Consider the following 115343-nt stretch of genomic DNA (forward strand, 5'->3'; position numbering starts at 1 on the left):
CGAGCTCATGATTGGTAGGCTGGTGAATCTTATGTATACGCGCTCCGACACAGCGCTGTAGGTCTTGCGTAATTGCATGGGTGACGATGCCGTCTAATGCCATGATGTTGTTCCTCGCTTCCTTTGTAAGTCTTTCTCTATCATGCCATAGTTGAGCCAAAAACTTAAGTCTTTTATGGGATATTTTAAGGGCTGTCCGAATACATTTACCCTATAAAGGCTGTCCGAAGGGCCGACAACTTAGCTGCTTGGCTCGGCATATTACAGGAGGGAGTTAAACCATGGAACAAATGAAATGGCATCAAATGGGGACAATTGAGCTGATTGACGCATTAGTCAGCTCCCCAGATCAAGGACTGACTACGTCGGCAGCGGCGCAACGTCTAGAAGAAAATGGAAAAAACGAATTGTCTGAGGGCAAGCGTGTCTCGCCGATTTTGTTGTTCCTTAATCAATTTAAGGATTTTATGGTACTCGTTTTAATGGGTGCAACGTTGATTTCTGGCTTGCTGGGCGAATATTTAGATGCAATTACGATTGTTGCGATCATTGCTCTCAACGCCGTACTTGGATTCGTGCAGGAATTTCGAGCGGAGCGCTCATTGCGGGCGCTTAAGGAATTATCCGCTCCGACAGCCAAGGTTATTCGCGGAGGCGAACTACTGACCGTTCCAGCGAAGGAGCTTGTGGCAGGCGATCTTATTTATTTGGAAAGCGGAGACCGCATTCCGGCTGATGTGCGGCTGCTTGAAGCCAATAGCTGCTATGTGGAAGAGTCCGCTTTGACAGGGGAGTCTGTCCCTGTTGGTAAGCACGCTGCAGCGATTGCAGAGGAAGACTTGCCTTTGGGTGATCAGCGCAATATGGGCTTCATGGGAACGATGCTCACAAGGGGAACTGCTCGCGCAGTCGTCATTCGTACAGGCATGGATACGGAAATGGGTAAAATAGCAGGTTTGATCCAACAGACTGAATCGATGGAAACGCCGCTGCAGCATCGTTTAGAGCAGTTAGGCAAAATATTAATCGTTGTGGCGATCGGCTTGACGATTATGGTAGTCATTGCAGGTATTTTGCACGGCCAGCCAGCGTACGGCATGTTCCTTGCAGGTGTTAGCTTGGCGGTAGCAGCTATTCCTGAGGGGCTGCCAGCAATTGTGACCATCGCTTTAGCTCTTGGCGTACAGCGGATGATTAAACGGAAGGCAATCGTTCGCAAGCTGCCTTCGGTTGAAACATTAGGCTGCGCATCTGTTATATGCTCGGACAAAACAGGGACGCTGACACAAAACAAAATGACGGTTACCCATGTCTGGATTGGCGGCAGACAGCTTGAAGTGAGCGGAGAGGGCTACGTTCCAAATGGCGCAATTTATGAAGCTGGCAATGCGCTTGACATTAAGCATGATTTATCAATTAAACGTCTCCTTCAAGTCAGCGCCTTGTGCAATAACGCACAGCTGTCGAAGGTAGAAGCTGTAGATACGGGCAAGCGCAGAAACAAGGAGCAGCATGAAGAGTGGATACTTAAGGGAGATCCAACTGAAGGAGCGCTTGCTGTACTTTCAGCTAAGCTGGGCTCCTCTGCCAAATCATTGGAGCCGCTATATAAACGGGAGAAGGAATTTCCATTTGACTCGGAGCGGAAACGGATGTCAGTTGTAGTATCGCACCAAGGCGGGCGGCTAATTTGCACCAAGGGTGCGCCTGATTTACTGATGGATCATTGCTCTTATGTTCTTTGGGAAGGGAAGGTCGTTCCGTTTACGGCAACGCTGAAGCGCAAATGCGCTGAAGCAGGCGAAGTTATGGCGCAGTCAGCGCTTCGTGTATTGGGACTTGCTTACCGGGATTTGCGCGCATCCGACGCTTGCGAGACCGAAGAGGACGTAGAGAGTCAGCTTGTATTCGTAGGCTTGACTGGGATGATCGATCCGCCTCGCCGCGAGGTGAAAGAAGCGATTACGAACTGCAGGCGTGCGGGAATAAAAACCGTTATGATTACCGGAGATCATCAGCTGACAGCAGAAGCAATTGCAGGACAATTAGGCATTATGCCGCGCGGAGGCATCGCAATGAGCGGCAAGCAGCTGGAGGCGATGTCCGATGAACAGCTCGACCGGCTCGTAGACAATATTTATGTATACGCGCGTGTGTCGCCAGAGCATAAATTGCGTATCGTCAAAGCGCTGCAGCGCCAAGGACATGTTGTTGCGATGACAGGCGACGGCGTAAATGATGCTCCAGCGATCAAAGCAGCGGATATCGGAATTTCGATGGGCATTACAGGAACGGATGTATCGAAGGAAGCGTCTGCGCTCGTTCTGAGCGATGACAACTTCTCGACAATTGTAGCTGCTATTGAAGAAGGAAGAGGCATTTATGAAAATATTCGAAAATTTATCCGTTATTTATTAGCTTCAAACGTTGGCGAGATACTTGTCATGTTTCTTGCGATGATGGCAGGATTGCCGCTTCCGCTCGTTCCAATTCAAATTTTGTGGGTCAATCTGGTCACGGACGGACTGCCGGCAATGGCACTTGGCGTAGATCAGGCAGAAAAGGATTTAATGCAGCAAAAGCCTCGTTCGGCAAAGGAGAGCATCTTCTCCCGCAGGCTGGGCTGGAAAATTATAAGCCGAGGCATTCTGATAGGTGTATGTACGCTTGGCGCTTTCTGGATTACGCTTCAAGACGGGCCAAACAATGCTGCGCACCTAATGAAGGCGCAAACGGTAGCTTTCGCTACTCTCGTTATGGCACAGCTCATCCATGTATTTGACTGCCGAAGCTCGCGTTCCATTTTTCACCGTAATCCGTTCCAAAATAAATACTTGGTGCTTGCCGTATTGTCTTCGCTAGTGTTGATGATCGGAGTGCTTTATATCGATGCATTGCAGCCTATCTTCAAAACCGTTCCACTTAACTTCCGTGAATGGTGTCTCGTCTTTGTAGCTGCGGGAATTCCTACTTTCTTAATGGGAATTGGTAGTGTATTCGGCACCTCCAAGAAAAATAAAGGTAAAACGAAATGGCCGTTAGGCCCTCAAACCGCGGCAAGATAACGAAAAAATACAAATCTTGATACAAATTATGAATAGCCTTTCTCCTTGCTTTGCGGTATGCTATTAGCAATTAATCATAGTTTTATCATACCTAGAGATGTAGCAAGGAGAGGGCATTCAGATGAATTTTACAAAAATGAACGGTTTGGGAAATGACTTTGTGGTGATTGCAGGCGAGCAGCAGCTTCCAGAAAATGTTGCGGAATTAGCTATACAGCTTTGCAACCGGTTTTTTGGAATCGGGGCAGATGGTCTCGTTTATATTTTGCCTTCAGAAATCGCGGATTTCCGTATGCGCATTATTAATTCTGATGGCTCAGAAGCTGAGCAATGCGGCAACGCCATTCGCTGCGTCGCTAAATATGTGTATGATAATGGCTTAACCGATAAAGAAGAGATTACAATCGAAACACTTGGCGCAGGCGCTCAAAAAGTGCAGCTCACCGTTCAAGATGGCAAAGTGTCATCTGTTCGTGTAGATATGGGAGAGCCGATTCTAAATGGCCACCGCGTACCAACAACGATCGATGCGGAGCAAGTCGTTGAACATCCGATAGAGGTGGACGGTCGTGAATTCCGTTTTACCGCTGTATCGATGGGCAACCCTCACTGTGTCATCTATGTTGATGATGCTGTGAATTTTGATCTAGGCACTTGGGGTCCCAAACTTGAGACACATCCGTTATTTCCACGTAAAATAAATGTTGAGTTCGTTACGGTGAACTCCCGTACGCATACCGATATGCGCGTCTGGGAGCGCGGTGCAGGACCAACGCTAGCTTGCGGTACAGGCGCTTGCGCAACTGTAGTTGCTTCTGTACTCACTGGCGCAACAGATCGGACAGCAACGGTTTCACTTAAAGGCGGAGACCTATTGATTGAGTGGAATGAATCCGATAATCATGTATATATGTCTGGACCAGCTGCAGTATCATTCTGCGGCGAGTTTTAAGAGCAAAGTAAGATGGGTGGTATGAATATAATGAAACCGGATTTGAGGGAAGCGCTCCAGCAGCGTATCTTGACCGGGGACGGCGCGATGGGAACCTATCTATATCAGATGGGGTTCCCTGTCGGCGTTTCTTATGAGGAAATCAATACGAACCGTCCCGATGTAATCGAAAATATTCACCGTCGCTACTATGAAGCTGGCGCACGCGTAATTGAGACAAACACATTCTCAGCCAATCTTGAGAAGCTCTCGAAATATGGCTTAGAAGACGAAATGGATGCAATTAACCGTGCTGGTGTACGCGCAGCTCGTGCAGCGATCGGCAATGATGCTTATGTTGTAGGCGCTGTTGGCTCCATTCGAGACGGCAAGCTGAAAAATTTACGAACAGCTAAAGTAATTGAAGCCTATCAGCGGCAAATGCATGCGCTGCTTGATGAGGGCGTGGATGGTCTTTTGCTGGAAACCTTCTATGATCTTGATGAAATGCTGCTTGCCCTTAAGATTGCTAGAGCAGCGTCGAATGTTCCTGTTATTTGCCAGTTTGCAGTCGAGGATGTTGGCCGCACGCAGGACGGGAATGGCATGAAGGGAGCCTTCGATTTACTGCAAGAAGAGGGCGCTGATATGGTTGGATTTAATTGCCGCAGCGGCCCGAATGGGATTATGAGAGCGATCGACTCGATAACGGGGCCAGTTGGCTTACCATTATCGGTATATCCGAACGCAGGTATACCCGACTATATTGATGGCAAATATACGTATCCCGCAGGACCTGAATATTTTGCAGAGACAGCCTTGCGCTTTGCAGATCGCGGCGCTCGCTTGATTGGCGGCTGCTGCGGTACGACTCCTGAGCACATTAAGGCAATTGCCGAGGCGCTAGATGGTTATATTCCGCAGCTCGGACAAGCAGCTGTTCATTCGGCTGCAGCAGAGAGAATTGTTGTAAAGCCAGTTGAGAAATCAGCTGATACAGCAGAAGCTGCGCCACTGAAACAAACGGTGCAGGAGCCTAACATTGTAGATTTGGTTCAGAAGCGCCACACCGTTATTGTTGAGCTTGACCCGCCGCGTGATTTGGATATTCGCAAATTTATGGCTGGTGCTGCTGCTTTGAAGGAAGCAAAGGCGGATGCGGTTACGATGGCTGACAACTCTCTAGCTGTTACGCGAATGAGCAACATTGCACTCGCAGCGCTTGTCCAGGAGAAAGTAGGCATTCGTCCACTCGTGCATATCGCATGCCGAGATCGCAACTTGATTGGTACGCAGTCACATATGATGGGTCTTGATGCACTCGATATCGATCATGTGCTCGCTGTAACTGGAGATCCTGCCCGATTTGGCGACTTGCCGGATTCGAGCTCCGTATATGACCTTACTTCCTTCGAGATGATTCGTATGATTAAGCAGTTGAATGATGGAACAGCCTTCTCAGGCAAGCCGCTTAAGCAAAAAGCGAAGTTTGTTGTAGGCGCCGCATTTAATCCTAATGTGAAGCATTTAGACAAAGCGGTCCAACGGCTTGAACGTAAAATTACTTCGGGTGCAGATTACATTATGACGCAGCCTGTCTATGACCCAAGCTTAATTGAGCGAATCGCAGAATCAACGAAGCATTTGTCAGTACCTGTATTTATCGGAATTATGCCGCTTGCCAGCGGACGGAATGCCGAATATTTGCATAACGAGGTGCCTGGTATCCAGCTATCTGATGAGGTTCGCCAGCGCATGGCGGGTCTTGAAGGGGAAGCGGGCCGAGCGGAAGGCGTGCAAATTGCAAAGGAGCTGCTCGACGTTGCTTTGCCGCATTTTAATGGCATATATTTAATCACACCGTTTATGTTCTATGATATGGGTGTTCAGCTTACCAAATACGTTTGGGAGAAGACTGAGCGTACACAACTAAATAGATAAATAGATGCGAAAACAGCCTTTTTTTGCTTGTTTTCGCATTTTCGCTTGTTCGTTCGTGAAAAATCAATTAAAATGAATCATGGATACAGATGCCGCACATATTCAGCGTGGTAAGGACAGGCTGCCTAAAATCGTTTATAATGGCTTCTAAAGCCTGTAACGGAAGTATGTCCGACACTTTTTTCGTCAACAATAGTGCAGTAGTTCTGTCGGTATTTGGCAAGAACGCGAACTTGTCGTATTCACATTTATAAAATATAAAAGGTATTTGAACATTTGTAGACAGATGCACAAGGGAAGACCGTAGGCGGAGGAGGAACGAGGCTTGGCTATTAAACTTATTAATATCGGATTTGGTAATATTGTATCTGCAAATCGCATTATATCAATCGTAAGCCCTGAATCGGCTCCGATTAAAAGGATCATTCAAGAAGCGCGTGACCGACATATGCTGATCGATGCTACATATGGTCGTCGCACACGGGCTGTTATTATTACGGATAGTGATCATGTGATTTTATCGGCGGTTCAGCCAGAAACAGTTGCGCACCGATTATCCACTAAGGACGACGATAACGACGAATAGTACGGGGAGTAATATGGATAAGGGATTGTTAATTGTATTGTCCGGCCCTTCAGGGGTTGGCAAAGGAACGGTTTGTTCGGTTCTTCGCAACAAGGTTCCTGAGCTGGTTTATTCTGTGTCGGCGACGACCAGGCTACCGCGTCAGGGTGAAGTAGATGGCGTGAATTATTTTTTCAAAAGCAGAGAGCAGTTCCAAGATATGATTGCGCGTGACGCACTTTTGGAGCATGCTGAATATGTTGGTAATTACTACGGTACACCGCGTGATTTCGTTGAACGCACTTTAGAAAGCGGCAAGGATGTTATTTTGGAGATCGAGGTACAGGGAGCGCTTAAGGTGAAACAAAAGTTTCCTGATGGTATTTTCGTATTTCTATTGCCACCATCTTTGGATGAGCTGAAGCAGCGAATTACCGGACGTGGTACTGAATCTTTGGATACGATCAATAATCGCATGTCTGTGGCCGTTGAAGAAATGAATTTGCTCGGTCACTACGACTATGCGGTATTGAATGATGAGATAGATGCTGCATGCGATCGTATTCGCAGCATCATGATTGCAGAGCATTGCCGCAGAGAAAGATATTTACCTTACGTTTCGGGAATGGTTGCCGCAATTGAGAAAGCATGAGTGAGGAGAATGAACGATGTTATATCCGTCCATTGATGAAATGGTGAAAAAAGTTGACAGTAAATACACGCTTGTCGTAGCAGCTTCAAGACGCGCACGCATGCTTCGCAACGGAGACAAGTCGGAGCTTAAAAACCCGCGCTCCCGCAAGTATGTTGGTGTGGCACTAGAAGAAATTTACGGTGACATTCTCCAAGTGGAAAACCTAGCAACAAAAGAGGATTAAGATCTGTTTTATTATAGTAAACAGAACAGCGGAGTGTATACTGGAGACAGTATTACACTCCTTTTTCTTTTTTAATGCGCACAATTTTTGAAAGGAGCAAGCCTGTGGATCCCATCTTTTTTGCGATTATAATTATGGTTGTTTTCTTGTTTCTATTGTCATTTATTATCCGAGATTCGATAAACTCGTCTAAATTGACAAAGCAAGTGGAAATGCTTAATACAGAGATTCAAATGCTCAGGAAAGAAATCAAAGAGAACAAACATATTGTTGATAAGCGAGTTTGAGCAGGTCATAACGTTTCAAAGAGAGGCTGTGAGTGCGAGAATGATGGCAGATGAACAGGAGCTCCGCGAAATAAAAGAGTCATTAGACAAGCTGGATCAACAGGTCAAACGGCTCGTTGCTAAGCCTAGACGCAAACGCTCAGGATGGATGAACTTTGTTATTGGCTTTCTTATTGTGCTTGTAGGGATTGGCATGTCAGTTGGAATCTTTGAATTTCTGAAAATGATGAATAACCAATAATAGTTGATAAGGACGTACATCAAAATGAACATAAGCCTACAATCTTTTCCAACATTATCTAAAGGTATAGTATGGGGTTTGGTTGAAAATTGTTTCTCTCTTGATTACGAAGTGGCGGAAGAATCTGTTAGCAATATTAGCATCATACCTACGGTTGGCGATCAATATGTAGTCATGAAACTTGATGACGGAAGATGGGAACTTGCCGGAGGCACTCTAGAGCCGGACGAGCACCATATGGACGCCCTTGTTCGTGAAGTGAAAGAAGAACTTGGTGCAGAATTGGTTTCTTATACGTTGTTTGGCTGCTTTCAATGCCGCTCGTTTGCTGCTGAGCCATATAGGCCGCATATTCCGCATCCGCATTTTGTGCGGCTAGTCGGTTATGGCGAGGTTAATCTCGTGGAGGCACCGCTTAATCCGCCAGACGGCGAGCAAGTCATTGCCGTTGATGTCGTGGATATTGACGAGGCAGTAGGCAGGTTCGAGCAAATAGGCAGATATGATATTGCCGAGCTGTACAAGCTTGCTCATCAGTTAAGAAAAGCAGCGCTTAATCAAGCGGAATAAAACATAAATTACAGCTTGAAATGTGAATGGATTACTTAGAATTTTCTGCTGCATATGATATGATAGAAGCAGTGTTTGCAGGTGCAGGGACGAATGAACAGGAGGGAACGGAATGGACAAATTACGTTATCCAATTGGCAGGTACTCGTTCGAGGGAATGACGGTTAAGCAGCGTGAACAATGGATTGTGGAGATTGAGAAGCTCCCGGGACAGCTACGAGCAGCTTTGGCAGATTTAGATGAAGACATGTTGAATACGTCTTATCGAAGCGGCGGATGGAGCTTGCGCCAGGTAGTTCATCATTTGGCAGATGCATCGATGAATAGTTTCACACGATTCAAGCTTGCCCTGACGGAGTCCAATCCGACGATTAAGCCTTTTAACGGGGAACGCTGGGCAGAAACCGCTGACAGCCTGCAAGCATCGACAGATATCAGCTTAGCGATTGTAGAAGGTATTTATGCACGCTGGGTATTGCTGCTTCGTTCAATGAATGCTTCAGATTTCGAAAAAATGTTCTATCATCCAGAGAAGGGCAGTCAAATTGGATTAGCTTATTTTCTTGGATTTGTAGCTTGGCACGGCAAACATCATGTTGCCCAAATTACAAGCTTAAGGGAACGCAAGGATTGGTAGCACAATTCGTAATTATCAATGACAAATAAAGTTACACATTTCAAATAATATAACATGATAAGCTAGATACTTATTATGCGGCTTATCATTTTATCGCGTAACGAGCATATCTGCCATTGGGCGGCTTCTGCCGTTTGCATTTGAAATATAAAATTCGATGTTAACATATTGTGAAAGCAGTTTATATTTCATCATGAAACGGACTATTGCCGCCAAAGGATGGGTTTTGCTGTTTACGCTTGACGGGAGATACACCATGCTAAAAGGAAAAACAATTATACTCGGCATCACAGGCGGAATTGCAGCCTATAAAGGCGCAGCGCTTTGCAGCAAGCTGGTGCAGGCGGGCGTTAATGTGAACGTCATCATGACTGAATCGGCAACAAAATTTATAACGCCGCTTACGTTGCAAACGTTATCTCGCAATCCCGTATATATCGATACGTTTGATGAGAGAGATCCTGCGGTCGTTTCTCATATTCATTTGGCAGATCATGCGGATTTAATCGTCATTGCTCCGGCTACTGCTAATGCAATAGCAAAGCTAGCCGGAGGTCACGCTGATGATATGCTTAGCACAACGCTGCTTGCTGCTACTTGTCCGGTGCTAATAGCGCCAGCGATGAATGTACATATGTATGAGCATCCAGCCGTTGTCCATAATTTGGAGCTGCTGGCGTCGCGCGGCGTGATGTTTGTTGAGCCTGGCACCGGGCAGCTCGCATGCGGCTATGTTGCCAAGGGACGCCTTGCCGAACCGGAAGATATCGTAGCTGCAATCGACTCGTGGTTTAGCAAAAACGGAAAGCTAAAAGGGAAAAAATTGCTTGTTACCGCTGGTGGAACGATTGAGCGGCTGGACCCGGTAAGATATTTGACCAATGACTCGTCAGGCAAGATGGGCTTTGCAATTGCTGAGGCGGGGCTGATGATGGGCGCTGATGTAACTTTAGTTGCAGGCCGTACATCGGCAGAGCCTCCTGCAGGTGTTAAGGTCATTCGTGTGGAGTCCGCGCAGCAAATGCTTGAAGCTGTAACGAGCATCTATGACGACATGGATATTGTCGTGAAATCGGCAGCGGTAGCCGATTATCGAGCGGTGCATGTGAGCGATCAGAAGATGAAGAAAAAAGGCGAGAAGCTCGTACTTGAGCTAGAGCGTACAACGGATATTTTGGAGACATTGGGACAGCACAAGCAGAAGCAGTTTCTTGTTGGTTTTGCGGCAGAAACGGAGCAGATCGAGCATTATGCGATGGACAAGCTGCGCCGCAAGCATTGCGACCTCATCGTTGCTAATGATGTAAGCAAGGACGGAGCAGGCTTTAACGGTGATACCAATATTGTGCAAGTATATGGCGCAGAAGGACTTGTGGAGAAGATGCCGCTATTGTCTAAGCGCGAGGTTGCGAATCGCTTGCTGGAGTTGATTGCAGGGCGGCTAGTGTCTCCTGGAGGGAACGGCTAATGATTGCTAAAGTAATTGTTGACGTGCCGAGCCGCCAGACGGATCGGCCGTTTGACTATGAAGTGCCTGCAGCCTTTGAAGATTGGATTGAAGTCGGCAGCCGCGTTGGCGTTCCTTTTGGCGGCCGCGTCTTGCAAGGATTTGTCACGGAATTGTCGGAGACGACAGATGTTGCTATCAATCGATTAAAATCGATTTCAGAGCTGCTCGATCATGTTCCGCCTTTATTGCCGGATCTTATTGAACTTGCGAAATGGATGAGCGATAAATATTGCTGCTCATGGACGACGGCGCTTCAGGCTATGATTCCCGCAGCCTTGAAGGGAAAGGCAGAACGGCTGGTTGGCATTCAAGACGAAGAAGCAGCAATGGTGGATCTACCTTCAGCTATGCTGGAGTGGCTAGGCAGCAGCGGACAGCTTGTTAAACTTGAAGTGCTGCTGGAGCGTTTTCCTGAGCATGCAAAGGCCGTCAAGGCTGCTCTTCGCGAAGGTGTGCTGGTCGAACAAACCTCAATTCGCGATCGACTTGCTGTACGCAAAGTGCTGACCGTATATGTACCAGATGACGTGGAGGCTGTACGCGTACAGATGGAAGCCTTGCCTTCTCGTGCGGCTAAGCAGCGTGAAGTTCTTGCCTTTATGCTGGAGCATGGCGGACCACTGGCGCTGCAGCAGCTGCTCACTTTGGCAGGTGGCTCTGCGGCTAGTGTTCGTTCACTCGCAGAGAAAGGACTGCTTGAGCTTAGAGAGGTAGAGCAGCAGCGCGATCCTTATGCGGGTAGAGAATTTGAACGAACGACGCCACTAGAGCTGACAGAAGGCCAAGAAGATGTTTATAACCGTATCGTTAGAGCTGTTGATGCGGGCGAGCCTCAGACGATGCTGCTGCATGGCGTAACGGGAAGCGGGAAAACGGAAGTATATTTGCAGTCGATTCAATTTTGTTTGGAGCAGGAGAAGCAGGCTATTGTGCTCGTTCCTGAGATTTCGCTGACTCCCCAAATGGTTGAGCGTTTCAAAGGACGGTTTGGCGACGCAGTTGCTGTGCTTCATAGCCGGCTTTCGAATGGCGAGCGATACGATGAGTGGCGAAAAATTCGCAGCCGCCAAGTTCAGGTAGCCATTGGCGCACGTTCCGCTATTTTTGCACCTTTTGAACGAATTGGGCTTATTATAATTGATGAAGAACATGAATCCTCCTATAAACAGGAAGAAAGTCCGAAGTATCATGCACGCGATGTGGCGGTCAGAAGAGCGAAGCAGCATGGAGCGGCAGTCGTTCTCGGTTCGGCAACGCCATCGCTGGAATCCTTTGCAGCGGCAAGCCGGCCGCTATCTGGCCGTGACGAAGGCCGTGAGCCGGCATTGCTGCCAATGCCTAGCCGTGTAGGCGATAGACCGCTTCCGCCGGTTGCCGTTATCGACATGCGCGAGGAGCTGAAGGAAGGCAACCGCTCGATGTTCAGCCGATTGCTGCACAGCTCGCTTGCTGAACGGCTCGAGCGCGGAGAGCAATCGGTGCTGCTTCTAAATAGACGCGGTTACTCAACATTTGTGATGTGTAGGTCTTGCGGCTATACTGCAGCTTGTCCCCACTGCGATATTTCATTGACCTATCATCAGAAATCACGGGCGCTGCGCTGCCACTATTGCGGGCATGCCGAGCAGGCCCCAACCACATGTCCTTCTTGTCAAAGCGAGCATATTCGTTATTTTGGAACTGGGACCCAGCGGGTTGAGGAAGAGCTCTCGAAGCTGTTCCCGGGCATTCGTGTTATTCGCATGGATGTGGATACAACTACAGAAAAGAACTCGCACGAAAAGCTTCTGAAGCAGTTTGGCGAGCGTAAAGCGGATGTACTGCTCGGTACGCAAATGGTAGCGAAAGGTCTTGATTTTCCTTTTGTTACTCTAGTTGGTGTAATTGCTGCCGATACATCGCTTAATTTGCCTGATTTTCGCGCAGCAGAACGAACGTTTCAATTGCTTACACAGGTTGCGGGACGTGCAGGCAGGCATCATTTGCCAGGCGAGGTCGTCATTCAAACCTATGCTCCCGAGCATTATGCGGTAGTGACCGCTCAGCAGCATGATTACACTGCTTTTGTAAGTGAAGAGCTGCGTCATCGCAGTGCAATGGGCTACCCGCCTTATTGCAGATTGATTCTCGTTACGATGTCTCATGAGCAGCTGCCGCTGCTTTCCTCCATTAGCGAGCGGTTTGCTTCTGATTTGCGAGAATTAGCGGAAAATGAAGGCGTCCTTATATCTCTAAGCAGTGGTTTTGGTAGAGCGCTCGAGGTGCTTGGACCAGTAGCTTCGCCGATTTCTAGAATGAAAGATCGCTACCGTTTTCAATGTGTGATAAAATATCGTGGGAGTATCGATGCATCGGCCCTTGTTCGCAAGGCACTCGTCCCGTTTACGGATGGACCGCCGCAGCGCCAGGTGCAATTCAGTATTGACGTAGATCCACAAGTTATATTATAAATAGCTATTACTATTTTAATGAACGTAAAGGAAGGGAATACTATGAGTATCCGTATAATTGTAAAAGAGCCAGATCCGGTATTGCGGGAAGTGGCGAAGGAAGTAACGAAATTTAATGCAAACTTGCAAAAGCTGTTAAAAGATATGGCTGAAACGATGTACGATGCTGAGGGAGTAGGACTTGCTGCGCCTCAAATCGGCATTTCGAAGCGCGTTATTGTAGTAGATGTGGGCGATGAGAATGGTTTGGTCGAGATGGTTAATCCTGTCATCGTAGAGCAAGAAGGAGAGCAGCTTGGTCCTGAGGGCTGCCTTAGCATTCCGAATCTTAATGGCGACGTGCTTCGTGCTGATCGCATTGTGGTAACCGGACAAGATAGCAGCGGACAGACGTTTACCGTTCAAGCATCTGGTTACTTCGCTCGCGCGTTCCAGCATGAAGTTGATCATTTGAACGGCATTTTGTTTACCGATTTGGCGGAGAGCATCTACGACATTTCGGAAAGAGCTAGAAAAGGCGGCGAATAGCTTCATGCGTATCGTATTTATGGGAACGCCAGAATTTGCCGTTCCCTCTTTGAAGCTGCTCCTTGAGCAGCAATATAATGTTGTCGCTGTTGTAACACAGCCTGATCGGCCGAAGGGCCGCAAAAAAACGCTGACGCCGCCGCCTGTAAAGGAAGCGGCGTTGTCGCTTGGGCTGCCAGTGCTCCAGCCTGAGCGCATGCGCAGTGCAGAGGCGGTTGCATTGGTTGCTGAGATGCAGCCGGATCTGATTGTAACAGCAGCCTACGGCCAAATATTGCCGAAGGCGCTGCTGGAAATTCCTCGACTTGGATGCATCAATGTGCATGGCTCGCTGTTGCCGAAATATCGCGGCGGCGCGCCTATACAGCGTTCGATCATTAATGGCGAGAGTTCAACCGGCGTAACGATTATGTATATGGCAGAAGGACTGGACACGGGCGATATGATTAGCGTCGTGGAGCTTCCAATTACCGATGAGGATACATCGGGCACGATGTTTGAGAAGCTGAGCATCGCAGGTGCTGAGCTGCTCGGCAAGACGCTTCCTGCTATCGTTGCGGGAGAAGTGAAAGCCGAGCCGCAGCAGCATGAGCAAGCAACCTATGCACCGAATTTGACCCGCGATGATGAACGAATTGATTGGACAAGACCTGCGCGTGCCATCTTTAATCAGGTGCGAGGTTTGTCGCCAATGGCTGGCGCCTTTACGTACTTAAACGGAGAAGTATTCAAAGTGTGGAATTGCGGAGTTCCTTCGGCAGCTACAGCGGCTAATGCTGCTGCTGAGCCAGGGACCGTAGTTGCAGCAGACAGCAGCGGCATTCACGTTCAAACGGGTGAAGGCGTACTAGTGCTGAAAGAAATTCAGCCCGCTGGAAAAAGAACGATGACCGCAGCAGATTGGCTTAAGGGTGCACGATTAGAAGCGGGCACACGATTAGGAGATGGTGGAGCAGCATGACGGAAAGTACACAAAAACCAAGTCCAAATCGCAATAGCAGCAACCGGGCAAAAGGAAAATCCGGAGCGAAAGCAGGTCATAAACGACCTGCTGCCGGCGGACAGACTGCTCAAAATAACCAGCAGCCGGGACCGCGCAAGGTGAAATCTCCGCGTGAGCTGGCAATGGACACATTAGTAAAGGTCGCACAAACCGGTGCATACAGCAATTTGCAGCTTAATCGCACATTGCAGGATGCTGGTTTGCAGAGAGCGGACGCTGGGCTTGTTACCGAGCTTGTTTACGGCACGATTCAGCGACAAGTGACGCTTGATTACTGGCTTAGCCGCTTTGTATCCAAAGGGCTGAATAAGCTTGAGCCTTGGGTACATCAGCTGCTTCGAATGAGTGCTTATCAGCTTTTGTACTTAGACCGCATTCCGGCACATGCTGCTGTGAATGAAGCGGTTACGATTGCAAAGAAACGCGGACATTCCGGTATTTCAGGTATGGTTAACGGCGTGCTCCGCAGTATCGATCGCGGACGAGCTGAGCTGCAGCCAGCTGAAATTAAACATAAAGATCCAATTATGCAAATTGCGCTGCGGCATTCCTATCCAGAATGGCTCGTAAGCCGCTGGGCTGCGGCATACGGTTATGAGCAGGCAGAAGCTATCTGCGCTGCGGGCAATGAGCATCCGCATACAAGCGTTCGCGCTAATACACTAAGGGGCAATCGTGAAGAGGCGATCGAGCTTCTAAAAGCAGCTGGATATGACGCTGAGCCTTCTGTCATTGCTCCTGCAGGAATTACGATTAATCGCGGAGGCAATCTGGCAGATACGGACGGATTCCGGGAGGGTGTTTGGTCGGTACAGGATGAAAGCTCCATGCTGGTAGCTGAAGTTGTAGCGCCAAAAGCCGGCATGCAAGTGCTGGATTGCTGCGCGGCACCAGGTGGAAAGAGCGCGCATTTGGCAGAACTGATGGGCGGCAAAGGCAAGGTGTGGGCGAATGATTTGCATGCGCATAAACGTGATTTAATTGTGACGCAAACCGAGCGCTTGAAGCTGCGCAATGTTGAAGCGATTACCGAAGATGCTCTCAGATTAGGCGAGCGCTTCAAGCCGCAATCGATGGATGCCGTGCTGCTTGACGCACCATGCTCTGGATTCGGCGTTATTAGACGCAAGCCGGAAATCAAATGGACCAAAACCGCAGGTGATGTATCGGATATCGCTGCCATTCAACAGCGTTTATTGCATTCATTATGTGATTTAGTGCGCCCTGGCGGTGTGCTTGTTTATAGCACATGTACGATAGAGAAGGAAGAAAATGAGCAGCAAGTAGCTCGGTTTCTGCAGGAGCATCCTGAATTTGAATTGGATCGCAATTGGCCAGAGGCTATCGTTGATCAGTTGATGAAAGCTGGAGCCATCGATGAGCATTTTAACGGTCAAGCTCAGCTGCTTCCACAGCATTTTGACAGTGACGGATTTTTCATAGCAAGGATGGTAAAGCGTCCATAATCGCTGCTTATGGCTGAACATGGGCGTTTGTGGTAAAATAAATCGATGGCGGTGTTCAGCTTCTATGAGCCGTCCTACTATAAAGGTACAGGTGTGATGAAATGAAACCATGCATATATGACTACACGCTCGAACAGCTTCAACAATGGATGACAGATAATGGTGAGCCGGCATTTCGCGGCGGACAGCTGTTTGATTGGTTATATGTGAAGCGGGTAAAGAGCTTTGAAGATATGTCCAACCTATCGAAAGCCCTTCGCGATAAGCTGGAGGAGAACTTCCAAATTATTACGCTTAATGAGATTACAAAGTTTGAATCGAAGGACGGAACCGTGAAGTTTCTATTCGGACTTCATGATGCCCACGCGATTGAGACTGTTATTATGCGCCATAACTACGGCAACAGTATTTGTGTAACGACGCAGGTCGGCTGCCGAATCGGCTGTACGTTTTGTGCTTCGACGCTTGGCGGCTTGAAACGCAACTTGACTGCGGGCGAGATCGTAGCGCAGGTTGTTACAGCGCAGATGATGCTTGATGCTACCGGAGAACGTGTATCCAGCATCGTTATTATGGGTTCTGGGGAGCCGTTCGAGAACTATGATGCAACGATGGCTTTCTTGCGTATTATGATCCACGAGAAAGGCCTTAACATCGGTCAGCGTCACATTACGGTTTCGACTAGCGGCATCGTGCCGAGCATGTACAAGTTTGCCGAGGAAAATACACAAATCAACTTGGCACTATCGATCCATGCGCCAAATGATGCGCTTCGCTCAAAGCTAATGCCGGTTAACCGTCGTTTTCCTTTTGCTGATGTAATGGCAGCTTGCCATAACTATATTGCGAAGACTGGCCGGAGAATAACATTTGAATACGCCTTGATCGGCGGTGTTAATGATCAAGCTGAGCATGCGCAGGAACTGGCAGACGTGCTGCAAGGAATGTTGTGCCATGTTAACTTGATTCCTGTAAACCATGTCCCTGAACGCAATTATGTTCGGACTCCGCGCGAGGACATCTTTGAATTCCAGCGTGTACTTGAGAAAAATAAAGTGAGTGTAACGATCCGCAGGGAACAAGGGCATGACATTGCAGCTGCATGCGGCCAATTAAGAGCAAAACATATGGAGTCTCAGGCGAGGTGATGATTGATTGTTAACGGCAAACCGCAGTGATATTGGACGGGTTCGTCATGTCAATGAAGACCAATCATGGGTAAGTCAACTGAATAATGGAGTAACGCTTGCCATCGTAGCTGATGGCATGGGCGGCCATCAGGCTGGAGACGTTGCAAGCCAGAGGGCAGTTGACGCTTTCCGAAGCATGCTGGAGAAAAGCGCCGCTAAAGAGGACTTGTCTCTGCAAGAAGGAAAAATGCTCATAAGGCAAGCGATTTCGCAGGCGAATGACGCTGTCTTTGAGCTTGCTTCCCAGAACGAGCAGTATCGGAATATGGGTACTACGATTGTGGCCGCTTTAGTGAAACAGGACAACGCTATTATTGGCCATGTGGGAGACAGTCGCGCTTACAAGATTACCGAGGGCGTCATTACACAATTAACGAATGATCATACACTTGTGAATGAATTGGTCAAGTCTGGCCAGCTTAGCGCAGAGGAGGCTGCTCACCACCCAAGGCGCAACGTACTGACTCGTGCAGTTGGTACGGATTCTCAAGTTGAAATCGATGTTCAAGCGGTAGAGTGGTCCGCACAGGACGTGCTGCTGCTGTGCAGCGATGGATTATCAAATATGGTGAGCGATCAGGAAATGCTGCAAACGGTCACGACGGATCAACTTGAGCTGGATGCAAAAGCTGATCATCTCATTTCGCTTGCGCTGCAAGCAGGCGGGGACGACAATATAACTGTCGTACTTCTCCAAGAAGCAGCTGGCACGAATCGAGAGGGGTGACAAGGATGATTGGACAGGATTTAGGCGGACGTTATGAAATATTGACTCGCATAGGCGGCGGCGGGATGGCGCTTGTGTATAAAGCGCATGATGTGCTGCTAAATAGAAAAGTCGCAGTGAAGGTGCTGCGGCAGCAATTTGTGCATGATGAAGAATTTATTCGCCGATTCCGTCGTGAAGCACAGTCAGCAGCTGCGCTATCTCATCCGAATGTCGTCAGCATTTATGATGTAGGACAAGAAGAAGATACGCATTATATCGTTATGGAATATATTGAAGGCCATAATTTGAATGAAATTATACAAGAGCGAGCGCCGTTGCAGCCAGATGAAGCGGTGCGCATTGCTATGCAAATTGCAGATGCGCTTGATCACGCGCATCAAAATCACATTATTCATCGTGATATTAAGCCGCATAATATATTAATTGGCAAAAATGGACGTGTAAAGGTTACGGATTTTGGTATCGCAAGGGCGGTTACTTCATCCACGATTACACAGACAGGCTCAGTTATCGGATCGGTTCACTATTTTTCCCCTGAGCATGCCAAAGGAATCAATACCGGAGAAAAGTCTGACTTATATTCGCTTGGCATCGTGCTCTATCAAATGCTGACAGCTAAGCTGCCGTTTCTTGGCGAGAGCCCAATCAGCGTAGCTTTGAAGCATTTGCAAGAAAATTTCGAGGAGCCGCGAATCGTTAATCCGCATATTCCGCAAAGCGTTGAGAATGTTATTCTCAAAGCGATGCGTAAAAATCCAAGTGAACGTTATAATTCAGCACATGAAATGCTGCTAGATTTGGATACCTGCCTTCGTCCCGACCGGTTGAAGGAACCCAAAATCACATTCGCACATGTTAATGATTTGGAAGAGACGCGAGTGATGCCTGCTATTCGCGGCGATATTCGGCCAACTGAAACAACACAAGAGATTGCGCGGCCTGTCAGTTCGGTCAATGATGAGCAGCAAAAAGAAGTTGAATTGCAGCCAAAGCCCAAGAGCTGGAAAAAACCGCTTACTGTCGTAGGTGTTACACTGCTCATACTGGCGATTATTATATTTGGCTTCATCAAACTTCTTGGGGTGCTTGATGTTGCAGAAGTAGACGTGCCTACTGTCGTAGGCAAAACCGAAATTGAAGCGCGTCAATTGATTGAGGCCGCGGGGCTTAAGATAGAAGATCCAACCATTCGCGAGCATAACAAGGAAATTCCGAAGGATCAGGTGATAAGTCAGTCAAAGATGAATATGCGAGTGAAGGAAGGCTCTCTTATTCAATTAACGGTTAGTGACGGACCTGAGCTAGAAGAAATTGACAATTATGTTGGGAAAGCGCTGCAGACCGCTATTGATGAGCTTATTGCACTTGGGATAACAGAGGATCAAATCGTAATTGAAGATCCTGTTTTCAGTGAGGAAGCTCCAGATACGATCATTCAACAGTCGCCAAAACCGGGTGAATCCTACAATCCTGAATCGGTTGAATTTAAATTCGTAGTCAGCAAAGGCCGCGAGACCGTTGAGATGCCTAACTTAATTAACAAGCCGCTTGATGTAGCCAAAGATTTGATCAAAGCATACGAGCTTACACTAAATAAAGCTGATATTTTGTATGCTCCGAGTTATTTGCATGAGAAGGATCATGTCATTAGCCAAGATCCATTTCAACCTAATGAGAAAGTAACCAAAGGGGAAAAAATTACAATCACTGTCAGCTCAGGGCCGCCAGCCGATGCGAAAGAGCATAAGTTTAATATTATGATTTCACCGGCGGAAGCAGGCAAAGCAAGTGAAGTTCGAATTGAATACTCCGATGCACGCGGTGAAAATATTGTAGCAGAGAAACGTAAAATTACAGGTATGGAAACCTTCGTAGTTACCGTTCTTGTCTCACCGGATACGGAAGCCAGAGTAACGGTATTCCGAGACAATCAGTTTATTGATATCAAAACAATTACGTACAAAGAAATAGTCAATGGCACGAATTCATCCAATTTGACTATTCCGGGTAATGAAGTGAAGGAAACAGAAGCGCCGACACAAACGGAGGTTACCCAAAACAATGATGAGCCAATTGAAGAAGAGCAGCAGCAAGAGCAGCAACAGCCATAATAGCAAAGAGGGTCATCTCAAAGGCACGATAGTAAAAGCGCTTAGTGGTTATTACTACGTAAGAGCGGAGAATGCGGCGTCGGACTCGGCAACAGTCCAATGCCGCGCTAGAGGCGTCTTTAAGAATAAGGGCTTAACGCCGCTTGTAGGCGATGCAGTGATGTATAGCTTGACGGAGAACGGTGAAGGAACCGTCGAGGAGCTGCTGCCTCGTACATCAGAGCTTATTAGACCGCCAGTTGCGAATATCGATCTTGCGATTCTTGTGTTTTCGGTTACAGAGCCTGCTCTCAATTTGCAATTGCTGGATAAGTTCCTTGTGCATATCGAGCATGCAGGCATACCAGCCGTATTATGCTTAAGCAAGCAGGACTTAGAGAAAGACGGTTTGGAAACGGAGGAGGCGCAAGCTGCGGCTGCCTCCGTTAATCGTATATACAGAGCACTTGGATATGAAGTGTTCGGGACAAGCTCTCGTTTGGGAGAAGGCATTGCTCCATTTCAAGAAAAGCTGAAAGGCCATATGGCTGTATTTGCCGGACAATCAGGCGTAGGCAAGTCATCACTGCTTAATGCGATCGTTCCTGGTCTTAAGCTGGAGACCAATGAAATCAGCAACCGTCTTGGACGAGGCAAGCATACAACGAGGCATGTGGAGCTTATTGAAATTGGAGGCGGCTTAGTCGCTGATACACCAGGATTCAGCCAGCTGGACTTTCAGGAGCTGGGTATCGAAGATTTAGGTTATTGTTTTGTAGAAATGCGCGAGCTGTCTCCCGATTGTAAATTCCGTGGGTGCACGCATGTAAGTGAACCAGGCTGCGCCGTGCTTGCTGCGGTTGAGAGCGGGAAAATAGAAAAAAGCAGGCATGACCACTACTTGCTGTTTTTGACGGAGATGAGAGAGAAAAAACGGAGGTACTAACAACTATGACGATTATTGCCCCTTCCATATTATCGGCCAACTTTGCAAGGCTAGGAGAGGAAGTTCAAGCTGTCGAAGCGGCTGGAGCAGATTGGATTCACATCGACGTGATGGACGGACATTTTGTCCCCAATCTAACTTTTGGACCGCCGGTTATTTCAGCTATTAGGCCTGTGACGAAGCTTCCTTTTGATGTGCATTTGATGATTGAACGTCCGGAACTTTCAATTGAGGACTATATTGCAGCAGGCGCGGACCGCATTACTATTCATGCTGAAGCTTGTATGCATTTGCATAGAACCGTTCATTACATAAGAGAAAAAGGGCTTCCTGTGGGCGTAGCGATTAATCCGGCAACACCTGTTTCTGTGCTGGAGCCTATTTTGCATGATCTTGATCTCGTGCTTATTATGACGGTTAACCCTGGATTCGGGGGTCAGAAGTTCATTCCTTATTCGCTAGTGAAGCTGCGCCAGCTTCGTGCGATGCTGGAGGAGCAGGGACTAGATGATGTTCATGTACAGGTTGACGGTGGTGTTAATCAAACAACGGCAGCAGTCATTCGTGAAGCTGGCGCTAATGTGCTTGTGGCAGGAAGCGCCGTCTTCTCAGAGGTAGACCGAGCCGCGGCAATCGCGGTATTGCGCTAGGAGGTACTGCGATGAATGAACGGTTGAAAACAACTCTCTGGCTGTTGATGTATACATTTCTTGCCGGACTGCTGCTAGCGCTATTCTCGATGATATCGGATTTTTATCGGTATCTCTTCTCGCTGCTCGCATTGTACGTGGGCATTCGGTTTTTCCGGAGATTTGAAAAGCTAGGCATGCGAATCGCTTTTTTCGCGCTATCGATCGTATTTTATTTACTAATTGCTGTCGTTGGAGCGGCTATTATATATATAAGAGATAATCCAATGCCAATAACGGGCGCATAATAGGCTTTCCCCTCAGATGCACTATGGAATAGGACAAACTGACGACGCATAGGATGTTTACATGAGCGTAGTAATGTTGTCACGGATAAATTCGATGAGCGTGTCTGAGGAGGGATGAGGCATGAAATTTTATACAATCAAACTGCCTAAATTTTTGGGCGGGTTCGTAAAGGCGATTTTGAATACCTTCCAAAAAAATTAGGTCTAGATGCTGCAGGACACCCTTCGGCCGTGATCGTAGAAAAGCAAAAAAAAAAGCACCTGAGCGCTCAGGTGCTTTTGTCTATGGCCATTGCCATCATTATACGCGTGTAACTTTACCAGCTTTAAGTGCGCGTGTGCTAACATAAACACGTTTCGGTTTACCATCAACCAAAATGCGAACCTTTTGCACGTTTACGCCCCAAGAACGACGAGTTTTGTTGTTTGCGTGGGAAACGTTGTTACCTTTACCAGGTGCTTTACCTGTAAGAAAACATTTGCGGGACATGACTACACCTCCTTTAAATCTTGCTTGAACAAAACGGATTCCATTAATATGGCTTCGTTATGCGTGAGGAAAATTTCATTCGTAAGCGAAATAACATTTAAACACACTTGAATATCGTATCACAAACATTGGTTCTGTTCAACCTAAATATAAGGACAAGGATGTTCTTTATTGCTTTTAAAGCGAGCAACCATGCAGAATAACTGGATTTATTGAACAGACTTCTATAAAGGAGCCGTTTATAGTACAATAATACTTAGTCCATAATACATACAGTAAGGGAGTGTATTTCCATGCCAATGCAGCTAAGCACAGAATTAGGTTCCATACATGTCTCAGACCATTGCATAGCCATTATTGCGGGCTCTGCGGCCATGGATTGTTATGGACTTGTCGGGATGGCTTCACGCAAACAGCTAAAGGACGGAATTGCCGAGTTGCTCGGACGAGACAATTTGACTCGCGGCGTTGAAGTTAGACGAGTAAATGAAGAATTGCATATTGATCTCTACATCATCGTAAGCTATGGAACAAAAATTTCCGAGGTAGCGCATAACATTCAATCCAAGGTAAAATATGTGCTGAACGACGTAATCGGTCTACAAGTGGAAGAAGTCCATATAATTGTGCAGGATGTCAGGGTACTTAAGTAACAGGGAGGGAAATTTCGTTGAGTAAGCGCTTTATAAACGGATCTGATTTTACCGCAATGGCACTGCTCGGCGCGGATTATTTACAGCGAAACGCAGAGCACGTTAATGCATTAAATGTATTCCCAGTGCCGGATGGCGACACGGGAACAAACATGAACTTAACGATGTCCTCAGGCGTTCGCGAGCTGCGCAGCAAGCCGTCAAGCAGCATTGGAAAAACGACAGAAGCCTTATCTAAGGGGCTGCTGATGGGGGCTCGGGGCAATTCCGGCGTTATCTTGTCACAGCTGTTCAGAGGTTTCTCCAGGTCGCTTGCCGGTCTTGAAGAAGCGGGAACGGTGCAAATAGCCGCTGCTTTGCAATACGGTGTTGACCTCGCTTATAAAGCTGTCGTAAAGCCTGTAGAAGGAACGATTCTTACCGTTGCCAAGGAAGCTGCGAAGCATGCCGTTCAGTACGCCCGTAGAACGAGTGACGTGGCTGAGTTGATGCACGAGGTGCATCAGAAGGCATATGAAGCTTTGCAGCGTACGCCTGATTTATTGCCTGTACTAAAGCAGGTTGGCGTAGTCGATTCTGGCGGACAAGGTCTCGTGTTTATTTATGAGGGATTCGTACGCAGCCTAGCAGAAATCGATGGCCAGCTTGATACTTATTCGATGCCGTCAGAAGCAGCTCCACCTGAAGAAGTGGCTGTTCCTATTATCGTGCCACCAATTCGCAAGCAAGAGCCGATCTCGGCACAAGCACGCTTAGCGACGGAAGCAATTGAATTTTTATACGATATGGAATTTTTTATCAATCGCAAGCTAAGCGGACAAGCGGGAGCGTTTTTTGATGAATCCGCTTACAAGCGTGCTCTTGGGAAAGATGGAGACTCTATATTGGTCATAACAGAAGACGATATTATTAAAGTTCATGTACACTCTCGCAAACCGGGAGACGTACTGAACCTATCGCTTCCTTACGGAGAATTAACCGATATTCATATTCTTAATATGCGCGAGCAGCATCGTGATTTGCTTGAGCATGAGGAAGAGGATTCAGCCATTGTTGACTATTCTGCAGCAGAACTGCTTGCAGGGCAGGCCGTACAGGGAGTCCCGCCTGGTCAAGTATTTGAATGGGCGCCGTTTGGAATTATTGCTGTTGCTCTAGGCGAGGGGATTACGAACATTTTCCTCGAAAATGAAGTGGATACGGTATTGTCTGGCGGTCAGACGATGAATCCGAGCACAGAAGATTTTGTGAAGGCGATCGAGGCTCTGTCAGCAGAGCATATCTATATATTACCGAATAACGGAAATATTATTTTGGCAGCTGAACAAGCTGCTGAGCTTAGCGAGCGGAATGTGACGATTATCCCAACTCGCACGATACCTCAAGGTTTAGCCGCTGTACTTGCTTTCAAGGAAGACGAGACGGCTGAACGCAATAGCGCATGGATGAAAAACGCTGCTGAGCAGGTTATGTCGGGACAAGTAACAAAGGCTGTGCGAGATACGACCATTGAAGGTGTGGATATTCGCGAGGGCGATTACATCGGCATTAAAGAAAAAACGATAGTTGTATCCAAAGCAAGCTTGCTCGAAGCCTGCCAATCGCTCATTGCCAACATGCTCGATGCAGGCGGAGATTTGCTGACGATTTTGTCAGGTGAGGATGCGGAAGCGACAGAAACGGCGTCGTTATGCGAATGGATCGGGGAGCAGTATCCTGATCTGGAGCTTGAATTGCAAAAAGGCGGACAACCGCTGTATCCGTATGTTTTTGCTTTGGAGTAAATGTAATCGTTCTAACAATGGGAGGAAATGGCCATGGGAAAGGTCCGAATAGTAACGGATAGCACATCTGATATTCCGGAAGAGGTCAAGAAGCGCTTGGGGATATCAGTAGTTCCCCTTAAGGTGCTGTTTGGCGAGGAGACGTTTCTAGATGCCGTGACGATTACGTCCGAACAATTCTATGAGAAGCTTGCGCAGTCATCTGTTCTTCCTACAACATCTCAGCCATCACCAAACGAGTTCTCAGAAGTATATGAGGGCTTGATTGCGGAGGACGCTGATTCACCTATTATTTCTATTCATTTGTCAGCCGCGCTCAGCGGTACGTATCAATCGGCTGTCATTGCTCATTCCATGCTCGAGCAAGAAGCGGATATTACGATAATCGATTCTAAATCTGCTTCATACGGGTTCGGACTGCGTGTTGTGAGAGCTGCCGAAATGGCACAAGCAGGCGAATCGAAAGAACGGATTATCGAAGAGATTGAGCGGCTTGAGCGCAGTACTAATTTATACTTTCTAGTCGACACGTTGGAATATTTGCAAAAGGGCGGACGAATTGGCAAAGCATCCGCGCTGATCGGTTCAATACTCAACATAAAGCCTATCTTATCTTTGGACAAAGATGGGGTTGTGCTAGCTGTAGATAAAGTGCGCGGCTCTAAGAAGGCGATGGCTCGTATCATTGAATTATTGAAACAAACGTATGGCGATGAGCCGGTCGGTATGACAATGGCTTACTCTTTCAGTAAAGACACAGCTGAGGATTTGTGTGAGCTATTGAAAGCCCAGTTCAATGTACAAGAAATGAACTGGACGACGGTAGGTGCTGTTATCGGCACGCATACGGGACCTGGCACATCGGCCGTGTTTATGTACAGGATGTGATCGTAAAATGACACTTGATCAAATTTCTGTTCGGCAAATCAAAGGCGTGAGTGCTCCCAAGGAATTGGAGCTTCACGCCTTTGGCGTGAGAACAGTGGCGGATATACTTGATTATTTTCCATTTCGCTATGAGGATTATCGCATTCGTGAGCTGACCGATGTAAAGGAAGGCGAGAAAGTAACGGTTCTAGGACATGTCCGAGGCATTCCTATGCTGCAGCGATATGGAAAAAGCAAATCAAGATTAACATGCAAGGTTGAGGTTGGGCAGTGGCTCGTGACGGCAGTCTGGTTTAATCGGCATTTTCTGCAGGACCAGCTTGTCATTGGCCGTGAGATTATGCTTACGGGCAAGTGGGAACAGCAGCGCCTGCAAATGACGATATCGGACTCGGAGTTTCCTGGCAGCGGCGGACCGGCTAAATCGGGAACGCTGCAGCCGGTTTATTCGGTAGGCGGAAGCATCACACAGCCTTGGATGCGGAAGACCGTGCGTCAAGCGTTGACGCAATATGGGTCGATGATTGAAGAAATTTTGCCGTTTGAGCTTGTGGAGCAGCATCATTTGATGCCCAGACGCGATGCGGTACATCGCATTCATTTGCCGGATGATACGAAGGAAGGACTGCAGGCGCGCAAACGATTGGTATACGAGGAGCTGTTTCTGTTTCAGTTGAAGCTCCAAGCGTATCGGGCTCTTAATCGCAAGCGGAATGATGGCATAGCACATCGAATTGAGAGTGAGACGATTCGTCAATTTGCTGCAACCCTTCCGTTTGAGCTGACAGATGCTCAGAAGAAGGTCGTTAATGAGATTTGTGTCGATATGAGAAGGCCGTCCTGTATGAATCGGCTGCTTCAAGGCGACGTTGGCTCCGGCAAAACGGTTGTGGCAGCTATTGCACTGTATGTTGCTGTGAAATCAGGTCATCAAGGGGCTTTGATGGTGCCAACAGAAATACTGGCTGATCAGCACATGCGCTCGCTTACAAAAATGTTCGCAGAGCTCGGGATTGAGGTTGCTCTTCTAACAGGAAGCGTGACGGAACGCAAACGCAGGGATGTGCTTGCGGGGCTTCAAATGGGCATGATTGATATCGTCGTTGGAACGCATGCTCTAATTCAGGACGATGTTTTTTTTCGGAGCCTTGGGCTCGTCGTTGTGGATGAACAGCATCGTTTCGGTGTTAATCAGCGGAGCGTGCTGCGGCGCAAAGGGATGAACCCCGATGTGCTTACGATGACAGCAACGCCGATTCCGAGAACGATGGCGATTACCGCATTCGGCGATATGGACGTATCGACGATTCGCGAGCGGCCGCATGGGCGCAAACCGATTAAGACGTATTGGGTTAAGCACAGCATGATGGAGCGTGTGCTCGCTTTTATAAGGAAAGAAGTAAACAAGGGGCGTCAAGCTTACATCATCTGCCCGCTGATCGAGGAGTCGGAGAAGCTCGATGTGCAAAATGCGATTGATTTGTATGTGCAAACGCAGCAGTCGTTTCCTGATTTGCGGGTAGGCCTGCTGCATGGACGCCTTTCAGCTGCGGAGAAAGAAAGCGTGATGGGTGCTTTTGGCGCAAATGAAACGCATGTGCTTGTGGCGACGACGGTCGTTGAGGTAGGTGTCGACGTTCCTAATGCGACACTTATGATCATTATGGATTCGGAGCGATTCGGATTATCTCAGCTGCATCAGCTGCGAGGACGTGTAGGGCGGGGAGAGCATCAATCACATTGTATATTAGTAGCCGATCCGAAATCAGAAACGGGACGCGAGCGAATGAAGGTCATGACGGACACGGATGACGGATTTGAAGTGTCTAAGCGGGATCTTGAGATTCGTGGTCCGGGCGATTTTTTTGGCACGAAGCAAAGCGGCTTGCCAGAGTTTCGTTTGGCTGACATGGTCGCTGACTATGAGCTGCTGGAGCTTGCTCGGGACGATGCTGCTGAATTAACAGGACGAGATGATTTTTGGACGAATGAGTCGTTCGTTAGATTGCGCAGCTTGCTGGAGCAGGATCAATTTTTTCAAGGGGAACAGCTGGACTAGGCAATATTCACCTCCTTTCGGCATATAGTTTAACGATGTGACTGGATTGCCTGATGGAGGTGTCAACGAAGTGAGTTACCAAAACTATGGGATTAAGCCTCAGCTGGTCGAGCGTGTTAAATACAAAATGAAAAACCCTGCTGTGAAGGAACGGATTAGGGACCTGCTAGGAAATGTGACCAAATACGATTTGCAAGATCGGCCAAAGGTTAGACGGCTTGTGAAAGCGGCGTCCGTTATTTTGCAGGAGCAGCTTACGGATACACAGGAAGACCAGATTGTTGCTTTCATTATGGCGCAAAAGATTGACCCGAACAACACGTTTCATTTGCTGAAACTGTGGGGGATGTTTCGCTGACCGCTTTGGTCAGCGATTTTTTTTTATTTGGCAATGGGAACATCGTTCCGCTTGGTTTGCTGCTACCATAGCTCGAGCTGCTCGTCCACTTCAATGCGCTCGATTAAAGAAGAGTCGTCGTTTCGGACGCTTCCGACTGCAAGGGAGACAGGGTAAGCTTCAAGCTCATGCGATGAGTACGGCTTAAGGAGTGGAGTGATCATCTTAACGTCCGTTACCGCGCGGTTCAGCCACAGCTGCTCTGCCTCGGGCCGCAAAATGACCGGCATGCGATCATGAACCTCGGAAACGAGCTCGTTTGGCGTAGTTGTTAGAATCGTACAGCTATTTATTTTGGTCCCTTCAGGAGATATCCAGGTCTCGTACAGACCGGCCATGCTGAATAAGGAGCGGTTTTTAAGCACGAAGCGCATCGGCTGCTTGCCTTGTGCTGTCGTTTTCCATTCATAGAAACCATCGGCAGGGATGAGGCAGCGCTTGCGCTGCAGCGGGGCCTGAAAGGCTGGTTTGCTCGCTGCTGTCTCTGATCGAGCATTCAGCATCTGGAAACCAATTTTTGGATCATCCGCCCATGGCGGCACAAGTCCCCACTTCAGCTCGCCTAGCCGATTATTTTGGCCATCATTTATAATGGTCAGCACCTGCTGGCTCGGAGCTATATTATATTTCGGACGGTGAAAAGGTACCATCGTTTCTTCGATCATATATCTAACCATCAGCTCTTCCAACGTAACCGTGAGTGTATACCTTCCGCACATGGCTGTCATCTCCTTTCTAATGCTTTTATTATACATCGTGAGCGCTCGAATCGCATATGTTGCATACACGGTATGACGAACTGCTCCGTGGCTGATACTGGATACTATAGGGTTTAAACTAGGCAGCAAGCTTGTATAGTCAACGACGCGATAGGAGGAGCACTGACAATGGACAAAAAGCATGAGGGACGGTCTTATCGCCGGACATTCGGTTACTGGCTAGGGCAGCTGCTCGCGCTCCCCAGCGCTGCGTTTGACTATGCAGTAGGCAAGTGGGGGGCAATGAGCGCATCGGATGCGATGATTGCGGAAGCAACACCGCTGCAGCTTTCAGCTTCTTCCGTTGCAAAATTGAAGTATGCATGGTCGAAGCATTTTGAATCTACTGATGCTTCAGCAGTGACAAGCTGGAATGAAGAGGAGCTTGCGCTAATCGAACGAATTCGCGCTGAGACTGCTGCTGCCAATCGGAATAACGTGACGAGAACGGAAGCTTATCGTATTTTGTATTTCCGCACTCCGGAGCTGCACTGGGCGCTGCTTGCGCATATGGTGTCCCGGAATGGCGGTTGGAATATGACTGACTTGCAAGGCGAGTGGCTTCCATGGCTGCTGAACTCGGAACAGCGGTTAGCTGTGTTTCGTTTTTTGGAGCAGGCGAATGCATTGATATTTCAAGATGCTTATCCACAGCTGCTCTTGTATGAACGGAGCAGGCGCGAAGGGAGGAGCTTGTTCCATCTGCTGCCTGCTTTTGGCGTATCCTCGTTTATGGCGCCGGTCTGGAAGCAGTACTGGCGAGATCGCGACGCGGTGCCGCTGACGATCGCATTAATCGTTAATGAGCAGCATTATATCGAGCAGCGTGTTGTACAGCATCCCTTTTTTCGAGAGAAGGTGCTGCATACGTTATTTTTTGGTCTGCAATCGCTGCTTCAGCTGAACGGGGTTATTTTCCCTTATGGCAATGGCCCGGGAAAAGGGGAAGGAGCATTTGCGCTGCGGCTCTCTGGTCTTATTTTGGAGCGGTTTGAAAATATAGAAGAGAGAATTGAATTCGGCAAGCGTCTTTATGCGATGTTATTCGGTGTACCGCGCGTCTATGAAGGAGCTAGATCCTTCGCTGCTGCGGTTAAGCATACAGGCTCGCGTGCCGACTACGCGCCGCATATGTTTACGCGTGTACGTCAGCAGCCTCCACAGCCAATTTATAAGGAGCGTCTGCTGGGTGCACGGTTAAAGCCTGGTGCTGAGCCGCTTTACAGCCCAGAGCTTAGTGCAGCGTGGAACGATCAACCCCTTGAAATGCCGGAGCCTGGGGATTGGTTTACGTCCGTTGCCGATATTTCACCTTATTTTCAAAAGCTGCCAATGCCGCATTCTTTTGAAATTACGAATGAATATGGGCTCATGCTTAACAAGATTGAACTGGCTGTTCTTGCGGTGCAGCGTGGCAATAAGTGAAGTCCTGGACTTCGACACTTGTTGGCGGAGCTGGACGAGATCGAGGGAAAAAGCCAGAAGCGATACAAAATAATATCAAAAGAAAACAGGAACTGCTTCGTTGGCCATTCTGCCAGTTGAGCAGTTCCTGTTCAAGGATAAGTTCTACTTTGGGCTGCTTTGAGCGAAGCTAATGGAACAGAGCACTCCTTATTCCCAGGCAGCAGCGCCTTCAACATCGTGGATAGAGAACCACTCGCCATCGACCATGAAGCGGCCTTTCAGCTGATCTACGCGGTCGACGATTCCGCTGACGGTCAGTTCCTCATGCGGATGAAACAAACGGAGCGTGATGGGCTGCCGCTGCTGCAGCGATTCTGTCACGGAGCGGGCTACATGTTCCCATTCCTGTTCATCCAGCTCCACCCGTTCACGCAGCCGCAATGCCTTCTCCTGCTCATTGATTGCGACTTTGTGCTCGGGCAGCATCATGCGGCTTGACTCCCAAAGTCCGTTGCCTTCAAGTTTTTTTCTCATTTGTAATGTCCTCCGATCTTCTCAGAGCGGTGCTGCGCTTGTCCCGCGTCCGTAATGGACACCGCTCTCAAAATAGTGGCATCCCCATATTTCCTCTTCAAGGCGTCCGTCGCCCGCTCAAGCGCCATCGTCTTCTCGCGGTTCGGATCAAACAGAGAAAGCTGGTATTCGTCATCCTGCGAAAATTGCGATAGGCTGACGCCAACCTTCCTTACGGGATAACCGTCCCAATGCCGCATCATCAGCTCTACCGCGGCCCGATAAACCTGATTCGTGACGTTTGTCGGATCGTCCATCTTCATCTGACGGCTAAAGCCCGTAGGCCGATCATAATCGGCACCCATTAATCCGACGGAAACGACATGCCCCATATATCCTTTGCCTCGGCAGCGCTGGCAAACGAGCTCGGTCAGCTCAAGCAATACAACTTTGATCTCCTCCAGCTTCCCATAGTCACGCGGGAGCGTCATCATATGCCCGATGGCCTTGGGCGCAACCTGATGTGTGCCCGGCGTAACGGGACTTTTGTCGATTCCGTTTGCGATGTTCCAATACAGCTCCGCGTTGATATCGGAGTTTTTGCCGAATTTACGGCGCATCATCAGCTTCAGCTTCTCAAGCGGCGTTGCCGCTAATTGGCCGATCGTCTCCAGTCCCATCGATTGGAAGTGCCTCGTCATCCGGCTGCCGACCATGAACATCTTGGAGACGGGCAAGGTCCAGAGCGTATCCTCAAGATTGTCTCTGGAGAGGGTGTAAATGCCTGCATCGTTTTTTTTCGCATAGTTGTCACAGGCCGTCTTAGCCAAAATTTTATTCTCCGCAATACCGAAGCGGGTGTACACTCCAAGCTCTTCTTGGATGCGGGTTTGGATATGATGAGCCAGCTCATCCGGTGAGCCGTACAAATGCAGCGAGCCCGTTACATCGAGAAATTGCTCATCAATTGAGTAGGGCTCAACGAGGTCTGTGTAGGATTGATAAATGCTCGTAATCATCATAGAAACATCGATATACAGCTGCATGCGCGGTTTGATGATAATTAAATCCGGGCATTTCGCCAGCGAGTCGCCCAGCCGCTCAGCAGTCGTTACTCCAAATGACTTGGCGATCGGGCAAGCGGCGAGAATGATGCCGGAGCGGCGTTATCAAGACTAAATTATAAGAAATGTTGAAATTTGTTGGGTTGTATCAATGTTGATATGTTTATGTTGATACTTTTCTGGGGTTTACTTATGAGTATGGTGTCATTATTCTGGACTGTACTGTCTGTTCTATTGAATTTTAAATTTTAGTCCATCGTATGAATACCCTTACCTAAACTAATGTTTATCAACCTTTACAAGCTTTATAATCTTTAATCATTTTATAAAGCGATTACGTTTGCTTTTCACTTGATCCTATCGGACGCTTTTGTTAAGAAGAAAACACTATATTTTGTCGAATAATGTCTTATTATAGGTTTTAATAGCTAGTAAATTCCTTAACAAAGTATAGTATAATAATTCTACAATTAAGACAATATACCTAGAATCGAGGGAAAGTGTGTGGAAATTAAGAACATAGTCATGATTCCGGGAATAATGGGGACGAGACTCCGTAAAGACAAACGTACAGTTTGGCCTCTAGCTTCAATTCACAATGCACACAGAGAATTAATTTATGAGAGCAATCTTGATTTGGATCCGTACGAATGTCTTAGGCTCTATTATAAAAGAATGGAAAAATATTTGTCTGAAAAAAATTTTAATGTTTATGTTTTTCCTTATGATTGGAGAAAAAATAATCTCGATCAACTTGAACTACTAAAAGCAAAAGTTAATACTTTTGATGGAGATTTTGCTATTGTTGCGCATAGCATGGGCGGGATAATTGCAAAGTTGTTTGTTAATTACTTTGAAGATGAGCCAGACTTAGTCAGCCGCATAAAAAAGGTAATTACACTTGGAACTCCTTGGAACGGTGCACCTTACGCATATAAAGCGATAAAATATGGGGTGAATATACCAGAATGGTTCCCTATGATTATGACGGCCTTAACCTCAAAAAAAATTGCTCCTGGGTTTGCAAGTTTATATCAATTGCTACCTCGGGAAAAATATACTCAGTTAGCACAAAAATATGGTAAAATGCACTTTTTAGAGTTCGAGGGCACCCCAATCGAGTCCTGGGATCAAATACAGGATGAATATTACGTACCTTTGATAAAGAGAAACTTTTCCGATACAGCGTATTCAAAAATAATTCTAGAATTTGAAGAATTACTGCTAAAGGAGTTTACAATCGATCATCACGAAGTAATTGGGTATGGAAAAAAAACTATCTATACCGTAAAAGAAAACTCTTATAACGAGCCAGAGAACCATTTCGATAACGGTGACGGCACAGTACCGATTATTAGTGCTATGTCGGACAATTCAATAAAGTACTTTATTTGTGAAAACCATAATGGACTAGCAAAAAATTGGAACGTATTAGATCTTGTTGAAAATATTTTAAATACAGTATCTGATCCAATAAGCGATAGTTCGGTAATTAAATCTGATTACGAAGAAGTCAAAGATGCTTCTTTTTCCGGAAATGTTATCAAAGTTGCTTGTCCAGTGACAGTTTCTCTATCGGACGAAAACGGAAATATCATTTACGGAAGCATTGAGATCTTAGATGATGAAGATATCGAGGAATTATTCTCTGAGAAATATGAAGTATCAACTATTGAAAATACAACTTATATTTTTGTAAATGAAGAAATACTCACATCTAATAATCCTAATCGAAAAGTAATAATTGAGGCTTACGACAGTGGCCCAACTTCAGTTTCAATTGAGAAATACGAAAATGGCAATGTAAAGAAAATTACTACATTTGATACTTTTAATATCAACCCTAATATTAATGCAGAATTGAAAATCGTAAATGATTTTATTGACAGTCAAATAATTCTTAGTGAGACAGGGAAAGACGATGTACTATTGGTACCGAATATCATTGATCTTGAAGAAAAAGATGAAATAATTTTACCTAAGACTGTGTTTAATATCACAGCTGATGATGTAATTGTCCCGGAAAAATATCCAAATAGTATAGTTGTTTCTGAAAATGTAGTATTAACATCGGAAGGTGTTGAAAAAGGGTCATATTCAATAAATGGTACCTTTTATTCAATCAATGGAAACAGTTTCAAGCTAATTTCTCCTGGAGAAAGTATTCCCTTAAAATTGCTAACTGGAATAAATGAAATGGTTTTATTCTCAAAAGATAGTCTTGGTAATGTTGAAGAAAAAAAGATCATAAATATTTATAAAGTAACGGATAGAGATCCAATAATTAGTTTTGAGTTTTACCCACATATGTATAAGTTACTAATTTCCGATAACAATGATTTAGTATATGAAAATTTAGGGATTCCAAGAGCAGTATCAGAAGTGAAGTTTGATAATAATGATAAAGTTTTTGGTGAAGACATTCTCTACATTGATAAGCAAAGAGTCATTAGTATTAATATTACAAATATTTTTGGAAGAGCAACACCATTTGAACTGACAGTAGATGAGAATGCAATAAAAACAATTTTCGAAGGTGAAGGAGATCATAATAATCTTAAGGAGTTTTTAGAACTTCTTAAAATAACACAGCCTTATGATCAAATTATGATGCATAAACATGCAGGCAGAGGAGGAGGCGTACTTAGAAAACTAACTAAAGCAAATATACAAAATGCAAAGCATATTTTTGTTCGAAAGAATAATCTTAAGGTTGATGTCTATAAAGGGATAGAATTTTTTATCTCATTTCAAAATTTCACACAAGACATTATAATTAAGGAAGAGGAAAATTATCCATTTGAATTTATCGTTATCGATCTTGAGTCAAAGAATGAAATTAGATCTAAAGAGTTCTCTGCTTTTGTAAAAGCAGAGTTTCATGAAGAGTTCATTTCAGAGGAAATTAATATTGTATTTGATGATGATTCCAAATCTTACAAAGGAAATTTTATTGTCTCTGAATTAAAAGACTTCTTAAAAGATTATTGGAAGCCTGATAGCTTAGAGGACATTGAGCTAGTAATTCAAGAACGAGGTACGGTTATTCAGGAAGTAACGACAGAGAAAATTATCATAAGATAAGAAAGGAGGGGCCTAGTTTGCTAATTTATTTTACGTTAATATTTATGTTTATTTCGATTTCCATGATTGGATATATTATAATTCAAAAAAAAATGAAGGATTATGATTTTTCTGAATTTCTTTTTTTTGGTTATAGGATTGCTGGTGCCCCTCTTTTTCTTACAATTACTAATTATTATTTAATTTTAGAATTTAATTTAAGTGTATATTTCAATTTTATGGCAATCGTTTTCTTTTCACCTGCTATCTTTTTGACCATTATTCAGAAGTTCGAGGAGATTAAAACAGATCAGTTAGTCAAAGAAATTGAAAAGAAGTTTTTACCTCTAATAAACAATTTTCTAACAAGAGAAGGGTTATTAGAAGAGAGAATTTCCTTCAGAATAAATCAAGGTAAAGCACAATCACCTGTACAAATAATCGTGACGATGCCTGAGAAAAAGCCATATTTTGAAGATGAACGTTTAGAACTTCAGCAGATTATACAAGCGGAATATACTTCAATAAGTATTCAATTAATTTTTGATTATAAATTTTCCCCCAAAAAAAAAAGTGAATTACTATACTCCTTATAGTTATAAAAACAATTGATTAATAAACTATAAAAGTGCAAAAAAAGAAACATAAAATCAGTTATAACATAAGTGATTTGCTTGCATTATGCCATGTGCGTTTATGTAGAAGATTATAAGGGAGGGATACTGATACATGCGGTGCCTATTAAAGTTAGCCCTTTAATTGAATCAACAAAAGAGAGCAACAAGCGTGCCTCGCCATGTTACACCGATGATTCCAGAAATTATATATTATGATTCTCATTACATCAAGTATTTTAAAAAACCTCTGTGTCCGTTATTAAAAACTATTCCCCACCTACAAAAAAATGATGCACATCAACACGGTGCACAACTCCAATTACATTTAATTCTTCTAACTAGTGGTTAAATCTAAGTACTATTTACGCTATCCCGATATTTTGAATAATGAAGCAATGTTCTGTTCATGAGCTCTATCTTATACTCATCGAGATAATGTCTTTCTAGTCTGCTTAGATTAGATAGCTGTTTGTTAATGGCAGCCATATGTTCCGATAGCATCATTCGACTCGATTCCCAAAGACCCTTTCGTCTAAATTTTTCATTTAAAGTGTCCTCCTATTCTAATTGACCCGTTGGTTGACCAGCATCAGTCTTGGATACATCTCTGATAATGTCAGAATTCCTGTGGCGGAGTTTGATTACGTCCGTTTCCAGTTCTAAGACCGTATGATTTTCACGATCTTGGTCGAATAATGCTATCAGATATTCATCTGCAGATGAATTGTTGGACAAGCGGATGTTAACTCTACGGACGGAGGAGTGGTCCAATGCTTGCTAAATAGCTGAAGAACCCCGGTATACACCTGATTTGTGACATTCGTTATAGCAGACATTTTGACCGCTAGTAAAACTCGGCGTTAAAGCCCGAGTCTTTTTCGCACTTCCGGCGCATCTTCGGTATGAATTGTTGAGTGGCTTCACGGATAATTTCTTAATAGTGTCTAAGCCAATGGCCTGAAAATGCATAGTCATACGAGATCGAACCATAAACATTGACTAAAGATAAATAATTATTTGTAATTTTTTTACTTTATCGTTGTTTATGTACACTCGTAGATATTCTTTTTTTTGTCAATGTTTAAATCTATTTTTGCATTGAATCAGATGGAGCAACTGGTTTAAAAGAAGTTTAGCATTATCTGATGGTTTAAGTAGAATCTATATAGTCTGGTATCAATGCTACTTGTTGTTCGATAGTTTCCAATGGAAATCTTTAAGAAATTAACATCAAACTTCAAATTGATACCATTTTATCGAAATAAGTGGTATCATTAAATTGAGGGGAGGTGAAACGATGCATAAAGACAGGCGATTAACTGTCGAATCGTTTTTAAGGCGAATGAAAATACTGGTTAGTACTGGCCATAAACGTTTAGTTTATCGGAAGGATATAAATGTAAAGAAAGGTTTGCTTGTACTCGGCTTTATTAACTCAAATGAAATTTGGACATCTGTGTTGGAATTGAAGACGAGCGATTCTATTAAGGATCCGGAGTTTGATCGAGATGGGTCAGGAGAACTTGTATACTTTTTTAAAAGAAAAATGCCTAATGCTTCTGTAGCCTACATTAAGTTGAAGATAAAGGCTACACATCAAGGTGAAATGTGTGTATGTCTGTCATTTCATCCAGATACATAAGTGCGAATTTGATTATTGAGTACATAGGAGGAGTCGACGACGTATTGACTCCTCTCATGCACTATACATAACTTACATAAAAATTTTAATTGAAGGAGTGAATTTAATGCGGTATTGCGATGAATGTGCTTGCGATCAGAAAAGTATCCTTAAAACCACAAAAGAGCTGTTTATATTACACGGTCATTCTTTTGAAGTTGAAATAGTCAAGGCCACTTGTGGGGAGTGTGGTTTTGAAGTATACGATGAAGAGTTACTTAATAATGCAATGCAAAATATTCATTCGACTTATAAAGAACTTTTTGGTGGTTTAACTGTTAGTGAGATCCGCGGTATACGAGGACAATATCCTGGATTAGGGAAAAGACCTTTTGCTAAAATACTAGGTATTGGATCAGCCAGTGTGGGACGTTATGAGTCTGAATCTGGAGCGTCAATGAACCCAAGCATATTGAACATTTATCGTGAGTTACTTGGGAATCCGGCCAAGATAGTTGATTATTATAATTTAAATCACACCTCTTTATCAAAAAGGGAATTAATCAAAGTAAAACATATTTTAAATCCATGGTTTAATGGAAATCAATTTGATGAAAGATCAAGTAAAGAATTAATAATTTTAGATGAAGAGATTATTGAGAATCTATATAAAGCTTATGCCCACACCTCATTGTCTGGGTATATAGAATTCGATTTTGATAAATTGGTGAATATGATTTTGTACTTCGCTAGAAATGGCGTGGATAGATCGAAGTTGATGAAGTTACTTTGGTTTTCTGATTTTTATCACTTTAGAAATCAAACGGTTTCGATTAGTGGCATTGTGTATCATAGATTGAAATATGGACCGGCGCCAAAAGATCATGACATTCTTTTAGCTCATCTTCAACATATGGACATTATAAAAGTAGAAGAGTATGAAAAAGATGAGGGTTGGGTGCATATAGAGATAAGATCAATTCAAGAATTTGATTCAACTGTTTTGGATGATACAGAAATCACTACATTAGAAAAAATTAAACAAATGTTTGGGGCGCTTGAATCATGGAGATTAAGCGAATGCTCACGCGATGAACGAGCATGGATTGAGACTGAGAACGAGATGCCAATAGATTATAAATACGCAATGGGATTAAAAGAAATTTGAGACGAGAAAGGACCCATCAATATATGGTCAAACCCCCATTTAGCGGACAATGAAATAAAACCTTATCTTGTGAGCTGGCTTCGGTACATTACCGGGGTCAGCTTTTTTAGTTTTCTCTGTAGTCGACAATGGTTGTAAAAGTGGATGTAATCCTCAATTCTGCTTTGTGCTTCCTCGATCGATCGGATATCAGAAGGTTAGAGTGCTTCCGTCTTTAGATGGAAGAAGAAGCTCTCCATTAAGGCATTCGGTTCTAGTGTCTGTAAGCCGAAGTCGCCTATCTGATTGTAACGCCGCATCCATACCTTCAACCGTCTCACATCAGCAATCTCCAGAATTTCTACTACTTTCTTCTTTGTTTCGATGCTATACGTGACCAACTTCTGCCCCTTCTTTGTCATAACGAAAAGCACCCCCTATAGATTTCATCGGCTAAACACTAAGGTGTTTTTCCAATGTCCACTATAAGGGGTGCACATCAGATCACCCATGCGTCCTACTTATTTTGCTCTAAGAGTATATCAATTTAGTATAAATATAGTATAGAGGCGAAGTAAGGCGCGACGTCACTCAATACGAGGAGAGATTTATGATGTGTAAGTCTCTTTTTATGCATGTTTTTCGAATTCGATTAGCCTTTTACTAATAGCTTATCCACCAATGGTTTGATAAGATATTTAAGTTGGAGGCCGAACGGAAGATTCATAAGAAGGGGAGATATCGTGTTCACAAGAAGAACAATTATAGGATCCATTGACTTATTAAAATTTGGTACGCATAAGGAATTGGAGCGATTTGCACTACAGTACCAAGTCGACGACCATATAGAAGGTACATCGCTTCAGATACGTATAAACTCCTTATTGAAATATCTTTTAGAACCGTACACCAATGACTCTATTATAGAGGAGATAGTGACAGCATCTATTAATTTGGAATTGAAAATACTTAAGCAAGCAGAAAATTTTTTTGGGGCCCTGGATGAGCAACCCACTTTCGAAAGTAAACACCCTGAGCTAACCCAATATTTAGAGAACGATGGTTACTCGATAGTTAATTATCAGCTACAAAGAACAAATGTAATGGAATTGAATCGTTATAACAAAAACGAAAAAATGAAGCTTGTCTATAAAGGCGGGGGTTCATACGCAGACGTTCATTACTATGAAGATCCTTTTTATAATCAGACTATTGCGCTAAAACGTGCCAAAAAGGATGAAATGTCAGAGAAAGAACTAATCCGTTTCAAGTATGAGTTCATCGAACTTCAAAAATTAGATTCCCCCTACATTGTAAAAGTTTATAGCTACAATGAAGAAAAGGTAGAGTATACAATGGAGTATGTGGAGTCAACGCTACACAAATATATAGTGAAAAATAACACGAAGATATCAATATCTACTCGTATTTCAATCATTAACCAACTTTTTAAAGCATTTATTTACATACATTCTAAAGGGCTATTACATCGAGATATCAGTACAGCGAATGTATTAATAAAAAATCATGATGATGGAACAACTATCGCGAAAGTTTCCGATTTTGGATTAGTGAAGAGACTAGATAGTACATTGACCGATCCAGACAGTAGTATCAAAGGTTCACTAAACGATCCCAACTTGATAAAAGTTGGTTTTGATAAATACGAAGTGCGACATGAGGTTTATGCATTAACGCAGGTTATTAATTATGTGCTAACCGGCAATACAAAAGGCGGACTATATAATCGTAATCAGAAGATTCAAGAATATTTAGAAATAGGAATGGATCCGGTTATTAATCTGCGTTTTTCCAGCATTAATGAAATGTCGGAAGAATTTGCGAGATTGAAACATTTGATTAAATAATTTTGTTATATAGAGTACCAGTTGAAAAAAGAGGAGCTGTAGCGAAGCTCCTCTTTATCAAAGGTTATAAACGAACTATTTATTAAATTCAAAGCACGACTCATTTTTTAAAAAGGTGGTTTTGTTGTGAACAATTTAATACCTTTCGACGAGTTTTCTGATTTGTGGGACGAAGTACCAGTAGTTATTCCAGATACAAATGCTATTTTAGATCTTTATAGAAATTCATCCCTTACAACTGAGCATGTACTTGAGATTTTCGGTTTAATATCAAATCAAATTTGGATTCCACATCAAGTTGCAGAGGAATACCAAAATAATTATCGTGGTGTTATTTCAGGTGCGAAGAAAAAATATGATGATGTAACGGAAAAGGTTCAAACTACCGTACAAAAGGCAAAAAATGATGTAAACAAGCAGTTTCTCCGCTACAAAGGATTCAAGTTTCCAAAAATCAACGAATTGGGCGATTATATAAATACAAAAATATCTGAAATCGAGGCTGAAGCAGCTAGATTCGGAGATGATATTATAGATGAAATTTCTAGGAACAAACGTATGTTAGAAGACGATTATGTAAAAACGTTTATGGATCAACTCGAAGCAGATGGTAAAGTCGGTTCCCCTTTTACATATTCTGAAAAGATTGTCCTAATTACGGAAGGGGACTCTCGGTATTCTCGTAAGATACCACCCGGCTATGAGGATGAGAAGGAAAAAGATAAGAAAGACCCAATAAAGAAGACTCAGAAATTTGGGGATTTATTTGTATGGAAGCAACTACTGTTACATGCAGAAGAGAACGGACGTCCTATCATCTTCATTACCAACGATAATAAAGAAGACTGGTGGGTGTTGGATAAGGATGGGAATATCGTTTCTCCAAGAAAAGAACTACTTGATGAATTCAGTGATTATAGCGATCAAAATTTCACCATGATGGGTTTGCCTGAGTTTGTAGGCCATGTTGCCAAGATTATAAATAAGGAAAACACGCTATCTTTTCTTGAATTAAATGCAACCAGCGTTCTTGACGATATAGTTGAATATAAAGGGTGGGAGGAAGTATTGGACGGGAATCTGCAATTAACAAGCTATCTCATTCACAATGGGGATCTGCAGGATTATGTTTCCAACCCACTTACTGATGTTGAAATTTTTAATTTTAATGCTTCCAAACTAGAAATAGATAACGTTGAACTGGACGGTACTTTTGTCTCCATGGAAGGCACTTTTACCATCGTTGTTGAAGCGACTATAAGTCAATATGGCGATCGCGATGAGCAAGTGATGATAACCATTAATGGCTATATAAACGCTCAATTTGAAATTGATTTGGAGAAGAAAGAAGACAATATAAAGAAGAATACGGTTAAACTTACTTTAGGTGGATTCGATATTAAAAATGTAGTTTATTATGACCAAACCGGCGATCTAGATGAATCAGATATGGACTACCAAGGAGAAGAGCTTGAGTTATGCTCAGGTTGTGGTGAGTACAAAGGCCGCGGTGAATTTAGAGGATCATTATGTAATGCTTGTGAAGATTAGTTTAATTGCATTGAGGTAATTCTTCAAGATGCCCGTAACCCTTGATGAAATGTTGACGGAATCACGGGTTTCATTCTTTGTCCTAAAGGACATCAGAAGTTGGCGGTCCAATTACTACGGTTTTAGTTATCGTAAGTTGTTTGGAATATTTCTATAGAAGTCAACCTTTTCAAATTTCTCCATTTCGAGAAAAATGACATTCTTCAGCAATCCTTTAGTCGTATCGGTATGTATAAGCTGGCGATCTATCGTAAATGTGACCTGCAAGAAGCACAGCAGAGAGCGAGCTAATCAATCATTTCGAATCCTCAAACTACCACTCGAGCCAGCTCAAGCAGCTGGTTTTTTAATTGCCTTATGATTCCCCAGCTCGTTCAGTCGGGAAGCCCAAGCGACTTAACGGCTCTAATTCGCTTCGCTCCTAAGAGCCGATAGATTCCATTGGGTTTCATTTCCTCCTTTGCGTTCCGAAGGAAACCACACCGAAGAAGCCCGCCGCGATATGCCGGCGGCCTCATTCCTGTTCCGGCAGCAAACAGAATTACGAAGCAGCGTGGGAAACGGGAGGAGCTATCAATAATAACTTAGACCTGTAAATGCCCCATCACTGTATCCACAATGTCATCATAGGTAAGAATTGATAAGGATGGGTGCTCGGCTTCAATAGCTCGCCATACTTCTGAAGAGAACATGTGCCGTCGACCTATTACTAAGTGCCTTTTTGGATAATACACATTAATTCCGAATTTCCCCTCGACATTACGACGATTCCGCGGATCCTCAAAATATTCTCTATAAGTTCTTGTTTGAGAAATATAAGAGTTAATTTCAGCGGAAAAAGTTTCACGATTTTCACGTCCCACAGTTGCTTCTTCTGTTTTTAGCTTAGGAAGTTTAAATTCAACAATATCTGAAAAACCATTTGCTTGAGTTACAAAAAAATCTGGTCGAATTGCTGCTCTATCTGCATCGGCCCATTCGCATTCCTTTTCATCAAAGACGCCAACACCAAAGAATGCCATCTTTAAGATAAAATGATGTTCAGGTTCAGCTAAAAACTGAGTGATCTGTACCTCTGAGACTTCATTGGAGTTATAGAGCTCGATGAAACGGTTCATTATTGATAACTTGTTATGTTGAAAGCTAAGTCGCTCAGGGATAACATAATGTGCGTCCTGAATAGCAGTAGATATTGGATCATTAAATAAGGCAACTTCAATTTTTTCGTTCTCTTCATCAATATCTATTCGGTTCAAAGAGAATATCTCCATCCATTTGATATTACGTACCTTCAATTGATCATTAACAACTGAGTAAAAATAACAGTTTCTAAGACGAGAATGTTGGCTTGTAGGTTCCAATTTTGGACTATTTAGCATGAAGATCATGTCTTGGGCAGTAAAATTCCAGTTATTTTTAGCCAAAATTTCAGTAGCATTGGGGGATGCGAAATACGTGTTGTCATTAACTGGATGCAAAGGGAGTGAAAAGGTATTTCTTCCAGTGGGGAAACCAACAACACCTTCTAGGAAGTCGTCCTCATCAGATAAATCAGTGTACCTTATTCGAGTTTCCCATGGATTAATTATTGGACGATTGTATGGCCCAACATATTCAAGGGCTATATGTTCCTTTCCCAAATAGAAATGAACCTCATCGGGATTCAAGAGAAACGCTGGAAGGTTACGTAATTTTATTTCATCTAGCAAACTGAATAACATTTCTCCGTAATCTTTGTTCAATTCTGATAAGATTGATTTTGCTAACTCAATACTCATTTGAATCCCCCTCTATTAAACTAAAACTTGGATATTATTATACGAGTTCTACGATGCAGAAACAATTTTTTATCCATTAATGAGTCTTGATTACATTTCTCTCAAAAATTATCAAACTCCTGGCGATCTCACTTGAGCGCAAGCTATCCATACTACTCAAAAAAGACCACCGTCCTCATTTTCTTTTGGAACTATGAATTATCGTCATCTTGTTGAAGACCAAGTTTACCAGTTTACGAATTCGGAGGGTGAGGTTTTTATATACCTGTGAGGGTGATGGTCTTGATCATTGTCCTTTATGTACTTCAACATTGGTGAGTTCTATACCAACTATTGATCTGATAGATTCCTCCTTAGATGTTATTATTATGTTTCTTATGATAATATTTATTTGTATTATAATTTTGCTGAAGGTCATTTGCTTACCTTGAATGGTCATCTTATCGTCTTACACGTAAATGAAACTGATGCTGCCTCAGATGAAAATCATAAATAGTCCCTGTAATAACGAAGAATATGCTTTCGTTAAATTCAAATCCAATAACTGTTGGTGATAGTATGTTTATATCTGTAGGTAAAGCAGGAGAAAGATATTGTTCATTTGAAGATGAAGAAAAATTTTTGCGGGAGCTATCTACCTCGAAAGATATGTTTTGTCCCGACTGTAATGAACTTGTTAGATTTCGTGCGGGAACGAGAGCGCCACATTTCTATCATGATAGAAAATGTACCAATCCAAATCCGTATACAGAACCTGAATCTGAAACTCACAGAAACGGTAAACTAGCTATTTACTCTTGGTTAAAATCGCTTTACCGTGAAAGCGAAGTAGCGTTAGAGTATTATATTCCTGAAACAAAACAACGTTCGGATGTAATGCTAATCCATCCTGACGGAGAAAAGTGGGCTTTTGAATTCCAGTGTTCTAAAATAGCCGGCGTAGTTTGGAATGAACGCCACGAGCTGTATGAGCAAGCTGGTGTGAAGGATTTTTGGATACTTAATAGCGAGTTAATTCAAAATATATCCGAAAAAGACTTTAAAGTTATAGGACTAGAATCAGCGGTTTACCGAGATGGCCAGAGATTGATCTACTTAGATGTGAATGAACAAATAGTTCATTTTCATATCGATGGTGACCTCTGGGGCGGTACTCTTAGTAATCCAAAAGTAATTAAAGATGCTTTAGCAAATTTCGAGATACGAAAGAAACAATTATGGCTGTCTGCTTATGATACTTACTTAAAGGAACTAGAAGAGGAACGTGAAGCTAGCAGGCAAGAACAGCTAAGATATGATCGTGAGAAGGAGGAAAGAGAAAAATCCGAATATCTTAGGAAACAAATTGAGAATGAAAAAAAAACAAGAAATATACGGGATTACTATAAGCGAATAATCGAAGAACGTCATAAGTTAACCGCGGATATGACTTATAAAGAAAAGGAGCTATTCTTGCGACTGACGAAGAAATATGATCTAACGCCTGATAACTTCCCAGCAGTGTTCATGTTAGAGGTTGGGTACTCGGATTTACTTTTAACTCCTAAGCAGCTATGGCAACTGTGGATATATGATTATGTGGTATCCAAGTGGGATGGGTTTATTAAAAAAGGTAAAGAGTCGAATATATGGTTTGATTACATGAAAGAAAAATTTAAAGAACAGAAAGATATAGGAGTCTTTCGTACTGTTTATAATAGAAAAGAAGAAGCTAACTATATGTTTACGGTATATAACTATCTAGCTCGTTTAAATCAAGTTGGAGTACTTCAAAAATTAGGTTCAATGACCACTAAGTATCAACGATTACTTGTAAATAGAATTCCAATTCTCGAAACACACAATGAGAATGCATTACTTAAGTTGTTTTTTGAAGGATATTTTCACGAAACAACGGATGAGGTTGGGATAAAGTATACTAATAAAGTGAAAGAAATACAGTGGGAATGCCATCAAGCTAAACGCTAAACACCTGCAATAGCCACGAAGGGATGAATATATTTCAGAGTGGTTCGCGTATTTTGTAAATGAGGGGGAAAATATGTTTAACTGTACACATTTAATTTTAGATACCTGTGTTTGGATAGATATAGCGAATCATAAAAAAGAGTTGTTTTCCAAATTTCTAGATAATTTAGAGGAACTAATTGAATCTGGAGATATCAAACTTGTAATTCCTGATCAAGTTCATGTTGAGTGGAACAGGAATAAGGAAGAAAAAATTTTAAAAGAGAAGCAAAATATGCTCTCAAATGCTTTAAAGACAATTTCAGAACTAAAAATGTTGATTCAAGGTGACAACATAAGTAATATCATTGAAATATTAGAGAATTTACAAACAGTTCTGAATAGTAATAAAGAAATTATCATACATAAATTTTCTACTAATATTGAGAGAATTGACGCTCTAATTAATAACACAAAAGCTATTAAGCTAATTCATTCAGACAATGTAAGAAATCAGTCTATTGAATTGGCATTAGCAAAAAAAGCACCATTCGTTGGAAAGAAAAAAAACAATATGGCTGATGCATTAATTGTTTTAAGTTCAATCGAATATACAGAAAAATATAATGAATCTGTTTTTTTTGTTTCACATAATCATACTGAATTCGGCGGCAACACTTCTAAGGAACTCCATAATGATTTATCAGAAATAGTTGGAGATTTACCTTTTCAGTATTTTAATACCATTACTGATGCGATGAGTGAAGTAGAGGGAATAAGATCCGATCTTATTGAGATGTTAGAGCAACATCATGAAGAAATAATACGAGAAACACGAGAATACGAATTTAATAATTTGCCACGATCAATAGGGTTCTGTGATAAATGCAATAAGACGGAACGAAAGACGGTTCCAGTGTACGATAATTGGGGCGTAGATATTCTAAGTTTATGCGAGAAATGTTATTTTGGGGATAAAATTAATTAATACGAGGAACGTTATTTCAATAAAATACTGACTCAGATGAAAACTATAAGTAAAATCCCTGGCCTACTGGCTAGGGATTCAACGTAAGTGTCCAATAGCCCCCGCCTGGCCTGACCGATATGAAGGATTAGAGAAGGAGCAGGTAAGTTTCATCCTCAGCTACTCCAAATCCAAAGAATTCTCCCGTACCGTTTGTACCGCAGTGAATTAAGCTCGGGACACGTTAGTTCAATAAAGCATATTCCATCCTCGCCCCGCTGACTCTTAGTTCGGGCCCGAATGGCTTTTTTTTGAATCTCTAACTGTGGGAGGAATCTTCAGTTGATGGATCTCTCTGAATGAACTTTAAGCTAAGATTTTCATTTGATTTACAATTTTTTGTAATCCAGCTAAGTTACCTTTGTCTAAGGTAGAATAGTAGTCTATGTGCCTTTGTGTAGCCTGCAGCGCTTTATGGAAAATTACGTCACCAAAATCATTCTTGATGCTTTCTAGCAGAAACTTGTTTGTAGGATTGTTGAAGGCTCTTTTATATACTTCTCCGCGCATCATGGCAAGAAAAATTGTAATAAAGGCTTGCGCAGATCCTGGTACCATCCCAGTAGTTTCGAAAATTTTTATTTGACCTTCTGTCCTCGATAGTTGCTTCAGGTAAACTTGCTTTGCAATTGGATAAGCTCCGATACTCATTTCCATCGTAATCTTCGGCACGTGTATTTAGACCCCTATTCGTCCTATTCGTTATTTCTTCTAATTATACCATTTCAAATATAACTCTAGATGATAGAATATTGTCTAATCATTACAAGTTTTATCTGATTGTTTTTTTCAATGACAAGCCCAGTAATTCAATACATTAATAACCTGACATAGCTTTTTCGATAAATATTCTATCTACGTCTTCAATACTAATGGAAAAATAATCAGCAGCTTTCTGTAAGACAATAGGATCATGAATTTCGGGTACATAATCCTCCCCTTGGTTGGTCACTTTATCAAACTGTTCCATTATGTAACTATAGATTGCATCTTCATTTTTTGCTAGTAAAGAATCATTTTTATCATTTGTATTTTTATCAAATGTATTATTAATAAGTTCATGTTGAAGATAGGTTTTACCATCTGTCCGTAACGAACCACCAATGTCATACACGGTTCTTTTTCCATTTGGACTATTAACTACTACAGTAGGAGCTGCATATCGCTCAGACACATCAATATCATATTCATAAGCTTTATCAAAATAATAATCCGCATAGGTTTCGAGGATTGGGTTCAGTAGCTCTTTCTTTTCATAAGGGGACAATTTATCAAACGTGGAGTCTGTAGTATATAGAGTAATTGATTGATTCGAAGAACCTTCAAGTTCAAACCGATCCAGGCTAAGAGTAGATGAAGATACTTTCTCATTCGCAAACACCTGAAGTACCTCCATGAATTCATTCTTTTGCTGCGCAGCTTTCACCATTAAAATTGCTGCAATCAAAATAACAACGCATAAACAGGAAAATCCAATAAGAGCTATCTTTTTCTTTGTCATAAATACTCCCCTTTTAAAATCATGTGATTCCAGATTGTGTAAATATAACCTATAGTCTATATTCACAGATCACTAGATGCAATAGAAATACAAGTCTTGGAGCATAAAAAAATAATTTATATCGAGTAAGACCAAGTGGAATTCATTTATCGTTAGCGTGCCATGTAATGGTATAATATTTGGATGTATTGGTTTATGTAAACGGAGGACTATCATGCGTTATTCGAAGTCAAAACGAAAGTTTTATGATTCTTTACAAAGGGAAATTGAAAGCCATAAAGATGGATTCAGAGATTCAGGTGTGATCTGTCGAGATTGCGGTAAGGCCGTTCCTTTTAAATACCGTGGCGAAGAAGCAAATCCCGAATCCTTTCACCTAGGCGGCTGCGACGACTGCTTTGTACAGGTAGCTGAAGGGTACACGATAAAATACCACTACAACTCAGCAATTGAAAACGCGTCGATGGCCGGCATTAACTTGTTCTGGATCTTCCTCATTGCAAAGTTCATATGGGACATTCCCTGGGTAATTGCGGGTGCGTTGTTTGCTACCGCACTTGTACCTGGAACCGCGATCATCAACCGAACCTCCCGCAGGGAAACCACGCCGCAACAACAGGCTGAGGATTACCTTAAGGGAATTGACTCAGAAGACGAGAAGATCAGGAAGTGGATTATGTATGATCGAGCCGAAAAGGCTGCGCTCGAGCGTATACGGCTAAAAAAAGCGAGCGGTATCGAAGAAATTGATGTTATGAACGGACTTCGGTTCGAGGAGCTGCTTCAATCGCTGTTTGTTAAATTGGGATACCTGGTCCAGCGTACTCCGGCTTCCGGTGACCAAGGGTTAGATCTCATACTGAAACGGGACGGCATAAAGATCGGCGTGCAGGCCAAAAGGTATCAACCAGATCAAAACGTTGGCAATAGCGCCGTACAAGAAGTAATTTCAGGCAGACTCTATTATGATTGCGACGAAGGATGGGTTGTAACGAACTGTATGTTCACCGATCCTGCCAAAGCGCTCGCCAAAAAGGCCGACATAAAATTGATCGATCGGACTCAATTGATCAAGTTATTAGCAAAAGATGATATCAGCTGAAGACTACATAAGAAAGACCGTCATAATGACGGTCAGGTTGTCGAGAAAGTCTCGACAGCCTTCTTTATGTGTTTAAGTTTAGATCCACTCCTTGTTCCTTGGATCGGTAAGATAAACGATAGAAGTATACATGGGAATAGTTATCTTACTGTCTTAGCTATAGTGACCAGTAGCTTATTATTCTTGTTTCCGTTGAGGATGAATGTTGTCATTCGGCTAGGCATGACAATCCTGTTGCTTCTTTTATCTACAGTACTTATGACTATAAACGATGCTAAAATCTTTCAACAATCTACGGCTCAAAATCGTCATAAAGTGATTTCTGGATATTCAATGGCAAGTGATTTAGGAGCTGCAGCAGGTGCATTATTTGGTTTTTTGCTCATCTCATTAATAGGAGATATAGCAACAGCATGGGTGGCATCTTTACTTCTTATTACTTGTGTTCTGAGTAAAATCATAATGAATACGTTGATTGGCCGCAGAATTAAGAAAACCGTTGATACGACTTTGTAAATAAAGAGCATGCTCCATGATTCAATCATGAAGTATGCTCTTTATTATGGAATTAATTTTCTCCATTAGTGTCACATACCACCAATGCATACAATGCCCGATTTCATTGAAAGCAAAAGTTATTAATCCTGCTAACAAATTATACTGAGGCGCTTTTTAAAAACGCAAATTTAGTCTAACATCAAAGTTTAATTTAACATTTGATCCACTAATTCTGATGCAAGCGATCTCGACCCACTCAACCCCTTTACATACTTTAGCGGCCCTTCGCTAGACCAGTCAATTCCATTTAGTTTCTTAACATGTCGAGAAACAGCGACCATGTCGACTTGTTTTCTATTTTCGTGTATACAGTTAGCAAGAACTTGTGAGCCGGATATAGATAATGCATCAAGACAAACAATATGCGTTAATCGTTGCCCTTTGTAGTCCATCCACTCCGAAGGGAATAGCTCCTTTATTTTTGAAAAATAACTCACGGCAAGGGACAGTTTTTCCTCTTTTGTGATAACACTTAGTTTTCGATTTTTAAACAATAAGCTTAATGTTCTATACAAATTCTGGAGGGTAATATGCCTGCCTTTGTTGCGCTTGCCTATGATACTACCGTTATTATGAAAAGGACTGTCGTTCTGTATCAATAGCTTCGTAGCAACCCAACTTAACTCATCAGAATCCCTACGTAGATATTTACTTAATGATGAACCTATTCCTTTGGCTTTTGTGTTAATGGTATCAAAAAGCTTAATTTCCTCATCCTCATCAAGGTAATGAAAGGAAAGGAATGGAACGTTTATTTCAGAATTTGTTTCTTGAATGTAACGTTGTATTCCTCCCAGACGGTGTTGACCATCCATTAGAGAAGCTTTCCCTTTGCAAATTAGGCGCCCATATGCAGGGCGTTCACGATCGTAAGAAACAAACTCCCAGTTAGATGCTGCATTTAGCAAAATAGGTGTGAACAGTGCGTCTTCGCCTTTTGAAAGATAAATTGCAAACTCGTGACTTCTTTTTTGATCAACTGGTCGTTGATAACCTTTACCAGATGGATCATCATATGGCTTTACGTAGTATAGTCCCATAATTGTGGATGCTGATATATTACCTTGGTATGCAATTTTGCCTCTTATTTTACTCACAAGGACATTTTCAATAACTATTTGTTTTTGAAGTATTGGGTTCATAAAGTATTCTCCTGTGACTGTAGTTGCTTAGTAAGAACAATAATAGATCTTATAAGATCTAAAATCAAATGGTTTTATATGTTATGAGTATATTTAATTGCCTGCTTAACTTACCTACTCTTGAAGAGAGGTGGTTTTGTGGCGGAATTAATTAGTCAAATCGGAAAACAGATACGTATCCTTCGGAAAAATAGAGGTCTTACTCAAGAACAATTAGGCGAGAGAGTGCAATTACCTCAGTCATATATTGGTGGCGTGGAACGTGGAGAAAAGAATATTTCTATTGAAACACTCGAAAGGCTGATTCATGCTCTAAGGGTTAGTCCTGCTGAGTTATTTGGAACAGAATTGCCGACCGAGAAAGAAAAGCTTTTGGATTCTTTAAAAGTGTTGCTACAACACCGCAACTCACAGGAAATAGAAATTATCTATAAGCTCTCTAAGGATGTATTGACTGTTTTTGATTCAAGGAATCGTTAACTTATGATGCGTTTTAAGTCATGACAGACGTGATTGAAGGTGTCAATGAAATAAAATGTATGACGACTGTGAAAATTTTCAGGCCGAATACGGCAAGCGTTATGAGATCAAAGCTGTTTGAATGAACCTAACAATAGAAACAGCGGCAGCCTTGGACGAGAAAATAAGTCCTGGGCTGTCGCTGTTTTATTGAACTCACGTTCTTCTTCAGCTTAACGAACTTATAGAAGAATGAAACCCTTTAACCGTGGTAGTGTAAAAGTGAGTTGTGTAAATGTAATTTTTTCCATTCGATGTTTTGTATAGATCACCTCTTGCGCGGGAACGATTGTTCGTATTAATATAAAATAAGAACAAATGTTCGTGAGGGGCGAGAGAAATGCCAACAGATAAGTGGATTGGTCGAAAAGTCATGATCATTTATATGGATCAGCAGCAACATGTCAGTCAACGCGTAATCCGTATCCAGAAATTTAAGAATGGCATCTTATATGCGCACAACGAATCCAAAAGCATGACGCACACCTTCCGAGAAAAGTATATGCTTACCATGGAACAAGTGAAACACCATGTCACGTGAACGTTCTATTCTTTTGGTCGATGGGCAATCCTTTTATGCGTCGGTTGAAAAAGCGGCTCATCCAGAATTAAAGGATATGCCAGTAGCTGTAGCCGATCCAGATCGTCGTGGTGGTATTATTTTGGCGGCATGCCCCATAGCTAAAGCGTACGGCGTGACAACGGCCAGTCGTGTGTTTGAAGCATTGGCCGCATGTAAGGAACTTGTCATCATTAGGCCTCGGATGCAGCGCTATATCACTGTGTCACTTTTAATTACTGAGATTTTTGAATCCATTACTCCTCTTGTAGAGCCTTACAGTATTGATGAACAATTCTTGGACGTAACGGGAAGCGAAGGTGTTTTCGGCTCTGCTGAGGAGGTAGCGCGTCAAATTCAGCATCGAGTATTACTGTCAACAGGAGTTTGGAGTAGAGTTGGGATAGGCCCCACAAAAATATTGGCCAAAACCGCAACAGATAATTTCGCTAAACGTCGTACAGACGGAATTTATAGACTCGATAAAAGTAACATCGAGAAAGATCTTTGGCCACTACCCATCCAACAAATGTTTATGGTGGCCTCAAAGATGACGAAGCGTTTTACAATGTCGGGTATTCATACAATTGGAGATATTGCTCGTATAGAGTTACCTGATTTCAAACGATTAATGCGTCGGATGATGGGCAAACAATCAGACATACAGGCTGAATATTATTGGCAGACCGCCCGTGGTATCGATCCTAGTCCTGTTATGCCTTCAATAAGGGGGGCTCTAAAATCAGTAAGCCACGGGAAGACGCTTCGCGCATCGCTCTACACGAAAAAAGTTGATATTGAGGTTGTAATTCTAGAATTGTGCGCGGAAGTGTGCCGCCGAGCTCGTAAGATCGGGATACAGGGGAGGGTTGTCGCACTTGGTTTAGGGGAAACAGACGGTCTGTATGCCCATTCTTTCGGTCGACAAATGACATTGCCTTATCCAACAAATTTGACTCACGAGCTACGAGCAGCCATTCTACGCCTTTTTAACGAGCATTGGAAGGGTATGCCGGTCAGCTATATTACAATTGTACTTACACAGCTGGCCAAGGATGATATTCAATATCTTGATTTGTTTACGGATCGTGCAAAAACATATGACCTTGAACGTGCGATGGATCAGATAAAAGATCGTTTTGGTGATTCTGCGATACTACGAGCATCTTCACTACTGGAATCTGGAATTGCTCGTGAGCGATCTGGGCAGATCGGGGGTCATTATAAATGAGCAAGTTGGACGGCAATAACCGGTGGGGAGGGAAGATGTTAATGACCGAGCATCAACAACAGTATGATAATCGGAATCAAACCAAGCTAACAGGACGGCCGACTAAAGAAGAGCTGGGGATGATCCGCGATTTCATTACCTATCCGCATATCATCAGTATGATTCAGAAGAGCCAGGAGGACGTAAGATTGGCCCATATTACCTTGAAAGGTGTAATAATAAGATCTCTCGAGTATCTGATGCATAAAGCATCCAACGATTTTTATTCCCTAAAACGAGAGCTCAAGTCTAGAAATATCAGAGTGATTGAAGAAGAAACGAATGATGACATTTTGTACTATCGTTACTTTTGCAGAGGTTATGACGATAAATTTGGAATAGTTAAGGAAACGCTTCGCACAGAGATTATTCAACAAATGACCCGTTATACAAAAGAAATCGGGCAACAGTTAAGCTGAAAAATTTAGGATTATAAACTGAAACGGGCACCTTTCTATTTAGGAAAGGTGCCTTTATGTTCGAAGGATGAATTTTTACAATTCTATTTTTTAGAGTACCAGGAACAACAGTCGTAGGTTCGACAGCTACCTGCACCACTATCACAGCGGTGGGTATCCAACGGGTATGATGTAGCTGCTATAGCGCACTTCTATTCTTGCAAGGACAAAACCTGAGAAGTAATGGTGAAATAAAGGAAGACTGTCGGTTAACACGCTTATTATCAAGCTACTATTGGGGGATTTGAAAATGAGTAAAGCTCAGTTGTTTGTTCGTAATATGTATACGGGCATCGGAGGAGGCGCCTATACAGGCATAGGCGGCGGTATGTATACAGGCATCGGAGGAGGTGCCTATACAGGCATAGGCGGCGGTATGTATAGGGGCATCGGAGGAGGCGCCTATACAGGCATCGGAGGAGGGCTGTATACGGGTATCGGAGGAGGTGCCTATACAGGCATAGGCGGAGGGCTATATACGGGTATTGGAGGTGGGCTGTATACTGGCCTTGGGGGTGGGCTGTATAATGGCCCCGGTGGAGGAATGTATACTGGTCCTGATTCAAATCCATATATGGCGATTCACCCACCTTGGCCTTTGTTTGTTATTGAACTTCGAAAAATGGGTAAGTTAGAAGAAGCCGAAGTAATTGCAAGTGCTTTGAGAAATATTGGTAGGAATAACTAATAGCTCATACACATGGAAATGAAAAAAACGTAAGTTCAACCAATTGTGGTCATACCCCCGTCAAGTAGACAAATGAAAAAAGCTATGCAGCCAGCGCGCATCGATATTCAATCGGTGCGCGCTAATTTTGCTTGAAAGTACACCACAATTAATTTTCTTTGGACAGCTGGTTATTAACCAAGAATTACAAAAAACATTAAATTTTTTTATATAGATCCCCAAACTGTATCTTTAATTGCTTCTTCAGTTCGGAGTTCTCTTTTTCAAGCTTTTGAACCCTTTGTTTTAGTGAAGCTATAATGACATCTTTAGAATTGTCACTCATATTTCGTTTTACTTGTTTAGCAGATGGAAGGCCATCTTGTTGTTTTCTTAGCATCTCAATCCGCTTGCGTAAATCGGGATTTTTATATAAAAAACCTTTTGAAACGCCTGAAAATTCCGAAACCGAGTTGAAATTAATATACATTTGTCTTCTGATCATATTTTTTAGAGCTTCGTCTACTTTGCCAATAGCAGACTTTGTTTTTTCTTTGGAATACTTATTTATTCCAGTGATGTTAGGGTTGTGATTCGCCATCTCTAGGCCTCATTTCTCTTTCAGTTCCCGTGTATTCACGTGTAGATTTCACTAGACCGTAGATACCAGTATTTTTAAGTAATCCATCTAGGATCCCATTGTATCTTTCAAGTTTAATTTGAGTGAACTCAATTGATCTAGTCCGGTTCGTCTTTTTATAAATCTCGATGTCGTGTTCCATTTTGTTGATTTGTTCTTCATAATAGGCAGCAAATGTTTGGTCTACATGAAAACTCTTGCAGTTGTTTTTAATACAAGGCGGTTCTATCATCTGCTTTAAAAAATCACAAGGCGCTTTTGGACTTTTAATACAGAATCCGTGGTCTAAGCGAATAGAATCAAAGTTATGCCGAATCCACTCTAATTCTATACCATTCTCAATAGCTTGCTCATCAAGATCTGCTTGAACGGCAACCCCTTCTTGAGAAAGTCTTATTGATGGAAAAGCACCTTTTCTCCTTGCTTTCTCCCATTCTCTACGCTTTGTCTCGCTTAATAGCTTTGCATAAACAGCCGTCATTTCCGGGCTGGTATGTGCCATTAGTTGCTGTACAATTGTGATATCCATACCATTGTTGATTAGTGTCACGCCATAACGATGTCTAAATGCATGATTTTTAAACCAGTAGAGTTCACCATTGGCATTCAAGATTTCACATTTTCGAGCTAGAATATTTAAATTTTCTGAAATTCTCTTTTTAGACACAGGAAGGCCTTTTCGCGGGCCTTTAAATACTGGAAATAGTAGGGAGTGAACGTTTTCTTTTTTTGTCAGGGTCTCCTCTACTAACTTTTTATGTGCCGTAATTATATGAGCTATTTCTTCCGAAATTGGGACCTTGTGATCCTTGTATTTAACTTTTTGTTGGTCACCAACTAACCACCAGCCATTGTCAGTTTCCGATAAACAATCTAGCTTTAGCGATATTACATCGCAAGATCTGAATCCGGAAGCTTCCATGACGAGAATAATTGGTATAAACTGTTTTGGATATTGATCGATATTACGGATAACCTGCTCCCATATATGATCAGGAATATGATCGATATCATCTTTTACTTTATGGCTTACTTTGGGTGTATCTTCCAGAAGAATTAGCTTGCGGGCAGAGAGAATGGGCGATTCTGTCCAATCATATTTCTGAATTGTCTCGATAAAAGTCTTTAATGTGTTTATACACTTAGCTATATGACGTTTAGAAGAAGGACCTTTGAAATTATGGTTCTTTACTGTTCCGCCCATTTGTTTCTCGTGTAAATATTGAAGATATTGTTCAATATCTTTACGAGAGAGTTCTCGTAGATCTCTCCATTCTGGGTGAGAAATGTTAATGAACTCCAGGAATATAACCATCAACATTAGGTGAATGAGTGTAGTGCTATATGAATTTGATTGTTGATTCAAACGCAGTTTTACATACTCCTTCATTAAATCTTTGAACTGAAAGGGTACTTTAGCGAAATTCATTTTATCCTGAGGCTTTACTGAATTGAAAAGGATTCCTAACTTCTTGGGATCCCAAATATCTTTTTCAAACTCATCTCTCTCGTCGTAAAAATTTAAAATGAAATCATAGAACTTACTTATGAATGACATAATTCCGGTAGGTTGAGTATAATAAGTATCTCGATTCTCATTATTCTTTATTCTTTTCCAGCTCTTTTTTTTGTACGAGGTCTTTATATCTAGGCTTTGAAGATAATTTCTCCACATCGTTTCCAAATCTGGTTTCGGAATCTCTATTATTGATTTTATATGAAGAAGATGATTATTAATAAATTCTGCAAAACGATGAATACTTCTCCCGTTATTTTGAAACACTGAGTATAAAGACAGTTGCCCTAACATTAAAGTTTGTGCTGTATAAAATTTCATCTCCGTTTTAATAAACTCGTTCTGGTACTTATCCCAATGTAAATTCTTAGCGTTTTGTTTCCATTCATTAAGAAGGAGTGGACATTCCTTCACGTACCATTGATTCCTTGCCCAATATCCAGTTAGAGTCTTTTCCATCTCCCTAAGATGTTGCTCTTGAAGAGTAGGTACATAGATAAGTGTCAAGTAGAAATTCAGTCCTTTCACTATTAGACATTCTTTTTTTCTGTGAATGATCAAAAGAGAACCAAGGGCAGAGCCAAGGTGCTCTGCCGAAGGTCCGGTAGGGTAAAGAGATAAGGCAGCGGATATGTAAGGAGGGAAAGCTTTCTCTCAACAGATAGATGTAGCTATTTTCAAGGGATAGATTTAGCCATCTTCGTTCCGAGTTTCTCGTTCGATTCCCATGAATTCACGTCTGGATTTCTCTAGACCGAAGATACCGGGATTATTGTGTAACCCATGTAGGATACCCATGTATCGATGTAATTTAGCTTGAGTTAGCTCAATGGATCGAATCCGATTCGTTTTTTTGTAGCTCTCGATGTCATTTTCCATTTTATTGATTTGATCTTCATAGTAGGAAATAAATGTTTGATCCACATGGAAACTCTTGCAGCTGTTCTTAATACAAGGCGGATCTAGTGTCTGTTTTAAAAACTCACACGGCATCTTGGGGCTTTTAATACAAATACCGTGATCCAATCGAATGGAATCAAAATTATGTCGAATCCATTCCAACTCTATACCATTCTCAATCGCTTGCTCATCAAGATTTGCATGAACGATTCTACCATCTTGAGAAAGCCTTATTGATGGAAAAGCACCGTTTGCTCTTGCTTTCTCCCACTCTTTACGTTTTGTTTCTCTCAGTATTTTCGCGTAAACAGCAGTCATTTCGGGGCTGGAATGCGCCATTAATTGCTGCACAATAGTGATATCCATACCGTTATTTATCAATGTTACGCCATAGCGATGTCTAAATGCATGGTTATTAAACCAATATAGATTGCCGTTGGGATCCAAAATATTGCATTTTTGAACAAGTACATTTAAATTTTGCGAAATTGTCCGAGCGGTCACTGGTGAGCCTTTTCGTGGCCCTTTACATACGGGAAAGAGCAAAGAAAGAGGATTTTCATTTTTTGTTAATTGTTCCTCTACTAGCTTTTTTTGTGCCAAGATGGCATGAGCGATTTCTACTGAAATCGGGACTTTATGATCCTTGTACATAACCTTTTTTTGATCACCAACTAACCACCAACCATTGTCCGTTTCCAATAAGCAATCTAGATTTAACGACAACACATCACAAGTACGGAATCCTGAGGCCTCCATAACAAGAATAATCGGCACATACTGTTTTGGAAATTGATCGATGTGAAGAATAACTTCATTCCAAATATTATCAGGAATATGACCAATTTCATCTTTAATTGTGTAATTCCGAGTGGGCTTGTCTTCAGAAAAAATTAGCCTGTTAACGAGAATAGTTGGTGCTTCTATCCAATCAACTCGCTGAATTATTTCAATGAAAGAGTTTAAAGTGTTCATACATTTTTGTATGTGATGGTTTGATGAAGGAGCCTGATGAATATTATTCCTAGTTGTTCCACCCATAGGAGTCTCCCGTAGATATTGAAGATATTTTTCAATATCTTTACGGGAGAGATCTCGTAGATCCCGCCATTCAGGGTAAGAACTGTTAATGAACTCCAGGAATCTAACAATGTTACTTAGGTTGTTCGTAACAGTGTTGAATTTGATTGATTGTTGACTAAACAAACGTAGCTTTACATACCTTTTCAATAAATCTCTGAACTGAAATGGGACTCTGGTGAAATTAATTTTCACCTCATACTTCGATGAGTTGAAAGGGATATTCAACTTTCTGACATCCCATATATCTTTTTCAAATTCATCTCTTTCGTCATAAAAATCTAGGTAGAAATCATAGAACTTGCTTATGAAAGTCATAGTTCCACTACGACTGGTATACTCTGCATCACGATTCTCATTTTGTTTTACTCTAACCCAAGCCTTAAGTGTTCGCAAAGTCTGTACATTCTGGCTTTGAAGATAAGTTCTCCAATTCATTTCTAATTTGTACTTTGGAATATCTATAATCGTTTTTAGATGAGGGAAATAGTTATTGATAAAGTCTCCAAACTTGTGAATAACATAGCCATTAAGTTCATACACAGTAGATAGAGTCAATTGCCCAAGTAATAATTTTTGAGCTAAATAATACTTCATTTCTGTTTTAATGAATTCGTTTTGAAAGCTCTCCCAATATAAAGTTCTTCCAGTACGCTTCCATTCATCAGTAAGAAGTGGACATTCCTTCACATTCCAGAGAGGCTTTGCCCAATATCCAGTCAGAGTCTTTTCCATCTCCAAAAAATGATGTTCTTTGGGTCCGATAAAAATTCGATTACTCCGTGTCAAATAATTCCGTCCTCTCTTTTTTCTTAATTGCTTTTTCATACTCAGATCTAATATCCTCATCTGAAGGGTGAAGGTATAAATTCATGGTTGTTTGAACATTACGATGACCTAACAATTCTTGAATTGTTTTAATACTGGCACCGTTTCTTTGAAGTTCAGTTGCATAACTATGACGAAACAGGTGAGGAGTAAAATTTATCCCCGTTTTTTTCTTCATGCGTTTTACCCAAGAACTCGTTGATGGATAATCCAATGGTTGTCCTTTGTTATCACCACGAAGTTTAAAGAAAACATAGTTTGTATCAATATCATCAGCGTGGTACTCAATAAGGAAATCTTGAAATAAGTTTATGGTGTTTTCGGTAACATACACTTTCCGCCCTTCACCAGCAGGAGTCTTTGATTTCCTAACAATAATAGAGTTTGTACCGATATCAAAATCTTCTATCCACAGCGATAGGGCTTCTGAAATGCGTAAACCACCTTCATATAAAACCAAGAGAAGTAAACGGTCTCTTTCGTTAGAACATGCTTGTTTTATAAAATCAATTTGAGTGTTTGTTAGAGTTTTAACCCTTCTTCGAGGGACTTTTATTTTTAATATATTGATATCTAAAGGTTTGCTTTTGTTGACGTGATGCAAGAAGGATTTGAAGGATCGGCGAGATCCAGACACTTTTCGAGTAACCTTCTCAACAATTTCATTTGAGAAGAGATCGGATCGCATTAGATAGTCATAGAAGGAGATTACGCATGTAATTATTACATTGATGGTTCTTTCTGTACGTTTAGCTGGTATTTGTTGCAAAGGGAATACATTAAGCGATTCATATGGAGTTCTTAACCATTGGATAAAGTCACTCAATAAATCCAAACTAACATCTTGATAAGTTTTATCCCTTAGCATTAAAAACTCAAAGTAAAGTTTGAGATGATAACAATAAGATTTAATGGTATTGGTTGACTTCTCGCAGTTATCCAAATATTTTAGATATTTGATTACAGGGATAACAGGGGATCCTACGGAGTCCAACAACATGTACCGGGTCTTCATTTCTTCATTTTTAGTGGATACGATTACTTCTTGCACCTTCAACATACTTATTAAACCAACCTCCCGCGGCTTTGCTAGGGATACGCCCTCCACTGGAATATCCCTATCATTAAATACTATAGAATCATAAATTAATTAATCTAAATAATAAATTAACAGCGAAAGAAAAAAGAAGCAATTATTATCGTTGTGAACGGTAATAACTACTTCATATTATAGTCCATATAAGCGGCGTTCGGGGTCGCCCGCAACAGCAACCGGCAGATGGCGATACTCGGGATGCTCCGCCTTCTCCACCGATGCATAAAACGATTGGCAATCCGCAAGCATAATGACTTTGTTAAGAGACATTTCGGCTCACCAGCTCTGCTGCTAATACATTTGCCGCAAGAAAGACGCGCTGTGCGCCGGAGTCTATACAAAAGGCTCTGACATAACCGTCTCTCACAGATAGGACACGAATCCTTCGTTTCGTAAACTTGCCTTTTTTGCTCATATAAATCACATCTACGACACAACCGACTAGGCTGAACCATTTTTCCATTGTCATGATGCATCTCCTCCATAACAAGAACGTTTGTTCTTATTATATACAGAACGCACGTTCTTATACTAGAGGTTATTTGTGGTTATTATTGACAAGGTTTGGTTGGGAACAGCTTCGCAGTCCGATTAGGCGTTCGAATAGCTATACGCGGAGCAGCACGAAAACCAATCTCAAATAGGACAGTACATATTTACATCCATAATGCGCCAAAATAGAAGCAACATGGAAACGAAGGGTGCCGTTATGAACAAACAAAACACAGGTAGGCTAACGCCGTTTAGTCCGTCGCTGCATGCGAATGTCAAAACCATTCGCGATTGCTTCGGCAACAGCACGGATATCGTAATCCGAATGTTTCGCAGCGATGCGGCTCCAGAACGTGAGATTGCCATTATTTATGTGGATGGAATCGTGAACTCGCAAATCATTAATGAGAGTGTCATGGAACCGTTAATGTCAATGAGGCTGCCGCAGCATGCTCATGTGAAGGGAAGCAAGCTGCTGGAAGCGCTTCGCAGCTGCGTCGTTTCAATCGGCTCGGTGCAGAGTGTGAACACACTAGAGTATGCACTCCAATATATGACGGACGGATTATGTGTCATTATGGCGGATGGCAGCGCGGAAGCGCTGACGGCGGATGTGAACGGCGGCGAACAGCGCAGTGTTACGATTCCTCAGACTCAGACCGTGATTCGGGGTCCGCAGCATGCCTTTGTAGAAAACATTCAAACGAACATCAGCTTGGTCAGGCGCATAATACGTTCCTCTGACCTTCATGTGCAAGTGCACAAGATCGGTCAGCAAACGCATACGAATGTAGCCGTTATGTATTTGCACGGTATAGCAGACGAAGGGATCGTGAAGGAGGTTTACCGCAGGCTGGCGGCCATTGACATTGACGGTGTGCTGGAGAGCGGATACGTGGAAGAGTTTATTCAAGATGATACGTTCACGCTGTTTCCAACGCTTTCAAATACAGAGAGGCCGGACTCAGTGGCAGCAGCGCTGCTGGAGGGAAGAGTAGCGGTAATGATAGACGGCTCGCCTATGGTCTTAATGGCCCCGACTACATTTTTTTCGTTTTTTCAATCGCCAGAGGATTATTATCAACGATATGATATTGCATCCTTCGTTCGTCTCATCCGTTACGGTTCATATATTGTGTCCATTCTGCTGCCTGCCTTGTATATCGCAGTTACAACCTTTCATCAGGAGATGCTTCCGACAACGCTGCTCATTAGTCTAGCGGCGCAGCGAGAGGGGATTCCGTTCCCTGGACTGGTTGAGGCGCTGTTGATGGAGGTCACTTTCGAGGTGCTGCGAGAAGCAGGATTACGAATGCCGCGGGCGATTGGGCCCGCCATATCTATCGTGGGCGCTCTCGTACTCGGCCAGTCGGCTGTTCAGGCGGGCATCGTGTCAGCGGGTATGGTGATCATCGTATCCTTTACGGCGATTTCCAATTTTGTAATGCCGGAATTCAACATGGCGGCCACATCTCGCATTATTCGTTTTATCTTTATGATTATGGCCGGTATTTTTGGGTTTTTCGGCATTTTCATTTCTGTATTGTTTATGCTGATCCATTTGGTATCGCTGCGCTCGTTCGGAGTGCCATATATGTCTCCGCTGGCACCAGGACCTACAAAGCAAGGACCATGGCGAGACGTGTTCGTCAGGCTGCCATGGTGGGCGGTCGTGCTTCGACCTCTAGATTTGAATCTGCGCAATCCAAGGCGGCGGCCGAACGGAAAAAAACCGCCGGCACAGCGTCATTCCGATAAGGCGTAATGAAAGGGGGAACCTGCCATGAAAAAATGGAGGCTGCTGCTGCCGATGCTCATTTGTTTGCTGGCAACGGGCTGCTGGAATCGCATAGAGCTGAATGATATTGCGATTGTTTCTGCTACCGGCGTTGACTGGAAGGATGGGAAATGGGTGTTGTCGTATCAAGTGGTCATACCGGAAGCCATTTCTAGTCAAAGCGCGAGCAACAGCACAGCGGCAGTCCATGTTTTTTCCACGCAAGGGGAAAGCTTCAGAAGCGCGGTCAGCAAAGCAAGCCAGGAGACGTCGCGGCGCCTCTATTTCGCACATAATCAAATTGTCATTATCGGTCAGGCTGCAGCGCGCAAAGGACTGGGACCACTCCTAGACACGTATTTGCGCAATCATGACTCCCGCGAGACGGTGAGCGTTTTCTTGTCGAAGGGCAGCGCGCGCCGGATGCTCGAGCAATTGATTCCACTTGAGAAAATTCCAGGCGCAGCCATTCAGCGCATGATCAATAATGAAGAGATGAACAGCTCTGCCTTCCGTCAAATGACCATTCATAAAGTACTGCTGGATTTGCTGGGAACGACAAAGGCCACTGGCATACCCGGTTTAATTGTGTCCGGTACGAAAGAAAGTGTGGACAATGCAGGGCAGCTTGCGTACACCAGTACACCTTCAAAGGTCAGATTGTTTGAACTGGGCCTTATTGAAGGGGACAAGCTGGTAGGCTGGATCAACAATGAAGAAAGCCAAGGCGTGATGTGGCTCGCAAATCAAGTGAAAAAAACGACGGTTTCATTCGCATGCTCAGCGGACAAGAACGAGCCCAAAAACTCAACTATTCGCATTACGCATTCGGATACAACGCAGACTCCTAAATCTTCAAAAGGCAATTGGCTGATGGATTTGAGCGTAAAGGCGACTGGAACGCTGATGGAGTACAATTGCGAGGGTGATCTCATGAATCCGAAAGAAATAGAGAAAATACAAAAACGGATTGAGGGCGAGATTGCCGCTATTATGCAAAAAGGCTGGAACGCTGTCAGCAAGCATAAAGCCGATGTAATCGGCTTCGGAACGATCATTCACAATAAATATCCAAAGCAATGGTTAAAAACGTCGGGCAGCTGGTCGGAGCAGTTTTCGAACATCGAAGTAAAGATGAAAGTTAAGGTGAATTTGAATTCAACTGGCCTTAGCGGAAGTGGATTTAAGAAGGCGCAGGAAAAGGACCATCAATAACATAAGCAGAAAGGAGACCCTATGCAGCAGATTGGCAAAAACCAGCTTTCGATTTTGATCATCGTTTTTTTGATAGGCAGCACCCCTTTGTTCGAGCTCGGCATACAGGCGAAGCAGGATGCTTGGCTGGCGATGACGCTTGCTGCGATTGCTGGTCTGCTGCTTATCGTTATGTACGTTCAGGTGCAGAAGCGCTCCCCAAATTCGGAGCTTGCTGAGCTATATGTTATACACTTCGGAAAATGGATCGGCGGCTTTGTAGGCATACTTCACGCGTTATGGTTTGCTTATGAATCGATGCGCAACGTACGGGACGTCGGAGAGCTTACGATGACGGCGCTGCTCACCTTTACGCCGAAATGGATTGTTATGCTGCTGATTATCAGCGCTGCAGCGTATACCGTCAGCAAGGGAGTGGAAGTATTTGTCCGTGTCGTGCAGCTTCTATTTCCGATTGCAGCGCTCAGCTATGCTTTTATTATTTTACTCCTGTTTGTTGCCAGGTTGCCCAAAATAGCACATTTGCTTCCCGTTTTTGAACACGGGATTGGGCCTGTCGTGAAGGCGGCCTTTCCAGATTTATTATCTTTTCCATTTGGACAAATGGTTATTTTTTTCGTTTTTTGGAAGCACGTGAGCGAGAAGAAAGGGATTGGGCCAGTCACTTACAAGGCTTATATTGGCGTGTCCTTATTTCTAATCCTAATGAATATCGTTACGCTATGCGTATTAGGGCCAGAGCTGTCCTCGCTTACAGCACTGCCGCTGCTTGAGGTTGTACAGTTAATTAGGCTTGCTAATATATTGGAGAGGCTTGATGTGCTTGTAACCTTGCTTCTGTTCATCGGTCTATATGTCAAAATGACTGCGCTATACATGGCATCGGTATTCATGTTCAATATGATCACTGGTATTGCCTACCGATATTGTGTGCTGCCTATTGGTCTCATTATTTATGGGGCATCGTTTATTGAAGCCAATAATACTTCCCATATTTGGATTGGACTCGATGTTACGCTGAAGATTGCGCCGTTGTTCCAAATTGTGCTGCCGCTGCTTATGCTAGCCGTTGGAATACGCAAGAAATACAAAAAGGCTGCATGATTGAAAGTTGTGCGCAGTGCTCACCCAAGCGGATAGGCTGACATATTTTATGGGTAAGTGAGCCGTTTATGCTTGCTTGAGGAGGATACGCGTGAGCGATGCCAATAGCTGCATGACAAGCATTATTCTCGTTACCTACAATAAGCTTGAATACACGAAACAATGTGTGGAAAGTATTCGGAGACATACGCAGAGAGGCAGCTATGAGCTGATTATTGTAGATAATGGTTCGACGGATGATACGGTAAAATGGGCTAAAACCGAGAGCGATATCATCGTAATCGACAATGGCTGCAATGCTGGTTTTCCTAAGGGCTGCAACCAAGGATTGGCCGCGGCCTCGGGCGATCTTCTGCTGCTGCTAAATAACGATACAATCGTAACGCCAAGCTGGCTTGACGGTCTCAAGCGCTGCTTATTTAGTGATGAACGAATCGGGGCAGTAAGCCCCGTTACGAATTCGGCTTCCTACTGGACGACGATCCCGGTCGCTTATAAGACGATAGATGAAATGGAGCTATTTGCTTCTGCACTGCATGCCAACCCTGACAGAACAAAATGGGAGGAGCGCGTGAAGCTGGTCGGCTACTGCCTTCTGCTGCGGAGAGAGGCATGGGAGAAAACGGGATCGCTCGACGAGATTTTCGGAATCGGCAACTTTGAAGATGATGATTATAGCCTGCGGCTCCGGCTGGCGGGATATAAGCTGATGCTGTGCGGCGATACGTTTATTCATCATTACGGCAGCATCTCCTTTAGCTCCGAGCCAGAACAATATGTACAAAACTTCAGAAAAAATGCTATTGTTTTTATGTCCAAATGGGGCTTTGACCCTGGTGATGCAACGTATATACGAATGGATTTCAGCACCGTAATTGAGCGGGAATCGCATGAGTACAGGCGCGAGAATTGCTCGATTATGGAAATAGGCTGCGGGTGCGGAGCTACGATTTTGCATATGAAAAAGCAATTCCCATCCGCAATATGGTACGGAGTTGAGCGTAACGAGCTGGCTGCTAGAGTAGCAGAAGCTTCGGGAATTACCGTATTCCGCTCGAATGATCCGAAGGATTGGAGGCTGCCTGCTGAAGGCCTTGACGGCATCGTAATCGGAGATGCTCATGCTTACGGGACACCGCAAGCCATGAAAAGTCTAGTTCGTCTTCTAAAGCCTGGGGGCTGGCTAGTCGGGTGCTTTGCTAATCGCTATTATTTCGACAATATTCGGCAATATTTAAATCCAGCTAATGCACAAGCACAGCATCAAGCGGCATCACAGTACTCCGCAGAACAAGTTAGCCAGCTTTATCTGCAGGCCGGTTTTATCTATGTGAAGATTACACGTGCGGATAATAAACCGCAGGAGCAGCTTGAATACATCCATCTGCTAGAGCAGCTAACGTCTGAAGAGATGTCAAAAGAGCTGACAGCCGCTTATTTGCTCGTATATGGACGCCTTGCTCCTGCAGCAGAGACCAAAGAAAAGGCAGACTTTGAAAGTTCGCAGGCTGCTGAAGAAGCAAAGGTTGAATGGCGGGATGAGCATGTGGATCTAGGACAATAACAGATGGTGCAGGAGCTGCATGTTCTGGCTGCCGTATGTAGTAAGAGGATTAGTATCGTGGCTTGATGATAATCATTTTCAAAAAAAACTAGCATTAAATGCGGGTTTTGCTATACAATGAATGGTATTGACGAAACCGAATATGTTCCGGGGAGCTGGTTAGGCCGGCTGAGAGGGGATTTTCTATACAATTCCGACCCGTTAAACCTGATCTGGATAATGCCAGCGTAGGGACAGAAGCTCTGTTTAGCAAGCAGGCGAGATCAAATTGATCAAGCATTTGCTGTATAAACAGCTGCACAGCCAATGATATGGCGTCCTCCGGATTAGGGGGACGCTTTTTTTTGTTGCGATTAGAATGATGCAGCCATGGAACCGGATACTACGAGGAGTCGTCACCTATTAGAATCGAAGCATGGAGAGGGGAACAACATCATGAATCAGAAAAAAACAGGGCATTTGTCGTGGAAAATCTTGGCTGCGATGCTAGTGTTCGTATTAGCGCTGGCAGGCTGCGGGGGTGGCGCTGGGAACAAGGGCGAACAGCCGAAAGAGCAAGAGGGAACAGCGGACAAGCCGCTAGAGAAGGTGCAGGTTGTACTCGACTGGACACCAAATACGAATCATACCGGACTTTATGTAGCTAGAGATAAAGGTTTTTTTAAGGAGCAAGGCCTGGATGTTGAAATTATTCAGCCAGGACAAAGCGGTGCCGATCAAATGGTCGCTTCGGGCAATGTGCAGTTTGGCGTAAGCTATCAGGAGTCAGTCACGATGGCGAGAATTGCCGGCGTGCCGCTCGTATCGATCGCCGCTGTCATTCAGCACAACACCTCAGGTTTTGCTTCTCCTCTTGCAAAGGGAATCGATTCACCTGAGAAATTTGAAGGAAAAACGTATGGCGGCTGGGGGGCTCCTGTTGAAGAGGCGGTCATTCAATCGCTTATGCAGGAGAAGGGCGCAGATGTGAGCAAAGTAAATATGATAAGCATCGGCGACGGCGACTTCTTTACGGCAGTGAAACGGGATATTGATTTTGCATGGATTTACTACGCATGGACTGGCGTGGAAGCAGAGCTGCGCGGCGAGAAGATCAATATGGTTTATTTAACAGACTACAGCGACAAACTGGATTATTATACGCCGGTAATCGTGACGAACGAAGATTTGATTAAGAATAAGCCGGAAACCGTCAAAGCGTTTACTGCTGCCGTATCCAAAGGCTATCAATACGCGATCAGCAATGCGGAGGATGCAGCAGAAATTTTAATAAAAGCTGAGCCGGATTTGAACGCAGAGCTTGTGCGCGCCAGCCAAAAATGGTTAAGCTCCAAATATCAAGATGACGCGCCGCGCTGGGGCGAACAGAAGCTGAGCGTATGGGAAAACTATGCGGCATGGATGTTTGAGCACAAGCTGCTGGAGAAGGAGCTTGAAGCGGAGAAGGCATTTACGAACGAATTTTTACCACAATAAGCAATTCGAACATACGGAGGGCGGGAAAGCCCGCTCTCACATACAACAAAGAGAGAAGGAAATCCGATGGCTAATGCATTAGTAAGCATTCAAATTTTACCAACAACGCCGGGCGGCGAGAGCGTTATTCCCTACGTAGATCGTGCCATTGATATTATTAAAGCGGCAGGTGTTCCTTACCGAGTAGCACCGCTTGAAACGACGATGGAGGGTGAGCTGAGCCATCTGCTCAGCGTCGTGCAGTCGATGAGCGAGGCGATGGCGGAGATGGGCTGCCCGTCCGTTATTTCACAAATTAAAATTTACTATAATCCGGCAAACGGCGCTTCCATGGGCAGGCTGCTGGAGAAATATCCAGATGGGCAATAAGAAATCGATTTGGTCGAAAATTTGGAAACCGGCAGCGCTGCTGATCGTGCTGATTGCCTGTTGGCAGGCGGCTGCATCGCTTGGATTATTTCAACAATGGCTCATTCCTTCTCCGATATCAATCGTGAAGGGAGCTATCGCTATTTGGCCGAGGTTGATGATGCATACGGGAGCAACAGTGCAGCTGACACTTATCGGCTTTTTAGGAGGATCGGCGGTGGGCTTATTGCTCGCCGCTTTGCTGCATTTAATTCCCGGCGTTCGATCGGCGGTATATCCACTGCTCGTGCTATCGCAAAACGTACCCATCATAGCGATTGCTCCAATTTTGACGATGCTGCTAGGCTATGGCATGCTGCCAAAGGCGCTGCTGGTCATCATGGTATGTTTTTTCCCCATCACAGTTGCCATGCTGAGCGGGCTTATGAATACCGATGCACAGCTTCGCAACTATTTGCAAATGATCGGTATTCGTAAATGGCAGCTGTTTTGGAAACTAGAGCTTCCTCATGCGATTGTTCATTTATTTTCCGGCTTGAAGATTGCGGCTTCATATAGTGTGTTAAGTGCGGTTGTTGCCGAATGGCTTGGTACAAACAAGGGTCTTGGCTCATTTATGCTTATTTCGTCCAAAGGTTTTATGCCAGATCGTGTATTTGCGGCAGTTGCCATCATCGTTGCGCTGAGCTTGACTTTATTTGGTTTAGTAACGTTAGCGGAGCGTCTTGTCATACGTTGGCGCCCTGAGAAAGAGGTGAGCTGACAGTGGTCAAACGTGATGAGCATCAATCAGTGACGCTTCAAACGCAAAATATTCGAATGAAGTATGGCAAAGGACAGATGAGCAAAGAAGTGCTTGGCGGATTATCCATCTCAATAGCAGATGGGGAGTTCGTATCGATTGTAGGGCCGTCCGGCAGTGGTAAAACAACCTTGTTTCAAATTATCGGCGGTTTGGAACGTCCTACGGAAGGCGAGATTTGGATCGATGGCAAGCAAACGACGGGCGAACGCGGACATATTTCCTATATGCCGCAGCAATCGTCGCTGCTTCCATGGCAAACCGTTGCAGGCAATATAGAGTTGTCGCTTACGATCTCTGGCATTGATAAAAAACTCGCGAAGGCAAGGACAAAGGAATGGCTCGAGCGAATCGGGCTGCAGGAATATGCGGATTCTTATCCGCATGTGCTCTCTGGAGGGATGCAGCAGCGGGTTTCTTTTCTCCGGGCACTGCTTGCTCCGCAGCGTCTGATGCTACTGGATGAACCGTTTGGCGCATTGGACGCTTTGACGCGGCAGCAAATGCAGCAGTGGCTTATGTCGATCTGGGAGCTGAACCGAAGATCGGTGCTGCTCGTTACTCATAGTATTGAAGAGGCTTTGTTTCTATCGGATCGGATTATTGTGCTGTCTCCATCGCCGGCAGTGGTGCTGGAGGAATTTCAAGTGCCATTCGAGCGTCCGCGTCATGAGTCATTATGGACAGACCCACGGTTTTATGCGATGAAGCAGCGCATTTATGATCTGCTTAAGACGGGTGCGAAGGAAGGAAACGTATAGATGGCGATACAAACAAGCAATGATCCGCGCAAAGGGCAATTGTACTCGGAATCTTCTCAGCAGGAAGGCACATGCATAGACGCACATATTCATATTGATTTGTATGAAGCAGAGCAGCGTGATGAGCTTCTAGAGCGTGCGTTCGCAGAAGGTGTAGCAGCTGTGATTGCCGTATCTATGCATTTGGAATCGTCTATTGTGAACCGTGACATTGCCCTGCGTTACGCAGGACGTGTGCACCCTGCTTATGGTTTCCACCCAGAGCAGCCCATACCTGCCGATAAGGAGCTTGATGAGCTGTTCGATTGGATTCGTTTGCGTCATGAAGCAGGGGAACGGTTTGCAATTGGCGAAGTAGGGCTGCCGTATTATACGCGAACAGAAGCGCAGCAAGCTGGGGGAAATATCGTTTTTGATGAGAATCCATACCTGCAGCTGCTGGATCGTTTTGCTGCGCTGGCCGCCGAACTGGATCGTCCAATTGTACTGCACGCAGTATATGAGGATGCCGGTAAAGCTTGCGACATATTGGAGCGGCATGGCGTTCGCAGAGCGCATTTTCATTGGTTCAAGGGCGATGCTGAGGTTATCCGCCGCATGGCGGCAAGCGGCTACATGGTGTCAATAACGCCAGACGTCGCTTACGAGGCAGAAATACAGCAGCTTGTAAGGGAGTATCCCATTGAGCTGCTGATGGTAGAGACGGATGGGCCATGGCCGTTTGAGGAAATCTATGCGGGTCAGCAGACGCGGCCTGCAATGGCTGCAGATGCTGCAAAGCATATTGCGAAAATAAAGCAGCTGCCAGCTGTGCAGGTTGCGGAAATAATGCTAGCCAATACGTGCCGCTTTTATGGACTCCTATAGTATTCCATTCATATAGAAAAGGCCGCTCCATCAGAATGAATAATCTGAGGATGCGGCCCTTTTATATTTAAAATACAAAAAAACATATAGGTAGAGACAGCCTTTCATACCACTTTGTCCATTGCCACTTGCGCTTTTACAGCATACAAAGATAAGGACAGGGTAATAGATGGCAAGCCAAAGTGGACAGCAGAAAGGAGACAGACGATGGCACAGCTGACGAAACAACAATTTATTGAACAATTAGCTCCGACGGTTATAAGAATAAGGCGAGAAGGATCAACGATGTTTCCTTCCGTACGTTTAGCGCAAAATGTACTCGAAACCGGCGGTGTTATTCACCCGTGGTACAACTTAGGCGGTATCAAGGTGGGCAGTGGACAGACGAATGCATATTGGCACGGAGAAGCAGTCGTAAAAGGAACATGGGAGGTCGTCGATGGCCGAAGCGAGAGTACGCGCGCTGCCTTCCGAGCCTATGAGAGCGTCTATCATTTTTATAAGGATCTAGATTTACTGCTGGCTACTTCGCGTTATGAGCGAGTTCGCAAGGCAGTGACGCCAGAACAGCAAGCTGACATGCTGTACGCATGCGGCTATGCGACAGATCCGGCTTATCCAGCCAAATTAAAAGCCATTATTACGCAGTATGGTTTGAAAAAATATGATGTTTTAGGAAGCACGCCGCTGCCTAAGCCAGAGAAGCTGAAGGATGCAGAGCTTGTTGTTGTATTGTACAAGGGAGAAGTTATTTCAGACGGCTACTTGCTCAAGGGTACAACTTGGGTACCGGCAAGGCTGCTTGGTGAAGCGCTTGGAGCGAAGATTGATTGGACGGGGAAAAAGGTTACCGTAAACGGCAAAGAGCTCGACTCGATTTTGTCCGAAGCAACAGGTTATGTACAAATACAGGATCTGTCCGCAGAGCTTGGGTTAACTGCTAGTTGGGAGCCGGCTGCGCGAGTCATCTTACTGTCGCAGGTGAAAGCAGGCAGTTAGTTAAGCGATTTAAGCTTCTGCCATCCTCTATAAAATAAGCAAGAAGCCAGCGGATCATCCGTTGGCTTCTCTTTTTGTGGTGCAGTTTAGAAATCATGCTATGGAATGAGCAGTTTATTTGCCTTTCTTGGATGCAGCCCAAAAAGCGAGTACGACAAGGGGGATAAAAATGTACCACGGAATGGTAATTGTACCGCCAACAATAACAGCGAGCACCATCACGATCAAGACACCGAGAATAATGTAAAGACAGCCTCTGCCGAACGTTTCCATCATTAATCGCCTCCTAAAGCTTAGGTTTTGCCGGGGCAAAACCTCCTTCGCAAGCAGTCACTTCTTGAGAGTATATTCGGTAATAACGTTTTTATGGGTGATATGGTTCCAAAAATTGAAGGGACAAAGAGGCTGCTGTATGAAACCAAACGGCCCAAAACAAACAAAAAAATGACCCGCATCGCTGCGGGCCGGTGTCCTAGATCTATATATCAACAGTGGGGTTGATGTCTCTAAGTATAAAAAACGAACCTTAACGCAGCATTAAAAATGTTTGTCGGTTTGTTTACAATAGCGCTCATTACGAATGGCTGGAATCGTCCAATAGGTTGCGATTCTCCAGATCCATTCCATCGGTCCCATTTTGAAAAAGGAGAGCCAGATCATACTGAATAACATTTGGATAATATAAATGCCGATGCAAAGCAGAGTCGTTTGAATAGGGCTAAGCATGCCTTTTAAATTAAAAAATGCTGCTGCCAAAAGCACGATAATCGTTTGCCCTAAATAGTTGGTTAAAGCCATTTGGCCATAGGCGCTTAAAGGTTTGAGCAGCGTACGAATAAATGGATGCTGAACAGCCCGTACAAGAGTAGTGACATAAAATAAAGCGACAAGAAGACCTATAAATGCAGCTGCTCCTTGGTAAATTTGCATCAATATCATATCAGATGAAGAACTGCCTTCTTCAATCACCATAACATTTTGCTCGGGAAGTATACGGCACTGGATAAAGACACCAATAGCGGCCATTGCAAAAGAGATCCAATGCAGCTTGCGGATTGCAGATTTTGACTCTGCAAGACGTTGAAATACCTTATACTGTCCAGCGGCAAGCCCAAGCAGAAACAAGGGTAGAATAAGCAATAGTTTGCCTCCTAGAAAGGAGGCAGGAAGTATAAGCGCTAAAGCGATAATCAAATTGATTTTTGGTTTAAGCTTGTAGAAAGGAAGAAGGATAAAGCCGGCAATTGCGTAAAGAAACAAGGCCTCTCCAGGATGGAATTTCTGATGAACAAATCCTAAGGCTAGCAAAAAAATAAGCCGGCGAATAAATAAAAGGTAACCGTTATTGCCTTTCTCGATCGCTCTAGATAGAAATAAATAAAAGCCTACGCCGAATAAAAAGGTGAATATGACATAGAAACGCGATTCTACCGTTAAATCGAGGATACGAGACATATACCAATTAGCAGTCCCCGCTTCAGCTGGCGCTACGTTAAGAAGGGGCAAAATATTGACAAGCAGAATGCCAATTAAAGCAAAACCTCGCAAAAAATCAAGCGTTTCAATTCGTTTGTTTCCAGAAATGGGGTTCAAGCAGCATACACTCCTAATCTTTACTTTGAATATAAAATAGTTTGGATTTTATTTTAAAAGGAATCTTTCCCTGTGAAAATTACAACAATAATTACAGCAGCGACAGTTCTTATCGTTTTTAACCATTGATTCATAAGTTGTTGCCTCCTCTGATGTTCAATAATCTATTTCCTATCATAAATAAAAAAACGATAGGCAGCCATCGATTAGAGTGACATTAAAGGTGACAAGATTGTAAGATGCACTGTAGGTAGAAACAGAAATAGGACGGAGCAGATTAAGCAGCTGCTCCGTCCTATTTTCAAGTAAACTGACTAATGTATCTGGTTATTGTCTGGAACAAAACGTCCATGCTCCGGAACTGCAATTTCTTTAAATTTTTTCGTTAGGAGCTTGAGATTATCAGACAAGGTTGCGCCAAACATCGGTTCCCCATGACCGGTAATCGCCAAATTCGGATTCAGATCTTTGAGAGTTCTAACGGATTGCTCGGCGGCTTTCCAATTAGTCGTAAAGTATTTAGGGGGACCGCTGATTTCCTGCTCCTGTGTGATGACCTTATATAGCGATTCCTGCTTAACTGTTGCAAATGCATCACCAGCAATCAAAGTGCCATCCTCAGGACGGAAAAATGAAGTATGTCCTGGTGTATGCCCCGGCGTATGAATATACTTCCAGCCTGGCATCCCCGGCACGCTGCCGTCTGTTGGAAAGGGATGTACTTTGTCGTCGAGGTGAATTCCTTTATGGGGGAAGAAGGTAGAAAGCTCAGATAAGAGACCGCCATGTACAGAGGAGTCCGCGGGCGGATAATCGGATTCTCCGGTCAAATAGGGCAGCTCCAGCTTGTGCGCGTACACGGGCACATTCCAGTGTTCGATCAATTCAATAATGGCACCAACATGATCGAAATGGCCATGAGTAAGCAGAATCGCTTGAGGAGCAGAATCAAAGCGTTCCTCTGCTTCTTTAATAATTTTATGGGCGGATCCTGGCATGCCTGCATCAATAAGAGCCCATCCAGCTTCTGGTTTCTTCGGATCGCCAACAAAACAAATATTGACGAATTGGATTGAGTAACAATAAACATCAGGCCGATAAGCAAGTCCATTTCCACTAGCGGAAGTCGTTATCGGCACAAAAGAATGCTCGAATGAGCTCTCCAACGTAAGACGCCTCCTTTTTCATCATTCTCTTGTATAAACTGTCCAATTGACTATTGGTTATGCTTTTGGCTTGAACAGATCTTTATTTTTAGAATGAAATAATAGCGATTGGTACAAATTAAGGTGCATTATTTCTAGGAGGTGATGGTCATGGAGAAAACGTATGATTTACCCAAATTTCCGGAGTCTTATTGGTCAGAAACGTCGAGTCGGCAATCTTCATACGCCATACTTGAAGAAAATATAGAGGTCGATATTGCCGTCGTTGGAGGCGGGATCTCGGGTGTAACAGCTGCTTATTTATTAGCTCAGGAAGGGTTTAAAGTTGCCCTCATAGAAGCGGGTCAGCTTCTTAATGGAACAACGGCGCATACAACTGCAAAGATAACAGCGCAGCATGATCTTATATATGATGAACTTATGCAGAAAGCTGGAGCGGAAAAGGCAGCATTATATTACAAAGCGAACAATGAAGCCCTTCAATTCATTAAGGAAACGATCAAGCTGCATAAAATGGAATGCGGGTATTCCGTACAGGACGCGTATGTTTATACCGATTCAGAGGCATACATAACTAAGCTTGAGAACGAGATGTCTGCTTATTCGTCGCTCGGCATTCCTGGCTCTTTCACCGATCAAATCCCTTTGCAGATCCCAGTCAAAGCGGCTGTCATCATGCAGGATCAAGCGCAGTTTCATCCATTGCAATATTTGTATGAGCTTGTGCGGAAGTTCGTGGAAGCAGGTGGATTTATTTATGAGAAAACGACAGCTATTGATGTAGAAACAGGCCCATTGCCGGAAGTGATTACAAGCAAAGGACACCGAATCAAATGTAAGCATGTCGTATCTTGTACTCATTTTCCATTCTTTGATGGGCATGGATTTTATTTCTCAAGAATGCATGCAGATCGTTCCTATGTACTCGGCATTCATGTTGAGGATGACATTAAAGACGGCATGTACATAAGCGCTGAGGACCCGAAGCGCTCCATTCGCTATGTAGAAACGTCGAAAAACACAAGGCTGCTCCTTATTGGTGGTCAAAGCCATAAAACAGGCCAAGGGATTTGTACAATTAATTATTATGAGGAGCTGAAAAGATACGCAGAGCAGCATTTTCGGATAAAGGAAATTGCGTATCGTTGGTCGGCCCAGGATCTTGTTACTGGTGATAAAATTCCGTATATTGGCCGAATAACGGAATCTTCCACTAATGTTTTTGTTGCGACAGGCTATCGTAAATGGGGCATGACGAATGGTACAGCCGCCGCTTTACTTATTAGAGATTTAATTATGAAGAAGAATAATGCATATGAGGAGCTTTATGCGCCTTCACGCTCGATGTCGCTCGGAACGATTGCGAATCTTATTGTAGATAACGCCGATGTGGCGAAGCATCTTATCGCGGGCAAACTCGAAATGGCTCATAAGCGTCCAGAGGATTTGGCACTGGATGAAGGCAGTGTCGTGCTTTTGCATGGAAAAAGAGCAGGAGCTTACAAATCAGAAGATGGAAAATTATTTCTCGTAGACACAACCTGCACACATATGGGCTGTGAAGTGGAATGGAATAATGGGGATCGCACATGGGATTGTCCTTGTCATGGCTCAAGATTTGCGATTAATGGCGATGTGATGGAGGGGCCAGCAGAAGAGCCTTTAAAAACCTTGCATCTTCGGCATTGAAAATGAACCCAGATACGTCAAACCATTCCAAATAAGAAAGGAGTACATCTGTGAAAAAAAAGTGGGACTTAGCAGCTTTAGCATCCATTCCATTAATTATGACGCTCGCTAACTCAATGTTGATTCCCGTATTGCCCTTAATGAAGAAAAAACTGAATATCTCTTCTGTGCAGTCGAGCTTAATCATAACGGTTTATGCTGCAGTCTCGATTATTTGTATTCCAATTGCTGGATATCTGTCAGATCGTTACGGACGGAAAATAGTCATTATTATAGGCTTGTCCATAGCAGCGATCGGAGGACTAATATCAGGCTTAGCAGCATGGTTGATGCATTCCCACGTTTATGCGGTCATTTTGGCAGGTCGATTTATACAAGGGATTGGGGCTGCAGGTGCTTTTCCAATTGTCCTTCCGTTAGTAGGCGACATGTTCGAGAGCGAGGAGGAAGTAAGCAGCGGACTCGGGATGATTGAAACCTCCAATACATTTGGAAAAGTGCTCAGTCCGGTATTAGGTTCGGCGCTTGCCCTTGTTATATGGTATTTGCCGCTCGCTGTTATTCCGTTCATATCTTTAATTTCAATCATTGGGGTTATTTTCCTTGTAAAGGAGCCTAAATCAAAGCAAAAGAAAAAAGAAGAGAGCAGTTTAAAGAAGTTTTTTCAATCCATTAAATCGATACTCGCTGAGAAGGGCCACTGGCTTTATGCAACCTTTGCCATCGGTGGTCTTGCAATGTTCATTATGTTCGGATTTCTATATTACTTGTCATCAGTCTTAGAGGACCATTACAAAATCGAAGGCATTTGGAAAGGATTGCTGCTAGCTATTCCTTTAAGCGCAATATGCCTTGCTTCGTTTATCACTGGAAAAATTGTAGGTGAAAACAAAGCGAAAATGAAGTGGTTTATTGTCATTGGCACTGCTGTACTTGCGGGGATGATGCTGGTTTGTGGAATCATCAATACAAAAGGGATATTTTTTCTAATTACCTTTATGTTTATAAGCGGAGCAGGTATTGGATTAGCCTTGCCGAGCTTGGACGCTTTAATAACGGAAGGGATAGAGAAAAAACAGCGAGGCACCATTACCTCGCTGTATAGCAGCACGCGTTTTATAGGCGTAGCCGTAGGTCCATTGATTGCATCAGTATTACTCAAAAACGAAGCATTGTTATTTTATTTGTTTGCGGGATTTGCATTGCTTTGCTCCATACTAGCCTTGCTGACGATAAAGCCAAGCAAGCAAAAATCGGCTTCGTGAGAAGGATTATCTATGATCAGCTGCACGAAGCATTTCGAGGATGGGTTAGCTGCATGCTATCCCATCTTTATCACGATCCAATTTCAGGGAGTATCCGGGGTCTCCTTTATGTAAAGGCGCGGCCCCAGCTGCTTTAGCCGCTGCACAATTGGCATAATAAACGGTTTCTTCTGTTGGCTTCGGCTGCTCCATCGCTTCATCAACAACGAATAATACACGCGTTCCGTCCTCTAAATCAGTCAAAAGATTTCCAATCCACGAACCAGCGCCGCGATTATCCTTAGGTGAAACATAAGCGATATCCGCACCAGCACCGCCTTCTTTGCACATGGCCATCGGCCATTCATCTCGATCATAGCCCTTTTTGGTTGGAATACCCCGTAACGAGGCTTCACGATTAGCGTTAGCGCCATCTCGATCGATCGTACAAACCGCAGAAGCACCTGCATGAATGGCTGCTGCAATATGCGCCATCGTCTCTGGATAACGATCAGTAGGCAAATGAATCGTCATCCCATACTCTGAAGCAGTGGGAGCCGGGTTTGAATCAGAGCTGATAATGAACTGTCCGCATCCTGAGAGGATAAGCGTGAGGGTGAGTAATGCGGCTAACAATGATCTCATGATGTGTCTCCATTTCTAGTCATTTGAAACCATCATACAATACAGCATGCAATTGCGGATAGGATGAGGTTTACAATACTGTGCAAAAACGGATAATTTCGAATATAAAATGAATATAACGGAGAAAAAAAGAAGACCTATCGAGTAGGCCTTCGGAGGAAGTGTATGAGGATAATATAGCAGCTTAGTGTTTAGAGGGTTATCTGCCGTAACCGCCGAATGCACCACAAGTGCAAGCGATAATAACCAACAAGATGAAAAGGACCAGAATCGTACCAGTGTTAGTGAAAGCACCGCCAACGTGACCGGACATTTTTCATAGCACCTCCTTTGAATTAAAGATTCTATAGGTTATGCTCCACTTTTTCTTTTTGATTGGGTGTTTGTCATAGAGACATTTTATATATGTCACTAGCCTATAAGAGCCTTTTGTGATGGAGAATTTGAAGAATTATTAGGAATTCAGCATATGGGATACGCTTTATTTTAAAACGTGTGCAGAAGGATTAGAGATATCTTTATTTTCAATAAGCTGCAATAAAAGGTCAAAAAATTGTTGACGCTGCTCAGTGGAGAAGTTGCTTAATAATTGCTCTGCAATTTCGGCTTGAAATGCTAGAACTTGACTTATATTCGCTTGCGCGAGTTCTGTGAGCTCCAACAGCGTAGCTCGACGATCTGTCGGATCGGGGATTCGGATAAGAAGTTTATCCCGTTCCAGAGCATCAACAAAATCGGTAACGGTACGCGCTTTAATGCCTAGTTCAGATGCTAGTTCATTCATGCGAATTTTCCCGGCTTTAAAGACGACAGATAGAAGGCGCAGCCTTGGGCCGGTAATTTGATAAGGCATGTTAAGCGCGGATAATTGTGTTTCAAATTCTCTTTGGATATAGTGTGTTGCCCTCATTAATACATGAATGATGTCTATGGGTAACGGATTGTCCGAGTGTGTAAACATAATTGCCTCCTTGTTCGACGTATAATCGGTATCGCCGAGCTGTTTATTTTCTATTTTAGCTGATAGTTTTCAAGTTGCAAAACTTCGCATACGTTATTAGCTAATAACAACTATCTCATTATTTCATATCTTGACACCTCTCATATTAGTGTGTATCCTCAGTAATATAATATAGTGAGGATACTCACTAAAATGAAAGACGATTTTTATAGGCTCAAAATGATAATTATTGGAGGGAATAGCATGGTTGGTTCGGAATTTAAAAATGGGGACAAGCTGCTGCGAGTACTCGTTGTTACTTTAATATTTTCAGTCATGAATGGCACGATGTTTAATGTGGCTCTTCCGGCAATCGGAGAGGAGTTTAATCTGATTCCTTCACAAGTGAGCTGGATTATGACGTCGTATATGGTGTTATATGCGATTGGATCAATCGTGTTTGGGAAACTAGCGGACAAATATCGTTTAAAGGATTTGTTGACTTATGGACTCATCGTCTTTGCTCTCGGCTCGCTCATCGGATTGCTTGCTACCGAGTATTGGATGATTATTGCCGGTCGCATTCTGCAAGCGGCTGGCGCTTCGGTGCTTCCAGCTACAGCTATGATTATACCCATTCGATATTTCTCGCCTGAAAAGAGGGGGAGGGCACTAGGGACTTCAGCCATTGGGCTTGCATTAGGAAGTGCGATGGGGCCAGTAGTAGCAGGATTAATTACAAGTATAGGAAACTGGAGGCTTTTGTTTGTTATATCGCTGCTTCCGTTACTCACACTTCCTTTCTTTCGTAAATACTTGGATCATTCGAAAGGCACTGCGGGAAAAATAGATTTTATTGGCGGTGGCTTGCTTGCTGCGGCGGTTGCGTTCTTCTTGCTTGCGATTACGCAGAGCAGCGGCTTACTCTTCGCAGCAGGGATTGTGCTGCTCGTTTTATTTATTATCCGGATTAGGACTACGGACAATCCCTTTATTCAGCCAAGACTATTTCGTAACAAAAATTACTCTATTGGGTTGTTTATAGCTTTCATAACGACAGCGATGAGCTTCAGTTTAACGTTTATGTCACCGCAATTTTTAACAGCATTAAATCATTTATCGCCTAGCAGCATTGGTTTTGTCCTGTTTCCAGCAGCGATTGCTTCCGCGATCATGGGACGCAGGGGTGGCAAATTGGCTGACGAACGCGGCAACTTTACACTCGTTTCTATTGCAGCTTTGTTAATTTTCTCATGCTTCGTGCTTTTATCTACATTTATTGGAGTGTCTCCGTACGTGATAGCGCTCATACTCATAGCGGGCAATGTTGGACAAACCTTCATGCAAATTGCGATGTCGAATACGATATCTCGGACGTTACCGAAAGAAGAGACGGGTGTAGGCATGGGATTGTTATCGATGATCAACTTTATCTCTGGTGCCATTGCGATGAGCCTAATTGGCAAATTGCTTGATAAAGGATCATCATCCTTTCACTTAAATCCGATTGTGACGAATTCAACAGCGTATGTGTACAGTAATATTTTTGTTGTACTAAGTATTGTAATAGTTGTTGCAATCGTTATATATCGTCTGCAGTTTGGAACAGCTAAAGCTGTTGCACGAGCAAATCAATAATTTTTACTAGCGTAGTATCAAACAACGAAATAAATAAATGAAGCAAAGCCTTCCATGGATTGAATTCACTGGAGAATCTAAAAAAATAAAGTAACAGCATTCATAAGAAATAGGGGTGCTCGCCAAGTAGGTTTTCCTACTAGGGGAGCACCCCTTTGTTCGATTTATAATGGCATTGTCCATACAATTTCAGCGATTCGGACGCAAGCCTGACGGCTGTGTAATTGCAGGAGCACATGGTCTGGTTTTACGTCAATGATAGATCCTTCGATTGCTCCCCTCGTTGTCTCGAGTAATACGCAGCGACCAGTTAAGCGCATGAGGGCTTCTACTACATAAGGATCAATGGCCGATACGGTTTGTATTTGAACAGGATTACTCTGAACTGGACTGATGTTGCTTGGTTGATACAAATTATCCACTCCTTAAATATAGGTTCTAACCCATCATATGCAATTGCCTAGTGCGTGGAGTGGGCTAAAACCCTGTATCATTATTCGGTTCGGTTGACATGCACAAAAGTAATAAATTAGGTATAACATACTATTTTTAAAAAACCGATAATACTAAAATATGAGAACAATAGTAGATGCAGGGGGAAGAAGATTGAGAATTACAAAGGAATCACTTGCTGAAAGAATTAATTTAATTTCGGAGAGAGCAAAAGAATACGATAATATTGGCGTCTTGATTATAAGTAAATGCCAATCGCTGTACGAGGAGTTAGATAAAATTAAAGAAACGGATTCTGCTAAGCTAGAACGAAAACTAACATTGTTTAAATTCAATCTTGATAAAATGGACATTATTTTAGCAGATCACAAAAGCGGGAAAAACCTAGCATACGGCAGCTTATCTACACGTTTAAACTTAAATGTAACCTACATATTATTAGTTTTCTGTATATTAATATACTCCGGTCTTTTTGTATTTATCGATTCCTATAACAGTGCTGATCCTATGCAAAATATAAATGTTTATGTAACAAATTATTTAAAATATTTTCTCGTTAGCGTTATGGGGGCGCTTTTATACTTCATAACGGATTCCATGGTCGTTTACAGTAAAAGCATGACTAGAATACTCGTAGCGATGTTTATACCCGTGCTGTTTTTAGGAGTACTATTTACGCCAGGCGAAACTCAAAACTTGGATTTGAGCAGTACAAACGTCATGTTATTTTTATTTGGTTATTCCTCCAATTTAATTTCTATTTTGCTGAATAAAGCGATTAAAAAAGTTGAACAGTTGTTTAATGTTCAACAATAAATGAAAAGAGGACGTACTATAAGTAGTTATGTTCGCTGGAGCAGCTGCTCGATTTGAACAAAAAAGCTGAATAACATTAAAAAATAGCGGTGCTGGGGGTTATGCCTGCATCGCTGGTTATTCTTTATCCAAACCTGACGGCAATCACGTTCGGATTCATTTCACTCATTCGTCTCACTGATTTCACCGAAATCGCATAACATCCTAAGCTCACATCTATCTCTAACGAACTGTATCCTGCTTATTAAGCATAAAACTGTCTTTCTGAAGTTTTAACGAACCGTATAGACGTTATAGATTGCTAAAGAGGGTGTTATGCGTTACTTTTCTCGAAATAAGGATTCTGGAGTTCGTTAAAATTTTAATCCCTTATAAATGGGTTAAATAAGATCTGCTGGGTTCGTTAGCTATATTTCTAGTAGGAGAAAGCATTGTTGGAAGCAGTGAAATCAAAGAAAAGCCTTATCAACCAACAAAGTAGAGGCTGTTCCAAACATAGATAGATCTAATTTTGAGCGAGCACCTCTTTATTTTGGTTGAGTAACGAAGATTTTTTGCTAACGGTTACTAATTTATCGGGGATTGAAGAACTAACTTTGCACATTTTTATCTTAATCATCACCATGATCATCAGCGACTTCTTTTTCTTGCTTTTCTTCAAGAAACTCCATTAACGCAGAATATGATCAAGAGACCTGAGTCCCTGAGTGATCAGATCCTTAGATTAATTTTATAAATCGATGTACTGGTCCTTATTAAAGACAGGTAATACCTAAAGCGAAATCATTTTCAGCATAAAAAATGTAAATATGAGCACTATAATTATTGGGCAATAAAGCACTATAACAATAATTATTGGAGGTTCATTCAATGAGCGTTAAAAAGGAAGCTGCTGATCTTCTAGAAAATCAACAATTGCAGCAAGCACAGCAAGAGGTTCAAGTGGCGCATCAATTGATGCAAGTAGAGAGTCAACAATTACTAGAAGCGGAGCAGCTCCTGCAAACGGAGATTCAACATGTTTTACAGGCTCAACAACAAGTGAAACAAGAACAACAAGATATTCAAGCAGCACAACAATTACTACAACAAGCACAAGCTGCTGCTATCGCTTCTCAAAACAATCCACTTCAAGACTCCTAAGAGCTAAAGTATTGAAACGTAATAGCAATGGCAATGAAATAAGTGAAGATGAAAGGCCTTCGGATAAATCTGTGGGCTCTTTCGTGTGTTCGTGATCAAGATTCGTGTGATTCGTGTGGTAGGGGACTTATGTAGGATTATTTAACTATGAAGCTGGTTCATATTGAAAATCAAGATTCTGAGTCGTCTTGTTTTGCTATTTTAATAAAATTCAAAACGATAACTATTAACTGTAATGTTAATAGAAAAAAATCGATTATATAATTTCTACTTCTACTTCTATTTCTATTTCTACTCATCGCAATGCCTTCTCTCGACAAATTCTTTGATAATTCCACTAAATTTTAACATACAAAACAAAGTAAGAATACACAATTTGAGCAAAAAATAGGCTGATAATATTGGACTGATGTAGAATCAGAAATTGAGACTTCATCTAAAGTGTTACATCGTTAGAACCGGAACGAGAAGAAACTAAAAAAAAGGGCCCCGATGAAGAGCCAATTCATAAATCAAATCATAAATAAAAATTATGCTATCCGCGTTGTAACAGTAAATAGCCGGATACAGCTGTTGTTCTCTTACTAACTACTACAATAAAGCCGTTCTTTTTCAAGCATTTTATTGCAGGGATAAGGAGCGAGCCTGAAGTTAGTTTGCTTTCACAAGGTTTAGCACTGCCGATGACACGGGAAGCAGTAATCCTGCGAGCAGAACCGGGAATAAGCGGGTTTCTTGTCCAGGATACTAATACTAAATCAGGTTCTAAAGGAATACCTACAGAAGACATATCTATCACCTCGCTTTCACTAGACTCTATATCAAATGCTGGAGGATGATAGATTGTGACTTAAATGATGCCTTTTTTTGAGATGCATTGAAATGATAGGTTGATAAGTAATATAAAATTAAAAGTAAATCAGAAAGAAGAGCCATCAGGATGTTTCCTAGCAAATTTGCACATCAGTCACTGTAATCAGATATTAAAAACGTCAGATTCCTAAATAAATTCAATTTAGCTGGTTATCGTAAACTGTTAAAACGATCACATAATAATATTTCGTTCAAGGGAAATAGTACTATATCATTAATTTAATATTGCCTTTATTTGTTCGACTTAGCAAAACGTAAAATCTAAAATTTGTATGGAGTACCTCGTTTGTTAATTTCATTATATAGGTGAAAGAAAGGTGCAAAGAGTGTAGAATATGCTCAATAGATTTCCTCTTTTAAGTGAGGTGAGGAATTACGATGTTAACGATTGAACGTTATTTGACGCTGTACGGGCGGTTTGCGAGTGAGCTTGGAGCTGGGGCAGCGGCGGAGGCATCACTGGAGAAAATAGCTGAAGCGCTGTATTGTACGGAACGAAATGCCAAGCTTGTACTCCGCAAACTGTCAGAGGAAGGCTTCATCGAGTGGAAGGCAGGAAGAGGCAGGGGTAACCGATCACAGATTACCTTCCGGAAAGACCGGGAGATACTGCTTTTGGATCTGTCACGACAATATGCCGAAGAAGGTGATTATAATAAGGCTTTTCATCTTCTCCAGAACTTTGGGGAAGGAACGGCGGCCAATGAGAAATTTATGGAGTGGATGAGAGGCAGCTTTGGTTTCCACAAGCAGCAGGGGAAACTGGCCGATGTGCTGCGCCTTCCTATTACAAGAACGATCATGACTCTGGATCCGGCAGAATGTATCTTTTCGTTTGATGCGCATATCATTCAGCAGATTTGTGACAGACTTGTCGTACTGGAGGAGAATACGGGCCGGATATTGCCCGGTATCGCCCATGAGTGGGAATGCAATGAGGATGCTACAGCATGGACTTTTCATCTGAGGAAAAGCGTATTATTCCATGACGGAACTGAACTTACTGCAGCTGATGTTGTTTTTACGATAGAACGTCTGAGAAGCGGAAAACTGAATAGCTGGATTATGAGGTCGCTGGACAGCGTCGAAGCCATATCAGAACGGATTGTACGGATTCAATTGCATAAACCCAACTGGTTATTTCTCAAATATGCCTGCTCCGTTGTAATGTCAATATTGCCTTCAGGGCTGCTCGGGCAAAGCGAAGAGATGTTCTGGAAGCGTCCGATTGGAACAGGCCCATTCCAGATTGAAGAGTGGAACAGTGGAAGGCTGCTGCTTGACGCAAATGTACAATATTTTCAATCACGTCCTCATTTAGACCAGGTCGAAATCGTACATGTACCGCAGCATGAAGCTCTTAAGGCCAATGTGGCAAGTTGGAAGCAGCTTATCTGTGATCCGAAGCAGCAGGCTGTGATGGAAGAGAACAGCTGGATCAAGCTTGAATCCAAAAACGTCTGTACGAGTATGCTGAGCTTTAACATGCAGAGAGCAGGACTTCAGCAGTCGGAGATGTTCCGCACGATTTTAGATCAGCTGCTTGACCGGAATCGAATGATTCGCGAACTTGGAGGCTACCGGTATATGCCGGCCAATGGTTTTTTCCCTAAATCAGAACCTTCTGAAGAAATAAGGGAAGCAGGCTGCGATGAGGAGCTACGCAAGCAGATTATCCGATACGGATTCGATCAATCGCCGATTACGTTATGTTCGCATACGAGTAATGAGGCCGATGCTCGATGGATTCAGAAGCAGTGTACCGATTTTGGCATTAAGATGCAGGTCCGTGTTGAGTCACCGGAGAATGTGCTGGACGAGGTTGATGTGACGCTGTATTCGCTCGTATTTCCTGAAGATGAGGTTAGTTTGATCGAGAGCTGTGAACAGGAAGACAGCTACTTGAAGAGACTGATGACGCCGGAGCTGTCGGTTTGGACACTTGATCGATTTGATGAGGCACTTGCTTGCAGGAATTCGCCAGACCGAATGGCTATTTACACAGAAATTGAAGAGAGAATTCGGGAGGAGTACCAGATCTTATTCTTGCTTCATAGTAAATTTTATACCGACTACCATCCTTCTTTAAAAGGAGTCCGGATCAATTCGCTCGGCTGGATTGATTTCAAGCACATTTGGCGTGCCTAACAACTGGTTCCTCTTGTTACATCTTTAAAATAATGAATGAGATTTAGAAAATCCTCCTCGAAAGCCATTCAGAGGAGGTTTTTTTCATTGCTTGCATCTAATTAACTAAAAGACTCAGGTACCTTTATAAAAGTTTCTTGCTTATATTCTACTGATTTTTCTTGAATACTTTTAATGAAATTATGAAATGTTAAAGCTTCATTGAACAATACGAGTACTGCTTAAGGGGAATCGCGCGAATTATTCGCCGACCGATTATGGTGAACCATACCCTAAATAAGAAAAAAATTAAAAATCCTTGTATCTTATTTAAAATTGGATTGTCTTATATTGAGAGGCGTATTGATATGACAGGGGGGGGGATGGAGCTGAAGGATCTGCAGATTGTGTAACAAAACGGAATTAATAATACACGGTTGGTCGAGACACTAATTTGTAGTCAATGAAAAGATCTAAGCTGTGAGCTAAATCTGACAGGATTTCGATAACTGGTTGCGATTCTTGTCTCACAAACAGGGAGAAGTCTCCGTAATAATAGGGAGGCTTTTTTCCTGTTTTTGCATGTGCTTTGGATTTTCGATATCGTTATAAATGATGGCGTTTATTACAGTTGTGCAAAATCTTCTGGCTGCATAGCATCCCATTCATCGCTTCGATAAGCTTTACCATTATATCTTACATAATAAAGCATATTCAGGTTTTTAATTTCTTGTTTTAATACTTTCTTATCAAATGGGCCGTTTCCGAAAATTTCATTTAAATCTTCATTCAATAAATTCAAAATTTCATCCGGCATCATGGCGTTGCTGTTATCGATAAGTTCTACCCCTGAGTACTCCAAGTTCATTTTAATTTTAAATCCCGAACTGACAATCCCTTTTATTAATAATGTGGAGTTACTTTTTGGTTTTTGTTTAATTTCATCAAAAAACACGGAACAATTAATACCCTCTGGAATCAATGGAACACCTCATATCTAATTTTACTCCTTAACAGGAGTCTATTAGTATTGTACACCTAATTTATTTATTTCTCTCTCTTATTTAAGATTCTTCCTTATTATTTTAAAATCAAAGCATTGCTAGGTATGGTTTTATCATTAATGTTGCCTAAAACCGCTAAACCAGAAGAGAAGAGATTGGCAAAAGAATCACAATGGCAAACAAGAGATGGGTTAAAAATGAAAGCGGCTAGTTGAAGCTCATCAGGATGAGTTAGAACTGATATTAACTGTTTGGAATTGGGACGATGGGGCTTTATTCAAAAAATCGCGCGCCCTTTTTATGGGAGAGGAGATCTTCCCCTTTCGGTTAGATAGCAAGTTGCCTATATAGAATATAAAATAAGATTAGTCAGACCTTTCACATGTCCGAAATGGTACGAAATAAGGCAAGGTTTTTCTCATATGTTCTATTTATTCGTAACGCCATGGTAGTATAAATAATTTTCTTAATTTCAAAGCGGAAGGCTGGAGCAAGCTGGCCGTAGCGCTAATGCCCAGCACTGTTTTTTATTTGTGGTATGGTTAGCGTAATATAAATATGGGCTAGCTCAAGGTTAATTTTAGACCATCCTAAGCCAGCTATCTCACCTCGGCGCATGCCATAGGTGGGTGGCACAATAATGATCTGTTTTAAACCAAAAATAAGGAGAGCGTATTTAAATGACAATGAATCTTAATAAAAAGGTGAATAACGTTTTAATGTAGATGATAGAGGTAGGCTATGTATATGAAGTGGTTAAAAGGCGAGGGTCATGAGGAGGTATTGCATGGATCAGCATACATATATTACGATTTGGGATACCGTTTTAATGAGTAGGTGATGATTTGGTTTGTGCGGCTTATGGATCGGAGTAGAATCCCATCATGATTAAAGATGACGAGGAAGATATTAATAATCTAGAATGAACATTGAAAACCATTAGAATAACAAATTATAAACAATGTAACATCCGAAGGCAGCAAGTCCTAAAGCGATTAATTTAAATGCTGGCTGTAATTTGTAAAATAACATGGCGGTATCCCTTCATTTAATAGATTATATTACATTTAGTTTAACACGGATTTTAATTTGGTTTCAATTAACCGTTTGAATATCGAGGATCATGAGGAGGTTTCATCTAAAAACTTTTAAGGTGCAAATGAAACGTTGCGAATGATATACCATAATCCAAATAAGTATGCGTAAAAAAGAACGATAAATGCTCCTAATATGATTAATATTACTTTCATTATTTTCTGCATCATGGATCACTCCTTTTCATCCCATGATACAGAAATTTTTTGTAAGGAGTGAGTACCAACTTTAAATAGTACTGCATGAAAACAGAATAACTTGTAGAGGTATACGGGTTAATTAATTACGTTAAGAATGCCACCTACGAGAAATATAACTCCCATAATCAAAATTACTAAACCGCGGTCTCGGTTAAAAGTCTGTTGGCTGTCACTCGTTTCAGAATCGTCACCAATCCGCCTAAATAACCAAGAATTAGGTTTTTTTATCGAATATATCCCGAGTGTTAAAATAGCAATACCAAGAATTAATATGAACATTATACCAACTCCCTTAATGACAAATACGAAATGATTTATTATTAGTTCCGATTTGAATATTGAAAATCATGAGAGGTGAACAAAGATGAACGACTTGGGTAAACCATTAACAACATTATACTTCTTTCTGGTAAGGTTGAGTGCGTAGATGTGTTAGAAGCTGCTACAGATCAACTTTCTGGAGTTGAAACTGTGGCTACTGCAAATGTATGTAAATACTTATTACGTTGGAAGCAGAAAAACGGATTAGAAGAGTTCAAAATTTTACATTGAAAGTCCTATTTTCGTGATATATTGCAAGAAATTTGAAGCAACATAATGCAGGTACAGTCATTAGGCAGTTAATTATATAGAAGAAGCCGAAAGCCCTTTTAAATAATAAGGGCTTTTTCTTATCTTTATGTACATAAAACAAGGGTGAAAAAAGTGTGAAAAATAATTAGTATTAATCGTATTCCTGCGATCTGCAAAACAAAAGAAAACCCGCTAAACCCTTGATAATCAAGGGTTTAGCGGGTTTATGCAAATCATTAAAATGATCTAAGTAGTTCTTAATGGCGCCCCGGAAGAGATTCGAAAACGTATAGTAAGTAAGGTTATAAAAAATAGAGTATTCCAGACTGAAAGCGACTTATTTTGTTAGATAGTAGTGAAGTGTATCTCAACAATAATTTTGGTGGACAATTGGTGGACAGGAATATAAATTGCATTCAATTTAACTCAAATAAACCTTGATATAACAAGGATTTAAACAAAAAAATCGGGCGCTCCTTTCGGAGCGCCCTTTTCATGGGAGAGGAGAAACCGGACGAAGAGCTTATGGGGAAACGTAAGTCTTCTCCGCGGTTGTCTACGACATCTTGCGACGCCGATAAATTTATTTTGTCCTTATTACTGGTAAATATACTTGTTCAAAATGAAAAAAATATCGTCGTACAGATATGGGCAAGCGGCGTCCACAATTTTCGAGTTGCAACTGCTTTATTATGAACGGGATTCTATGGTACGATAGGCGGGAATGAGATAGAAGGGGGCAATTGCAAGTGAGAGTCATTGCGGGCGAGGCCAAGGGCCGCACGCTTAAGGCTGTGCCTGGTATGAATACGAGACCGACAACGGATAAGGTTAAAGAAGCTATTTTTAGCATGATCGGACCTTACTTTGACGGAGGAATAGCACTGGATCTGTTCGCAGGTACAGGTGGATTAGGTATCGAGGCTTGGAGCAGAGGCATAGAACGTACTGTTTTTGTTGATCGGGAAAGAATAAGCATTGATACGATTCGTCAAAATGTTGAAACGGCGAAGATGGGAAGCGCTGCTGAAATTTATAAAAATGATGCGGAGCGCGCATTGAAAGCGCTAGCGAAGCGGGAGCAAAAGTTCCGGCTTGTTTTTCTTGACCCGCCATACAAAATGATTACGATGGATAGTCTTATGATGCAGCTTGCCCAAAATCAGATGCTTGAGTCGGATGCGATTATCGTAGTCGAGCACGATGCAGCTCACCGTTACCCGGAGAAGCTGGAATATTTTGACCAACTGAAGCATGCGAAATACGGGGATATTGCCGTTTCTATATATCAATATTACAGCGATGACAGTCATCAAGACGGGAGTGAATCCGATGTTAACGAATAAACAAGAGCGCGTTGCTGTATATCCTGGCACGTTTGACCCTGTAACTTATGGCCATTTGGATATTATTCGAAGGTCTGCCAAACAATTTGATCGGCTAATCGTTGCCGTATTGAACAATTCGAGTAAAAATCCTTTGTTCAGCGTGGAGGAGCGCAAAGCGCTGCTTACCGAAGTGACGCGCGATATTCCAAATGTGGAAATTGACAGCTTCCGGGATTTGCTCGTTCGATTTATGAAAACACGGCAAGCTAATGTCATTATTAGAGGCATTCGTTCAGTAACTGATTTTGAATACGAGCTGCAGCTCGCTTCAACTAATCATTTGCTTGATGATGAAATAGATACGATGTTCATGATGACGAATCCGAAGTATTCCTACTTAAGCTCGAGCATCGTCAAAGAGATCGCACAATTTCACGGCGCAGTGCATGAGCTGGTACCGCCAATTGTGGAGAAGCAGCTAAGAGAGAAATATAACTCGAAAATTTAAATAAATGTTTGAAAAAGCCATTGTTTATCTTATTTTGGATTATATCGATTTACCTGTTCTCCGGTATGGCAGAAGTATGAGGGATACAAGCAGTCCCAAAAGAGTAAGTAGGATGCAGGCTGATATGGAGAACTGCCATAAAAATGGTAAATCATTTGCATTTATGATAGCAGCGACAGTGTGTTGCATAGAGTAAGGATCAGATGGCGCCAACGTTGGCGTTGCTCCAGGCGCGAGTATCGGACGAAGCATTGAAGTGAGCGGCTTCCACAGAATGATCATAAATACACAGGCATGGAGAGCATGAACGATTCTCCATAATGCGAATGGGAGCAGCTTAAGATCCGTCCCCGTAATGGAGTATCCAGCTTGTAAAATGCCACTTAGTCCGCTCCATGCAAGCACAGTTGCGATAGCAGCAGCATTCCAGAGCATGCCGGCTCCGGGAGCATCCCAGATCGCAGCCGCATAAGCACCCATATGACCTTCAAAAAAAGCCTGGCTAATAAAGTTTAGCCCAGCCTTATCTAGCCATGGCGATAGCAGCGGCTCTGATAATTTTGCAAGCACAGCTGCAAAAATCATAAATCCGCCAATCATCATAAGTTTCTGAACGCTTGCTGCAACAGAGTCGCCAAGCGCTTTGCCGAAGCTGCGGCCATCCTGCTCTCTTCCGAGGCGAAATGCCTCAGCTGCACGATGAAGGATGGTGCTGCGATACTCCACGTCATTGGCTGTAACTGGTTGTTTTTGACCTAGTTGATGACCAGGTTGGACCTGATCTGACCGCTCTTGTCCTGACTGCTCTTTACGGCTGAACAGTGTCATTATAAACATGACCCATAGCGCGGATATCCATACGGCTGCAGCAATAATGGCACCTACAATGGGCTTGTGCAGAAAGCCTGCGCCGATAACGACAAGCATAAATAATGGGTTTGGCATATGAGCGAGGGCTAGCAGCCGCTGGCCCTGTTGTTTTGTAACGACGTTTCTTTTGCGTAAGGAAGCTGTCGCTTCTGCTCCCGCGGGATAACCTCCCATCCAACCAAGAATTATCGCAAGCGCGGCTTCACCTGGCAGTTTAAACAATCGGCTCATCAGCGGCTGGAGCAGAGAGCCTAGTGCATGCGTGAGCCCAAAGGCTGCAATAAGCTCAAACAATACGAGAAACGGCAATAAACCGGGGAATACAATATTCCACCAGACGGTGAGTCCTTGAAGCGAGGCTTGAAACGCAGCATCTGGCTGAATGATGATGGCAACAACGAGCAATATGGACAGGAACGCTAACATAACTGTTTTAGCCAATGCTACTCCACTCCTTTAATCTGCTGCAAAAATAGAAATGATGCGACTCGCCGAAAGGCAGGGCTAGGGCATCATGAGATGGACAATCTTATACGTTAAATAGTACGCGTATAAAGTCATGGATAGAACATTTGGAGCAGCTTGTCTGCCTCAGAATAGTTAATGCTATATTTGACTGGCAAATTGGAAGTTTGAACGGGGTGTGCGATTGCAAAAACAACGATCAGATTTTCGCAGAATAGCAACGATCGCTGTATCGACAGCGGCTTTGATGTGGGTATTGTTATATGCTCCAACGCCCTATGTTGTTTATGAGCCGGGGATTGCTGTACCTGTTAAACCGATGGTAACGATTGAAAAGGGAGATGCTTTAGGAAAAGGCGACTTTTTGCTGACAGCAGTGAAAATGACGGAGCCTAATTTCTTGCGGACTATTCAATCGATGTGGAATTCGAATATGGATGTGCATCTCAAACGAGATGTGCTGCAAGGATACACAAAAGAAGAGTATGCACAAAGGCTAAGCATCATCATGCAGGGCTCGCAAAACAATGCGATTGAAGCTGCTTATCATTACGCAGGTTTACCCTATGCAAGTAAGCTGAACAGTGTTGTTATAACGGAAGTAAATCCTATCGATCACCCTTTGAAAAGTTCATTCAAAGCTGGAGATAAGCTTTTAGGCATTCATGGCGAAAAACCGCCGAACAACTTGGCAGTTTTGTTTGAGACGCTGAGAGGGTATGATAAGCAGCAAAATGTTTTATTTGATGTGGAGCGCAAAGGGCAGCAACTACAGATCTCTTACTCATCGGATACATTAAAATCTGTCTCGACTAACGAGCAGCTCTTGAGTGTTCTGGGCATCGTAAACTTGACGGAACAACGCGGCTTGGAACCATCGGATCACAATAACCGCATTAGTATAAAAGTAGGCGATATTGGGGGGCCATCGGCCGGTCTTGTTTTTGCTTTGCAATCGCTGGATCTGCTAACGAACGGTGATTTGTCGGGAGGTCATCGCATTGCGGCGACAGGCACGATTACTCCACTCGGAGAGGTCGGAGCTATCGGCGGAATAAAGCAAAAAGTTGTCATTGCAAGCGAGGAAGGCGCGGAGTTGTTTCTTGTTCCTTCTGATAACTATAAGGATGCCGAGGCGAAAGCAAAAGCGCTTAACGCCTCGATGAAGGTGGTCAGCGTAAGTACGCTGAAGGAAGCTGTGGAGCAAGTAAAAGATTATCTCGCTGGGAACGAAAGGTAACTTTCATTTATTTATTTCGATTAGGAATCGATGGTTACGGGTCTTTCCGTAAAATCACGGAATAACGATTGAGGGGCATGAATGCCCGGTACGCCTAGTGAATAGACACTGCTCGCTTGTGTATCAAGCTCCAAATAACGGAAGGGCTTTGGTGCTCTAGCTGCACTCAGCAGCACAGGCAATTTGGCACAATTTCGCATGCGTCGCAATAAAAGCTTGCCTTTTTCCGTAAAACCAAGCACTCTTATATATTCAACACCCGAAGCAAGCTTATCCGGTGTGAAATCAGATTTCTGATGTCCAAGCAGAATAGCAAGAAGTGAACGCTGCAGCTTCGTTCTCGTATAGCGCTTCGTTTTTAAAGCTTCTAGCAGGTCATCGAACTGGCGCGAGGGCAGCTTGGGAAGGGCATTCAAAATGCGATGCTCCAATCCTTCTGTCATCTCATGCAGGTTCGAAAGTTCATATGACGAGCGAGTCACAATCGCGTGAAGCAGCGCATTCGTAAAAGGCTCCCAGCTGATCGGGCAACGTCCGCTAGCCCATTCCTGCTGTAAGATTCGCGTTGTGGATTCTGGTACATAAGCGCGCGCTTCCTCAAGAGATCGTTTCTCGAGCAGCAGCTTGCGGATTGCGGTCGCGCTTGCGATTTGGCTGTCGGTTGCGGTTTCTTGATTGTACTGCGCTTTCTCACGAGTGATAGTGTGCGGCTCCATTTTGCCGCCTAGCCGTTTCAGCGCAAGCAAATAATGGAGCGCTAATGTATGATTAGGAAGCGCGAATGGAAAATTAGCGGCAGAGGAATAGCCATGATCCGATAAGTAGGTGGTAATGGCGCTGCTATACGCGTTCGGATAACTGATTCCCGTTTGAAGCAGCTGCTTCAATAAAGCTTTAAAGGCTGGCGGCTCGTTTGTAATGAGCTCTGCTGCCTGTAGCAGCGGCTCAAGCTCACCGTTTTCCGTTCCGAAGCAGAAGCTGTCAACGACGCCTGTCGCCTCTAATAAGGACACAGCGCCATAGGCGAACCACTCTGCGGCCTGTGTTGCGTAAGCAACCGGCAATTCAATGACAAGATCACAGCCGCCTTCAAGCGCCATACGTGTTCTAGCCCATTTATCCAGCAGGGCGGGCTCGCCGCGTTGCAGGAAATGGCCGCTCATAACGGCAACGACGGCGTCAGATTGCGTTATTTTGCGCGATTGTTGCAAATGATACAAATGTCCGTTGTGAAATGGATTATACTCGACAATGAGCCCGACGGTGCGCATTCGCTTGATCCTCTCTCTGTTAAATGTTGGTTGTTTCACTATAGCATAGAGAGGGAGCACAATCACGGTCTGCATCAAGTGTTATTGAAAAACCGTGTGAAAATGTTGACAAAACAGTAGTCTGATAGATATAATAATCTTTGTTTGTTTGGGGTGATCTGATGCAGTTTCATATTCAAGAAACAATGTCCAAAGGGTTGAAAACTACAATCGACGAACAGCTCGATGTTAGTGACCTTTTTAAAGGACGCCAAGATGTTTATCGTACGGGACCTCTCCATGTATCGCTTCAGGTAACTGGGCACGAAGAGTTTATCGAAGTGGATGGCAAGCTTGCCATCGATCTCGAGCTTGCCTGCTCGCGCTGCCTTGAACCGGTAAAGGATCATACGGTTATTCGATTCTCTGAAGTATTTAAGCGGGCTACGTCTGACGAAGACCGTGATGAGGATATGGAAGAGGAAGAGAGTGATTTCATTGAAGTAAATGCGGACAGACTGGACTTGAAGCCTTATGTGGAAGAAGCACTTCAACTGTTCATGCCTTTTGCACCGCTTTGCAGCAATGATTGTAAAGGTCTCTGTCAGACTTGCGGACAGAACTTAAATGAGCACAAATGCAGCTGCTCCACGGAGAAGGTTGATATCCGTTTTGCAGCGCTAAAGGATCTATTTAAGGAATAAGAGTAGTGCTGATTGAATTTTTGAAGGAGGTGTTAAATATGGCAGTACCTCAGCGTAGAACATCCAAGACTCGCCGTGATAAACGTCGTACGCATTTCAAACTTGCAGTACCGGGCATGGTGAAGTGTGAGCAATGCGGCGAGCTGAAATTGGCTCACCACGTATGCAAAGTTTGTGGATATTACAAAACAAAAGAGATCATTTCCCAATAAGAAATGATGTCTGGGATAGCACTTCATCCATGCGATGAAGTGCTATTTTTTTGCTCATATCGATTCGTATGACGATAGGGAATGGATGAAAAAGCGGTTATATTTTTATGCAACATTGCGCTCGAGCGTATTTTTTTATATACTTAATTAGTACCAGGTGATAATATCAAGCAACATACATATACTAATCGTACTGATGCCTCACAAGGCCGCGGAACGGATATAAGATTGTCTATCATTCACTATTTGGTAAAAGGTGGTGCCGAACATCGAACGAATGCCCAAACGGCAGCGGCATCAGCAGCTTGCCCGACACATTGATGAAAATCCTTTTATAACGGATCGGGAACTGACTAGGTTGCTCAAAGTAAGCATCCAGACGATACGCCTTGACCGGATGGAGCTTGGTATACCAGAACTTAGAGAACGTCTGAAGCTGATGGCAGAACGTTCATACGACTCCGTTCGATCGCTCGCATTGCATGAGGTGATTGGTGATATTGTCGATTTGGAATTGGACAAGAGCGGCATCTCAGTATTCGAGATTCGTGAAGAACATGTATTCTCCAGAACGGGCATTGCACGCGGTCATCACGTATTTGCACAAGCAAATTCACTTGCCGTTGCTATTATAGATGATGAAATTGCACTTACCGTAACAGCGGATATTAGATTCATTCGACCTGTTAAGCTTGGGGAGAAATGTATTGCCAAGGCTTATGTTCGTTCCATTTCGGGCGAGCGAAGCAAGGCGAAGGTAGAGCTGTTCACATATGTCGGAGACGAAATGGTGTTCCAGGGTAACTTTGTTATTTATCGGTCCGCGGGAGACACAGATGCTGAAGGAGGAGACGTACGTGCGGATCGCTATTGATGCTATGGGGGGAGACAATGCCCCTGGCTTAATTGTGCAAGGAGCGCTTGACGCGGCGGCGCAGTGGCCCGATACAGAGCTGCTGCTCGTTGGTGAAACGTCTGTTATTGAACCGCTCATGAAAGGGCAAAAGCCCGCTAATATAACCATTTGCCACGCTGATGAGGTCATTGGTCCAGATGATGAGCCTGTTAAAGCGGTACGCCGCAAAAAAGGAGCATCCATGGTCGTTGCTGGACAGCTCGTTCGTGAGAAGCAGGCAGATGCTATGCTGTCAGCAGGCAATACTGGCGCTTTGATGGCGACTGGACTTCTTGTCGTCGGTCGAATGGATGGAATCGAACGGCCCGCGCTCGCTCCTATGATGCCTACGATGGATGATGTCGGCATTCTTACGCTTGATTTGGGAGCGAATATGGATGCAAAGCCGGAGCATCTGCTGCAATATGCAATTATGGGCAGCGTTTATCGTGCCAAGGTACACGGACTGGAGAAGCCGAGAGTTGGGCTTCTGAACGTGGGAACTGAAGCGATGAAGGGGAATGAGATGGCTAAGGCGGCTTACGCTTTGCTTGAGCAAGCTCCCGTAAATTTTATCGGCAACGTTGAAGCAAGGGATGTATTAAATCGAAATTGCGATGTCCTTGTTTGCGACGGTTTTGCCGGCAATATTATGCTCAAAGCCATGGAAGGCGCCGCGGGTACGATTTTTGATTCGCTTAAGGACGCTTTCGGTCAAACGCTGTTAACCAAGCTTGCTGCGGCTATCATGCTTCCTAAGCTGCGTATGCTTAAGAAGAGAATGGACTATAAGGAGCATGGCGGTGCACCTTTGCTTGGACTGAATGGCCTTGTAGTAAAATGCCACGGCTCCTCGGATGCCCTCGCTGTGAAAAATGCCGTAAGACAGGCTCGCAGCGCCATTCAAGGACAATTGATTGAAACAATCGCATCAGAAATCAACGGGAAGTGAGTGTGCGAAATGGGTTTACATCCTGTCGGAATAATTGGTACTGGTAAATACGTGCCAGAACGTATTTTATCGAACAAAGAACTAGAAGCAATGGTTGAAACAAATGATGAATGGATTGTTACTCGCACAGGCATTAAAGAACGCCGCCTAGCATCAGCAGAAGAAGCAACATCCGATCTTGCCCTGCATGCATCGCGTGAAGCGATTGCCGCGGCTGGACTTACGGCAGAAGATATCGATCTCATTATAGTTGCTACAATTACGCCTGATATGTTTTTCCCTTCGACTGCCTGCTTGCTTCAAGATAAGCTGGGAGCAAAGCAAGCGGCTGCGTTCGACTTGTCGGCTGCTTGCTCCGGATTTATATATGGACTAGCGACAGGAACGAGTATGATCGCCAGCGGCATGTACAAGCATGTGCTTGTTGTAGGCGCTGAGACGCTATCGCGAATTACTGATTACACGGATCGCAACACATGTATTTTGTTCGGTGACGGTGCAGGTGCTGTTGTACTTGGACCGGTTGAAGAAGGCCGCGGCTTCCAATCGTTTGTGCTTGGCGCAGACGGAAGCGGTGGAGACCTGCTGAAGGTTCATGGAGGCGGATCACGCGTTCCAGCATCGGAAGAAAGCATCCAGTCGAAGCAGCATTTCATTCATATGGCTGGCAATGATGTATTCAAGTTTGCGGTTAGAATTATGGGCAGCGTGGCTGAAGAGGCTTTGCAGAAAGCTGGCCTAAACAAAGAAGATATTGATCTTCTTATTCCTCATCAAGCGAATATACGGATTATCCAGTCCGCTTTAAACAGACTAAGCTTGTCGGAAGATAAAGCGATGGTCAATTTGGACAAATACGGTAATATGTCATCGGCATCCATTCCAGTTGCACTGGCTGAAGCCGTTGAACAGGGTCGTGTGAGTGAAGGAGACCGCCTTGTACTTGTAGGTTTCGGCGGCGGCTTGACATGGGGAGCTTCCGTTCTGGTATGGTAGTATGAGCGTTGCAGCTTTTTGAAAAAATAAGACGTTATAAGTTTTCCTCTTATGACGAGCTTACATATCACCGCGAAACGAGCCATACTGTCTGATGCAGTTCGAGCCGTATACGTGTGTAAGGGGGAAACGTTATGAGTAAAATAGCATTTGTTTTTCCGGGGCAAGGCGCACAAGCTGTCGGAATGGGCAAGGACGCCTATGATGCGTTTGATCGTTCCCGTGCGATTTTTGAACAAGCGGATGAGGCACTGGGCTTCTCATTAAGCCAGATTATTTTTGAGGGACCAGAAGATATACTTAAACAAACAGCGAATACACAACCTGCACTGCTTACCGTTAGCGTTGCGCTATTGGAAGCGTTGGAAGGCCGGGGGCTGAAGCCGGATTATGTTGCTGGGCACAGCCTTGGGGAGTATAGCGCGCTTGTCGCAGCTGGAGTCCTATCCTTTGAAGATGCTGTTCGTACTGTCCGTGCTCGCGGCCAATTTATGGAGCAAGCTGTTCCTAGCGGCCAAGGCGCAATGGCAGCAGTGCTCGGCGCTGAACGCGATACGCTCGCAGCGCTTTGTGCGGCAATTACAGCTGAAGGCTCGGCTGTTGAACTTGCAAATGTGAATTGTCCAGGTCAAATTGTGGTGTCAGGTACTGCAGCAGGTGTTGATGCTGTTGTCCAGCGCGGCAAAGAAGAGGCTGGAGCTAAGCGGGTTATTCCTCTTGAAGTAAGCGGTCCATTCCATTCATCCCTAATGAAGCCTGCAGCTGTAAATCTTCAAGCGACATTAGCTGATATAGCGATGAAGGATGCTAATGTTCCTGTTGTGGCGAATGTCACTGCCAACGCGGTAACATCGGCGGATGAGATACGTGGTCTGCTCGTAGAGCAGGTGTATTCACCTGTCCTTTGGGAAGATAGCGTACGTTATTTAGTCGAGCAAGGCGTTGATACATTTGTGGAAATCGGGTCGGGAACGGTGCTTGCCGGCCTGATCAAAAAAGTCGACAAAAATCTACGCGTCATCTCGATTAACAGCATCAGTGCGCTTGAAGCGCTGCAGGTGAATGAACAATAGGATGGAGGGGATTCGATGTTTGCTAGCTTGGAAGGAAAAAAAGCACTCGTAACAGGCGCATCGCGGGGCATTGGCAGATCGATTGCTATTGCCCTCGCCGAGGCAGGCGCGGATGTTGCCATTAACTACTCAGGCAGCGAAGCGGCAGCAGCTGAAACGGCGCAAGCTGTAGAAGCACTCGGTAGACGCGCTATTGTAATAAAAGCTAATGTTGGCAAAGTAGATGAATTTGAAGCGATGGTCAAGGAAGTCATCGAGCAATTCGGAGCGGTTGACATATTAGTGAATAATGCGGGCATTACAAGAGATAATTTAATCATGCGTATGAAGGAAGACGAGTTTGACCAAGTCATAGAAACCAACTTAAAAGGGGTTTTCAACGGCATTAAAGCGGTCACTCGCTCTATGATGAAACAACGCTCCGGCCGAATCATCAACATTTCTTCTGTTGTTGGTGTGCTCGGAAACCCTGGGCAGGCTAACTATGTTGCAGCCAAAGCTGGTGTCATTGGTCTTACTAAGGCTAGTGCCCGCGAGCTTGCGTCACGCGGCATTACAGTTAACTGTGTAGCCCCAGGATTTATTCAAACCGAAATGACGGACAAGCTGCCGGAAGAAATGCGCCAATCTTTATCTGGCCAAATTCCGCTTGCCCGTCTCGGTGATCCGAGCGACATCGCAAACGCAGTCCGTTTTCTTGCTTCGGATGCTTCAGCCTATATGACTGGACAGACGATTCATGTGGACGGCGGCATGTATATGTAACACAAGATAATTCAGCAATAATGAATTAAAACGGTTACGTATGGCATTTTATCTTTAATTCTCGTATAATACCATGGAGGAGGTGAACCGGATGTCCGAAGTAGTAGATCGCGTAAAACGTATCGTCATCGACCGACTAGGCGTAGACGAAGCGGAAGTTACACTTGAAGCTTCATTTAAAGATGACCTCGGCGCTGACTCTCTTGATGTCGTTGAATTGGTCATGGAGCTAGAAGACGAGTTTGATATGGAAATTTCTGATGAAGATGCTGAGACAATCACCACTGTGGGAGAAGTAGTTAAATACATACAATCTCATACGTAAGAAGGACAAGTCCCGTTTTTAATAAACGGGACTTCTCTCCATCTAGGCAGTTTTCTGAATTACACTTAAGCAAGCAAGGCAGCTTTTATATAAACAAGCGTGAATGGCTTTATGTGCATCTCATTTATACCTCCTTATATTTCAAGCGTAAAGGTTTCGCCGTTTGGTACGGCTAGGCTTGTATTTACGGAGAAATATAAGCAGGGTATACGCAATATAGCAACATTGACCGATTAACAAAGGTGACGCAGCTTGCGCACCAAATTTGCTGGACATAGAGGTGAATCGAATGAAACAAAGAGTTGTTGTTACGGGTATGGGGGTTATTACCTCACTCGGTTCCGATTTGGAAGAGTTCTGGGGTAACTTGCTGGACGGAAAATCAGGTGTATCGGTTGTTGAAGCTTTCGATTTCTCTGAGTATCCTACGCGCATTGCCGCAGAAGTTAAAAATTTCAATCCCGAAGATTACGGTTTAGATAAAAAAGAAGCACGCAGAATGGATCGTTTCGTACAATTCGCTGCTGTAGCTAGTCAATTGGCAGTTAAAGATGCTGATTTGCAAATTGGTACAAATGCTGACCCTGAGCGTGTTGGCGTTATGGTCGGTTCCGGTATCGGCGGACTTGGCACTTGGGAAGACCAGCACAATATTTTGCTGGAGAAAGGTCCTAAGCGTGTCAGCCCTTTCTTTATTCCGATGATGATCGCGAACATGGCTTCTGGACAAGTATCCATGCTTACTGGTGCGAAAGGTCCAAATAGCACTGCGGTAACCGCTTGTGCTACGGGCACTCATTCCATCGGCGATTCTTTCAAATTGATTCAACGCGGCGACGCTGACGTGATGATTGCTGGCGGAGCAGAAGCGACGATCAGACCGACTGGCATGGCAGGCTTCTGCTCAATGCGTGCGATGTCCGTTCGCAATGAAGAGCCTGAAAAAGCAAGTCGTCCGTTCGACGTTGACCGTGATGGTTTCGTAATGGGCGAAGGCGCTGGTGTACTCGTACTTGAATCACTTGAGCATGCGCAGGCACGCGGTGCAAAAATTTATGCTGAAGTTATTGGTTATGGTATGAGCGGTGACGCTCATCACATGACTGAGCCAGATCCAGATGGTGCAGCTCGCTGCATGGTGAAAGCATTCAAGGATGCTGGAATTGATCCTTCTGAGATCGACTACATCAATGCGCACGGCACTTCGACACCTGTCGGTGATCGCTCAGAGACAAAAGCGATCAAAAAAGCGCTCGGCGACCATGCTTATAAAGTAGCGGTCAGTTCAACGAAATCGATGACAGGTCATTTGCTAGGTGCTGCTGGCGGCGTAGAAGCCGTAATTCTCGGCTTGACTATCAAAAGCGGAATCATCGCTCCGACTATTAATTTAGACAATCAAGATCCGGAGTGCGATCTTGATTATGTACCTAATAAACCGCGTGAAGCGAATGTAAGGATAGCATTGTCCAACTCATTCGGATTCGGCGGTCACAATGCATCGATCGTGATGAAAGTTTATGAAGCGTGATTCCTTCTATGAGCTGCAGCAGCGGCTGCAGCTCAGTTTTAAGCGGACAAAGCTGCTGAGGCAAGCTTTCACTCATACTTCTTATGTAAATGAACACAAGCGCGGGTCAGCTCAAGATAATGAGCGTTTGGAATTTTTGGGAGATGCGGTGCTTCAATTACTCGTTTCGGAGTACTTGTTCGCAACGTATCCGCAGCGGCCTGAGGGCGAGCTCACGAGAATGCGTGCATCAATCGTCTGCGAGCCATCTTTAGCCCAATTTGCTGAACGCTTGGAGCTCGGTTCGCATGTGCTTCTCGGACGCGGTGAAGAGCAGCTAGGCGGTCGGCAAAGGCAAGCATTGCTAGCTGATTTGTTCGAGTCGTTTGTCGGTGCCATTTTCCTTGACGCAGGAATTGAGGAAACGAGAGCTTTTCTTAATGAGCATATGTTTCCTTTTGTTGAGTCAAACGACTATGGTCTTCTTGTTAAAGACTCCAAGTCGAAGCTGCAGGAACGATCGCAGCATCATGGGCTTGGTGCGGTGGAATACCGAATCATTGAAGAACGTGGACCTGCGCATGACCGTGAATTTGTCGTTGAAGTATATCTCGGTGAAGAGCGTTTTGGCGTCGGCAGCGGGAGGACGAAGAAGGAAGCGGAGCAGCGTGCTGCAGCTGAAGCATGGCGCACGCTATCGCAGGAACAAGGCTAATCAGCATAGAGAGTTTCCGGAAGGTCTTCTGACCTGCCGGGCGCTCTCTTTTTTTATGAACGTTTATTATGTGGCCCTGATAAAAAGGAAGAGCGGATTAACTAGCTGAAATAAGGTGATAAACGCAGCATTTGGTTGCTTTTAGTAGCTTAAATGGTTATCAAGGCCCATAAGATGTGGTACAATGAGGGGTGAGGTGAAAACCAAGACATGTTTCTGAAACGGATTGAATTATCAGGCTTTAAGTCTTTCGCTGATCGGACCGAAATGGAGTTTGTAACCGGTATTACTGCGGTTGTAGGGCCGAACGGCAGCGGAAAAAGCAACATCTCGGACGGCATACGCTGGGTGCTCGGCGAGCAAAGCGCAAAGAGCCTCCGCGGCGGCAAGATGGAAGATATTATTTTTGCCGGAAGCGATGCTAGGAAAGCTGTCAATTACAGCGAAGTATCCCTTACTCTTGACAACTCGGATGGGGCATTGCCGCTCGAGTATAACGAGGTAACAGTGACACGGCGTGTACATCGCAGCGGAGATAGCGAATATTTAATAAACAAGCAGCCGTGCAGGCTAAAAGATATTACCGAGCTATTCATGGATACCGGTATCGGTAAAGAAGCTTATTCCATCATTGGACAAGGCCGAATTGAAGAAATTTTGAGCACGCGCTCGGAGGATCGTCGCGGAATATTTGAAGAAGCCTCCGGCATCGTCAAATACAAGTCGCGTAAGCGCGAAGCGCAGAGGAAGCTTGATGAAACCGAGCAGAATCTGCTTCGCATTCATGATCTGGTGACAGAGCTTGAAGATCAGGTGGGCCCGCTTCGCAAGCAATCGGAGAAAGCCATTCACTTCAAAGCGCTCAAGGAACAGCTGAAAACGAAGGAAATCTCTATGTACGTACATAACATCGAACAGATTCATGGTTCATGGACGGAGGCAAACGGCAAGCTTGAGCGTTTGCAGCAGGAGCAGCTTCAGCTATCTACGGTTGTCAGCAAACATGATGCACATTTGGAGAAGGATCGTCAGCAGCTGCGGGAGCTTGAGCTCGAGCTTGATCAGCTTCATGAAGCGATGCTGCAAATTAGTGAGGATTTCGAGAAATGTGAAGGATACGGCGAGGTACTGAAGGAACGCAAGCGCAACTTGGAGCAAAATAAACGTCAGCTTGAAGAATCAATCGCTGCACAGGACGCTCGCATTGTCACCATGACGCAGGAAGAAGCGGAATTTCGCAGCCGTGCAGCTGCGTTGCAGCTGCAGCTAGCAGATCTGCGATCGAAAATAGCCGATGAAGAAGCGCGTCTCGTAGGCGTTGCAGGCGGAGCAGTCGTTGATGCGGAAGAAACACTCAAAAGCGAGCTATTGGAAGTGCTAAGCTCGATGGCGCAGCACCGCAACGAAATTCGTTATGCTTCGCAGCAGCAAGAAGCATTGCAGCGGCGGATGGAGCGAATTAGCGAGGATGAGACCAAATGGCTGGAGCAGCAGGAAAAATTGGACGAGAGACGCTCTGCACTTGCGGCTTCGCTTGAATCTACGCTGGCGCGACTAGAGCAGGCAAGAAACAAAACACTTTCGGAATCTGAACAAACGAGAAAAATTTCTCAAAGTTTGGAAGAGGTCACTTTAGCCATGCGAAAGTGGGAGCAGAAGCTAGACAGCCATGTTTCTAGGCGCGATACCATGAAAGAAATGCAGGATGCGCTGGATGGCTTTATGCAGGGCGTAAAGGAAGTTCTCAAAGCTTCCAGACGCGGTAATAGCGGAATCAGCGGTGTTCATGGCGCGGTTGCAGAGCTTGTTCGTGTTCCTGAACGCATTGAGACTGCCGTTGAGACTGCACTGGGCGGGGCCTTGCAGCATGTGGTCATGGAAGATGAGAAAACGGCTCGCGCAGCTATCGCATTCTTGAAGCAGCGTCAGCTAGGACGAGCTACCTTCCTGCCGCTCGATGTCATACGTGGCAGACAAGTTCCTGAGCATGACAAGCGTATCGCCGAATCCATTGAGGGCTTCGTAGGCGTTGCTGCTGATTTGGTAAGCTCGGATGACCGCTATTCAGCGATTGTGAACAGTTTGCTTGGTAATGTATTGCTAGCTGAAACGCTGGAGCAAGCCAACCGGATTGCATCGAAATGTCAATATCGATACCGCGTCGTCACGCTTGAAGGTGATATAGTCAATGCTGGCGGTTCAATGACGGGGGGCAGCTTGCAGAAGAAAGGCGCTAGCCTGCTTGGTCGTCAACGTCAAATCGACGCGCTTGATCAAGAGATTGCAGATGCTCGCAAGATGGTAGAGCAGCTTCGTAATAAGCTAAGCGATTTGCGCAAAGAACATTCTATTCGCACCCACAATATTGAGGAGCTGCGTGCAGAAGGCGAGAAAAGCCGTATTGAAGAGCAGCAAATTAGAGCTGAGCTTCAGCAGCTTCACAATGAGGCGAAACATCTCGACGAGCAGCGGCAGCTGTATTCAGCGGATCGTAACACTCATTTGTCCGAGCAGAAAGATGTTCAGGCAGCAGCCAAAGCTGCGGAGCTCCGGTTAGAGCAGCTGGTTGTAGATGAAGCGCGGCTGCAGGAAGCGATTCGTATGGCAGAAGAGCGGCGTAAAGCAAGCGAATATGCGAAGGAAGAGCTGCAAGGCCAGCTTACCGATATTAAGATCGCTGCAGCGAAAACTGATCAAGAGAAATTATCGTTTGAAGATCAATCAGCGAGAGTGCGTGCGGAAATTGGTCGAGCGAAGCAAGAGCTTGGAAGCTTGCGTTCCTTGTCCGTTCAGCAAGAGGAAGAAATCGCAAGGCATGCCGATGAAACGGTACAGCAGATTGAACAGCTCAATCACCTGCGTTTGAAGAAGCAGGAATGTGCAGAGCAAACGGATTTCAAACGTTCAGCACGCGCTAAGCGTATTGCCGAGCTCGATTTGGGCGAAAGTGAAACGAAGGAGCAGCGCGGACAGCTTCGGACGGTTGAAGAGCAGATGAGGCAGACCGAAATTGCGGCTAACCGTCTAGACGTGGAGCTGGATAATTTGCTTCGGAAGCTCAGTGAGGAATATGAGCTTAGCTATGAGCTCGCTAAGGAGCAGTACCCTATACCTGAGGATGTTCTCGGTACTCAAAATGAGGTTAGAGACGTTAAACGTCAGATAACCGCTCTTGGCGAAGTGAACTTAGGTGCAATCGAGGAGTATGAGCGAGTCAGCGAACGTTTTGAGTTTTTGTCAGAGCAGAAGGATGATTTGATCGACGCAAAAACGACGTTGTACCAGGTCATTCGCGAGATGGACGATGAGATGTCCAAACGGTTCAAAGCGACGTTTGAAGCGATTCGCAGTCATTTTGTTATCGTATTCGCGAAGCTGTTCGGTGGTGGCCGGGCAGATCTTGTGCTTGTTGAGCCAGATCGTGTTCTTGATACAGGAATCGACATCGTCGCTCAGCCGCCAGGCAAAAAACTGCAAAATCTACAGCTGCTCTCTGGTGGAGAAAGAGCTTTGACCGCAATCGCTTTGTTATTTGCGATTTTACAGGTGAAACCCGTTCCGTTCTGCGTGCTTGATGAGGTTGAAGCTGCGCTTGATGAGGCAAACGTATCACGCTTTGCTCAATATTTGCGTGAGTTTTCAGAGCTTACGCAGTTTATCGTCGTTACTCATCGTAAAGGCACGATGGAGGAAGCGGATGTGCTATATGGTGTTACGATGGAGGAAGGCGGCGTATCGAAGCTCGTTTCTGTGCGCTTAGAGGATGAAGAGCCGGTATCCGCATAACTTATAGAAAAAACGGCAACGTGAGGATGGGGAGTTGGAACGATGAGTTTTTTTAAGAAGCTGAAGGAAAGCATCGCTACAAAGACAGAAGCGGTGACAAATATTTTCAAAGAAGGCTTATCGAAGACGCGTACAGCTTTTGTGGAAAAGGTAGAAGAGCTAATCACACGCCGCAAAAAAATCGATGAGCAGTTTTATGAAGAACTAGAGGAAATATTAATTGGCGCCGACGTTGGTGTGAATACCGTTATGCAGCTTATTGACGATCTGCGGGCCGAAGTGAAAAAACGGAAGATCGAGGATGCTTCGGATTTGCAGCCGATCCTATCTGAGAAGCTGATTCAGCTCATGAAGGGTGACGATCATTCCGGCTTGCGGATGGCTCCAAGCGGAATCACTGTTATTTTGTTCGTTGGCGTAAATGGCGTCGGCAAGACGACGACGATTGGCAAGCTTGCTCATAAATTTAAGAGCGAAGGCAAGAGTGTGCTTATGGCAGCCGGCGATACGTTCCGCGCAGGAGCTATTGAGCAGCTGGAAGTATGGGGACAGCGTGTTGGTGTCGATGTGATTAAGCAGCAATCAGGAGCTGACCCTGCAGCAGTGATGTTCGATGCGGTGCAAGCTGCAAAGCAGCGCGGCGTAGACGTTCTGTTATGCGATACGGCTGGCAGGCTGCAAAACAAAACCAATCTGATGGAAGAGCTGAACAAGATTTTCCGCGTGATTCAGCGCGAGCTTCCTGACGCTCCTCATGAGGTTCTTCTTGTGCTTGATGCAACGACTGGCCAAAACGCACTTAGCCAAGCAAAATTGTTTGGCGAGAAAAGCGGCGTAACTGGTCTCGTGCTGACAAAGCTTGATGGCACAGCTAAGGGCGGAATCGTAATTGCTATTCGTAATGAGCTAAGCCTCCCGGTTAAGCTTGTAGGTCTTGGAGAAAAAATGGGTGATTTGCAGCAATTCGATTCAGAGCAATTTATTCATGCTTTGTTTGCTGGATTAATCCAGCGTGAAGATGAGTCTGAAGCTGGAAAAACGGCGGAGTAAGCGGCGATTAACGATGGTTTGGAGCAGTTAAAACAGCTCGTAAAGGTGACAAGGGAAAATACTTGACAGCAGCCTATAGTGTCATGTATTATAAAAGACGTTGCTGGTGTAAAGGTATTTACCTTGTCGGCAGAACAAGCAAATAACAGGAGGGGCTGAGGGGATGAAAGCAAATGAACCAGATGCCTTGTCCAAGACAACCCGAATAAACTTGTTGTTCGACTTTTACGAGCCGCTCTTGACAGAGAAGCAGCGGACGTTTCTCAAATATTATTTTCACGACGACTTCACGCTTGGGGAAATTGCTGGCGAGTTTGGAATTAGCAGACAAGCAGTATATGAGCACATCAAACGTGCAGAACAAGTGCTAGAAAGTTATGAAGGCAAGCTAGGCTTGCTTGTAAGGCATGAATCCTTTCAACAATTAACTGTGCAGCTTGTAAACAGCGTTAACGAGCTTTCCATTGCAGAGCAGGATAAGCAGGCGCTTATGAGTGTCATTGCACAATTTAAATTAGCCGAATAAAACATGAAGAATGGAGGTGACGGTACATGGCAGCATTTGAGAGCTTATCGAGTCGGCTTCAAAATGTGTTCAGCAAGCTGAGGGGCAAGGGCAAGGTTTCCGAGGATGATGTTAGCGAAGCAATGCGTGAAGTACGTTTGGCGCTTCTAGAGGCAGACGTTAACTTTAAAGTCGTGAAGGACTTTATTGCGAAGGTGAAGGAACGGGCTATTGGCCTTGATGTATCCAAGAGCTTCACGCCCGGCATGGTCGTCATCGATATCGTAAATAAAGAGCTGACCGAGCTGATGGGCGGCACGCAGAGCAAGCTGGTAAAGGCTAATAAGCCTCCGACAGTCATTATGATGGCGGGTTTGCAAGGTGCGGGTAAGACAACAACCTCAGGCAAGCTGGCAAAATTGCTTCAGAAGAGCAACAATAAGCCGCTTCTTATCGCTTGTGATATTTATCGTCCTGCTGCCATTAAGCAGCTTCAAGTGCTTGGTGAACAAATCAATGCGCCGGTCTTCTCCTTGGGTGATCAGACATCACCTGTAGAGATTGCGCGCGCTGGACTACAGCATGCCAAAGAGAACGGCAATGATTATGTCATCATTGATACCGCCGGTCGTTTACATATCGACGAAGAGCTGATGGAAGAGCTTAAGCAAATTCATCAGGTTACAAAGCCGGATGAGGTTCTCCTCGTTGTTGATGCAATGACAGGACAAGATGCTGTAAACGTTGCACAGAGCTTTCATGAACAGCTCGCTTTAACAGGCGTTGTACTAACGAAGCTCGATGGCGATACTCGCGGTGGCGCGGCGCTGTCGGTAAAAGCAGTTACAGGCTGTCCGATTAAATTCGCAGCAATGGGTGAGAAGATCGACTCCTTGGAGCCGTTCCATCCAGAGCGTATGGCTTCACGTATTCTCGGCATGGGCGATATGCTATCGCTTATTGAGAAGGCGCAGTCGAATATTGATGCAGATAAAGCGAAGGAAATGGAACGTAAAATGCGTACAGCAGAGTTTACGTTTGACGATTTCCTTGAGCAGATGGAGCAGGTTCGCAATTTGGGGCCGCTTGATCAAATTATGGATATGCTGCCCGGCATGAACAAGATGAAGGGCATGAAGGATATGAAGGTCGATGAGAAACAAATCGGCCGCGTCGAGGCTATTGTCCGCTCCATGACGAAAGAGGAGAAGCAAAAGCCAGAGCTGCTTAATCACAGTCGCCGCAAGCGTGTTGCTGCAGGCAGCGGAACAACGATCGTTGAGGTTAACCGCCTCATTAAGCAGTTTGACGATATGAAAAAAATGATGAAGCAATTCTCATCGATGATGGGACCGAAAGGACCTAAGGGCGGCAAGAAGGGCCTAAAAGGTATGCTCGGCAAAAATATGAAGTTCCCGTTTTAATGGTTGTTTACTCTTTGAAGGAGGTGAATTTTTAATGGCAGTACGTATTCGTTTGAAAAGAATTGGTGCTCACAAAGCTCCTTTCTACCGCGTAGTAGTTTCGGATTCCCGTTCGCCGCGTGATGGTCGTTTTATCGAAGAAATCGGTACTTATAACCCGGTTGCACAACCGGCTCAAGTTAAGATTGATGAAGAGAAAGCGCTAAAATGGTTGCAAACTGGAGCGCAAGCTTCTGATACCGTTCGTGACTTGCTTTCCAAAGCTGGTGTTCTTAAAAAGTTCCATGAGCTTAAGCAACAGAAATAACTGTTGAATAGCGGAGGGCCTTGAGATGAAAGAATTGATTCTTGTCATAGCGAAGGCATTGGTTGATCATCCTGAACAGGTGCAAATCAATGTGAAGGATGATGACCGTGGCACGATATACGAGCTTTCGGTTCACCCCGAGGATATCGGTAAAATCATCGGTAAACAGGGACGCATAGCGAAAGCGATTCGCACGGTTGTGACTTCTGCTTCCGTGAAATCGCAAAAGCGTGTCATCGTCGACATTATGTCATGATGTACGTATGAAGAGAAGGTTGGGATGAATGTCCTAACCTTCTTTTCAATATGTACACTTGTCCATGGATGTCGCTAATCATTACGGCTTCGTTCTTCAACATGGAACGAAGCCGTTTTTGCATGTATAATAAGGCTATACACATATGAAGGGCTGGTTCTAATGAACGAAAAATGGTTTACAGTCGGGAAAGTCGTTAATACGCACGGTATCCGCGGAGAGCTGAAAATTCTTTCGCAAACGGATTTTGCAGAGGATAGATTTGCTTCTGGAAACAAGCTGCTTATGGTGAACGAGGAAAGCGGAGCTTCGCTGGAAGTTAAAGTAATCAGCTCACGCGCGAACAAAAACGTATACATATTGAAGCTGGAAGGCTTCACTGATATTAATGCGGTTGAGAAATATAAAGGCTGGGTATTGAAAATTTCAGCCGACCAGCAGCTTGAGCTTGAAGAAGGAGAATATTATTATCACGAAATTATAGGCTGCCGCGTCGTTACTGAGGAAGGCGAGGAGCTGGGCACGATTTCGGAAATTTTAAGCCCAGGCGCAAATGATGTGTGGGTAGTGGATCGTCCGAAGGGCTCGGGGAAGCAATTGCTTTTGCCTGTTATCGATGATGTCTTAGTCAATGTCGACACAAAAGAGAAAATCGTAACGGTCCATTTGATGGAAGGATTGATTTAACCGATGAAAATAGATGTGCTGACGCTGTTTCCCGAAATGTTCGACGGCGTGTTCAATTCGAGCATTTTAGGAAAAGCGAAAGAAAAGGGGATCGTATCCCCTCAAGCAATCAACTTCCGTGCTTATTCAGGCAATAAGCATAACACGGTTGATGATTATCCATACGGCGGCGGTGGCGGCATGGTCTTGAAGCCAGATCCGGTCTTTGCTGCGGTAGAGGATCTAAAGCTGGATGACAATATAAAGCCGCGTGTTATTCTTCTATGCCCGCAAGGAGCACAGTTTACGCAGAAGAAGGCTGAAGAGCTTGCAAAGGAACAGCATTTGGTTCTTATTTGCGGTCACTATGAAGGTTATGATGAGCGTATACGCGACCATCTTGTAACAGACGAGCTGTCGATTGGTGATTACGTGCTTACGGGTGGAGAAATACCTGCGATGGTGCTCATCGATAGCGTTGTTAGATTACTACCAGGAGTGCTTGGCAATGAAACTTCTGCCGTTACAGATTCATATAGCACAGGTTTGCTTGAGCATCCCCATTATACTCGGCCTGCGTCGTTCCGCGGCTGGGATGTCCCGGATGTACTGATATCTGGTCATCATGCGAATATTGAGGTGTGGCGTCGTGAGCAGTCGCTGCTGCGGACGCTGCAGCGCCGTCCTGACCTTCTAAAGAGCGCCCCGCTTACGGACAAGGAACGCAAATGGGTGGCTTCACAGTTAAAGCAGGAGCCTAATAAGACAGGCAAATAGTACGACCCTAGCTAGTAAACAAAGCCGCAACGAATTTCGTTGCGGCTTTGTTTAATTAGAAGTATTCGATGATTATGGCGTGTAAAAATTTTGGGTATAGTAGACGTTATAGGTTCCGCCTAATGCAACACCTGTACCTAGTCGCTCAAGCTTGCTATTTAATAGTGCTTCACGATGGCCTTCTGTAGAATTGACCCAGCCATAGTGAGCAAAAATGCTATTTTTGTATCCGGCAGCTATGTTTTCAGCAGCTGAGTGATACTTAACGCCATTTGCTTTCATTCGGTCAAAGGGAGACGAGCCGTCTGGATTCGTATGGTCAAAAAATTTACGTGTACTCATATCGTTGCTGTGACCATGCGCAGAGGCAGCAGCGAGCTTGTCCCATTGCAGCAGAGGTATTTTGCGAACAGCGCGTTCAGCGTTAGTAAGATCAAAGAGCTGTTGTTCATATGCGTCTGCCAGCTTGGATGTATTGGCTGATTTTAACGCTGTGGATTTGGAAACGGCTTGATCCATTTGCATGACACCAGCTATTTTGTTTCCATCACGTCGGTCAATGAAGAGAACGGTATGTACTTTTTTTGTAGTGTAAGCATAATAATCGTTATTTGTCTCGACATTGGTTGCTTCGCCAACCAGCTTTTTGGCATTACCAATCGTTTGACCGATCTGGATGCCCGACTTCATCGCCCAGCTATCTTTGCCATTGGAGAAAAGAGCGATTACCCGGTCATTTTGGATGCCGAACATCATGTAGTTGGTATAGCTGCTATTATAAACGTACCAGGAGAAACCATATTCGCTTGGATCAATCCTAGACGGTTTTCCGAGCGTTTGTTGAAGCTTTTGCAGCGAATCGTTTATCGTTATTTCATGAAGGCGATCACCTGTGTTAATAATTTTAGCATCGGACAACGCTTTTGAGTGAAGTTTGAGGTTATAGAAGAAGGTAAGCGCCTCAGCGCGTGTAAGCTTTCCATCTGGTATGAAGCCGCTAACGGTGGCAGAGGTGCGTCCATTCGATATTTTCTCATCAAGCAGCCACTGAATTGCGCTTTGCTCTGTAAATTCTTTTCCATTTGCCGCGGAAGCCAGAAGCAACGCAGCTTGTCCACGTCGGAATTCGACATTTTGCGAAGCGTTATTGATAGGCCAGCCCAAATTATTCGCATAATCGTAATAAGGCTTGGTCCAATTGCTGGCGCTGGAAGAAGATGTTGTGACTAATCCATAGGCTCTCAATAGCATAGCAAGAAACTCAGCTTCATTAACAACCTTGTTTGGCTTGAAGGAATTATCACCATAACCTTGAGCTAATTTCTGATCAACAGCCCAAGAGATATAGGAGCCAGCCCAGTGTCCATTCGTATCTTTAAAAGCCAAGGATTCAGCAGAGGTTTGCAATGGTGCAGAAATGGTTAATATTAATAGTACAGATGCGATTCCCCCTTTTGTTTTGTTAAAAAAAGATTGTTTAATATGGTGCAATTTTGTCACCTCTTCATGTCGGTGTTTGTCATCATTTAGTATACATGATTTATGAATAAAAAAATCGTGTTGTATTATTGGGCTAGCTATGGTAAAATTTCTAATGTTGTTCGTAAAGTCGGACGGTCCGCTATCAGCGATGAACCGATTCAGAGGAATCCGGTGAGCTTATAAGAACGTCTATGGTGGAAGGAGTGAATCAAATGAATCTTTTGCAAACAATCGCGCAAGAAAATCTGCGCCAAGGTCTACCGAACTTTCGTCCAGGTGACACGCTAAAAGTTCATGTAAAAGTTATCGAGGGAACTCGTGAGCGTATCCAATTGTTCGAAGGCGTTGTAATCAAACGTCGCGGCGGTGGAATCAGCGAAACTTTTACAGTGCGTAAAATTTCCTACGGTGTTGGTGTGGAAAGAACTTTCCCGCTTAACTCGCCTAAAATCGAAAAAATCGAAGTGGCTCGCCGTGGTAAAGTACGTCGCGCGAAATTGTACTACCTACGTAGTCTTCGCGGAAAAGCTGCTCGTATTAAAGAAATTCGTTAAGAACAAACGACAAGAGGGGCTTGCGCAAACAAGCTCCTTTTCGTTTTTTCTCAAAGGTCATTTACATATTACAGCATATGGGAAGAAGGCGGACTGAATGGACTCACAGCAGCGAAATGACGGGCTGGACAATGGCAATGATCATGAAATGAAAAATACGCAGGAACATGCGGACATTGAGCAGAATTTACCAAACCGTGCAGCAGCCCATGCATCCGGCTCAGGAAAACAGGGCGGAGCTTATAAAGAAGTCGTAGAATGGATCAAGGCTTTAGTCATTGCGGTCGTTCTCGTATTTCTCATTCGTCAATTTTTGTTTTCACCATTCATCGTCGACGGACCTTCCATGAAGCCTAATTTCGAGACCGGCGAACGGTTAATAGTAAATAAAATTTTGTATACGATACGCGAGCCGAAATTTGGTGAGGTCGTAGTGTTTGATGTTCCAGAGCAAGGCCGAAAATTTATAAAACGAGTGATTGGCGTACCGGGTGATAAAATTCGACTCGAAGGCGATGACCTTTATATTAATGATAAAAAAATAGACGAGCCTTATTTAAAAGAAGCTGTAGCGGCAGCACATGCCGAAGGCAAGCTATACAACGAAAAAGGAATAAATTCCGATGTATCTGAAATCACTGTTCCTGAGGACACGATTTTTGCACTTGGCGACAATCGCAGCGATAGTACAGATAGCAGGGTTATCGGATTTGTATCGGATAAAGAGGTTGTTGGACGTGCCGATATTATTTTTTGGCCGCTGAACAAACTAGAGTTTATAAAGCACTGGACTAAATGAGGTGAGTAAATGACCATTCAATGGTTTCCGGGTCATATGACGCGGGCGAAACGGCAAATACAAGACAAGCTCAAACTAATCGATCTTGCCATCGAACTATTGGATGCACGGGTTCCGCTATCTAGCCGTAATCCGATGATTGAGGAAATTTTGAACGGCAAGCCAAGATTGATCGTATTAAACAAATCCGACTTGGCTGATCCAAAAACGACAGAGCAATGGATGGCTTATTTCCGTAATGAAGGCCATGAATCGATCGCAATTGATTCCTCAACAGGCACGAAGGTAAATGAGGTTCCGCTCAAGGCAAAGCAAATTTTGCATGAGAAAATTGCACGTCAAATTGCAAAAGGCATAAATCCGCGTGCAATTCGCGGACTTATTGTAGGTATACCGAATGTCGGGAAATCCACGTTGATCAACAAGCTCGCTGGACGCGCTATTGCTTTAACCGGCGACCGTCCTGGCGTTACGAAGGGACAACAATGGATTAAGATTGGAACTGAAATGGAACTGCTCGATACACCGGGCATATTGTGGCCAAAGTTTGAAGACGAGCTCGTCGGATACAGGCTTGCTATGACAGGTGCCATTAGAGAACAAATTTTGAATGTTGACGATATCGCGTTTTTTGCGATGCGTGAGCTGGTAGATCGTTACTGGCCTAACATGAAAGAGCGGTATGAGCTTGAAACGCCACCAAAGGACGCTACGGATTCAGATGAAATCGTGCGCGTGATGGAAGATATCGGACGTCGGAGAGGCTGCCTTGTTAGCGGTGGACACGTCGATTTGGAGAAAACATCCGGAATCATTTTGCGTGATTTGCGCTCAGGCAAGCTAGGAAGAATTACGCTCGAAGCGCCACCTT

The 115343-nt window shown here is 43.8% G+C and carries 111 protein-coding genes, 3 pseudogenes and 1 riboswitch (2 of these 115 only partly in view); of the genes and pseudogenes, 83 read left to right on the forward strand and 31 right to left on the reverse strand.

Annotated elements, in window-relative coordinates; all coding sequences use genetic code 11:
- Positions 1–103 carry the start of an Rqc2 family fibronectin-binding protein gene (locus BK120_RS14720; protein WP_076268259.1) on the reverse strand. The gene continues 1661 nt to the left of window position 1, outside the view, so the window shows 103 of its 1764 coding nt (coding positions 1–103); the start codon lies at positions 101–103; its stop codon lies beyond the left edge, outside the window.
- A gap of 178 nt (positions 104–281) precedes the next feature.
- Between BK120_RS14720 and BK120_RS14725 the strand changes: the two genes are divergently transcribed.
- The 21 genes from BK120_RS14725 (at position 282) to spoVM (ending at position 22167) form a co-directional block, all read left to right on the forward strand.
- The gene (locus tag BK120_RS14725; protein ID WP_076268260.1) at positions 282–3065 is read left to right on the forward strand and encodes a calcium-translocating P-type ATPase, SERCA-type; all 2784 of its coding nucleotides are present in this window, start codon (positions 282–284) and stop codon (positions 3063–3065) included.
- 121 nt (positions 3066–3186) lie between these two features.
- Positions 3187–4017: a diaminopimelate epimerase gene (dapF, locus tag BK120_RS14730; RefSeq protein WP_076268261.1), complete on the forward strand. Its 831-nt coding sequence runs from the start codon at positions 3187–3189 to the stop codon at positions 4015–4017.
- 30 nt (positions 4018–4047) lie between these two features.
- Entirely contained in the window at positions 4048–5937 is a 1890-nt protein-coding gene (locus BK120_RS14735; RefSeq protein ID WP_076268363.1) for a bifunctional homocysteine S-methyltransferase/methylenetetrahydrofolate reductase, read from the forward strand.
- A gap of 325 nt (positions 5938–6262) precedes the next feature.
- Positions 6263–6523: an extracellular matrix/biofilm regulator RemA gene (gene remA / locus BK120_RS14740; RefSeq protein WP_005548256.1), complete on the forward strand. Its 261-nt coding sequence runs from the start codon at positions 6263–6265 to the stop codon at positions 6521–6523.
- Positions 6524–6536: 13 nt separating this feature from the next.
- Complete coding sequence (gene gmk / locus BK120_RS14745; RefSeq protein ID WP_076268262.1) at positions 6537–7154, forward strand: guanylate kinase; 618 nt, start codon at positions 6537–6539, stop codon at positions 7152–7154.
- A 16-nt stretch (positions 7155–7170) separates the two neighbouring features.
- Entirely contained in the window at positions 7171–7380 is a 210-nt protein-coding gene (gene rpoZ, locus BK120_RS14750) for a DNA-directed RNA polymerase subunit omega (protein WP_053375625.1), read from the forward strand.
- Between the two features lie 267 nt (positions 7381–7647).
- A complete protein-coding gene (locus BK120_RS14760; protein ID WP_076268264.1) occupies positions 7648–7908 on the forward strand; it encodes a hypothetical protein in 261 nt (86 codons plus the stop codon).
- A 24-nt stretch (positions 7909–7932) separates the two neighbouring features.
- On the forward strand, positions 7933–8478 hold the full coding sequence (locus BK120_RS14765; protein ID WP_144376759.1) for an NUDIX hydrolase: 546 nt from the start codon (positions 7933–7935) through the stop codon (positions 8476–8478).
- A 112-nt stretch (positions 8479–8590) separates the two neighbouring features.
- Positions 8591–9115, forward strand: a complete 525-nt coding sequence (locus BK120_RS14770) for a YfiT family bacillithiol transferase (protein ID WP_076268265.1) — start codon at positions 8591–8593, stop codon at positions 9113–9115.
- A 256-nt stretch (positions 9116–9371) separates the two neighbouring features.
- Positions 9372–10583 carry a bifunctional phosphopantothenoylcysteine decarboxylase/phosphopantothenate--cysteine ligase CoaBC gene (coaBC, locus tag BK120_RS14775; protein ID WP_076268266.1) on the forward strand — a complete coding sequence of 404 codons (1212 nt, stop codon included), beginning with the start codon at positions 9372–9374 and terminating at the stop codon, positions 10581–10583.
- Positions 10583–13075 carry a primosomal protein N' gene (gene priA / locus BK120_RS14780; RefSeq protein WP_076268267.1) on the forward strand — a complete coding sequence of 831 codons (2493 nt, stop codon included), beginning with the start codon at positions 10583–10585 and terminating at the stop codon, positions 13073–13075. The genes coaBC and priA overlap by 1 nt, the downstream gene beginning before the upstream one ends.
- Before the next feature lie 42 nt (positions 13076–13117).
- Positions 13118–13603 (forward strand): peptide deformylase, encoded by a 486-nt coding sequence (gene def, locus BK120_RS14785; RefSeq protein ID WP_218639590.1) that lies wholly within the window; start codon positions 13118–13120, stop codon positions 13601–13603.
- A 4-nt stretch (positions 13604–13607) separates the two neighbouring features.
- Positions 13608–14564, forward strand: a complete 957-nt coding sequence (gene fmt / locus BK120_RS14790) for a methionyl-tRNA formyltransferase (protein WP_076268269.1) — start codon at positions 13608–13610, stop codon at positions 14562–14564.
- Positions 14561–16072 carry a 16S rRNA (cytosine(967)-C(5))-methyltransferase RsmB gene (gene rsmB / locus BK120_RS14795; RefSeq protein ID WP_083681973.1) on the forward strand — a complete coding sequence of 504 codons (1512 nt, stop codon included), beginning with the start codon at positions 14561–14563 and terminating at the stop codon, positions 16070–16072. Before fmt ends, rsmB begins: the two co-directional genes overlap by 4 nt.
- Before the next feature lie 101 nt (positions 16073–16173).
- Positions 16174–17220 carry a dual-specificity RNA methyltransferase RlmN gene (rlmN, locus tag BK120_RS14800; protein ID WP_076268270.1) on the forward strand — a complete coding sequence of 349 codons (1047 nt, stop codon included), beginning with the start codon at positions 16174–16176 and terminating at the stop codon, positions 17218–17220.
- A gap of 7 nt (positions 17221–17227) precedes the next feature.
- The gene (locus BK120_RS14805; protein WP_076268271.1) at positions 17228–17989 is read left to right on the forward strand and encodes a Stp1/IreP family PP2C-type Ser/Thr phosphatase; all 762 of its coding nucleotides are present in this window, start codon (positions 17228–17230) and stop codon (positions 17987–17989) included.
- Between the two features lie 5 nt (positions 17990–17994).
- Positions 17995–20103: a Stk1 family PASTA domain-containing Ser/Thr kinase gene (pknB, locus tag BK120_RS14810; protein ID WP_076268272.1), complete on the forward strand. Its 2109-nt coding sequence runs from the start codon at positions 17995–17997 to the stop codon at positions 20101–20103.
- The gene (gene rsgA / locus BK120_RS14815; RefSeq protein WP_256710896.1) at positions 20054–21028 is read left to right on the forward strand and encodes a ribosome small subunit-dependent GTPase A; all 975 of its coding nucleotides are present in this window, start codon (positions 20054–20056) and stop codon (positions 21026–21028) included. Before pknB ends, rsgA begins: the two co-directional genes overlap by 50 nt.
- A 5-nt stretch (positions 21029–21033) precedes the next feature.
- The gene (gene rpe / locus BK120_RS14820) at positions 21034–21678 is read left to right on the forward strand and encodes a ribulose-phosphate 3-epimerase (RefSeq protein WP_076268273.1); all 645 of its coding nucleotides are present in this window, start codon (positions 21034–21036) and stop codon (positions 21676–21678) included.
- A gap of 11 nt (positions 21679–21689) precedes the next feature.
- Positions 21690–21965, forward strand: a complete 276-nt coding sequence (locus BK120_RS14825; RefSeq protein ID WP_076268274.1) for a hypothetical protein — start codon at positions 21690–21692, stop codon at positions 21963–21965.
- Positions 21966–22086: 121 nt separating this feature from the next.
- Positions 22087–22167, forward strand: a complete 81-nt coding sequence (spoVM, locus tag BK120_RS14830; RefSeq protein ID WP_010345573.1) for a stage V sporulation protein SpoVM — start codon at positions 22087–22089, stop codon at positions 22165–22167.
- Positions 22168–22266: 99 nt separating this feature from the next.
- Here the strand turns inward: spoVM and rpmB are convergent, their stop codons facing one another.
- The gene (gene rpmB / locus BK120_RS14835; protein WP_053375639.1) at positions 22267–22455 is read right to left on the reverse strand and encodes a 50S ribosomal protein L28; all 189 of its coding nucleotides are present in this window, start codon (positions 22453–22455) and stop codon (positions 22267–22269) included.
- A gap of 293 nt (positions 22456–22748) precedes the next feature.
- Between rpmB and BK120_RS14840 the strand changes: the two genes are divergently transcribed.
- The 5 genes from BK120_RS14840 to BK120_RS14860 all read left to right on the forward strand — a co-directional run bounded on the left by BK120_RS14840 (position 22749) and on the right by BK120_RS14860 (position 28197).
- Positions 22749–23108 (forward strand): Asp23/Gls24 family envelope stress response protein, encoded by a 360-nt coding sequence (locus BK120_RS14840; protein WP_076268275.1) that lies wholly within the window; start codon positions 22749–22751, stop codon positions 23106–23108.
- A gap of 56 nt (positions 23109–23164) precedes the next feature.
- Positions 23165–24892, forward strand: a complete 1728-nt coding sequence (locus tag BK120_RS14845; RefSeq protein ID WP_083682002.1) for a DAK2 domain-containing protein — start codon at positions 23165–23167, stop codon at positions 24890–24892.
- Positions 24893–24925: 33 nt separating this feature from the next.
- The gene (locus BK120_RS14850; protein WP_076268277.1) at positions 24926–25780 is read left to right on the forward strand and encodes a DegV family protein; all 855 of its coding nucleotides are present in this window, start codon (positions 24926–24928) and stop codon (positions 25778–25780) included.
- 7 nt (positions 25781–25787) lie between these two features.
- Entirely contained in the window at positions 25788–27839 is a 2052-nt protein-coding gene (gene recG, locus BK120_RS14855; RefSeq protein ID WP_076268278.1) for an ATP-dependent DNA helicase RecG, read from the forward strand.
- A 70-nt stretch (positions 27840–27909) separates the two neighbouring features.
- Positions 27910–28197: a stage VI sporulation protein F gene (locus tag BK120_RS14860; protein ID WP_076268279.1), complete on the forward strand. Its 288-nt coding sequence runs from the start codon at positions 27910–27912 to the stop codon at positions 28195–28197.
- 62 nt (positions 28198–28259) lie between these two features.
- On the opposite strand, the gene BK120_RS14865 is transcribed toward BK120_RS14860, so the two are convergent.
- Positions 28260–28955 carry an SOS response-associated peptidase gene (locus BK120_RS14865; RefSeq protein ID WP_076268280.1) on the reverse strand — a complete coding sequence of 232 codons (696 nt, stop codon included), beginning with the start codon at positions 28953–28955 and terminating at the stop codon, positions 28260–28262.
- A gap of 168 nt (positions 28956–29123) precedes the next feature.
- Between BK120_RS14865 and BK120_RS14870 the strand changes: the two genes are divergently transcribed.
- Positions 29124–30419, forward strand: coding sequence for a DUF2515 domain-containing protein (locus tag BK120_RS14870; protein WP_076268281.1), 1296 nt, complete (start codon positions 29124–29126; stop codon positions 30417–30419).
- A gap of 189 nt (positions 30420–30608) precedes the next feature.
- Here the strand turns inward: BK120_RS14870 and BK120_RS14875 are convergent, their stop codons facing one another.
- Entirely contained in the window at positions 30609–30935 is a 327-nt protein-coding gene (locus BK120_RS14875) for a YolD-like family protein (protein ID WP_076268282.1), read from the reverse strand.
- Positions 30932–32080, reverse strand: a pseudogene (locus BK120_RS14880) (DNA polymerase IV); the annotation flags it as partial. The pseudogene BK120_RS14880 and the gene BK120_RS14875, both read right to left, overlap by 4 nt.
- 402 nt (positions 32081–32482) lie before the next feature.
- Here BK120_RS14880 and BK120_RS14885 point away from each other — a divergent pair.
- From BK120_RS14885 to BK120_RS14900, 4 genes are all read left to right on the forward strand, one after another.
- The gene (locus BK120_RS14885; protein ID WP_076268283.1) at positions 32483–35062 is read left to right on the forward strand and encodes a lipase/acyltransferase domain-containing protein; all 2580 of its coding nucleotides are present in this window, start codon (positions 32483–32485) and stop codon (positions 35060–35062) included.
- A 17-nt stretch (positions 35063–35079) separates the two neighbouring features.
- A complete protein-coding gene (locus BK120_RS14890) occupies positions 35080–35637 on the forward strand; it encodes a hypothetical protein (protein WP_076268284.1) in 558 nt (185 codons plus the stop codon).
- 1318 nt (positions 35638–36955) lie between these two features.
- On the forward strand, positions 36956–37300 hold the full coding sequence (locus BK120_RS14895) for a hypothetical protein (RefSeq protein WP_076268285.1): 345 nt from the start codon (positions 36956–36958) through the stop codon (positions 37298–37300).
- Between the two features lie 106 nt (positions 37301–37406).
- On the forward strand, positions 37407–38447 hold the full coding sequence (locus BK120_RS14900; RefSeq protein ID WP_076268286.1) for a type II toxin-antitoxin system antitoxin SocA domain-containing protein: 1041 nt from the start codon (positions 37407–37409) through the stop codon (positions 38445–38447).
- 62 nt (positions 38448–38509) lie between these two features.
- On the opposite strand, the gene BK120_RS36405 is transcribed toward BK120_RS14900, so the two are convergent.
- Both BK120_RS36405 and BK120_RS34905 read right to left on the reverse strand, forming a co-directional pair.
- A complete protein-coding gene (locus BK120_RS36405; protein ID WP_144376769.1) occupies positions 38510–38635 on the reverse strand; it encodes an IS3 family transposase in 126 nt (41 codons plus the stop codon).
- Between the two features lie 9 nt (positions 38636–38644).
- Positions 38645–38848: a helix-turn-helix domain-containing protein gene (locus BK120_RS34905; RefSeq protein ID WP_144376760.1), complete on the reverse strand. Its 204-nt coding sequence runs from the start codon at positions 38846–38848 to the stop codon at positions 38645–38647.
- A gap of 513 nt (positions 38849–39361) precedes the next feature.
- On the opposite strand from BK120_RS34905, the gene BK120_RS14910 reads away from it, so the two are divergent.
- Positions 39362–40294 carry a protein kinase domain-containing protein gene (locus BK120_RS14910; protein WP_144376761.1) on the forward strand — a complete coding sequence of 311 codons (933 nt, stop codon included), beginning with the start codon at positions 39362–39364 and terminating at the stop codon, positions 40292–40294.
- A 126-nt stretch (positions 40295–40420) separates the two neighbouring features.
- Complete coding sequence (locus BK120_RS14915) at positions 40421–41845, forward strand: PIN-like domain-containing protein (protein ID WP_076268288.1); 1425 nt, start codon at positions 40421–40423, stop codon at positions 41843–41845.
- 584 nt (positions 41846–42429) lie between these two features.
- Here the strand turns inward: BK120_RS14915 and BK120_RS14920 are convergent.
- Positions 42430–43623 (reverse strand): Shedu anti-phage system protein SduA domain-containing protein, encoded by a 1194-nt coding sequence (locus BK120_RS14920; RefSeq protein WP_076268289.1) that lies wholly within the window; start codon positions 43621–43623, stop codon positions 42430–42432.
- 558 nt (positions 43624–44181) lie between these two features.
- Here BK120_RS14920 and BK120_RS14925 point away from each other — a divergent pair.
- The gene (locus BK120_RS14925) at positions 44182–45591 is read left to right on the forward strand and encodes a competence protein CoiA (RefSeq protein ID WP_076268290.1); all 1410 of its coding nucleotides are present in this window, start codon (positions 44182–44184) and stop codon (positions 45589–45591) included.
- Positions 45592–45664: 73 nt separating this feature from the next.
- Complete coding sequence (locus BK120_RS14930) at positions 45665–46558, forward strand: PIN domain-containing protein (protein WP_076268291.1); 894 nt, start codon at positions 45665–45667, stop codon at positions 46556–46558.
- Positions 46559–46903: 345 nt separating this feature from the next.
- On the opposite strand, the gene BK120_RS14935 is transcribed toward BK120_RS14930, so the two are convergent.
- Positions 46904–47269: a hypothetical protein gene (locus BK120_RS14935; protein ID WP_076268292.1), complete on the reverse strand. Its 366-nt coding sequence runs from the start codon at positions 47267–47269 to the stop codon at positions 46904–46906.
- A gap of 145 nt (positions 47270–47414) precedes the next feature.
- The gene (locus BK120_RS14940; protein ID WP_076268293.1) at positions 47415–48098 is read right to left on the reverse strand and encodes a hypothetical protein; all 684 of its coding nucleotides are present in this window, start codon (positions 48096–48098) and stop codon (positions 47415–47417) included.
- Positions 48099–48312: 214 nt separating this feature from the next.
- On the opposite strand from BK120_RS14940, the gene BK120_RS35945 reads away from it, so the two are divergent.
- Positions 48313–49200 (forward strand): restriction endonuclease, encoded by an 888-nt coding sequence (locus BK120_RS35945; protein ID WP_256710897.1) that lies wholly within the window; start codon positions 48313–48315, stop codon positions 49198–49200.
- A gap of 308 nt (positions 49201–49508) precedes the next feature.
- On the opposite strand, the gene BK120_RS14950 is transcribed toward BK120_RS35945, so the two are convergent.
- Complete coding sequence (locus BK120_RS14950; RefSeq protein ID WP_076268294.1) at positions 49509–49745, reverse strand: hypothetical protein; 237 nt, start codon at positions 49743–49745, stop codon at positions 49509–49511.
- Positions 49746–49904: 159 nt separating this feature from the next.
- Positions 49905–50900: a DGQHR domain-containing protein gene (locus BK120_RS14955; RefSeq protein ID WP_076268295.1), complete on the reverse strand. Its 996-nt coding sequence runs from the start codon at positions 50898–50900 to the stop codon at positions 49905–49907.
- A 138-nt stretch (positions 50901–51038) separates the two neighbouring features.
- Here BK120_RS14955 and BK120_RS14960 point away from each other — a divergent pair, with 138 nt between their 5' ends.
- The 5 genes from BK120_RS14960 (at position 51039) to BK120_RS14980 (ending at position 54394) form a co-directional block, all read left to right on the forward strand.
- Positions 51039–51380, forward strand: coding sequence for a helix-turn-helix domain-containing protein (locus BK120_RS14960; RefSeq protein ID WP_076268296.1), 342 nt, complete (start codon positions 51039–51041; stop codon positions 51378–51380).
- Between the two features lie 379 nt (positions 51381–51759).
- Complete coding sequence (locus tag BK120_RS14965) at positions 51760–51960, forward strand: hypothetical protein (RefSeq protein ID WP_076268297.1); 201 nt, start codon at positions 51760–51762, stop codon at positions 51958–51960.
- Positions 51950–53209, forward strand: a complete 1260-nt coding sequence (locus BK120_RS14970; RefSeq protein ID WP_076268298.1) for a DNA polymerase IV — start codon at positions 51950–51952, stop codon at positions 53207–53209. Before BK120_RS14965 ends, BK120_RS14970 begins: the two co-directional genes overlap by 11 nt.
- On the forward strand, positions 53206–53667 hold the full coding sequence (locus tag BK120_RS14975; protein WP_076268299.1) for a YhjD family protein: 462 nt from the start codon (positions 53206–53208) through the stop codon (positions 53665–53667). Before BK120_RS14970 ends, BK120_RS14975 begins: the two co-directional genes overlap by 4 nt.
- A gap of 289 nt (positions 53668–53956) precedes the next feature.
- Positions 53957–54394 carry a hypothetical protein gene (locus tag BK120_RS14980; RefSeq protein WP_076268300.1) on the forward strand — a complete coding sequence of 146 codons (438 nt, stop codon included), beginning with the start codon at positions 53957–53959 and terminating at the stop codon, positions 54392–54394.
- A gap of 196 nt (positions 54395–54590) precedes the next feature.
- Here the strand turns inward: BK120_RS14980 and BK120_RS14985 are convergent, their stop codons facing one another.
- From BK120_RS14985 to BK120_RS15005, 6 genes and pseudogenes are all read right to left on the reverse strand, one after another.
- Positions 54591–54974, reverse strand: a complete 384-nt coding sequence (locus tag BK120_RS14985; RefSeq protein ID WP_076268301.1) for a DUF6262 family protein — start codon at positions 54972–54974, stop codon at positions 54591–54593.
- Positions 54955–57057: a tyrosine-type recombinase/integrase gene (locus BK120_RS14990; protein WP_083681980.1), complete on the reverse strand. Its 2103-nt coding sequence runs from the start codon at positions 57055–57057 to the stop codon at positions 54955–54957. The genes BK120_RS14985 and BK120_RS14990 overlap by 20 nt, the downstream gene beginning before the upstream one ends.
- Before the next feature lie 162 nt (positions 57058–57219).
- Positions 57220–59337: a tyrosine-type recombinase/integrase gene (locus tag BK120_RS14995; RefSeq protein WP_179089806.1), complete on the reverse strand. Its 2118-nt coding sequence runs from the start codon at positions 59335–59337 to the stop codon at positions 57220–57222.
- A complete protein-coding gene (locus tag BK120_RS15000) occupies positions 59285–60397 on the reverse strand; it encodes a tyrosine-type recombinase/integrase (RefSeq protein WP_256710898.1) in 1113 nt (370 codons plus the stop codon). Before BK120_RS15000 ends, BK120_RS14995 begins: the two co-directional genes overlap by 53 nt.
- A 183-nt stretch (positions 60398–60580) precedes the next feature.
- Positions 60581–60703: pseudogene (locus BK120_RS34910) on the reverse strand (Y-family DNA polymerase); the annotation flags it as partial.
- Positions 60693–60902, reverse strand: a complete 210-nt coding sequence (locus tag BK120_RS15005) for a hypothetical protein (RefSeq protein WP_076268302.1) — start codon at positions 60900–60902, stop codon at positions 60693–60695. The pseudogene BK120_RS34910 and the gene BK120_RS15005, both read right to left, overlap by 11 nt.
- 240 nt (positions 60903–61142) lie before the next feature.
- Here BK120_RS15005 and BK120_RS15010 point away from each other — a divergent pair, with 240 nt between their 5' ends.
- The 10 genes from BK120_RS15010 (at position 61143) to BK120_RS15055 (ending at position 71859) form a co-directional block, all read left to right on the forward strand.
- Complete coding sequence (locus tag BK120_RS15010; protein WP_076268371.1) at positions 61143–62690, forward strand: spore germination protein; 1548 nt, start codon at positions 61143–61145, stop codon at positions 62688–62690.
- An 18-nt stretch (positions 62691–62708) separates the two neighbouring features.
- A complete protein-coding gene (locus BK120_RS15015; protein ID WP_076268303.1) occupies positions 62709–63917 on the forward strand; it encodes a Ger(x)C family spore germination protein in 1209 nt (402 codons plus the stop codon).
- A gap of 21 nt (positions 63918–63938) precedes the next feature.
- Positions 63939–65021: a GerAB/ArcD/ProY family transporter gene (locus BK120_RS15020; RefSeq protein ID WP_076268304.1), complete on the forward strand. Its 1083-nt coding sequence runs from the start codon at positions 63939–63941 to the stop codon at positions 65019–65021.
- 91 nt (positions 65022–65112) lie between these two features.
- Complete coding sequence (locus tag BK120_RS15025; RefSeq protein WP_076268305.1) at positions 65113–66585, forward strand: glycosyltransferase; 1473 nt, start codon at positions 65113–65115, stop codon at positions 66583–66585.
- Between the two features lie 138 nt (positions 66586–66723).
- Positions 66724–66836: riboswitch (TPP riboswitch) on the forward strand.
- 184 nt (positions 66837–67020) lie between these two features.
- Positions 67021–68061 carry an ABC transporter substrate-binding protein gene (locus BK120_RS15030; RefSeq protein ID WP_076268306.1) on the forward strand — a complete coding sequence of 347 codons (1041 nt, stop codon included), beginning with the start codon at positions 67021–67023 and terminating at the stop codon, positions 68059–68061.
- A 66-nt stretch (positions 68062–68127) separates the two neighbouring features.
- Complete coding sequence (locus BK120_RS15035) at positions 68128–68430, forward strand: thiamine-binding protein (protein WP_076268307.1); 303 nt, start codon at positions 68128–68130, stop codon at positions 68428–68430.
- The gene (locus BK120_RS15040) at positions 68420–69193 is read left to right on the forward strand and encodes an ABC transporter permease (RefSeq protein WP_076268308.1); all 774 of its coding nucleotides are present in this window, start codon (positions 68420–68422) and stop codon (positions 69191–69193) included. Before BK120_RS15035 ends, BK120_RS15040 begins: the two co-directional genes overlap by 11 nt.
- Before the next feature lie 2 nt (positions 69194–69195).
- The gene (locus tag BK120_RS15045) at positions 69196–69993 is read left to right on the forward strand and encodes an ABC transporter ATP-binding protein (protein WP_305953886.1); all 798 of its coding nucleotides are present in this window, start codon (positions 69196–69198) and stop codon (positions 69991–69993) included.
- Positions 69994–70860 (forward strand): TatD family hydrolase, encoded by an 867-nt coding sequence (locus BK120_RS15050; protein ID WP_083681986.1) that lies wholly within the window; start codon positions 69994–69996, stop codon positions 70858–70860.
- Positions 70861–71067: 207 nt separating this feature from the next.
- Complete coding sequence (locus BK120_RS15055) at positions 71068–71859, forward strand: glucosaminidase domain-containing protein (RefSeq protein WP_076268309.1); 792 nt, start codon at positions 71068–71070, stop codon at positions 71857–71859.
- 114 nt (positions 71860–71973) lie between these two features.
- On the opposite strand, the gene BK120_RS35280 is transcribed toward BK120_RS15055, so the two are convergent.
- The 3 genes from BK120_RS35280 to BK120_RS15065 form a co-directional block, all read right to left on the reverse strand.
- On the reverse strand, positions 71974–72135 hold the full coding sequence (locus BK120_RS35280; protein WP_179089800.1) for a hypothetical protein: 162 nt from the start codon (positions 72133–72135) through the stop codon (positions 71974–71976).
- A gap of 261 nt (positions 72136–72396) precedes the next feature.
- The gene (locus BK120_RS15060) at positions 72397–73452 is read right to left on the reverse strand and encodes a DUF418 domain-containing protein (protein WP_076268310.1); all 1056 of its coding nucleotides are present in this window, start codon (positions 73450–73452) and stop codon (positions 72397–72399) included.
- Between the two features lie 314 nt (positions 73453–73766).
- On the reverse strand, positions 73767–74618 hold the full coding sequence (locus BK120_RS15065; protein WP_076268311.1) for an MBL fold metallo-hydrolase: 852 nt from the start codon (positions 74616–74618) through the stop codon (positions 73767–73769).
- A 150-nt stretch (positions 74619–74768) separates the two neighbouring features.
- Here BK120_RS15065 and BK120_RS15070 point away from each other — a divergent pair, with 150 nt between their 5' ends.
- Entirely contained in the window at positions 74769–76307 is a 1539-nt protein-coding gene (locus BK120_RS15070; RefSeq protein ID WP_144376762.1) for an FAD-dependent oxidoreductase, read from the forward strand.
- A gap of 50 nt (positions 76308–76357) precedes the next feature.
- Entirely contained in the window at positions 76358–77572 is a 1215-nt protein-coding gene (locus tag BK120_RS15075) for an MFS transporter (RefSeq protein ID WP_076268313.1), read from the forward strand.
- 45 nt (positions 77573–77617) lie between these two features.
- Here BK120_RS15075 and BK120_RS35950 read toward each other — a convergent pair whose 3' ends face one another.
- The 4 genes and pseudogenes from BK120_RS35950 to BK120_RS15085 form a co-directional block, all read right to left on the reverse strand.
- Positions 77618–77764, reverse strand: coding sequence for an excalibur calcium-binding domain-containing protein (locus BK120_RS35950; RefSeq protein WP_256710905.1), 147 nt, complete (start codon positions 77762–77764; stop codon positions 77618–77620).
- A 9-nt stretch (positions 77765–77773) separates the two neighbouring features.
- Positions 77774–78196 (reverse strand): annotated as a pseudogene (locus BK120_RS15080) (NucA/NucB deoxyribonuclease domain-containing protein); the annotation flags it as partial.
- Positions 78197–78395: 199 nt separating this feature from the next.
- Positions 78396–78509 (reverse strand): sporulation protein YjcZ, encoded by a 114-nt coding sequence (locus tag BK120_RS34585; RefSeq protein ID WP_083681988.1) that lies wholly within the window; start codon positions 78507–78509, stop codon positions 78396–78398.
- Positions 78510–78677: 168 nt separating this feature from the next.
- Positions 78678–79157: a MarR family winged helix-turn-helix transcriptional regulator gene (locus tag BK120_RS15085; protein WP_076268315.1), complete on the reverse strand. Its 480-nt coding sequence runs from the start codon at positions 79155–79157 to the stop codon at positions 78678–78680.
- A gap of 243 nt (positions 79158–79400) precedes the next feature.
- On the opposite strand from BK120_RS15085, the gene BK120_RS15090 reads away from it, so the two are divergent.
- A complete protein-coding gene (locus BK120_RS15090) occupies positions 79401–80774 on the forward strand; it encodes an MFS transporter (protein ID WP_076268316.1) in 1374 nt (457 codons plus the stop codon).
- A gap of 164 nt (positions 80775–80938) precedes the next feature.
- Here the strand turns inward: BK120_RS15090 and BK120_RS34915 are convergent, their stop codons facing one another.
- Entirely contained in the window at positions 80939–81187 is a 249-nt protein-coding gene (locus tag BK120_RS34915; protein WP_076268317.1) for a DUF2642 domain-containing protein, read from the reverse strand.
- A 193-nt stretch (positions 81188–81380) separates the two neighbouring features.
- Between BK120_RS34915 and BK120_RS15100 the strand changes: the two genes are divergently transcribed.
- On the forward strand, positions 81381–82043 hold the full coding sequence (locus BK120_RS15100) for a hypothetical protein (RefSeq protein ID WP_076268318.1): 663 nt from the start codon (positions 81381–81383) through the stop codon (positions 82041–82043).
- Between the two features lie 870 nt (positions 82044–82913).
- The gene (locus BK120_RS15105; RefSeq protein ID WP_076268319.1) at positions 82914–83186 is read left to right on the forward strand and encodes a hypothetical protein; all 273 of its coding nucleotides are present in this window, start codon (positions 82914–82916) and stop codon (positions 83184–83186) included.
- A 535-nt stretch (positions 83187–83721) separates the two neighbouring features.
- On the opposite strand, the gene BK120_RS15110 is transcribed toward BK120_RS15105, so the two are convergent.
- Positions 83722–83976, reverse strand: a complete 255-nt coding sequence (locus tag BK120_RS15110; RefSeq protein WP_076268320.1) for a hypothetical protein — start codon at positions 83974–83976, stop codon at positions 83722–83724.
- Between the two features lie 461 nt (positions 83977–84437).
- Here BK120_RS15110 and BK120_RS15115 point away from each other — a divergent pair, with 461 nt between their 5' ends.
- Positions 84438–86207, forward strand: coding sequence for an ABC transporter substrate-binding protein (locus BK120_RS15115; protein ID WP_076268321.1), 1770 nt, complete (start codon positions 84438–84440; stop codon positions 86205–86207).
- Between the two features lie 604 nt (positions 86208–86811).
- On the opposite strand, the gene BK120_RS15120 is transcribed toward BK120_RS15115, so the two are convergent.
- On the reverse strand, positions 86812–87168 hold the full coding sequence (locus BK120_RS15120) for a hypothetical protein (RefSeq protein ID WP_076268322.1): 357 nt from the start codon (positions 87166–87168) through the stop codon (positions 86812–86814).
- A gap of 1713 nt (positions 87169–88881) precedes the next feature.
- On the opposite strand from BK120_RS15120, the gene BK120_RS36410 reads away from it, so the two are divergent.
- The 4 genes from BK120_RS36410 (at position 88882) to coaD (ending at position 90894) form a co-directional block, all read left to right on the forward strand.
- Positions 88882–89037: a DUF3310 domain-containing protein gene (locus BK120_RS36410; RefSeq protein WP_372238997.1), complete on the forward strand. Its 156-nt coding sequence runs from the start codon at positions 88882–88884 to the stop codon at positions 89035–89037.
- Between the two features lie 516 nt (positions 89038–89553).
- A complete protein-coding gene (locus BK120_RS15135) occupies positions 89554–89754 on the forward strand; it encodes a hypothetical protein (RefSeq protein ID WP_076268324.1) in 201 nt (66 codons plus the stop codon).
- Positions 89755–89807: 53 nt separating this feature from the next.
- A complete protein-coding gene (gene rsmD / locus BK120_RS15140) occupies positions 89808–90404 on the forward strand; it encodes a 16S rRNA (guanine(966)-N(2))-methyltransferase RsmD (protein WP_076268325.1) in 597 nt (198 codons plus the stop codon).
- Positions 90391–90894 (forward strand): pantetheine-phosphate adenylyltransferase, encoded by a 504-nt coding sequence (gene coaD / locus BK120_RS15145; RefSeq protein WP_076268326.1) that lies wholly within the window; start codon positions 90391–90393, stop codon positions 90892–90894. Before rsmD ends, coaD begins: the two co-directional genes overlap by 14 nt.
- A gap of 39 nt (positions 90895–90933) precedes the next feature.
- On the opposite strand, the gene BK120_RS15150 is transcribed toward coaD, so the two are convergent.
- Positions 90934–92205: a nucleoside recognition domain-containing protein gene (locus tag BK120_RS15150; RefSeq protein ID WP_076268327.1), complete on the reverse strand. Its 1272-nt coding sequence runs from the start codon at positions 92203–92205 to the stop codon at positions 90934–90936.
- A 208-nt stretch (positions 92206–92413) separates the two neighbouring features.
- Here BK120_RS15150 and BK120_RS15155 point away from each other — a divergent pair, with 208 nt between their 5' ends.
- Complete coding sequence (locus tag BK120_RS15155; RefSeq protein ID WP_076268328.1) at positions 92414–93469, forward strand: YlbL family protein; 1056 nt, start codon at positions 92414–92416, stop codon at positions 93467–93469.
- A 20-nt stretch (positions 93470–93489) separates the two neighbouring features.
- Here the strand turns inward: BK120_RS15155 and BK120_RS15160 are convergent, their stop codons facing one another.
- Positions 93490–94740 (reverse strand): nucleotidyltransferase, encoded by a 1251-nt coding sequence (locus BK120_RS15160; RefSeq protein ID WP_076268329.1) that lies wholly within the window; start codon positions 94738–94740, stop codon positions 93490–93492.
- A gap of 161 nt (positions 94741–94901) precedes the next feature.
- Between BK120_RS15160 and BK120_RS15165 the strand changes: the two genes are divergently transcribed.
- The 18 genes from BK120_RS15165 to trmD all read left to right on the forward strand — a co-directional run bounded on the left by BK120_RS15165 (position 94902) and on the right by trmD (position 111637).
- Entirely contained in the window at positions 94902–95423 is a 522-nt protein-coding gene (locus BK120_RS15165) for a YceD family protein (RefSeq protein WP_054029020.1), read from the forward strand.
- Between the two features lie 38 nt (positions 95424–95461).
- Positions 95462–95635, forward strand: a complete 174-nt coding sequence (gene rpmF, locus BK120_RS15170; protein WP_006036546.1) for a 50S ribosomal protein L32 — start codon at positions 95462–95464, stop codon at positions 95633–95635.
- A gap of 277 nt (positions 95636–95912) precedes the next feature.
- Entirely contained in the window at positions 95913–96509 is a 597-nt protein-coding gene (fapR, locus tag BK120_RS15175; RefSeq protein ID WP_054029019.1) for a transcription factor FapR, read from the forward strand.
- Complete coding sequence (gene plsX / locus BK120_RS15180; RefSeq protein ID WP_076268330.1) at positions 96493–97482, forward strand: phosphate acyltransferase PlsX; 990 nt, start codon at positions 96493–96495, stop codon at positions 97480–97482. The genes fapR and plsX overlap by 17 nt, the downstream gene beginning before the upstream one ends.
- 9 nt (positions 97483–97491) lie before the next feature.
- Complete coding sequence (locus BK120_RS15185; RefSeq protein ID WP_076268331.1) at positions 97492–98478, forward strand: beta-ketoacyl-ACP synthase III; 987 nt, start codon at positions 97492–97494, stop codon at positions 98476–98478.
- A gap of 134 nt (positions 98479–98612) precedes the next feature.
- Entirely contained in the window at positions 98613–99551 is a 939-nt protein-coding gene (gene fabD, locus BK120_RS15190) for an ACP S-malonyltransferase (protein WP_076268332.1), read from the forward strand.
- Between the two features lie 15 nt (positions 99552–99566).
- The gene (gene fabG, locus BK120_RS15195; RefSeq protein WP_076268333.1) at positions 99567–100316 is read left to right on the forward strand and encodes a 3-oxoacyl-[acyl-carrier-protein] reductase; all 750 of its coding nucleotides are present in this window, start codon (positions 99567–99569) and stop codon (positions 100314–100316) included.
- Between the two features lie 91 nt (positions 100317–100407).
- On the forward strand, positions 100408–100641 hold the full coding sequence (locus tag BK120_RS15200) for an acyl carrier protein (protein WP_053375686.1): 234 nt from the start codon (positions 100408–100410) through the stop codon (positions 100639–100641).
- 289 nt (positions 100642–100930) lie between these two features.
- Positions 100931–102172, forward strand: a complete 1242-nt coding sequence (fabF, locus tag BK120_RS15205; protein WP_054029014.1) for a beta-ketoacyl-ACP synthase II — start codon at positions 100931–100933, stop codon at positions 102170–102172.
- A complete protein-coding gene (gene rnc / locus BK120_RS15210; protein ID WP_076268334.1) occupies positions 102162–102866 on the forward strand; it encodes a ribonuclease III in 705 nt (234 codons plus the stop codon). Before fabF ends, rnc begins: the two co-directional genes overlap by 11 nt.
- Positions 102867–103076: 210 nt before the next feature.
- Positions 103077–106652 (forward strand): chromosome segregation protein SMC, encoded by a 3576-nt coding sequence (gene smc, locus BK120_RS15215; protein WP_076268335.1) that lies wholly within the window; start codon positions 103077–103079, stop codon positions 106650–106652.
- 42 nt (positions 106653–106694) lie between these two features.
- Positions 106695–107702: a signal recognition particle-docking protein FtsY gene (ftsY, locus tag BK120_RS15220; protein ID WP_076268336.1), complete on the forward strand. Its 1008-nt coding sequence runs from the start codon at positions 106695–106697 to the stop codon at positions 107700–107702.
- A 163-nt stretch (positions 107703–107865) separates the two neighbouring features.
- Positions 107866–108228: a YlxM family DNA-binding protein gene (gene ylxM, locus BK120_RS15225; protein ID WP_076268337.1), complete on the forward strand. Its 363-nt coding sequence runs from the start codon at positions 107866–107868 to the stop codon at positions 108226–108228.
- Positions 108229–108254: 26 nt separating this feature from the next.
- Complete coding sequence (ffh, locus tag BK120_RS15230; RefSeq protein WP_076268338.1) at positions 108255–109631, forward strand: signal recognition particle protein; 1377 nt, start codon at positions 108255–108257, stop codon at positions 109629–109631.
- A gap of 34 nt (positions 109632–109665) precedes the next feature.
- Positions 109666–109938 (forward strand): 30S ribosomal protein S16, encoded by a 273-nt coding sequence (gene rpsP / locus BK120_RS15235; RefSeq protein WP_053375694.1) that lies wholly within the window; start codon positions 109666–109668, stop codon positions 109936–109938.
- A 25-nt stretch (positions 109939–109963) separates the two neighbouring features.
- The gene (locus BK120_RS15240) at positions 109964–110194 is read left to right on the forward strand and encodes a KH domain-containing protein (protein WP_076268339.1); all 231 of its coding nucleotides are present in this window, start codon (positions 109964–109966) and stop codon (positions 110192–110194) included.
- 162 nt (positions 110195–110356) lie between these two features.
- On the forward strand, positions 110357–110881 hold the full coding sequence (gene rimM / locus BK120_RS15245) for a ribosome maturation factor RimM (protein ID WP_076268340.1): 525 nt from the start codon (positions 110357–110359) through the stop codon (positions 110879–110881).
- Positions 110882–110884: 3 nt separating this feature from the next.
- Entirely contained in the window at positions 110885–111637 is a 753-nt protein-coding gene (trmD, locus tag BK120_RS15250; protein WP_076268341.1) for a tRNA (guanosine(37)-N1)-methyltransferase TrmD, read from the forward strand.
- Between the two features lie 72 nt (positions 111638–111709).
- On the opposite strand, the gene BK120_RS15255 is transcribed toward trmD, so the two are convergent.
- Positions 111710–113128, reverse strand: a complete 1419-nt coding sequence (locus BK120_RS15255) for a CAP-associated domain-containing protein (RefSeq protein WP_076268342.1) — start codon at positions 113126–113128, stop codon at positions 111710–111712.
- 203 nt (positions 113129–113331) lie between these two features.
- On the opposite strand from BK120_RS15255, the gene rplS reads away from it, so the two are divergent.
- The 3 genes from rplS to ylqF form a co-directional block, all read left to right on the forward strand.
- Complete coding sequence (gene rplS / locus BK120_RS15260; protein ID WP_053375699.1) at positions 113332–113673, forward strand: 50S ribosomal protein L19; 342 nt, start codon at positions 113332–113334, stop codon at positions 113671–113673.
- Positions 113674–113770: 97 nt separating this feature from the next.
- Entirely contained in the window at positions 113771–114472 is a 702-nt protein-coding gene (gene lepB, locus BK120_RS15265; protein WP_256710900.1) for a signal peptidase I, read from the forward strand.
- 9 nt (positions 114473–114481) lie between these two features.
- Positions 114482–115343, forward strand: the 5' portion of a protein-coding gene (gene ylqF / locus BK120_RS15270) for a ribosome biogenesis GTPase YlqF (RefSeq protein WP_076268343.1). 5 nt of this gene lie beyond the right edge of the window; the window shows 862 of its 867 coding nt (coding positions 1–862); the start codon lies at positions 114482–114484; its stop codon lies beyond the right edge, outside the window.

The sequence above is a fragment of the Paenibacillus sp. FSL A5-0031 genome, assembly GCF_001956295.1.
In the GTDB taxonomy this organism is placed as follows: Bacteria; Bacillota; Bacilli; order Paenibacillales; family Paenibacillaceae; genus Pristimantibacillus.

What these genes read in the sequence shown, in the direction of transcription:
- BK120_RS14725 (WP_076268260.1), top strand. Translation starts at nt 282, where the DNA reads ATGGAACAAATGAAATGGCATCAAATGGGGACAATTGAGCTGATTGAC.
- dapF (WP_076268261.1), top strand. Translation starts at nt 3,187, where the DNA reads ATGAATTTTACAAAAATGAACGGTTTGGGAAATGACTTTGTGGTGATT.
- BK120_RS14735 (WP_076268363.1), top strand. Translation starts at nt 4,048, where the DNA reads ATGAAACCGGATTTGAGGGAAGCGCTCCAGCAGCGTATCTTGACCGGG.
- gmk (WP_076268262.1), top strand. Translation starts at nt 6,537, where the DNA reads ATGGATAAGGGATTGTTAATTGTATTGTCCGGCCCTTCAGGGGTTGGC.
- rpoZ (WP_053375625.1), top strand. Translation starts at nt 7,171, where the DNA reads ATGTTATATCCGTCCATTGATGAAATGGTGAAAAAAGTTGACAGTAAA.
- BK120_RS14765 (WP_144376759.1), top strand. Translation starts at nt 7,933, where the DNA reads ATGAACATAAGCCTACAATCTTTTCCAACATTATCTAAAGGTATAGTA.
- BK120_RS14770 (WP_076268265.1), top strand. Translation starts at nt 8,591, where the DNA reads ATGGACAAATTACGTTATCCAATTGGCAGGTACTCGTTCGAGGGAATG.
- coaBC (WP_076268266.1), top strand. Translation starts at nt 9,372, where the DNA reads ATGCTAAAAGGAAAAACAATTATACTCGGCATCACAGGCGGAATTGCA.
- priA (WP_076268267.1), top strand. Translation starts at nt 10,583, where the DNA reads ATGATTGCTAAAGTAATTGTTGACGTGCCGAGCCGCCAGACGGATCGG.
- def (WP_218639590.1), top strand. Translation starts at nt 13,118, where the DNA reads ATGAGTATCCGTATAATTGTAAAAGAGCCAGATCCGGTATTGCGGGAA.
- fmt (WP_076268269.1), top strand. Translation starts at nt 13,608, where the DNA reads ATGCGTATCGTATTTATGGGAACGCCAGAATTTGCCGTTCCCTCTTTG.
- rsmB (WP_083681973.1), top strand. Translation starts at nt 14,561, where the DNA reads ATGACGGAAAGTACACAAAAACCAAGTCCAAATCGCAATAGCAGCAAC.
- rlmN (WP_076268270.1), top strand. Translation starts at nt 16,174, where the DNA reads ATGAAACCATGCATATATGACTACACGCTCGAACAGCTTCAACAATGG.
- pknB (WP_076268272.1), top strand. Translation starts at nt 17,995, where the DNA reads ATGATTGGACAGGATTTAGGCGGACGTTATGAAATATTGACTCGCATA.
- rsgA (WP_256710896.1), top strand. Translation starts at nt 20,054, where the DNA reads ATGATGAGCCAATTGAAGAAGAGCAGCAGCAAGAGCAGCAACAGCCAT.
- rpe (WP_076268273.1), top strand. Translation starts at nt 21,034, where the DNA reads ATGACGATTATTGCCCCTTCCATATTATCGGCCAACTTTGCAAGGCTA.
- BK120_RS14825 (WP_076268274.1), top strand. Translation starts at nt 21,690, where the DNA reads ATGAATGAACGGTTGAAAACAACTCTCTGGCTGTTGATGTATACATTT.
- spoVM (WP_010345573.1), top strand. Translation starts at nt 22,087, where the DNA reads ATGAAATTTTATACAATCAAACTGCCTAAATTTTTGGGCGGGTTCGTA.
- rpmB (WP_053375639.1), bottom strand. Translation starts at nt 22,455, where the DNA reads ATGTCCCGCAAATGTTTTCTTACAGGTAAAGCACCTGGTAAAGGTAAC.
- BK120_RS14840 (WP_076268275.1), top strand. Translation starts at nt 22,749, where the DNA reads ATGCCAATGCAGCTAAGCACAGAATTAGGTTCCATACATGTCTCAGAC.
- BK120_RS14845 (WP_083682002.1), top strand. Translation starts at nt 23,165, where the DNA reads ATGGCACTGCTCGGCGCGGATTATTTACAGCGAAACGCAGAGCACGTT.
- BK120_RS14850 (WP_076268277.1), top strand. Translation starts at nt 24,926, where the DNA reads ATGGGAAAGGTCCGAATAGTAACGGATAGCACATCTGATATTCCGGAA.
- recG (WP_076268278.1), top strand. Translation starts at nt 25,788, where the DNA reads ATGACACTTGATCAAATTTCTGTTCGGCAAATCAAAGGCGTGAGTGCT.
- BK120_RS14865 (WP_076268280.1), bottom strand. Translation starts at nt 28,955, where the DNA reads ATGTGCGGAAGGTATACACTCACGGTTACGTTGGAAGAGCTGATGGTT.
- BK120_RS14870 (WP_076268281.1), top strand. Translation starts at nt 29,124, where the DNA reads ATGGACAAAAAGCATGAGGGACGGTCTTATCGCCGGACATTCGGTTAC.
- BK120_RS14875 (WP_076268282.1), bottom strand. Translation starts at nt 30,935, where the DNA reads ATGAGAAAAAAACTTGAAGGCAACGGACTTTGGGAGTCAAGCCGCATG.
- BK120_RS14895 (WP_076268285.1), top strand. Translation starts at nt 36,956, where the DNA reads ATGCATAAAGACAGGCGATTAACTGTCGAATCGTTTTTAAGGCGAATG.
- BK120_RS14900 (WP_076268286.1), top strand. Translation starts at nt 37,407, where the DNA reads ATGCGGTATTGCGATGAATGTGCTTGCGATCAGAAAAGTATCCTTAAA.
- BK120_RS34905 (WP_144376760.1), bottom strand. Translation starts at nt 38,848, where the DNA reads ATGACAAAGAAGGGGCAGAAGTTGGTCACGTATAGCATCGAAACAAAG.
- BK120_RS14920 (WP_076268289.1), bottom strand. Translation starts at nt 43,623, where the DNA reads ATGAGTATTGAGTTAGCAAAATCAATCTTATCAGAATTGAACAAAGAT.
- BK120_RS14925 (WP_076268290.1), top strand. Translation starts at nt 44,182, where the DNA reads ATGTTTATATCTGTAGGTAAAGCAGGAGAAAGATATTGTTCATTTGAA.
- BK120_RS14930 (WP_076268291.1), top strand. Translation starts at nt 45,665, where the DNA reads ATGTTTAACTGTACACATTTAATTTTAGATACCTGTGTTTGGATAGAT.
- BK120_RS14940 (WP_076268293.1), bottom strand. Translation starts at nt 48,098, where the DNA reads ATGACAAAGAAAAAGATAGCTCTTATTGGATTTTCCTGTTTATGCGTT.
- BK120_RS35945 (WP_256710897.1), top strand. Translation starts at nt 48,313, where the DNA reads ATGCGTTATTCGAAGTCAAAACGAAAGTTTTATGATTCTTTACAAAGG.
- BK120_RS14950 (WP_076268294.1), bottom strand. Translation starts at nt 49,745, where the DNA reads ATGATTGAATCATGGAGCATGCTCTTTATTTACAAAGTCGTATCAACG.
- BK120_RS14955 (WP_076268295.1), bottom strand. Translation starts at nt 50,900, where the DNA reads ATGAACCCAATACTTCAAAAACAAATAGTTATTGAAAATGTCCTTGTG.
- BK120_RS14965 (WP_076268297.1), top strand. Translation starts at nt 51,760, where the DNA reads ATGCCAACAGATAAGTGGATTGGTCGAAAAGTCATGATCATTTATATG.
- BK120_RS14970 (WP_076268298.1), top strand. Translation starts at nt 51,950, where the DNA reads ATGTCACGTGAACGTTCTATTCTTTTGGTCGATGGGCAATCCTTTTAT.
- BK120_RS14975 (WP_076268299.1), top strand. Translation starts at nt 53,206, where the DNA reads ATGAGCAAGTTGGACGGCAATAACCGGTGGGGAGGGAAGATGTTAATG.
- BK120_RS14980 (WP_076268300.1), top strand. Translation starts at nt 53,957, where the DNA reads ATGAGTAAAGCTCAGTTGTTTGTTCGTAATATGTATACGGGCATCGGA.
- BK120_RS14985 (WP_076268301.1), bottom strand. Translation starts at nt 54,974, where the DNA reads ATGGCGAATCACAACCCTAACATCACTGGAATAAATAAGTATTCCAAA.
- BK120_RS14995 (WP_179089806.1), bottom strand. Translation starts at nt 59,337, where the DNA reads ATGAAAAAGCAATTAAGAAAAAAGAGAGGACGGAATTATTTGACACGG.
- BK120_RS15000 (WP_256710898.1), bottom strand. Translation starts at nt 60,397, where the DNA reads ATGTTGAAGGTGCAAGAAGTAATCGTATCCACTAAAAATGAAGAAATG.
- BK120_RS15005 (WP_076268302.1), bottom strand. Translation starts at nt 60,902, where the DNA reads ATGACAATGGAAAAATGGTTCAGCCTAGTCGGTTGTGTCGTAGATGTG.
- BK120_RS15010 (WP_076268371.1), top strand. Translation starts at nt 61,143, where the DNA reads ATGAACAAACAAAACACAGGTAGGCTAACGCCGTTTAGTCCGTCGCTG.
- BK120_RS15015 (WP_076268303.1), top strand. Translation starts at nt 62,709, where the DNA reads ATGAAAAAATGGAGGCTGCTGCTGCCGATGCTCATTTGTTTGCTGGCA.
- BK120_RS15020 (WP_076268304.1), top strand. Translation starts at nt 63,939, where the DNA reads ATGCAGCAGATTGGCAAAAACCAGCTTTCGATTTTGATCATCGTTTTT.
- BK120_RS15030 (WP_076268306.1), top strand. Translation starts at nt 67,021, where the DNA reads ATGAATCAGAAAAAAACAGGGCATTTGTCGTGGAAAATCTTGGCTGCG.
- BK120_RS15035 (WP_076268307.1), top strand. Translation starts at nt 68,128, where the DNA reads ATGGCTAATGCATTAGTAAGCATTCAAATTTTACCAACAACGCCGGGC.
- BK120_RS15040 (WP_076268308.1), top strand. Translation starts at nt 68,420, where the DNA reads ATGGGCAATAAGAAATCGATTTGGTCGAAAATTTGGAAACCGGCAGCG.
- BK120_RS15050 (WP_083681986.1), top strand. Translation starts at nt 69,994, where the DNA reads ATGGCGATACAAACAAGCAATGATCCGCGCAAAGGGCAATTGTACTCG.
- BK120_RS15055 (WP_076268309.1), top strand. Translation starts at nt 71,068, where the DNA reads ATGGCACAGCTGACGAAACAACAATTTATTGAACAATTAGCTCCGACG.
- BK120_RS35280 (WP_179089800.1), bottom strand. Translation starts at nt 72,135, where the DNA reads ATGATGGAAACGTTCGGCAGAGGCTGTCTTTACATTATTCTCGGTGTC.
- BK120_RS15070 (WP_144376762.1), top strand. Translation starts at nt 74,769, where the DNA reads ATGGAGAAAACGTATGATTTACCCAAATTTCCGGAGTCTTATTGGTCA.
- BK120_RS35950 (WP_256710905.1), bottom strand. Translation starts at nt 77,764, where the DNA reads ATGGAGCAGCCGAAGCCAACAGAAGAAACCGTTTATTATGCCAATTGT.
- BK120_RS34585 (WP_083681988.1), bottom strand. Translation starts at nt 78,509, where the DNA reads ATGTCCGGTCACGTTGGCGGTGCTTTCACTAACACTGGTACGATTCTG.
- BK120_RS15085 (WP_076268315.1), bottom strand. Translation starts at nt 79,157, where the DNA reads ATGTTTACACACTCGGACAATCCGTTACCCATAGACATCATTCATGTA.
- BK120_RS15090 (WP_076268316.1), top strand. Translation starts at nt 79,401, where the DNA reads ATGGTTGGTTCGGAATTTAAAAATGGGGACAAGCTGCTGCGAGTACTC.
- BK120_RS15105 (WP_076268319.1), top strand. Translation starts at nt 82,914, where the DNA reads ATGAGCGTTAAAAAGGAAGCTGCTGATCTTCTAGAAAATCAACAATTG.
- BK120_RS15110 (WP_076268320.1), bottom strand. Translation starts at nt 83,976, where the DNA reads ATGTCTTCTGTAGGTATTCCTTTAGAACCTGATTTAGTATTAGTATCC.
- BK120_RS15115 (WP_076268321.1), top strand. Translation starts at nt 84,438, where the DNA reads ATGTTAACGATTGAACGTTATTTGACGCTGTACGGGCGGTTTGCGAGT.
- BK120_RS15135 (WP_076268324.1), top strand. Translation starts at nt 89,554, where the DNA reads ATGGGAGAGGAGAAACCGGACGAAGAGCTTATGGGGAAACGTAAGTCT.
- coaD (WP_076268326.1), top strand. Translation starts at nt 90,391, where the DNA reads ATGTTAACGAATAAACAAGAGCGCGTTGCTGTATATCCTGGCACGTTT.
- BK120_RS15160 (WP_076268329.1), bottom strand. Translation starts at nt 94,740, where the DNA reads ATGCGCACCGTCGGGCTCATTGTCGAGTATAATCCATTTCACAACGGA.
- BK120_RS15165 (WP_054029020.1), top strand. Translation starts at nt 94,902, where the DNA reads ATGCAGTTTCATATTCAAGAAACAATGTCCAAAGGGTTGAAAACTACA.
- rpmF (WP_006036546.1), top strand. Translation starts at nt 95,462, where the DNA reads ATGGCAGTACCTCAGCGTAGAACATCCAAGACTCGCCGTGATAAACGT.
- fapR (WP_054029019.1), top strand. Translation starts at nt 95,913, where the DNA reads ATGCCCAAACGGCAGCGGCATCAGCAGCTTGCCCGACACATTGATGAA.
- BK120_RS15185 (WP_076268331.1), top strand. Translation starts at nt 97,492, where the DNA reads ATGGGTTTACATCCTGTCGGAATAATTGGTACTGGTAAATACGTGCCA.
- fabD (WP_076268332.1), top strand. Translation starts at nt 98,613, where the DNA reads ATGAGTAAAATAGCATTTGTTTTTCCGGGGCAAGGCGCACAAGCTGTC.
- fabG (WP_076268333.1), top strand. Translation starts at nt 99,567, where the DNA reads ATGTTTGCTAGCTTGGAAGGAAAAAAAGCACTCGTAACAGGCGCATCG.
- BK120_RS15200 (WP_053375686.1), top strand. Translation starts at nt 100,408, where the DNA reads ATGTCCGAAGTAGTAGATCGCGTAAAACGTATCGTCATCGACCGACTA.
- fabF (WP_054029014.1), top strand. Translation starts at nt 100,931, where the DNA reads ATGAAACAAAGAGTTGTTGTTACGGGTATGGGGGTTATTACCTCACTC.
- rnc (WP_076268334.1), top strand. Translation starts at nt 102,162, where the DNA reads ATGAAGCGTGATTCCTTCTATGAGCTGCAGCAGCGGCTGCAGCTCAGT.
- smc (WP_076268335.1), top strand. Translation starts at nt 103,077, where the DNA reads ATGTTTCTGAAACGGATTGAATTATCAGGCTTTAAGTCTTTCGCTGAT.
- ftsY (WP_076268336.1), top strand. Translation starts at nt 106,695, where the DNA reads ATGAGTTTTTTTAAGAAGCTGAAGGAAAGCATCGCTACAAAGACAGAA.
- ylxM (WP_076268337.1), top strand. Translation starts at nt 107,866, where the DNA reads ATGAAAGCAAATGAACCAGATGCCTTGTCCAAGACAACCCGAATAAAC.
- ffh (WP_076268338.1), top strand. Translation starts at nt 108,255, where the DNA reads ATGGCAGCATTTGAGAGCTTATCGAGTCGGCTTCAAAATGTGTTCAGC.
- rpsP (WP_053375694.1), top strand. Translation starts at nt 109,666, where the DNA reads ATGGCAGTACGTATTCGTTTGAAAAGAATTGGTGCTCACAAAGCTCCT.
- BK120_RS15240 (WP_076268339.1), top strand. Translation starts at nt 109,964, where the DNA reads ATGAAAGAATTGATTCTTGTCATAGCGAAGGCATTGGTTGATCATCCT.
- rimM (WP_076268340.1), top strand. Translation starts at nt 110,357, where the DNA reads ATGAACGAAAAATGGTTTACAGTCGGGAAAGTCGTTAATACGCACGGT.
- trmD (WP_076268341.1), top strand. Translation starts at nt 110,885, where the DNA reads ATGAAAATAGATGTGCTGACGCTGTTTCCCGAAATGTTCGACGGCGTG.
- rplS (WP_053375699.1), top strand. Translation starts at nt 113,332, where the DNA reads ATGAATCTTTTGCAAACAATCGCGCAAGAAAATCTGCGCCAAGGTCTA.
- lepB (WP_256710900.1), top strand. Translation starts at nt 113,771, where the DNA reads ATGGACTCACAGCAGCGAAATGACGGGCTGGACAATGGCAATGATCAT.